The 105,862-nt window shown below is 29.4% G+C and carries 78 protein-coding genes and 1 pseudogene; 9 read left to right on the top strand and 70 right to left on the bottom strand.

Translation table 11 applies throughout. The features are described from left to right. Nucleotides 1–49 precede the first annotated feature (49 nt). The 12 genes from GXK56_RS17295 to GXK56_RS17235 all read right to left on the bottom strand — a co-directional run bounded on the left by GXK56_RS17295 (nucleotide 50) and on the right by GXK56_RS17235 (nucleotide 17,441). The gene (locus GXK56_RS17295; protein ID WP_279283112.1) at nucleotides 50–172 is read right to left on the bottom strand and encodes a family 1 glycosylhydrolase; all 123 of its coding nucleotides are present in this window, start codon (nucleotides 170–172) and stop codon (nucleotides 50–52) included. A gap of 112 nt (nucleotides 173–284) precedes the next feature. Next, nucleotides 285–581: a PTS lactose/cellobiose transporter subunit IIA gene (locus tag GXK56_RS17290; protein WP_347707964.1), complete on the bottom strand. Its 297-nt coding sequence runs from the start codon at nucleotides 579–581 to the stop codon at nucleotides 285–287. A 25-nt stretch (nucleotides 582–606) separates the two neighbouring features. Further along, nucleotides 607–915, bottom strand: coding sequence for a PTS sugar transporter subunit IIB (locus GXK56_RS17285; RefSeq protein ID WP_160689672.1), 309 nt, complete (start codon nucleotides 913–915; stop codon nucleotides 607–609). A 190-nt stretch (nucleotides 916–1,105) separates the two neighbouring features. After that, nucleotides 1,106–2,383, bottom strand: a complete 1,278-nt coding sequence (locus tag GXK56_RS17280) for a PTS transporter subunit EIIC (RefSeq protein ID WP_160689670.1) — start codon at nucleotides 2,381–2,383, stop codon at nucleotides 1,106–1,108. Between the two features lie 55 nt (nucleotides 2,384–2,438). Next, entirely contained in the window at nucleotides 2,439–5,120 is a 2,682-nt protein-coding gene (locus GXK56_RS17275; RefSeq protein ID WP_160689668.1) for a PRD domain-containing protein, read from the bottom strand. Nucleotides 5,121–5,685: 565 nt separating this feature from the next. Continuing rightward, a complete protein-coding gene (locus tag GXK56_RS17270; protein WP_160689666.1) occupies nucleotides 5,686–8,223 on the bottom strand; it encodes a helix-turn-helix domain-containing protein in 2,538 nt (845 codons plus the stop codon). Between the two features lie 513 nt (nucleotides 8,224–8,736). After that, complete coding sequence (locus GXK56_RS17260) at nucleotides 8,737–10,452, bottom strand: methyl-accepting chemotaxis protein (RefSeq protein ID WP_160689664.1); 1,716 nt, start codon at nucleotides 10,450–10,452, stop codon at nucleotides 8,737–8,739. A gap of 213 nt (nucleotides 10,453–10,665) precedes the next feature. Continuing rightward, the gene (locus GXK56_RS17255) at nucleotides 10,666–11,340 is read right to left on the bottom strand and encodes an Mpv17/PMP22 family protein (protein ID WP_160689662.1); all 675 of its coding nucleotides are present in this window, start codon (nucleotides 11,338–11,340) and stop codon (nucleotides 10,666–10,668) included. A 130-nt stretch (nucleotides 11,341–11,470) separates the two neighbouring features. Beyond that, nucleotides 11,471–12,289, bottom strand: coding sequence for a hydrolase (locus tag GXK56_RS17250; protein ID WP_160689660.1), 819 nt, complete (start codon nucleotides 12,287–12,289; stop codon nucleotides 11,471–11,473). Nucleotides 12,290–12,595: 306 nt separating this feature from the next. Next, entirely contained in the window at nucleotides 12,596–13,699 is a 1,104-nt protein-coding gene (locus GXK56_RS17245) for an NADH-ubiquinone oxidoreductase-F iron-sulfur binding region domain-containing protein (RefSeq protein ID WP_160689658.1), read from the bottom strand. 14 nt (nucleotides 13,700–13,713) lie between these two features. Beyond that, nucleotides 13,714–15,804 (bottom strand): FAD-dependent oxidoreductase, encoded by a 2,091-nt coding sequence (locus tag GXK56_RS17240; protein WP_160689656.1) that lies wholly within the window; start codon nucleotides 15,802–15,804, stop codon nucleotides 13,714–13,716. 116 nt (nucleotides 15,805–15,920) lie between these two features. After that, complete coding sequence (locus tag GXK56_RS17235) at nucleotides 15,921–17,441, bottom strand: FAD-dependent oxidoreductase (protein WP_279283114.1); 1,521 nt, start codon at nucleotides 17,439–17,441, stop codon at nucleotides 15,921–15,923. A gap of 273 nt (nucleotides 17,442–17,714) precedes the next feature. Here GXK56_RS17235 and GXK56_RS17230 point away from each other — a divergent pair, with 273 nt between their 5' ends. Beyond that, a complete protein-coding gene (locus GXK56_RS17230) occupies nucleotides 17,715–18,617 on the top strand; it encodes a LysR family transcriptional regulator (RefSeq protein WP_160689652.1) in 903 nt (300 codons plus the stop codon). A gap of 162 nt (nucleotides 18,618–18,779) precedes the next feature. Here GXK56_RS17230 and GXK56_RS17225 read toward each other — a convergent pair whose 3' ends face one another. The 4 genes from GXK56_RS17225 to yeiL form a co-directional block, all read right to left on the bottom strand. Next, nucleotides 18,780–21,017, bottom strand: coding sequence for a helix-turn-helix domain-containing protein (locus GXK56_RS17225; RefSeq protein ID WP_160689650.1), 2,238 nt, complete (start codon nucleotides 21,015–21,017; stop codon nucleotides 18,780–18,782). 118 nt (nucleotides 21,018–21,135) lie between these two features. Continuing rightward, complete coding sequence (locus tag GXK56_RS17220; protein ID WP_160689648.1) at nucleotides 21,136–22,578, bottom strand: glycoside hydrolase family 1 protein; 1,443 nt, start codon at nucleotides 22,576–22,578, stop codon at nucleotides 21,136–21,138. Continuing rightward, nucleotides 22,568–24,379, bottom strand: coding sequence for a beta-glucoside-specific PTS transporter subunit IIABC (locus GXK56_RS17215; protein WP_160689646.1), 1,812 nt, complete (start codon nucleotides 24,377–24,379; stop codon nucleotides 22,568–22,570). The genes GXK56_RS17220 and GXK56_RS17215 overlap by 11 nt, the downstream gene beginning before the upstream one ends. 432 nt (nucleotides 24,380–24,811) lie before the next feature. Beyond that, a complete protein-coding gene (yeiL, locus tag GXK56_RS17210) occupies nucleotides 24,812–25,477 on the bottom strand; it encodes a transcriptional regulator YeiL (RefSeq protein WP_160689644.1) in 666 nt (221 codons plus the stop codon). Nucleotides 25,478–25,692: 215 nt separating this feature from the next. Here yeiL and GXK56_RS17205 point away from each other — a divergent pair, with 215 nt between their 5' ends. After that, nucleotides 25,693–26,115 (top strand): cytidine deaminase, encoded by a 423-nt coding sequence (locus GXK56_RS17205; RefSeq protein WP_160689642.1) that lies wholly within the window; start codon nucleotides 25,693–25,695, stop codon nucleotides 26,113–26,115. Between the two features lie 144 nt (nucleotides 26,116–26,259). Here GXK56_RS17205 and GXK56_RS17200 read toward each other — a convergent pair whose 3' ends face one another. From GXK56_RS17200 to GXK56_RS17175, 6 genes are all read right to left on the bottom strand, one after another. Then, the gene (locus tag GXK56_RS17200) at nucleotides 26,260–27,201 is read right to left on the bottom strand and encodes an ROK family glucokinase (protein ID WP_160689640.1); all 942 of its coding nucleotides are present in this window, start codon (nucleotides 27,199–27,201) and stop codon (nucleotides 26,260–26,262) included. 387 nt (nucleotides 27,202–27,588) lie between these two features. Next, on the bottom strand, nucleotides 27,589–28,695 hold the full coding sequence (locus tag GXK56_RS17195) for a Gfo/Idh/MocA family oxidoreductase (RefSeq protein WP_160689638.1): 1,107 nt from the start codon (nucleotides 28,693–28,695) through the stop codon (nucleotides 27,589–27,591). 392 nt (nucleotides 28,696–29,087) lie between these two features. Further along, nucleotides 29,088–30,503, bottom strand: coding sequence for a 6-phospho-beta-glucosidase (locus GXK56_RS17190; protein ID WP_160689636.1), 1,416 nt, complete (start codon nucleotides 30,501–30,503; stop codon nucleotides 29,088–29,090). Nucleotides 30,504–30,515: 12 nt separating this feature from the next. Beyond that, complete coding sequence (locus GXK56_RS17185; protein ID WP_160689634.1) at nucleotides 30,516–32,405, bottom strand: beta-glucoside-specific PTS transporter subunit IIABC; 1,890 nt, start codon at nucleotides 32,403–32,405, stop codon at nucleotides 30,516–30,518. A 28-nt stretch (nucleotides 32,406–32,433) separates the two neighbouring features. Further along, nucleotides 32,434–32,985 (bottom strand): DJ-1 family glyoxalase III, encoded by a 552-nt coding sequence (locus GXK56_RS17180; RefSeq protein WP_160689632.1) that lies wholly within the window; start codon nucleotides 32,983–32,985, stop codon nucleotides 32,434–32,436. A gap of 10 nt (nucleotides 32,986–32,995) precedes the next feature. Beyond that, nucleotides 32,996–33,553, bottom strand: a complete 558-nt coding sequence (locus tag GXK56_RS17175) for a DJ-1 family glyoxalase III (protein WP_160689630.1) — start codon at nucleotides 33,551–33,553, stop codon at nucleotides 32,996–32,998. A gap of 308 nt (nucleotides 33,554–33,861) precedes the next feature. On the opposite strand from GXK56_RS17175, the gene GXK56_RS17170 reads away from it, so the two are divergent. Then, nucleotides 33,862–34,821: a LysR family transcriptional regulator gene (locus GXK56_RS17170; RefSeq protein ID WP_160689628.1), complete on the top strand. Its 960-nt coding sequence runs from the start codon at nucleotides 33,862–33,864 to the stop codon at nucleotides 34,819–34,821. A gap of 45 nt (nucleotides 34,822–34,866) precedes the next feature. Here the strand turns inward: GXK56_RS17170 and GXK56_RS17165 are convergent, their stop codons facing one another. From GXK56_RS17165 to GXK56_RS17155, 3 genes are all read right to left on the bottom strand, one after another. Further along, nucleotides 34,867–36,252 (bottom strand): MmgE/PrpD family protein, encoded by a 1,386-nt coding sequence (locus GXK56_RS17165; RefSeq protein WP_160689626.1) that lies wholly within the window; start codon nucleotides 36,250–36,252, stop codon nucleotides 34,867–34,869. Nucleotides 36,253–36,562: 310 nt separating this feature from the next. After that, entirely contained in the window at nucleotides 36,563–37,261 is a 699-nt protein-coding gene (locus GXK56_RS17160) for a YoaK family protein (protein WP_160689624.1), read from the bottom strand. Between the two features lie 178 nt (nucleotides 37,262–37,439). After that, complete coding sequence (locus GXK56_RS17155; RefSeq protein WP_160689622.1) at nucleotides 37,440–38,135, bottom strand: hypothetical protein; 696 nt, start codon at nucleotides 38,133–38,135, stop codon at nucleotides 37,440–37,442. A gap of 201 nt (nucleotides 38,136–38,336) precedes the next feature. Here GXK56_RS17155 and GXK56_RS17150 point away from each other — a divergent pair, with 201 nt between their 5' ends. Next, entirely contained in the window at nucleotides 38,337–39,209 is an 873-nt protein-coding gene (locus tag GXK56_RS17150; RefSeq protein WP_160689620.1) for a LysR family transcriptional regulator, read from the top strand. Between the two features lie 103 nt (nucleotides 39,210–39,312). On the opposite strand, the gene GXK56_RS17145 is transcribed toward GXK56_RS17150, so the two are convergent. The 31 genes from GXK56_RS17145 to GXK56_RS16995 form a co-directional block, all read right to left on the bottom strand. After that, on the bottom strand, nucleotides 39,313–41,991 hold the full coding sequence (locus tag GXK56_RS17145) for a glycosyl hydrolase (RefSeq protein WP_160689618.1): 2,679 nt from the start codon (nucleotides 41,989–41,991) through the stop codon (nucleotides 39,313–39,315). Nucleotides 41,992–42,298: 307 nt separating this feature from the next. Beyond that, nucleotides 42,299–43,936 (bottom strand): glycoside hydrolase family 43 protein, encoded by a 1,638-nt coding sequence (locus GXK56_RS17140; protein WP_160689616.1) that lies wholly within the window; start codon nucleotides 43,934–43,936, stop codon nucleotides 42,299–42,301. A gap of 109 nt (nucleotides 43,937–44,045) precedes the next feature. Then, nucleotides 44,046–45,425, bottom strand: a complete 1,380-nt coding sequence (locus tag GXK56_RS17135; protein WP_160689615.1) for an MFS transporter — start codon at nucleotides 45,423–45,425, stop codon at nucleotides 44,046–44,048. Between the two features lie 268 nt (nucleotides 45,426–45,693). Beyond that, nucleotides 45,694–47,289 carry a response regulator gene (locus GXK56_RS17130; RefSeq protein ID WP_160689613.1) on the bottom strand — a complete coding sequence of 532 codons (1,596 nt, stop codon included), beginning with the start codon at nucleotides 47,287–47,289 and terminating at the stop codon, nucleotides 45,694–45,696. 2 nt (nucleotides 47,290–47,291) lie between these two features. Continuing rightward, nucleotides 47,292–49,016 (bottom strand): histidine kinase, encoded by a 1,725-nt coding sequence (locus GXK56_RS17125; RefSeq protein WP_160689611.1) that lies wholly within the window; start codon nucleotides 49,014–49,016, stop codon nucleotides 47,292–47,294. A 23-nt stretch (nucleotides 49,017–49,039) separates the two neighbouring features. Then, a complete protein-coding gene (locus GXK56_RS17120) occupies nucleotides 49,040–50,539 on the bottom strand; it encodes an ABC transporter substrate-binding protein (protein ID WP_160689610.1) in 1,500 nt (499 codons plus the stop codon). A gap of 355 nt (nucleotides 50,540–50,894) precedes the next feature. Then, nucleotides 50,895–53,435 carry a helix-turn-helix domain-containing protein gene (locus GXK56_RS17115; protein WP_160689608.1) on the bottom strand — a complete coding sequence of 847 codons (2,541 nt, stop codon included), beginning with the start codon at nucleotides 53,433–53,435 and terminating at the stop codon, nucleotides 50,895–50,897. A 77-nt stretch (nucleotides 53,436–53,512) separates the two neighbouring features. Beyond that, a complete protein-coding gene (locus GXK56_RS17110; RefSeq protein WP_160689606.1) occupies nucleotides 53,513–54,157 on the bottom strand; it encodes a TetR/AcrR family transcriptional regulator in 645 nt (214 codons plus the stop codon). A 423-nt stretch (nucleotides 54,158–54,580) separates the two neighbouring features. Further along, nucleotides 54,581–55,699 carry a HAMP domain-containing sensor histidine kinase gene (locus GXK56_RS17105; protein ID WP_160689604.1) on the bottom strand — a complete coding sequence of 373 codons (1,119 nt, stop codon included), beginning with the start codon at nucleotides 55,697–55,699 and terminating at the stop codon, nucleotides 54,581–54,583. After that, complete coding sequence (locus GXK56_RS17100; protein WP_160689602.1) at nucleotides 55,692–56,381, bottom strand: response regulator transcription factor; 690 nt, start codon at nucleotides 56,379–56,381, stop codon at nucleotides 55,692–55,694. Before GXK56_RS17100 ends, GXK56_RS17105 begins: the two co-directional genes overlap by 8 nt. Nucleotides 56,382–56,395: 14 nt before the next feature. Continuing rightward, on the bottom strand, nucleotides 56,396–57,931 hold the full coding sequence (locus GXK56_RS17095) for a septum formation initiator (RefSeq protein WP_160689600.1): 1,536 nt from the start codon (nucleotides 57,929–57,931) through the stop codon (nucleotides 56,396–56,398). A gap of 577 nt (nucleotides 57,932–58,508) precedes the next feature. Next, a complete protein-coding gene (locus tag GXK56_RS17090; protein WP_160689598.1) occupies nucleotides 58,509–59,480 on the bottom strand; it encodes a flavodoxin family protein in 972 nt (323 codons plus the stop codon). A 287-nt stretch (nucleotides 59,481–59,767) separates the two neighbouring features. Beyond that, nucleotides 59,768–61,483 (bottom strand): methyl-accepting chemotaxis protein, encoded by a 1,716-nt coding sequence (locus tag GXK56_RS17085; RefSeq protein ID WP_160689596.1) that lies wholly within the window; start codon nucleotides 61,481–61,483, stop codon nucleotides 59,768–59,770. A gap of 104 nt (nucleotides 61,484–61,587) precedes the next feature. Continuing rightward, the gene (locus GXK56_RS17080) at nucleotides 61,588–62,529 is read right to left on the bottom strand and encodes an ROK family glucokinase (RefSeq protein ID WP_160689594.1); all 942 of its coding nucleotides are present in this window, start codon (nucleotides 62,527–62,529) and stop codon (nucleotides 61,588–61,590) included. A 114-nt stretch (nucleotides 62,530–62,643) separates the two neighbouring features. Next, on the bottom strand, nucleotides 62,644–65,322 hold the full coding sequence (locus GXK56_RS17075) for a glycosyl hydrolase (protein ID WP_160689592.1): 2,679 nt from the start codon (nucleotides 65,320–65,322) through the stop codon (nucleotides 62,644–62,646). Nucleotides 65,323–65,375: 53 nt separating this feature from the next. Beyond that, on the bottom strand, nucleotides 65,376–67,013 hold the full coding sequence (locus tag GXK56_RS17070) for a glycoside hydrolase family 43 protein (RefSeq protein ID WP_160689590.1): 1,638 nt from the start codon (nucleotides 67,011–67,013) through the stop codon (nucleotides 65,376–65,378). A 142-nt stretch (nucleotides 67,014–67,155) separates the two neighbouring features. Further along, nucleotides 67,156–68,541: an MFS transporter gene (locus GXK56_RS17065; RefSeq protein WP_160689588.1), complete on the bottom strand. Its 1,386-nt coding sequence runs from the start codon at nucleotides 68,539–68,541 to the stop codon at nucleotides 67,156–67,158. 335 nt (nucleotides 68,542–68,876) lie between these two features. Then, nucleotides 68,877–69,926 carry a Gfo/Idh/MocA family oxidoreductase gene (locus GXK56_RS17060; protein WP_160689586.1) on the bottom strand — a complete coding sequence of 350 codons (1,050 nt, stop codon included), beginning with the start codon at nucleotides 69,924–69,926 and terminating at the stop codon, nucleotides 68,877–68,879. Nucleotides 69,927–69,985: 59 nt separating this feature from the next. Then, a complete protein-coding gene (locus tag GXK56_RS17055) occupies nucleotides 69,986–70,900 on the bottom strand; it encodes a sugar phosphate isomerase/epimerase (RefSeq protein ID WP_160689584.1) in 915 nt (304 codons plus the stop codon). Nucleotides 70,901–70,984: 84 nt separating this feature from the next. Continuing rightward, nucleotides 70,985–71,968: a TIM barrel protein gene (locus tag GXK56_RS17050; RefSeq protein WP_160689582.1), complete on the bottom strand. Its 984-nt coding sequence runs from the start codon at nucleotides 71,966–71,968 to the stop codon at nucleotides 70,985–70,987. 12 nt (nucleotides 71,969–71,980) lie between these two features. Further along, nucleotides 71,981–72,415, bottom strand: a complete 435-nt coding sequence (locus GXK56_RS17045) for a DUF6379 domain-containing protein (protein ID WP_160689580.1) — start codon at nucleotides 72,413–72,415, stop codon at nucleotides 71,981–71,983. A gap of 30 nt (nucleotides 72,416–72,445) precedes the next feature. Next, the gene (locus GXK56_RS17040; protein ID WP_160689578.1) at nucleotides 72,446–73,549 is read right to left on the bottom strand and encodes a Gfo/Idh/MocA family oxidoreductase; all 1,104 of its coding nucleotides are present in this window, start codon (nucleotides 73,547–73,549) and stop codon (nucleotides 72,446–72,448) included. 298 nt (nucleotides 73,550–73,847) lie between these two features. After that, the gene (locus tag GXK56_RS17035; protein ID WP_160689576.1) at nucleotides 73,848–75,155 is read right to left on the bottom strand and encodes an MFS transporter; all 1,308 of its coding nucleotides are present in this window, start codon (nucleotides 75,153–75,155) and stop codon (nucleotides 73,848–73,850) included. Between the two features lie 151 nt (nucleotides 75,156–75,306). Then, on the bottom strand, nucleotides 75,307–76,404 hold the full coding sequence (locus tag GXK56_RS17030; RefSeq protein WP_160689574.1) for an alpha/beta hydrolase: 1,098 nt from the start codon (nucleotides 76,402–76,404) through the stop codon (nucleotides 75,307–75,309). A 114-nt stretch (nucleotides 76,405–76,518) separates the two neighbouring features. After that, nucleotides 76,519–78,768 (bottom strand): glycoside hydrolase family 3 N-terminal domain-containing protein, encoded by a 2,250-nt coding sequence (locus GXK56_RS17025; RefSeq protein ID WP_160689572.1) that lies wholly within the window; start codon nucleotides 78,766–78,768, stop codon nucleotides 76,519–76,521. 264 nt (nucleotides 78,769–79,032) lie between these two features. Further along, nucleotides 79,033–81,438 carry a helix-turn-helix domain-containing protein gene (locus tag GXK56_RS17020; RefSeq protein ID WP_160689570.1) on the bottom strand — a complete coding sequence of 802 codons (2,406 nt, stop codon included), beginning with the start codon at nucleotides 81,436–81,438 and terminating at the stop codon, nucleotides 79,033–79,035. A 469-nt stretch (nucleotides 81,439–81,907) separates the two neighbouring features. Then, the gene (locus tag GXK56_RS17015; RefSeq protein ID WP_160689568.1) at nucleotides 81,908–82,660 is read right to left on the bottom strand and encodes a ChbG/HpnK family deacetylase; all 753 of its coding nucleotides are present in this window, start codon (nucleotides 82,658–82,660) and stop codon (nucleotides 81,908–81,910) included. A gap of 14 nt (nucleotides 82,661–82,674) precedes the next feature. Further along, nucleotides 82,675–83,970: a PTS transporter subunit EIIC gene (locus GXK56_RS17010; protein ID WP_160689566.1), complete on the bottom strand. Its 1,296-nt coding sequence runs from the start codon at nucleotides 83,968–83,970 to the stop codon at nucleotides 82,675–82,677. 220 nt (nucleotides 83,971–84,190) lie between these two features. Continuing rightward, nucleotides 84,191–84,478, bottom strand: coding sequence for an antibiotic biosynthesis monooxygenase (locus GXK56_RS17005; RefSeq protein ID WP_160689564.1), 288 nt, complete (start codon nucleotides 84,476–84,478; stop codon nucleotides 84,191–84,193). 32 nt (nucleotides 84,479–84,510) lie between these two features. Then, nucleotides 84,511–85,914 (bottom strand): glycoside hydrolase family 1 protein, encoded by a 1,404-nt coding sequence (locus tag GXK56_RS17000; RefSeq protein WP_160689562.1) that lies wholly within the window; start codon nucleotides 85,912–85,914, stop codon nucleotides 84,511–84,513. Continuing rightward, complete coding sequence (locus tag GXK56_RS16995) at nucleotides 85,914–87,755, bottom strand: beta-glucoside-specific PTS transporter subunit IIABC (RefSeq protein WP_160689560.1); 1,842 nt, start codon at nucleotides 87,753–87,755, stop codon at nucleotides 85,914–85,916. Before GXK56_RS16995 ends, GXK56_RS17000 begins: the two co-directional genes overlap by 1 nt. Nucleotides 87,756–88,143: 388 nt before the next feature. Here GXK56_RS16995 and GXK56_RS16990 point away from each other — a divergent pair, with 388 nt between their 5' ends. After that, nucleotides 88,144–88,575, top strand: coding sequence for a MarR family transcriptional regulator (locus tag GXK56_RS16990; protein WP_160689558.1), 432 nt, complete (start codon nucleotides 88,144–88,146; stop codon nucleotides 88,573–88,575). A 55-nt stretch (nucleotides 88,576–88,630) separates the two neighbouring features. On the opposite strand, the gene GXK56_RS16985 is transcribed toward GXK56_RS16990, so the two are convergent. The 4 genes and pseudogenes from GXK56_RS16985 to GXK56_RS28250 form a co-directional block, all read right to left on the bottom strand. Beyond that, a complete protein-coding gene (locus GXK56_RS16985; protein WP_243156160.1) occupies nucleotides 88,631–91,051 on the bottom strand; it encodes a helix-turn-helix domain-containing protein in 2,421 nt (806 codons plus the stop codon). A gap of 303 nt (nucleotides 91,052–91,354) precedes the next feature. Then, a complete protein-coding gene (locus tag GXK56_RS16980) occupies nucleotides 91,355–92,086 on the bottom strand; it encodes a histidine phosphatase family protein (protein WP_243156159.1) in 732 nt (243 codons plus the stop codon). A gap of 149 nt (nucleotides 92,087–92,235) precedes the next feature. After that, nucleotides 92,236–93,192, bottom strand: a complete 957-nt coding sequence (locus GXK56_RS16975; protein WP_279283113.1) for a peptidylprolyl isomerase — start codon at nucleotides 93,190–93,192, stop codon at nucleotides 92,236–92,238. Continuing rightward, nucleotides 93,184–93,282: pseudogene (locus GXK56_RS28250) on the bottom strand (cell wall-binding protein); the annotation flags it as partial. The gene GXK56_RS16975 and the pseudogene GXK56_RS28250, both read right to left, overlap by 9 nt. A gap of 381 nt (nucleotides 93,283–93,663) precedes the next feature. Here GXK56_RS28250 and GXK56_RS16970 point away from each other — a divergent pair. Continuing rightward, complete coding sequence (locus tag GXK56_RS16970) at nucleotides 93,664–94,191, top strand: GNAT family N-acetyltransferase (RefSeq protein WP_160689554.1); 528 nt, start codon at nucleotides 93,664–93,666, stop codon at nucleotides 94,189–94,191. A 58-nt stretch (nucleotides 94,192–94,249) separates the two neighbouring features. Here the strand turns inward: GXK56_RS16970 and fliB are convergent, their stop codons facing one another. Beyond that, entirely contained in the window at nucleotides 94,250–95,434 is a 1,185-nt protein-coding gene (fliB, locus tag GXK56_RS16965; RefSeq protein WP_160689552.1) for a flagellin lysine-N-methylase, read from the bottom strand. A gap of 26 nt (nucleotides 95,435–95,460) precedes the next feature. After that, the gene (locus tag GXK56_RS16960; RefSeq protein WP_160689550.1) at nucleotides 95,461–95,928 is read right to left on the bottom strand and encodes an HD domain-containing protein; all 468 of its coding nucleotides are present in this window, start codon (nucleotides 95,926–95,928) and stop codon (nucleotides 95,461–95,463) included. A gap of 295 nt (nucleotides 95,929–96,223) precedes the next feature. Between GXK56_RS16960 and GXK56_RS16955 the strand changes: the two genes are divergently transcribed. Then, nucleotides 96,224–96,652, top strand: a complete 429-nt coding sequence (locus GXK56_RS16955; protein ID WP_160689548.1) for an AraC family transcriptional regulator — start codon at nucleotides 96,224–96,226, stop codon at nucleotides 96,650–96,652. After that, a complete protein-coding gene (gene clpP, locus GXK56_RS16950) occupies nucleotides 96,649–97,224 on the top strand; it encodes an ATP-dependent Clp endopeptidase proteolytic subunit ClpP (RefSeq protein WP_160689546.1) in 576 nt (191 codons plus the stop codon). Before GXK56_RS16955 ends, clpP begins: the two co-directional genes overlap by 4 nt. A gap of 76 nt (nucleotides 97,225–97,300) precedes the next feature. On the opposite strand, the gene GXK56_RS16945 is transcribed toward clpP, so the two are convergent. The 3 genes from GXK56_RS16945 to GXK56_RS16935 all read right to left on the bottom strand — a co-directional run bounded on the left by GXK56_RS16945 (nucleotide 97,301) and on the right by GXK56_RS16935 (nucleotide 100,007). Next, nucleotides 97,301–98,122 carry a GNAT family N-acetyltransferase gene (locus tag GXK56_RS16945; protein WP_160689544.1) on the bottom strand — a complete coding sequence of 274 codons (822 nt, stop codon included), beginning with the start codon at nucleotides 98,120–98,122 and terminating at the stop codon, nucleotides 97,301–97,303. A 175-nt stretch (nucleotides 98,123–98,297) separates the two neighbouring features. Further along, nucleotides 98,298–98,681 (bottom strand): GyrI-like domain-containing protein, encoded by a 384-nt coding sequence (locus GXK56_RS16940; RefSeq protein ID WP_243156158.1) that lies wholly within the window; start codon nucleotides 98,679–98,681, stop codon nucleotides 98,298–98,300. Between the two features lie 219 nt (nucleotides 98,682–98,900). Continuing rightward, on the bottom strand, nucleotides 98,901–100,007 hold the full coding sequence (locus GXK56_RS16935) for a hydrolase (protein WP_160689542.1): 1,107 nt from the start codon (nucleotides 100,005–100,007) through the stop codon (nucleotides 98,901–98,903). A gap of 650 nt (nucleotides 100,008–100,657) precedes the next feature. On the opposite strand from GXK56_RS16935, the gene GXK56_RS16930 reads away from it, so the two are divergent. Continuing rightward, nucleotides 100,658–101,299, top strand: a complete 642-nt coding sequence (locus tag GXK56_RS16930) for a hypothetical protein (protein ID WP_160689540.1) — start codon at nucleotides 100,658–100,660, stop codon at nucleotides 101,297–101,299. Nucleotides 101,300–101,483: 184 nt separating this feature from the next. Here the strand turns inward: GXK56_RS16930 and GXK56_RS16925 are convergent, their stop codons facing one another. The 5 genes from GXK56_RS16925 to GXK56_RS16905 form a co-directional block, all read right to left on the bottom strand. Continuing rightward, nucleotides 101,484–101,744, bottom strand: a complete 261-nt coding sequence (locus GXK56_RS16925) for a hypothetical protein (protein WP_160689538.1) — start codon at nucleotides 101,742–101,744, stop codon at nucleotides 101,484–101,486. Nucleotides 101,745–101,918: 174 nt separating this feature from the next. Beyond that, nucleotides 101,919–102,797 carry an N-acetylmuramoyl-L-alanine amidase gene (locus tag GXK56_RS16920; RefSeq protein ID WP_160689536.1) on the bottom strand — a complete coding sequence of 293 codons (879 nt, stop codon included), beginning with the start codon at nucleotides 102,795–102,797 and terminating at the stop codon, nucleotides 101,919–101,921. Nucleotides 102,798–102,994: 197 nt separating this feature from the next. Next, complete coding sequence (locus GXK56_RS16915; RefSeq protein ID WP_160689534.1) at nucleotides 102,995–103,471, bottom strand: hypothetical protein; 477 nt, start codon at nucleotides 103,469–103,471, stop codon at nucleotides 102,995–102,997. Between the two features lie 729 nt (nucleotides 103,472–104,200). Further along, complete coding sequence (gene lepB, locus GXK56_RS16910) at nucleotides 104,201–104,743, bottom strand: signal peptidase I (RefSeq protein WP_160689532.1); 543 nt, start codon at nucleotides 104,741–104,743, stop codon at nucleotides 104,201–104,203. A gap of 17 nt (nucleotides 104,744–104,760) precedes the next feature. Beyond that, a complete protein-coding gene (locus GXK56_RS16905) occupies nucleotides 104,761–105,633 on the bottom strand; it encodes a putative RNA methyltransferase (RefSeq protein WP_160689530.1) in 873 nt (290 codons plus the stop codon). Between the last annotated feature and the right edge of the window lie 229 nt (nucleotides 105,634–105,862).

Raw genomic sequence — 105,862 nt, 5'->3', positions numbered from 1 at the left:
TAGGTGGGTCAACTTTGCTCGTAAAAGGTGGGTCAGTTTTAATTGTAAATCAACACCCAGCTGTTGCTACATCTGAAATACTTATACCTTTTCCCCCAACATTCCATGCTCCCTCAAGCTGGTTAGCAGCAACGGCTCCACCCCACAAAAAATCTTTTGGTAAACTTTTCATTTACGTTCTCTCCTTTATTGTATTTTCATATAGTCAAAGCCACCCGTATAACAAGTGGCTTCTTTAATATTAATCTTGTAGCTTATATAATTAAATTTTCAATTGTATAAATCTATTTAGCTTGATATAATTCTATAATTTCTCTCGCCATGATTTCTAACAATTCTGCACTCATCATTTGATCTTCTGAGTGAATTAATAATAAATTTAATTCTGTTTTTTCTCCATCTGCTTCTTTTTCAATCAACGACTTATGAAAAATATGTCCCTCATGAAACATCTTTTTTCCTTCTTGCATCAATTCATTAGCCTTATCAAAATTTTTCGCTTTTGCAGCTTGAATTGCTTCAACATAGCAGGAACGTGCTGTTCCTACTGATGAAATAATACCAAAGCAAACTCTTTCCATTTCCTCCACTTTTCAATTCTCCTCTCTATTTTGAATTAAGCTTTGTTAATGCAAACTCTAACACTTTTTTGCCGTTCATTGTACCGTAATCTAATAGATCTATTACGTCTACTGGTTTATCTGGTCCTACCTCTGCTTTTACATCATTTATTGCAAAACGAATCTGTGGTCCCAACAATACTATATCTGCCTTATCTTTATTGTCTGATAACTCAGATTGTGAGATTGCCCATATTTCAGCTTCAATTCCTTTTTCTGCTGCAGCTGCTCTCATTTTTTTTACTAACATACTTGTTGACATACCTGCTGAACAGCATAATAAAATATTTACCATTTCCATCTCTCCTAATATTTTTAATTTTATATTAATGTAATTATCTCTAAAAGCCCCCATACATTTTCGACTATGTATATTTAATAAACTCTTTATTAATCTTATTCCTTACATAGTGGAAATTTAATTGTAATATTGAAATAATCCAAAGCATTGAACTTTTCATGCATTTAAAATTATTTTTATTATCTTAATTGTTTTGCGCTTCTTCTTTTAATGCTTGATTATCTGCATACTTAAAAAACGGATAAAATACCACTGCAGTTGCTATAATTGCACAGCATACACCTACTAATGCCATTATACCACTAGTGAGTAATGCACCAATCGGATGAGGCATTGTAAATGGGAACTGCGCTACAGGGTTAAATGAATTATAAGCACCAAGTTTAACAAATAATACACCGATTGACCCACTTACTACTACTGATAACATCATAGGAGGTATAAAAATAGGATTAAATATTATCGGAGCACCAAATATTAATGGTTCATTAATATTAAAAATACTTGGTATAATCGCAAGTTTGCCTAACGATTTGAAACGTTCAGATTTTGAAAATAATAACATGTCAATTGCTAATCCTAATGTACAACCTGTTCCGCCTAACATTAAATACTGAGCTAAAACTCCAAAAGCTAAATAAGGAAGTGGCTGACCTGCTTGATAAGCTCCAATATTCGCCATAACTGCAGTCATAACAACTGGCATATATACACTTCCTAAAGTGTTAGGATGTATACCAAAACACCAAAATAAGTTGAATATAACATATACCGCTATAGAAGCAAATGGTGTTGCTCCAAAGTACATAATAGGTTTACCAATAACATTAGTAATAAACTCAAATATGTTACCAAAGGATGTACTTCCAAATCCAACTCTTACTAAAAATACAATTCCAAATATAATCATTGCAATAAAAGTGGGTTCTAAAGATTTCGTTACCATTTCTGGTATACTATCTGGAAGTTTAATAATAATACCTTTTTTATTTAGATAACAATATAATAAAGATACTGAAATAGCTACTATCATTGCAACAAAAATCCCATTACTCCCCAAGTAATTCTTTGTTAATGCATCAAGAAACTTATCATCAGCAACCTTAATTTTCTGAGGCATAAGAATAAAAAATGAAGCTAATGATAATATTCCAACTGTAATTTCGTCAGCTTTCTCCAGCTTTGCATATTGATATGCAACAGAAAATGCAATAAATATAGCATAAAGCTCTGTAGTTCCTCCAATTACTGCACTTAAATGAGGTGTTATACCAACTGATGCAAGCCAATTAGTCCACGCTGGAATTGGTAAATTCCCAACAATAGCAATTAGACATGTACCTAAAGTAAGTGGCATTATAGACATCATTCCTCTTGTAATTGCAGTTATGCCTTTATTAGAACTTATTTTCCCCACAAAAGGGGTAATTTTTTGTTCAACAACTTGACTAAAATTTGACATAATTAACTCCTCCATTTTATAATTATTTATGAGTATTCATACTCGAATATAATTTTCATCCTCGCTTTGATATCTTAATTATAGAAATTATATTTGCTATTTCATTATCATCAAATATAACTTTAAATTCCGTTTCTAACAAAGCAAAGCTATTTTTTATAAGATCATACAACTCTTGATTTTCTCTTATTATTTCATTTCTATGAATATTAGGAGATACATTTAAATTTTCCTTCATATGTTGTATGCAACACGCCACATGAACCATTAACGCAAGTTCTTGATCTTTAGTCAAATAGTATTTATCAATACTACTAATTTCGTTAATTGCTTTAGGAAGTAAAATTTTTAATCTTGGTACATCTACTAGATTTAACTCATCTTCTAAATGATCGAAAATCACTTCAAAATCATCATTTTGAACTACCTTATACTCATTAGCTACTGTAAGCTTCAATAAATTCTTTAGTCCTTCACCTTTATTCTGAAAAACATCTGTAATAGGTATATACTTTATCCCTATTAGCTGAGGATCGTAGCTTCCTATTACACAAAGAATGTTATGATTTTCTTTAAGTTTATTTGTTTCTTCTAATAAAATTTGGCTATTTGAAATCGCTAGTGGAATAATCTCAATATCTTGTAATTGTATATTTTTTTCTATATATTTTTTTATTTGTATTGCAGCACCTTCACCACTCATACATAAAGTTAAAATAACATTCTTGCTGTCCACCTTGTAATAAGAATCATTTGGCATATCCATTATATTCCCATAACGTTCTAATAAATTGCCATGTACTTTATCTATATCCATATCTAACATAATTTTTCTGATGCAATCTAAAGCAATTAGGCTTATTGGAACTTCTAAAGTTTTAATCTTTATCCCTGTTTCTTGTGAAATCATATCGAACATAGTTTTAAAAGATCCCATATCATAAATAGCACATATTCCTTTTCCTTTATGAATTTTCAAAACTAACTCCCTTAACTCTTTATACCCAAGTTCAGTACTTTTATTTAAAGGCATATCATAATAGTATGCAGGATAACTGCTCATAAAATTAACAACTTCAGCAATTGATTTTGCAGCTGCCTCTCCATGAAGTGCTATTAATACCACTGGATATTTTTCTTCTGACTCCACTACATAATCTTTAGTAATAAACATAGTAATAAAAATCACTTCATCAATGGATATTCTCATTTTAAATTCTTGTTCTAATAAACTTATAAATTTAACGCAGTAAGCATATTCATTACTATGTTGATTGATTACTTCCATAATTTGTTCATTATTTAATCTTTGCGTCTTATTTTGCTTATTTAAAGTAGAGTCAAGATGTAGACACAAACCATAAAACACAGAAACCGGATATACTTTATTAAATTCAATTGTTGCTTTTTCTAAAAAATCAGTAACTAATTTAATAATTCTACTATTTACTATCTGTGATAATTGTTCCTTATCAATTACTGTCTCACTAAGTTTTTTACTATATTTTTTAAATTCATTTTCAATATTTATACTAATAATTGTATTAATATCACGTTCTTCAATTCCTCTGTCTCTTAACTCATTTACCTTTTCATCAATCCAATCATACATGCTTTTCTTCTCAGATTTCTCTGCCTTCGTAATCATAACTGCTTCTTCTTTGGAAAATATGTAGTTACAATTTTCTACTATTATTTCCTTAATCTCTGTTCTGTTATTTTTTAAATTTAATAATCCAGTTCGAATATAATAAGGAAAATCAGACATCAAAACCGATATATTATCGTTTTCTAAATAGTATTCTCTAACATATGCATTTGCACATCCCAATTGAATATCTTTTTTTAATTGCTTTACATTTAATTCACAATCATAAAGTAATAAACACGTTAATAATTCCGGATTAATATTAATTGCTTTATTACTTCTTTCTGCTTCTATAGCAAAAAACTTTTGGATCATTTTAAATCTTTCTTCTAGAGTTCTCTCAGATAATGGTAACAATTGAATCTTTATAGAAAAATAATTACTATAATTATCCACTATACTACTATTTATTGAATCATCCATTGCACAAATAATAATTACATTGAAGTGTTTTTTTGTTCCATCAATCTCCAAATAATTATTTTCTAGAACCTTTCTTAAACTGTTTCGTGCATTTGATGGAAGTAGCTGAATATTATCAATATACAATACTCCACCTTCTGATTTTGCTAATAAACTTTTATTGCCCGTTCCAAATAATTCTTCATTCATATGTTCTAAATTATCATTATAATCAAAACAATTAACATTTATAAATGGTGAGTTTTCTTGAATAATCCTATTATCCTTTGCAAAGTTATACATCAATTCAGCAAAATAACTCTTTCCAGAACCACCTTGTCCTAAAATAAGTGAATGTAAACTTCTCTGTGGATAAAGAATTGCAGCTTTGGCCAATTGAACTGCATTCTTCAAACTACCATCACAACCAATTAACTGATTAAAGCAAGATTGCTCTCCTTTTATTTGATTCCAATCTTTTTTTATTCTATATAGAACTGGTCGACCATTAATTTTTTCTATATACCCTTCTTTAACCAATATATTTAGAACACTACTAATATTTGTTCTTTGTATACCTAATCTGGTTGCTAAGTATTGCGTAGAAACTCCTTTGGACTCTTCAACAGTTACTGAGTTAGAACATTTTTGAATAAACTCATAAACTAATTCTTTGTTTGACTTCATACAAACACCTCCATAAGAAATTTATACACTATATACTGTATTTACACAATACACTATCATTTTTTTCTTGTCAACGCTATAAGAAATCGTTTAAAAACAGTTTTTCAAAGATACATATACACTTTTTTCATGAGTATAACCTTTTTGGGTTTTATACACTTATACACTTATATTATTGTATAAGTTTTTCTATTTCTTTTTGTAAGTGTATAATACATTTATTAAATTCCTTACACTAAATCTTATAAAAATTATACAGAAAATTTTTTTTATTTTTCTCATTTTTTTATTCATTGACTTACTTTTATATTTATAAACAACAAAATACAATATGATATTTCAAATTAAAAATCCAACATTTTACCAACCGCATATTCTAAATAAGATATAATTAGGGTTTTCTCTAACTATCACAAGTAAGTTTTATATCCATTCTGAGAACTCAAAAAACTGCTACACTAGTTATTTTAGTGTAACAGTTTTTTCTAATACAAAATTATTGCTAATTCAGATTGAATTTCACCATATTTTTCATTTATATAAATATAATATTTCAGTTTTATCATCAACTATGATTGGCATACTCAAATGTAATCTCATAAAGATTAACTTCATGAGGTGAAAGACAACTTTCTACTTTTAATTCATCTATACTTTCCACATAAAAAACTTTCTGTTTGGGCACACAAATTTGTTTTAAATACTCAATTTCATCTTTTTTTATATTGTAAATAGAATTCATATTTAGCCATTCATCAAAAATACTTCCATGCTCTCTATTTAAAATATATTTCTTTATACGATATCTTCCTTTTTTTATCCCACTTAAAGTTATATTTATATTTAGTTTTTGTTCATTCTCAAAAATATTGTAATATTGGTCTAAGTTTATTGATGCTTCTTCACTTAAACAATAAAAATAATTAAAATGCTTATAATTATAAGTGATAATTTGGTAACTATAAGAAGATTCTTTAGTTATAACATATCCATCGCCTTTTTGTATCAAGCTATTTCCAAGCTTTGCTAACATTTCATAAGCATAAAATCCTGGTTTACTTATTCCATTTGCACTTATTATTCCCATATCTCCATATAATAGATTTTTTGAATCTTTTAATTCTCCAGAAATATCAGAGCAAAACCAATATCCAAAGCTATCTGTTTCATCTAAATTATCTATTATATTTTTAGTAATATAAGCTGATTTGAAGATTGTGTCATTAGCTGGATGACGATGAGATATACTAGAATTATATTCTGTAACATGAATTTCTGGAATTTCAATACCTGCTGCTTTAATCATCTTTCTAATTTTTGTAAGCTGAACTTTTGAATAATTTCTATCTTTTGAAGATAGTAATCGAGTTCTATATTCTCGTTCTTCACTTGCCCTATTATTTTTCTTTTCGTTTTCTTCGATTTTATTATCCTCTATTAGTTCATATGGATATAATGATATTGATAAAAAGTCTAGCTTTGTATTTGTTCTTTTTAATTGATTTAAAAACTCGCCAAACCATTTTTTATTTACCTCGGTATTAAAACCTGGACCTCCCACTTTAGCCTCTGGTACTATTTTTTTTATAGTATCATAATAACACTTAAATTCTTCTATGTATTTATGAAAACTTCCATTCCAAAAAACGTAATCATTTTCTCCTTCTTTCCAAAATTCAAAGTACCATTGTGATACCTCTGTTATTCCATATCTATTAGTACAGTGTACAATAAATTTTTCTAACAACTCTAACGATTTCTTGAAACTTTTTTCTTTTTTTGAAGGATTTCTAAAATACATAGCTTTATTAGATGTAATACTTAGAACTTTAGCTTTATTGCCAAGCTCAATAAACGGCTTTAAATTAATGCTATAAAAGAAATCAATCAATTTATCTATTTTTGTAAAGTTATAATTCCCTTCCTCCAAAGCCTCTTCTCCATAACTAATAATTTCATCACTAAAAGCACCTTGAAATCTAGCATATTTAAATTGTATTTTATTTTGTATATGTGTTAGCTGCTGCTGCAGATCTGATCTTAACCCATCTTGAGCATAACCAAGATTAATTAAATTTCTCCATGAATGTGCAACGTGCTTTATATTGTCTACATTAGCATTTACTATAACATTTTTCACCAAGTCATTTTGTGGGAATTTATTATATGTTTCCTCTTCATAAGTTACGTATTGAGTCAGCTTTTCTAGAGCTTGATTGTAATCAACTTTAGTTATTTCTAATTCTATTATTTCATCTTTATTATTTATTTCTTGTCTTTTTCTAATTTGAGTACGATATTCTGCTGGTGTAGTATTATATATTTCTTTAAATATTTTATTAAATGCAGCTAAATTGGGAAATCCATTATTCATTGCAACTATAGTAACTGAGTTATCTGTACGAATAAGCTCTTTTACTGCTTGAGATAATCTATACTCATTTAAATATTTTAATATAGTCATTTTCATATGACTTTTAAAAAACTTAGCTAAATATTCAGGAGTTAAATATTGAGCATCAGCTACATCTTGCAAGGAAATTTGTTTATAATAATTTTGTTTAATATAAGCTAATATATTATTTATACGTTCAGTATGCTTACTATTCTTAACTTCTAAAGTTTGCATCTTATACTCTTCTATAATCGTAAAATTCATATCTAATAAATAAATCAAGTCATATAATAAAGACATCACTTTAAAGTCATACCTATTTTTCTTAATAGAATATTCATATATTATTTTAGATAATATTTTTCTAATATCATTGTAATTTTCATTTTCATCAATAGAAGAATTGCATAAAAATAAACTTTGCTCACCTCTCATAACATTATTGAAAAAATCATTGTCAATTTGCATTGATAAAACAATATTTTCTTCTTCGCCATAAAGCTCATACACATCTCCATTATTAATTAATAACACATCCGACTCAGACAATTTATATTTTTGATTATTTATAATTACTTTCAACTCACCTTTAAGAACAAATAGAAACTCCATATTCTTTTGGACATTTGAAAAAATCCGTTTAACTTTATTTAAATTAATTATTATTGGTATGTTATTCTCGTTAATATTATTAGTTACATTACTCACATTGAACGCTCCTTTTAAAATCTGTTTACTACACATTCTTCATGATTTTCAAATAAAATTTCAGTCTAATAGATAAATTCACTAGAGGCAATAATTTCAAATAATGATGCTATGGCAGTTGGAGCTATTGCTTCACTTCAAAAATATGGGTATATAACAAAGGTGATAGTTCAAAGCATATTCCAGTTGTTGGAATAGATGGTTTAAAAGAAGCCAAAGATTTAATCGATAAAGTATGATGGCTGGGGAACTGCTAATCAGGATTTAGATATATTATCTGATTCCTTATACAATGTAAGTCTGAATCTAATTTATAATGAGGATTCACTCCAAAAGGTACCTTACAAATTGGTTAATGATAAAATTGTAGTTACTCTTCCTTATTATATATATACAAAACAATAAAAAATAACTGCTGCAATACTAGCTCTGTTAGTATTGCAGCAGCCTTAACCTCTTTATTAACTCTACTTTTAATTTATTAATAATTCATTTACATTAATTAAACAACTTTTATAATTTAAAGTTTTTAATCATATTATTTAATTTTTCCGCTAATGCTACTTGATCTCTTGAAGTTTTAGCTATCTTTTGAATTGCTTCAGTTGATTCATTAACACTTGCTAAGATTTCTTCTGAACTTGCCGCTGACTCTTCAGCTGTTGCTGATATAGTTTGTATTGCATTCTTGATCTCTGATACAGTTTGATTTACCATATTCATTGAGCTTACAATATTTGATGATAAATGAGTAAATCCTACAGCATCTCCACCATACTGCTTTCCAGTCTCTACAAACATCGCATAATCTGATTTCACCTTATCATCAATATAACTTAAGATATCATAAGCACTATTAGACATATTATCAAATGCTTCTTGAACTTTTTGTGTTACAGCATGAATCTTTTCAACAGTTTCTGACGATTGTTCTGCTAGTGCTCTAACTTCATCAGCAACTACAGCAAAACCTTTTCCCTGTTCTCCTGCTCTTGCAGCTTCAATTGCAGCATTAAGTGCAAGAAGATTTGTTTGACTTGCTATATTTCCTATTTCATCTGCCATTACCTTAACCTGACTAACTATCTTTCCTTCTTCAATTGCTTTTACTATACTTCCTTGTTTTTCAATATATAATTTTGCTGATACATCAGCGCTACTTTCTGCTTTTTTTCTAATTTGTTCAGCTTTTAATTCTATACTTTTAGAACTCTTATTTCCTCGAGTTGCCTTTTCAGCAACATCTGATATATTATTGGCAACATCTTCTGTTGTAGCATTTAATTCTTCTGTTGTAGCACTTAGTTGTTCTGCCCCTAACGATACTTGTTTAACAGATTCATTTACAACATCCATTTTAGCAGCTATTTCTTCTGTTGTAGTAGATATTTCATCACTAATCTCATTTATTTCAGCAGATCCCTCATATATTTGTCCTATTAATGCTCTTAAGTTTTCTATAGATTTATTTAATGCTTTTGCTAAAATTCCAAGATCACTATTATCATCTATTTGAGCCGTCTTAGATAAATCATTTTCACCTAGTGCTTTAGCAACAACCAGTACTTTATTTATTTTTTTTGAAATTAAGCTAGAAATTGTTAATCCTAATGCTATAGATACTATTAAACTCAAAACACTTATCATAGTACTTTTAACAATAGCACTATTATATACTTTTTGACTGCTATTATAATCGGCAGTAGCACTATCTGTAACATCCCCCAATATTTTATCCAAAAGTTCTATTTTTTTAGTTATAATATTCTGACCATATTCAGACATTAATCCACCAACATTTTGGTAATCACCCGTATCAACTACTTTCATTATTTTGTCCGAGGTAACCCTAGAGTCAGCCTCTAATTTTTCAAAAGCAGCGAATTCATTTTTATCTGCTTCATTTATCAACAAAGCTTTATAGTTTTTAATAAGTTCATCCTCATTTACTTTTGTTGTTTCAATAGTTTTCTTAAAAGAATCAAGTCCCATTCTAAAATTAGGATTTGTTAATAGCAACATATCCCTTTCACCAGCAATTGATGACGCTTTAAGTTTATTAATATAATCAATCTTTTTTAAATCATTATTATAAATACTTGTTAGATTTCCATTGATCGTTTTCATGCCATTTACTCCAATTAATCCTGATACCCCTACAAACAAGGCAACCAAAATAAATGACGAAATTAATTTTTGACTAATTTTTAAATTATTAAACCATTTCATTACCTTCCACTCCTTCTTAAATAAAATAACTAATAAGAATCCCAATTAGTTATTTTAAATATTTATCTATAGTAACACTACTTCTTTAGATTAAATTCTACAAAAAATCAGCATATCCTCCTTAATTCTATATAAAATAAAGAAGAAGGCTCATATTTATTAATTCAATATAAGCCCTCACCTTATTTTCTAAACATTCTAGAATAGTTTTTATTATTTACTTAAAGCTTTTGCTCCATTGCTTCCTTTCTTTGAAACAGCTATTATTATCCCAAGTAGTATAGATAAAAATGCAGATGCAAGCACTCTATATTCTGGTGGCAATAAGAATACTATTGTATGACAAGGTATCCAAACACATGTACAAGTCTTAAGCCATGAGAAACTTACAATAGTATACCAGTCAACTCTATCTACCAAATCTTTTACGGTAATTTCCTTTAGCTTTTTTTCATAACTTAAATCAACAATTAAATCACCAAACTTATGATATATATACATCATAGGTCCAAATGTTAGATTCATTATTGTACTTCCTAAAAAGGCCTGTGCAAATGCTACTCCTGAAAAAGGAAGTTTTCCTGTAGCTTGAGCTGCTGCTGTACCTCCCATAAATACAGTAAAAACTAATGTAACCATCATACCTATTATTCCCCAAACAACGCCCTTTAAGATGAAGCCTCTTGGAATATTCCATTGATTCTTTAAAATTCTGCCTCCAAGTAAATCTCCCATTGATGCCAATATTGCAAACTTAACGAATCCACCAATGTATGGATGAGCTTCTGTTACTTCTATAAACATTATTCGAGATACAGGTATTACTAATATTAATATCCAAACTATTAATATCAGCCCCCATAATAAATCCCCTTTTTTATTATTCATTTTATTATTCTCCCCTTATAAACGAATTTAACCATTAAATAATAGCCATACAACGTTTATCCTAATTAATCTTTTTCGTTAGTTAAAGCCTTATGAATATACTGATTCATTAAAATATTGCTCTAAAATTTTATATTTTCCCATTCATTTCTTCATATAAGCTTGGTAAAATAGCAGCTAAATTACTATACTCTTCAACATTGTGGAAAGCTAGTCCCATAGGAGCTTGTACCGGTATTTGTATTCCATCTGGAATTAACTTGCAAGGTTTTTGATCAATCATATGATATCCCATCCAAAATCTAGAACGTGATTCAATTCCACCTGGTACTTCTCTAAATAAATGTATCATTACAGCTGGTGCTTTAGGTCCACCTGCTCTTGATTGTGATAAACCATTGGCACATACTATACTAATTTTTTTATCTGCAAGTTCTTTTCCATCAATGCCTAAAGATTCTGGTTTTAAAAATGAAATTTGAATATCTTCTGGTCCATTTCCTGCATCTTCTATTACGTGATGTGTAAGACCTTGAAATTTTTCTAAAATAGATGTATCTGAGCTTAAAATCTTTTCTCTATCTTCATCACTTACAGATATTCCATAATGACCTTTTCTGAACCATAGCATGTAACGTAAATCCTCAAGTGCATGCCATGCAAACCACCAGTTTATCATATCTAATGTTACTCCTGGAAATTTATTATTAACAGCCACATAAGCAGTTCCATTTGGTAATATACAGTATCCTGTTTCAACTTCATCATATCCTGGCTCAAGTAAATGCTTTATATCTTCTGGCATTAAAGCTTTTTCTGGATCCATTGGACCTTGCTTCAAAATATCTAATAATTCTTTGTTAGGTTCTGCAATTGGTTGATTATAATATTTTACATATGATTTTTCTTCTTCTTGTTTTGTTAATTCTGTTCTTAACTCTCTTAACATATATATTCTCCTTTTCACATAACGCCTTAATTTTTATATATAAATATATTATTACGCAAAAACCATGCCATTTTGCATATACAATAATTCTTGCACTCATATTTTCTAAAAATTCACCTTTTTACACAACTTATTCCTTAATTTATAGTTTCTTATAAGTCAAAGTTAACTTTAAAATTATTGAAAACATTCATAATTTAATACAATATTGTATCACACATTCAGAGACTCCTAAAATCAGCATTTTAAACATTTTATGCGATACATTTTTGTATCGCATAAAATTCATAAATGTATCATCAATAATTAACGCTTACATGGAATAGGCTTTTGTGGACATCTAGGTTTAATTGCTCCAGCCTTAACAATTGCTTCTTCATCACAAGCTTCAACACATTTACCACATTGAGTACATTCATCTTGGTCAATTACATGTATAAACTTCTTCTTTCCAAGAATTGCATCATCATCACATTCATCTACACAATCTGTGCATCCTATACATTTATCTGCAAGAATATGATAAGTAACAAATTTACTACATGTACCAGCTTTACAAGCTTTTTTAGTAATATGCTCTTCTATCTCATTTTTGAAAATACTCATAGCACTTAGTACCGATGAAGCAAGTGTTCCATCAACTTCACAAAGTACTTGATTTTTCATTTCACTACAAAGGTCTAACAATAAAGCTATATCACTTGATTTTCCTTTTTTTTGTGAAATATCTGAAAGAATCATGTTAATTTGAGTAACTCCCTCAAATCCAAAAACGCATCTTCCGCAAGATTCTTTGATATAGCTTTCTGCTATATTTTTTAATTTATCTAAAATACAATCAGTTTCATCAAATATAATAATATAATCTGTTGTAAGCTCAAGTTCAGTATCAAGATCAGCTTCTCCTATGAACATTCCCATTGGATAACCTAAATACATTCCTTTAAATTCACCTTTAACACCTGCTGTTTCTAAAATTTCCTTTGGAGAAACCTTTTTATTAAAAGTGTAACTTCCGCTTTTCTTTGCATTTCCACCTACATATACCTTCTTTGAATCACTGTCTAAAAGCATTTCTGCAGTAAACACAGCTTTGTCTTCTTCCTTAGATGCAGGAATTGCCTTTTCTCCTTCTACAACTTTTAAAATTGCACTTGAGTTTCTATATACAAATCCAAAACTTCCATCAACTAATACAATTTTCAAGTTCATATCTGGATAATTTTTAGCTTCTACTTCTAATTTCCCTTGAAGCTCTTTTTCCTTTTGATCTAATACGATATAATTCTCTTCTGCTTTTTTTAAATTTATTGCTTCTAAAACTTGAGAGGTATTATTCTTTAAAATATCAATTGAAACTGGTGCTTCTTTGTATGCAGCTACTCCATTACATATTAAATAATTATTCATTTTCTTTCACCTCTCTAATATTCGTTCCACATTTTAGGAGCTTTTAAATTTAATCTTAAATCACATTGTAAACAACGACTTGCTTCACACATAGCTTTTTCCTTTGATAAAGTTTTTTCCACTATATCAAAATTACATTTTCTCTTATCTGCTTCAACAAGTTCTATTGAAGTTCTTTTTAATTTAGAGAAACCAGAACATCTTCCAATGTATGGATTTGGTGTTTCTTTATCTATAAGATTTTCTGATATATCACCATTTCCACCTAAATACTTATCAATTTCTTCAGCACTTTTACGTCCTGCTGCAATTGCTGAAATTACTGATTTAGTTCCTGTAACTACATCTCCAGCTGCAAAGATTCCTTTTACACTTGTTTCTGAAGCTTCATTAGTCTTAATATATGGACCATGAGTTAATTCAACTTCCATAACTTCTGTTCCAGCTGGTTTTTGACCAACAGCAAAAATAACATTATCAACTGGAATTATTTCATTAGAACCTTCTACTAATTCAATAACAGCTCTTCTATCACCATCAAAATAGAATTTATCAACTTTTTGTAATTCTACTCCTTCAACTTTTTCAGTTCCAGTAATTCTTAAGAATGAATGTGCATCATGTAAAATGATTCCTTCTTCTCTACCTTCCTCAATTTCTTCCTTAGTAGCAGTAATTTGAGAAAGATTTTCAAGACATGCAATGTGAACTTCTTTTGCACCTAATCTTAATGCTGTTCTAGCACAGTCATAAGCTACATTACCACCACCTAGAATCATGACTTTTTCTTTCACCTCAAGAGGATTTCCTTGACGTGCTTTCTTAAGGAAATCAGCATTCACATATACACCTTGTAAGTCATTTCCTTCTAATGGAAGCATTGTTCCTTTATGAGTACCAGTTGATACAAGCACTGAATCATAACCCTTTTCCAATAAGCTCTTTGGCGCATCAACTTTAGTGTTAAGAACAAGTTCTATTCCTTCTGCTAATATATCTCCAATTTCCCTATCAAGCACATCATCAGGTAAACGGTAAGCTGGAATTCCATAACGGCATTGTCCACCTGCTTTTTCATTTTCTTCAAAGATTGTAACTGAATGACCTTTCTTTGCTAAGAAGTATGCAGATGTTAACCCTGCTGGTCCTGCTCCTATTACTGCAACCTTCTTTCCAGTTGGTGCTTCTCTTCGGGCTTTGCTCTTCCAAGAACCATCATCACCTTCAGCTGCTGCCTTTTTTAATTTACAAACTGAAATTGGATTTTCAAACTCATTTCTCTTACAGTTATCTTCACATACGTGATTACAAATGTTTCCTAAAGTTTCTGGGAAAGGAACCTTTTCACGTATTACAGCAGTTGCTTTTACAAAGTCTCCTTCTTTAATGTAACGAATATATCTTGGAACATCTGTATGTGCTGGACATGCAGCTCTACAAGGTACTACTGAATCACTATAAGACATATCTTCTTTCTTCATACCAAGAGAATCCATAATAGATCCCGTTGGACATACTTCTATACAAGCACCACAGAATTTACAGCCTGCTTCTTCAAGAGATACTCCACCATCTACTCCAACACGAATACCATCTTTTGTTCTTTGATAATCTAATACTTTAACACCTCTTAATTCTCTACATGCTCTAATACATCTTCCACATCTAATACATCTTGTAAATAAATGATCGATTAATGGATTACTTGAATCATTAGGAACTGGTCTTGATTTCTTTCTCCACCTTTCTGCACTTACTCCCATGTATTGGTATAAAGACTGTAATTCACACTTCCCATACTTTGGACATCCTGTACATTCTGCTGGATGGGTTGCTAGAATTAATTCCATAGCCATTTTTCTTGTTTTATCTGCTTTTTCTGTATTTATCTTTATTGACATACCATCTTGTACTTTTGTCTTACAAGCAGGCACTGGATTTTCATCGCCATCTACTTCAACTGAACAAAGACGGCATCCTCCTACTGCTTCCAAATCAGGATGCTTACATAAATGTGGTATATAAATTCCTGCTTCAAGAGAAGTTTCTAATACTGATGCGCCTTCTTTTGCTTCTATTTCTTTTCCTTCTATTATTATCTTCATTTGATATTCCTCCTAATGAAATAAAACAACAAGCCTAGTAAAAATTACATCGACTTGCTCTTTATGTAATTTGGCAAGCAATTAAAATCGCCTGCCAAACATCCAAATTCCGCTAATTAAAAATCACTTAATTTAGCTGCTGCATTTTCTCCTGCAATACGTCCACTGTTTAAACAGAATCCCATTGTATTTCCTGATAAGATGAATGGATAACTATCACCAAAAATATTACATGCATCTGTACCAACTGCATATAAACCAGGAATCACTTTATAATCTCCAGTCATAACTTCTGTTTTATGATTAATAAGAACTCCACCTATTGAACCATAAGCTCCAACATTTTGGCGACAGATGTAGAAAGGTCCTTTTTCAATTGGTTGCATATATTGTCTGTCCTTTTCAAATAATTCATCAAATCCTTCAGCACACATATCGTTGTATTCTTCTACTTGTGCTACTAACCCAGCTACATCAACACCTGCTTTTTCTGCTAGTTCTTCAATAGTGTCTGCTTGAGCTATTGGTTCATATCCAGCTTCAAGATCTCTTTCCCATTGTTCATCAAAATGATCGAACAAATCATGTGGATGTACGTGAGATACTATATCTGGTCCTTTTTTCTTGTATTTCTTAAGAAGTTTACTATCAAATATTGCATACGCTACACTTCCAGGTTGAGCAGTAATTGCATTTCCAGTAAATGTTGTATTTGCAATTTGATCTTCTGGCATAAATCTTTGTCCAAGTTTATTTACCCAAAGACAAGGCTGACGGAATGCACCATCAAGTATGAAGTGATTCATATTATCTGGTAATTGATACATTAATTCCATTGAACATGGCGTATGTCCAGCTCCTGCTTCCCAAGCCATTTTGATACCATCACCCTTCATACCTGGGATAGCGAAGTTGAAAATAGTTTTTCCAAATTCATATCCTGTTTGTTCTTTAATCATTTGAGGATTATCTCCAAATCCACCAGTAGCTAATATAACTGATTTAGCTCTTGCTTCAATTTCTTCTCCATCCTTATTTTTAGCTATTACTCCAACAGCTTGGCCATCTTCCATGATAATCTTGCTAACAGGTGTTTCGAAAATTATTTCTACGCCTAATTCTAAAGCTTTTTCTGTCATTTTCTTTGTCATAGAAGTAGCTGCACGAGGACCTGGTGCTCCGCCACCTTCTGGCTTAACAACGTGCCATGTAAATTCTCCATCTGAATATGCTCTTGTATTTTCTGGTGCACCAAAAGCTCTTGATACACCTAAAAATTCAACACCCATATCTATAAGCCAATCAATAGTGTCTCCTGATTTAAAATAATAATCACGAACCATACGAGCATCTACACGGTAATGAGTGAAATACATATGTTTTCTAAAAGCTTCTCCTGGAGTAAGTTGTACCATTTGATTTCTTTGAACTGATGATCCTACTCCAAGTGGCCCCATTCCCATATTAGCAGCTCCACCTGTAGTATTTGATTTTTCAAAAACTGTTACTCTTGCACCATTTTCTGCTGCCGCAACTGCTGCAGCTAATCCTGAAAGTCCTCCAGCAACTACGATTACATCTGTTTCAATTTTATTCATTAAAAATCCCTCCATATATTTTTGATAAATATTTAACACCACTTAATTTAATAAAACTACATAATTATAGACAAAAATTAAAACTATAGTGTATAGTTAACCTTACTATATATCAATTATAACTTTGAAACGTATACATGGTCTAATAGAAAAAAAGAATAGTTAATCATAACTTTTAGTTATAATAAAACCTGTTAATAATTTAACTGTTCAATATAAATATCCTTAGTGTATAATAAAATTATGTTATTTGTAATAATATCAAGGCAATTCCTTGGTTAATTTGTCATAAATAGATAAAGGAGCGCATCTATGTATAGAATTTCTTTTCAACAAATTCGTTACTTTCTCATATTGGCTGAAGTCCTGAATTTCACTGAAGCCTCAAAATTACTTTATATATCACAACCTGCTCTAAGTAAACAAATTCGTATATTAGAACTGGAATTAGGCTTATCTCTTTTTACTCGCAATAATCAATCTGTATCACTAACACCTAGTGGTTACTCACTTTTCAAAGAGTGGAGCATTTTAGAAGAAAATTTCAATGAATCTATTTCCAATGCTAAATTATTAAGCAATACATATACAGGTTCATTGAATATTGGTAATATTGAAACTTTTCATAGTGATGAAGCTATACTTGAATTAGTAGAATTGTTTCATGAAAAATATCCAAATATAACTGTTAATTTAGAAACCTATGGTTTTAAAGACTTACGCGATAAATTCAATTCTAAAGCATTGGATATAGTATTTATACCTTATTTTGAATTAGCAGCTTATAAAGATGTTGAGTCTAGTCACTTTCAGGAAACACAAATGGCCATTGCAGTCCCTACTTCTAATCCATTATCTAAATTAGATAATGTTACATTAAAAGACTTAGCTGACCAACCTTTTATTGTAATTTCTCCTGAAGAATCAGCTAATGGAATTGAAAGAGTAAAGAACACTTGCAGAATACACGGTTTTTCTCCAAATATAATAAAACACACAAAAAATATGAATTCATTAATTCTTGCAGTTAAAAATGGTGAGGGTGTTACCATATGTAATAATAAAATAACTCTTGATAAAAAAATTCGTTTATATGAATATGATAACCCTCAAAAAGATTCAGATATTTTTGCAGCCTGGAGATCAAACAATACTAAAATAGAATTGAATTTTTTTAAAACAGAGCTTTTAAATCGAAACCCTAATTCTATCTAACATATTATTTAACTCTATTAATGATAACTTTTTGAATAAATCTTTACATAACAAATTTGTTCAAATTAATTTCCAAACATAAAATAGCTTCAAGGTTAACTTAAACCTTGAAGCTATTTTATGTAGTTATTTTTATTCTGCCTATATTCATATAGGGCTTTTCTAATGCAAATACACTATATGAATATGTTTTATTTCATTAGGTTCTAATTTACATTTATAAACTAAATTATTATTATTAACACTAACTACCTCTGCTCTAATTTGTGGTATTGAAAAACTATTTAAATATTTTATTTCTTCTGGACCTACATTTGAAGTATCCTTATATCCCATTCTCTTCCATTCATCTTGTATACTACCTATATTTTTATTAATGGTTCTAGTTTTAATTAAGTATTTACTGTTTGGTATATTACTAATCTTAAATGTAATATTTAGTTTTTCATCATCATCATAATACTCATACATGTTATCCAATGATAATTCTTTTGAACTTTTAGTATAATACTTATAGTTTAATTTCTTACAATTATGACAAACAATCTGAAAACTACGATTACCTGATGCACTTACAAAACAATTATCATCACTTGTTACATAATATTTATCTGTTTTATTAAAGAAATTATAAGCATAATAAGCAGGCTTTTTCATTCCCTTGCCACATATTATACCTGTTAAGCCTTCAACTATCCCATTACCACTTATTCTTGACAATAAATCTAATGGGGTAATCAAACTCAAGCCTTCAACTTTATTAAAACATTCAATTATATTTCTTACAATGTTGGCTCCTCTATAGCAGGAATCGTTTAAAATATTATTTTTACCTTGAAATTCTTCCCATTGAGTAAAATATATTTTTAAATTTAAATTCATATTAGACATAATTTCAGTTACTAAATTATATTGACTTAATATATAATTGGTATCCGTAACTTTACTAATAGATTCTTTATCATCGATTTTTCTAAACGTATACGGAGTAATTGAAAGTGTTAAATATTGTAGTTCAATATTATTTTTAAGCATCGCTTTAAAATACTCTTTTAAATTCAAACCATCCTGATCTAAAAATAAACCTGGTCCTGTTAGTTTTTTTCCTACATTATAATCTGCTAATATTTGTTCAATATTCTTATATATCTGTGCATATTCATAATAGTTAGTTCCGTTATACAATAATTCAAAAGTCATATTTTGAACTTGTGTACCATACCTATTTACTAAAAAGTTTAATAAACTTTTAAATAAATAAACAATTTCTTTATCATAATGATTGTTTAAATCTAACACCAACCATATTCCAATCCTTAATTCCATTAAAAAATCCAAAGCATTTTGTAATTCATAAAATTCAGTATCCTCAAAATTTATAATAACTCTAGCATTCTCAAATTTTAATTCTTCCTTAAGTAATTTTAGTTGATTACATATCTTTTCATTTAACAAATCTTTAGTTAACCCAAAATTAACTACTTTAGCCCAATAACGATTATATTCTAATAACTGATTAGGATCTATATTTATTTCCTTATCAAAAACAACTTGTTTTTCATTATTAATATTAACCAAACTCTTCTTAATTTCATAATCAGCAATCTCCATTTTGCTATTAGCATCTCTATTTTCTAGTTTTTTACGATATTTAGTTGGATTAATATTATATTTTTCATAAAATACCTTAGTAAACGATGTAATATTAGGAAACCCATTATCCAATGCAACCTTAGTTATAGTGTTTTTGGGATTATTTAAATCATTTAATGCGTGATTCAAGCGAACATTATTTAAATATTTTAAAAATGTAGTACCAGTTTTTTCTTTAAAATATTTAGCAAAGTATTGTGGTGACAAATATAATGAATTGGCAACCTCCTCTAATTTAATGCTATATTTATAATTACTTTCTATATAATCAGTTATTTCGATCATTCTCTTATCATCATCACTAAATGATATGGCAGTATTAGCAAAATTATTTAGTAAATATATAACTAAATCACTACTATATCTTAGATAATACATATTCCTGTATTCACTATCATCAAAATGGCAATTAAGTATTTTCTTAATAATATTTTTTAAATCAGCATAATTTTCGTTATCTTCTATAATTGAGTTACATACAAAAATTTTATTTGTATCATTAATTAATTTTCTCAGTTCATAATAATCTATTGTTAATATAACATATATTGCTTGATTAACATCAGATATAACATAATTTTTCATAGAATTTATTACTATAACATCATCGTTATTTAAAATATATTCTAATCCATCTACTTTAATATTAATCTTACCCTCTAAACAATATACTATCTCAATATCTCTACTAGATTTAGTTATACTCTCATTCTTAAAAAACTTATAGTTCACTAATTTATTTTTCATATTTATTCCTCAACACAAAAATAATAACGTTAATAATTGATACAATGTAGCTAATAATAATTCTGCACTTTATTTTAAGATTATACTTATTTAAAAAATATAAGTCAATTAATTAAATCTAATCATTTACATAAACTGTTCCTATAACATTCTTATACCAATAATATGATTTTTTAGGAATACGATTATAAGTTCCTTCCCCGTGATCATTAGCATCTACGTAGATAAAACCATATCTTTTTTCTAAACTACCTGTAGATAATCCCACTAAATCTATAGCACTCCAAGGCATGTAACCAATTAGTTCAACACCATCTATAATAGCTTCTTTTATTATTTTAACATGCTCTCTAAGGTAATTAATTCTGTAGTCATCGTTAATTTGTCCATTTTCAACTACATCACGTGCTCCTAGTCCATTTTCAACTATCATAATTGGTATTTGATATCTATCATAAATATTATTTAAGAAATATCTAAGTCCAAGAGGATCTATTTGCCATCCCCATTCAGAGGCTTCTAAATATTTATTCTTTAATCCTGAAATTAAATTTCCTGCTGCTTTACCTGCTCCCGCAGCTTCTCCCTCATTATTCCCACTAACACAACTAGTCATATAGTAACTGCACGAGTAGAAATCAACGGTGCCTTCTTTTAAAATTTCATAATCCTCTTCTTTAATATCCAAAACAATATTATTGTCATCAAAGTATCTTTGTGAATAACTAGGATAATATCCTCTAATCATAATATCAGAACAGTACATATTCATAATTTGTTCTTGTTGCTTTGCGGCAAACACATCTTTGGGGTTACAAGTTAATGGATAATTACACATAGCTGCAATCATTAGACCAACTTTAGCTTCTGGAATAATTTCATGTGCTAATCTAACTGCTTTTGCACTTGCTACAAATTGATGATGTAAACATTGATATCTCAACTGTAAAGTATTTTCTGAAGAATTCATACGCATATAAACTCCTCCAGCTGTCATAATACCAAATGGCACTAGTAGGCAGTTAATCTCATTAAATGTAATCCAATACTTAACTTTTTCTTTATAACGCTTAAATATAGTATCACAATATTTTAAATAATGATCAATCATTTCACGATTTGACCATCCACCTTTTTTAGCTAAATTTAATGGTGGTTCATAATGGGAAATAGTAACAATTGGTTCTATTCCATATCTAGCTAATTCATCAAATAAATCATCATAAAATTTTAACCCTGCTTCATTTGGTTCAGCATCATCTCCATTTGGATAAATTCTAGTCCATCCAATTGACATACGATAACCTTTTAACCCCATATCAGCCATTAATTTTATATCATCTTTAAATCTATGATAGAAATCACTAGCTTTGTGTGAAGAATAATATTCACCATCTATTACTTCATCAGTTTCTTTACGCATGCCAGAGTTAAAGTCAGTTGCAAGAATATCAGCTACACTAATGCCTTTTCCATCTTCATTCCATGCTCCTTCAACTTGATTAGCAGCTGTAGATGCACCCCAAAGAAAATCATCTTTGAAAATATCCCTATTCGACATTCAATATAACCTCTCCTTCTTTTACTGTTAATTTATCTGTAGCTGAAATTTCATTAAAGTTATCAGAATTAGTAATTATTACTGGTGTTGTTAAATCGTAACCAGCTTCTTTAATTTTATCTATATCAAACTTAACTAAAATATCACCTTTTTTAACTATGCTTCCAACAGATACTTTAGCAGAAAAATATTTACCATTCAATTCAACTGTATTTAATCCTACATGGATTAATAATTCTAAACCATCATTTCTTTTAATTCCAATAGCATGATTTGTAGGAAATAGTGCTGCTATCTCTCCATCAAATGGTGCTATTATCTCTCCTTTTTCAGGAATAATTGCACAGCCTTTTCCCATTGCTTCGCCTGAAAAAGCTGGATCTTTAACATCTTTTAAAGGAATTACTTTACCTTTCAATGGAGCTGAAACTTCTTTTAATTCACCACTATCAAGATCCTTAAATCCAACTATATAAGTTAATGCAAAGGTTACTGCAAATGCTAAAATCACTGTTACTATTACCCATATAAATGAACTTCTCTCACCTATGAAAATTGGTAAAGATGCAATACTTGGTCCAACAAAACTATAAGCTGTCACTTTTACTAATCCTTCAAAACATCCAACTATAAATGAAGCAATTATTACACAAATAAGTGGTTTTTTAAGTCTTAAGTTAACTCCATATAATGCAGGTTCTGTAATTCCGAATAATGCTGAAGTAGCTCCTGAAATAGCTGTACCTTTTAAGCCTTTATTCTTTGTCTTAAATGCAACAGCTGCTGCAGCACCAGCTTGAGCAATATTCGCTGCTAATCCACCAACAATAAATACATTATCAAAGCCTTGAGTTGCAAACATTTGAACAATCAAAGGAATTGTAGCATTATGTGCGCCTGTTAATACCATCAACGGGAAAAGTGCTGCGTTAATTCCAACTGCAAACCAACCCCAACTTTGCATTAAAGTAGCAAATCCGTTAAAGAAGATTCCTATTACTTGTCCAATCGGACCAACTATAAATAGTACAATTGGAAAAGTGATCAATAATGTAAGCATTGGTTGTAAAAATGCTTTGAATATATCTGGACTTACCTTCTCTGCAAGCTTTTCTACATATTTCATAATTGCAATAGCTAACATAACAGTAATTGCTTGTGAACTATAGTCAAAGATCGTAAAATTAACTCCAAATAAACTACTAGTAGAACCCGCTGCTCCAATTTCTGCCCACTTAGGGTAAAATAATGAAGCTGCAATTACTAATGCTAAAGATATTTGAACCTCGAATTTTTTCGCAGCTGTATACGCCACAAATATAGGTAAGAAATAAAGTACAGTATCTGATAAAATATATAGAGTTTTATATGTAGTTGATGCTGAATTTAGCATCCCTGCTGTTGTTAAAATTGATAATAATACCTTAATCATTCCACATCCAGCTAAAGCAGGAATAATAGGAGCAAAACAACTAATTAATATATCTAAAATACTGTTACTATAATCTTTAATAGTTTTCTTTTTAGCTATAGAAGAATTACTTGTTAGTTCTTTTTCACCTGTTAATTTAATAACTTCTTTATAAACATCACCTACTGACTGTCCTATAATTACTTGATATTGACCACTTCCTGTATTTACTGATATTACTTCTTGCAATGCTTCAATTGCTGCTGTGTCAGCTTTTGACTCATCAACTAATTCAAATCTTAATCTTGTAACACAATGAGTTACTTTTTTAATATTTTCTTTTCCACCAACTTTTTCTAATATTGTACTTGCAACTTTAGAATAATTCATCTTCATATCCCCTTATCTTAAAATTATAAGATTAAAAGCGCTTTTTAACTTTAATATTATTATGCAGGAAATTAAATTTATTCTCTTCTATATTATTAACTATTAATTCATTAAAACTTAGCATAGTAGATTATGTGTAATTATTTACAATTAATAATTGACACTTAATTATTAATCACAAAGAATTTGGAGTTACTTCTAATATTATCTTAACCACTAATAATATACTTAATAAATCCTTCTTCTGGATCAATATCTATTCCATCCCCAAGGAATTTGGATGTTAATATTGTTAAATTCATCAAAATTTTTTATATATGTAAAAAATTCAATCAAATCATTAATATAATGTTATTTTTATTGTACCTAACTACAAAAACTGCCATACTAATTATTTTAGCGTGACAGTTTTTTCTGGTATAAAACTATTGTTTAGTTTGGGTATGCAAGATCGTTTAGTGCTTTTTCATTCAAAATTTTGTATCCAGATATAGTTTTTTCTAGCATTCCTTTCTTTATAAAGTCTGCCATAACATACAAAAGATGGCGGTAAGTCACAGCAAGATATTCAGCAGCCTCGACATGCTTTTCAGAATAGATACCTTCATGAGCTGTGAGTTTGATAAATCGAGCAAGGCGGTTCTCTAGAGGATATGCCATATTGTATGTGTATTTAAGCGAGCTATCAACAGCTTTTTTACTAAGATATATGCAAAGTTCCCTCAAAAATATTGAATCACTTAATAACATTTCACTGATTTGCTTTATTGGCATGGCAATACAGGTTACTGTAGTTAATGCCTGCACTCCAATAGCATCCCTTTGAGCCTTAAGAAGCTCCATTTCACCTATAAAACATTCTGCATGCAAAAAATTTACTAAGGACAGCCTGCCATCATTTAACGTGATATAAACCTTTGCTTGACCTTCTACCATAAAATAAAAAAAATCAGGAATCTGACCTTCACATAATATAAATTCATGCGGTTCAAAACGATGTAATTGGGCAAATGGGATAATTTCTGTAGAAAAGTAATTGAAAAAACCTGAACCTTCGGCAGTATTCTTGATTTGCTCCAAAGATGTAATTCGCTCCATGGTTACCTCCAACTATATGAGATTTCTCATATTATTGTATAATATGTTTTGCTATAATACAATTAACCAATACGAATGGCTGAGTGAAATATTGGATAGATAATTTCAAGCTTTTTAGTATATATATTTACCACTTTGAATAACAATACTATACTAAATCGCCCTAAAATTTTAACAATGTATTGGGAATATTAATGAAGGGATTGAAATAAACTATGATCGATAAAAAAATATTAATAGAAAAATCATTTGAAGCTCAAAAGTTCTGTTATACTCCATACTCTAATTTTAATGTAGGCGCAGCCCTACTTTGTGCTGATGGAACAATATATCAAGGATGTAATATAGAAAATGCCGCATTTACCCCAACAAACTGCGCAGAAAGAACTGCTTTCTTTAAAGCGATTTCTGAAGGACATAAAGATTTTATAGCTATAGCAGTCGTAGGAAATAAAGCTGGAGTAAAACCTGGAGATGGAGACTTCTGTGCACCTTGTGCAGTATGCAGGCAAGTTATGGCAGAATTCTGTGATTTACAAACTTTTAAAGTAATTATTGCCAAAAGCACAGAAGAGTACTTAGAGCATACATTAGAGGAACTCCTTCCATTAGCATTTACTCCGAAAAACCTAAAATAAAATTACTTATATTAAAATATTCCTGTATAATGATTATAAAAATATATATCCTTTAAAATATCGTATTATTGAGAATTGAACTGCTCCCTATCAAGTAGACAGGAAGCAGTTCAAATTAAATTTAACGATATTTTTTTAATGCTTTTACACTTCTAATACTAATTTTACTCCACCGTAAATCCCTGCATCATTTCCAAGCTTTGCAAGTTCAAATTTTGTACCCTCACATGCATGGAAAGCTTTTTCAATAAAGTGCTTTCTTATAACATTTATAAGAATCATTCCTGCCTTTGATACTCCTCCACCAATTACAAAAACTTCTGGATCACATACACAAGAAACATTAGCAAGTGCACCACCCAATTTTTCACCTAAATCTTCAACTAATATGTTAGCTAGCTCATCGCCTTCTTTTGCTGCATCAAATATTAATTTTGCGGTAATTTCACTGGAATTTCTTAATGAAGAAGGTCTTTCTTTACTGCTTAAAAGTTTTTGCGCTTCTTTTACAATTCCTGTAGCAGATGCATATTGCTCTAAACAGCCTGTCTTTCCACATCCACAAATTTCAGTTTCATTTTTAACAACTTTAATATGACCAATTTCTCCACCTGCACCATTTGTTCCTGAAATTACATTTCCATCTATAATAATTCCACCGCCAACACCTGTTCCAAGCGTCACCATTACTACATTTTTATAGCCTTTTCCTCCACCTTGCCACATTTCCCCAAGGGCTGCAACATTAGCGTCATTTCCTGCTTTCACTGGAATATCAATCATTTCACTTAAAGTTTCCTCTACATTAAAAATTCCCCATCCAAGGTTAACACATTTTAAAACAGTTCCATCACTACTAACTGGCCCTGGAACTCCAAGACCTACACCAGCAATATCATTTCTATGAATTCCTTTTTCCTTCATCTTAGCTTTTATTTCCTTGGAAATATCCTCTAAAATATATTTTCCATTCTTCTCTTTTCTAGTTACAACTTCCCACTTATCTAATAAGGTTCCATCTACTTTGAATATTCCCATTTTTATTGTAGTTCCACCTATATCTATTCCAAATCCGTAATTTCTCATTTATTTTTTCTCCTTTTTTCTTCTTCATATTTTAGTAAACATTTGTTATTTTAAATTAATTATATATTAGGTTCTATTTGATTAAACTCATAAGTTATAAATTGTCTAGTTGTTAAAAGATAAGAGGTAAACCTACACGATAAATTGGTAACTATCACCAAAACTACAATTCTATATAAGAAGAACTGAGGAATATAACATTCCCCAGCTCTCGTGAGTTTATCCGATAGCTAGCATCCGTAATACTCCCTCTTCTTTAAGTTGGAGATGACGGCTGCACGCTCCTGGATAAGTTCAACTAAGATTCAGATGGGGATCACCCCCACCTGAATTAAGTTTCACTTTATATAAAAAATTAGATAAAAGTTATTATGAGATGGCTTCTTATTATAGTTCTACTGGCTTACCAGTTTCAGCTGATTTATAGATTGCTTCTAATATTTGTGTTACTACAAATGCTTGTTCAGGTTTAACTAATGGTTCTGTATCATTTAAGATAGCATCTATCCATTGAATAGCTTCTGCATCACGTTGTTCTAAGTTACCTGCTCCTTCAAATCCAAATACTCCGCCTGCATCTGAAGGTTGAGTTTGAACTAATTTACCATGAGCAGCTTTATTAAATATAGTATATCCTTGGTCAGCAAAAGCTAATCCAAACATTTCAGCCCCAGCATCTGTTCCACATAATGTTACTTGAGCTTCTTTTGGATTAATCATGTTTAATGCCCAAGCAGCTTCTAAGTATATAGTTGCACCATTTTCCATCTTAATGAATCCAAAAGCTGAATCTTCTACTTCATAAGTTTTTGGATCCCATGGTCCAAACATGTTACCTTCTGGTCCATGTTCTAATGTTCCTAATTTTTGATAAACTGATCCAAATACAGTTTTTGGTTTGTAGTTATCCATAAACCATAATGTTAAGTCTAAAGCATGAGTTCCGATATCGATTAATGGACCTCCACCTTGCTTAGATTTATCCGGGAATACTCCCCATGTAGGAACTCCTCTACGTCTTATAGCATGAGCTTTTGCCATGTATATATCACCTAATTCACCATTTGCACAAGCTTCTTTTGTTTCAAGTGAATCAGAACGGAAACGATTTTGATATCCTATAGTTAATTTCTTTCCTGTTCTCTTAGCAGCATCTAACATTAATTGTGCTTCAGCACTGTTAATTGCCATTGGCTTTTCACACATTACATGTTTTCCAGCTTCTAAAGAAGCAACTGTAATTTCTGAGTGTGATACATTGGGAGTTAATACGTGAATAACATCAATGCTTTCATCTTTGATTAACTCTTTATAATCAGTATAAACTTTAGCATCAGGTGTTCCATATTTTTTTGAAGCTTCTATAGCTCTTTCTTCAATAATGTCACAAAATGCAACTAATTCAACCTTATTTGTTAACTTTGCTAATGCAGGAAAATGCTTTCCATTTGCAATTCCACCACAACCGATAAAACCAATTTTTAATTTTTTCATTGTTATCTACCTCTCTTTTTTAATTTATAGTAATCATAGTGTTTAGTTTATTGATTTATTTTGATTTAATTATTATCTATAAAATAATTAATCTTTTTTTATATAATTTCTGTCCCTTAAGACATCTTTATTGTACCTTTTTAACCTTTGTAAACGCATTCTTTTAATTGTTCATTTTTATCTATAATCTTGTTAAAATAATATTTTTTTTGATTTAATAAAAAAAATATTAATAAATTGATTAAAAATATTAATCTACTCACATGTATTTATAAATCAAAAAACTATTTTACTTTTAGATTTTCTAAAAATAAAATAGTTTTTTTACATTCTATATAATCTTTTTTAATTTGCACAAAACGTATTTATTTAAATTCTAATAGAACTGTAAATTAAATATTTTCACCATTACTTCTTATGCATTCTTTGTACCAATAGAAAGAGTCCTTTTTATATCGTTCTAAGGTTCCATTACCATCATTATCTTTGTCTACATAGATAAAGCCATATCTCTTTTTCATTTCACCTGTTCCAGCACTGACAAGATCTATACACCCCCATGGAGTGTATCCCATCAGTTCTACTCCATCTTCTAATACAGCCTTTTTAATTTCTTCTACATGTCTTCTGAAATAATCAATTCGATAAATATCATGAATTCTACCATCTTCTTCAACCTTATCTACTGCTCCCAATCCATTTTCCACAATAAATAGTGGAACTTGATACCTGTCATATAGCCAATTTAAGGTAATACGAAGCCCTACTGGATCTATCTGCCATCCCCATTCACTAGCTGGCAAAAGCGGATTTTTGTATCCACTGATTTCATTTCCCTCACTCTTATTCTGATCTGTTGGACTAGCGATTGCCACCGAGCTGGAATAATAGCTAAAACCTATAAAATCAACTGTGCCTTCTTTAAGTATGATTTCATCTTCTGACAAAGTTTCAATTACTAACTGATTTTTTTCTAAAAATTTGTAATAAGAATTAGGATACTTTCCTCTTACATGAACATCTAAGAACATATATGCCTGTTGAAGCTTCTTTACATGTGCAAGCACATCTTGTGGATCGCAAGTTGCAGCATATGATGTTGGATGAAGAAACATTGCACCTATAACAAATTCTGGATTAATCTCCCTACCAAGTTTTACTGCCTTTGCACTAGCTACCAGCATATAATGAGCTGCTTGATATTCCGTTTGTAGCTTATTTTCTCCTTGGGCAAATTTTATTCCACCAGGTTTCCAAGGCTTTCTAACAATCATATTTATTTCATTAAAGGTCATCCAATACTTAACTTTATCCTTGTATCGAGTAAATATAGTTTTGCAATAATTAAGATAGAAATCAATTAATCTTCTATTTCTCCATCCACCGTATTTTATAACTAAATTATAAGGCATTTCAAAATGAGATATTGTTATTACTGGCTGAATTCCATATTTAAGACAAGTGTTAAACATATCATCGTAGAATTTAAGACCTTCCTCATTTGGTTCACTTTCATCTCCATTTGGAAAGATTCTTGTCCAGGCAATGCTAGTTCTAAAACATTTAAAGCCCATTTCATGGAACAAAGCTATATCTTCTTTGTATCTAGAATAAAAATCACTTGCTTCATGATTCGGATAGTATACCCCATTTACAATTCCATCAGTGATTTCTCTTTCTACTCCATGGGCACCTGCAGTCATTACATCGCTAACACTTATGCCCTTTCCGCCCTTATTCCATCCGCCTTCAACTTGATTAGCTGCAACAGCACCTCCCCATAAAAAATTCTCTGGTAATTTACTCATGAGTACCTCCTTTTAGGCTTCAATAGTTATTATTGCCTGCTCATTATTTATTACTTTATTAATTTCTAGTGGTTCTACACTCTTAAATGCAGCTGTATTAGTAATAATAACTGGAACTATAGTATCATATCCTGCTGCTTTAATTTCTTCTTTATCAAACTCAATAAGTAGATCTCCTTTTTTTACTATTTGATCTTGCTCTACATGTGCTGTAAAATGTTTGCCCTCTAATTTCACGGTATCTAGTCCTATGTGAATTAACATTTCAATCCCCTCATTCGACTGTAAACCTATAGCATGACGAGTTGGGAATAATGATATTACAGTTCCATCAAATGGAGCATAAACTTTTCCATCTTTTGATTCAATTGCAGCGCCATTACCTAACACTTTTTCTGAAAACATAGGATCGTTTACTTCTGATAAATCTTTTACAATTCCATTCATAGGTGAATTAATAGTAATCGTTCCTGTTAAATCGTTTACTTTGCTAGTTGAATTTTTTTCTTCAGCTTCTGTACCGCTGCTTTTTTGTATATTTTCTGGTATATCTTCTTCACCTATACCAATAATTAGAACTCCAATAAATGCTAAAGCCATACTTATTCCAACACCAATTAAAATATGAACATAACTACTTGCAATATATGTTGGTAGTGCTAATAATCCTGGTAAAATCAAAGCAGTTGCTCCACCGCCCCAGAAGTTTATGTAAGCAGCTCCAATACCGCCTGCAACCATAGCACATATAAATGGCTTTTTATACTTCAAGTTAAATCCGAATATAGCTGGTTCTGTAATTCCAAATAATGCTGTCACTCCACTAGTTAATGCACCTGACTTGTTAGCTTTGTTTTTCAATAAGAAGAATACTGAAAGACATGCTCCAGCTTGAGCTAAGTTTCCAGTTAAATTTGCTGGTGATATTACAGAATAACCATACTCTGCTATAAGCTGACTGTTTATTGGCGTAATTGCATAATGCATACCAAATATAATTAATACTGGTCTAAATGTACCAAATAAAAATGAACCAATTACACCATTAGCAGTATATAAATATGTTACAACTTTTGCTACAGTAGTACCAATATATGTTCCAAAAGGTCCAATAGCAATTAATTCAAGTGGAACCATAATAAACAATACAAGCATAGGAACAAATAATACCTTAAACATATCTGGAATTAATTTATCAATATATCTATATACATAACTCATTACCCATACAGATATAATAATTGGAATAATTGTTGTCTTATAGTTCACAAGAAGAACAGGTAATCCAAAAAAACTTAAGCTTGTAATCCCTGTCTTTGCAGCAGTATCTGCTCCATTCATAATTGTAGGATACATATATACCCCTGCTAAGGCAACAGCTAAAAATTCACTTGTTTTGAATTTCTTTGCTGCACTTACTGCAAGGAAGAAAGGAAAGAAATAAAATATCAAATCACTAATTAAATTAAATACTTGATAAGCTCCACTAGTTGTAGCAATAAGTTTAGTAGTTGTCATAATCGCAAGCAATGACTTTATCATACCACAACCTATTAATACAGGAATAACTGGTCCAAATACACCTGAGATGGTTTCTACAACCCTCGCCACAGGATTTTTTTTAATTTGTACGCCCTTAACTTCTATGTTGCCTTGATCTAAGTCAACCATTTCACTTACAGCATCAAATACTCCTTTTACTTTTGCACCTATGATAATCTGCAACTGACCACTTTTAAATTGTGATTTTAAAACTCCTTCTAGCCTATCAAGTGCTTTTAAATTAACAGATTCTTCATTCTTAACATTAAACCTTAATCTTGTAGCACAGTGAGTTACATAAGTTATATTGCTTTTTCCGACTATGTCCAATATTTGCTTTGCTAAATCTTCATTCTTCATTATTCATCCCCCTTTTTACTTACGTTAATTATTTTCCACCAGCAAAATTGTATAACATTCTCTCACGTAAAACTGATGTATCTTTTCCAAATACCTCTGCAATCTTATATGCAAATGGATATGGTGTAGCGGGTCCTTGACTTGTAACAATATTTTTATCTGCTACAACCACTTCATTTATAAAAATTCCTCCAATAAGTTTTTCTGCATATCCAGTATATCCAGTTACCTTTTTGCCTTCGATTACCTTTGCATCAGATAATACTACAGTACCAGAGCACATTGCACCTATATATTTATTGTTATCATTGAAATATTGCACCATTTTTATAACTTCTGGATTTTCTTTTAAATTTTGTCCACCTGGGCGTCCTCCTGGTAAAACAACCATATCATATTCTTTTACTTCTTCACCAAAAGCTTTGTCTCCTTCAACATATATTCCATGCATTCCTTTTACCAGCTTATCTCCAAAATAGAATGTATGGCAAGTAAGTCCTGCTCTTCTTAATATATCTACTATAGTTAATGTTTCACCCTCTTCATAACCTTCTGCCATTAAAACTGCTATTTTACTCATAATCTTCGTCCTATTCTGCATTAAATGCATTAAAATAAACCATACGATTTTTAACTGCTAAACTATCTCCGCCAAGTACATCCACTAATTTATAAGCAAAAGCGTAAGCAGTTGCTGGCCCACGACTAGTAATTAAATTACCATCCACCACAACACTATCTTCTTTAAATGTACCTGTTGTTTCTATCTTTTCATCATAACCTGCATATGCTGTGAAATTTTTACCTTCTAATACACCTGCTTTTCCTAAAGCAATTGGTGCTGCACACATAGCACATACAAACTTAACTGCATTATTCATTTCTTTCAAAAGCTTAATCACTTTATCATCATCTCTTAAATTTGTGGCTCCTGGTAATCCTCCTGGAAGTACAATCATATCGTATTCCTTTACATCATCGCTAATAATTGCATCTGCTTTAACAACAATATCATGACAACCGGAAACTTTTTCTTCTGCTATACTGATCATGTGGCACTCAATATTGGCCCTTCTTATAATATCAACAATAGTTAATGCCTCTCCTTCTTCAAACCCTTCTGCTAACATAACTGCAACTTTACTCATATTCACATCCTCCTATTTATTTTAATCTGGTTAAATGCTTTTCACTTAGTATAGTCATAGTTTAGCATACACATACGCAACCGGAAAGCACATAAATATTTCATATATGTAATGTTTAGTTGCATAAAAAACTATGATTTTTTTCATCCTAATTTAGCTATTACTCATAAAAAATATATGAGAAAGACTAATAATAAAAATAAATAAGCTTACTGATTCATTATTTCTTGTCCTATGATAAAATCACACTTTACTTAAAATATTTCCTGTGCTAAACTGACATCACCATTATATTTAGAGGTGATTTTATGATAAGTAATTATAGATATTTCCTAGTTCTATCAGAGGAATTGAATATATCAAATGCAGCCAAACGTCTCTTTATCTCTCATCAATGCTTAAGTAAATATATTAAAGGATTAGAAGAACAATATGGTGTTTCGTTTTTTGAAAGAAAACCTAAAATAGCATTAACACCTGCTGGTAAAGTCATGTTAGATACTCTCCGTGAAATAGAGCTTGCAGAACAAAATTTAGAAAATCAGCTTATAGATATAAAAGAATCAAAATCAGGTATCATTAATTTTGGCATCACTGAAGGTCGTTATTCCATATTAGTTCCAAAATTATTAAAAGAATTTCATGATCTTTATCCAAAAGTGGAATTAAATATTTACCGTGGCACTTCACCAAAAATGCAGGAAATGATTTTAGATAATTCCCTTGATTTATTCTTATCTGGTATAAGTAATATAACAACGCATAATTTAAAATATGACATACTCCTTAATGAGCAAATGTACATTGTAATATCTGATAACTTATTAAAAAAATACTTTTCAAATAACTATCCAAAATGTAAAGAAACTTTTGACAAAGGTGTTGATTTACGCTTATTTCAAGAAGTTCCATTTGTTCTTAATAAGAGAAACTTCAATTCCCGTATTCTCTTGGATAAACATTTATCTGAGCTTGGGATTTCTTTAAATTGCATTAGCGAATTGACTCAACCGGATATACATTATCTCTTATGTGCCGAAGATTATGCAGCAAGTTTTTGTTTAACCATGTATTTATCAGGAATAAACCAATTAAATCATTTTAATAATACTAACTCTTATCTCAACGTTTTTCCTATTGCAAACTTTACAGCTGAAAATCCACTTGCTCTTATATATCATAAGAATAAAAAATTTCCTTCCTATACTAATGAATTGAAAAAAATAGTCAAAAAATTTTGCAGTCCTTATTCTCCCACTACTAAGTAGAAAAGCATTGAAGCGAATAAATATAACTCATTCGCTTCAATGCTTTTATAATTTGAATAACATATTCATATTATTATTTTTCTCAAGATGCTTCAAAAATTGAAATCTTTCTTCCTTTGTTTTTTCACAAGGAGTTCCTTCAACTAAATTATTAAATTTTAATTTCAGCATATCCCATCCAAATGGTGTTTCTATATCTCCTAACGGAACTGGAATCCATCTTTCATAAACGTTTCCATCATTAGTTTCTAAGATGACTTTTGCTGCACAAAAATGTGTTGAATTGTTTGCCAAATATTCTTCAACTTCTTCATCCTTAATAACTGTAATCTTTTTAACCAATTCTTTAATTTCAGTATCACTAAAGCTCTTAAATACTAATTCTTCTGAATCCATACGGCCATATTTCAATGCAACTGCTGAAGTAAACTGTGTGCTCGCCTGGGCACCAATTACTGTAGTAGGATTAGGATTTGATAATCGGTAAACAAATGAAGATGTCTTTACATCTATTGATTTAATCATAGATGGCTTTAAATTATAACTTTCTCTTAAATCCAGCATAGCATCTAGCACTGCATGAAGCCCCCTCTGACAAGCATGTCGTTTAAAATATATTTTAGTAATCTTAAAATCTTTACCAATATCGCTAAGCACATGGCTCATATCACAGTAACCGCTTGTACCCTTAAATGCTTGAAAAAATCCATACTTTCCTTCTAGTGCTGCATTAGGCCCTGTAAATCCGCAAGAAGCAAGCCTTACTGCCCTCATACCAGTTAATGCTGCCCAACCACTGCACATTATCTTTCCAGATGTTCCATCATTTTGATATTCAATTAAACCTCCCGTAAATAGTGATGCAATTCCCATAGCATCTTTTGTTTTTTCAGCGTTTGCTCCAATAATTTTAGATATTAATGCTGCAGCTGCAACAGCACCACAGACCCCAGTAGCATCGAAGCCTCTTTCACGATACATAAAAGGATTAATAGCTTCTCCCAAACGAGCATATATATCATATGCCGCTACAATAGCCGTAATCATATCTTTACCATCTTTCTTGTATAATTGAGCCATGGTAAGTAGCAATGGTACCAATACTGAACCCGGGTGCCCCATTGCATGCCTGTAACCATCATCTAAATCTGCACATCTTGCCATCATTGCATGTACAAAAACAGCATTATCAGAACCAGTTAAAACTTCTTCCTCTCCTATTAAAGATACAAGTTCTTCATTTTTCACTTGAATATCAGCTAATTTAGCATATTCCATTATTTGCTCACTTGCTTCACAATATCGACCAAAAACCATATTTCCATATGAATCCAATATTACTTGTTTTCCTACCTCAATTGCTCTCTCTGATAAATCTTCATACCTAAGATTTACAACATAATCTGCTAATCCATAAATTAAATAATCCATAAGCTTTTATCCTTCTCATTCCATTATTTTTTCCTTAAATCTACTTTCTCTATAAAGTTTTGTAAAAACAACTTGCGGCCTAATATAGGTGAAAGTATTGATTATGGATATATTAACAGATTAGCCTGCAATTTCGAAGCACATGTTATTTACAATTATGTAACTTTTACTTGCATAATATTTTGAAATTATAATTCCTTACTTTTTACAAGTATATCTCCAGTTTTTAATTCAGCATTACTTTTACAGTAAAATCATTTGTGAACCATTTGCATTATCTATAACTTTCCAATTTTCTTTCCTCATATATTCAATCTTTTTTAAGAATTATTAAAGCTAAAACCAACACAATTGGTACAAACCATATAGCCTTTTCAGCAAATTTTAGTGTTAGTATTCCACCGCCAAAAGCTCCAAATATAAAGGAAAAAATTATTATAAAATAGCGTATTGATTTAATTGCTGAATTTTTATCTTTTTCTGTAAAAGCAATAAAAGCTGCTTGAGAAGCTGAGCGCAAATTGCCTGTTGACATAGTCGTAGCATATGGAGAATCAACCAGGGTACGAAATGAAGATACTTGTATAGATGCAACAAACGAAATTATAACTGTCACAACAATATTAGAAATATTCTTTGGTATAAATCCAACAATAATAACCATTAAAATTTCAATAATCAACACCATTTGTTTCCAGTCTGTTGAAAATAATTTTGATGAATATTTTTTTATTGATTCCACTGTAATTACTCCAGTTATGCAAGCCAATATAGGTGGAATATGTTTTATTGCCTCTTTAAATTGACCTTTAGCAGCACATGCTCCAAGTAATACAATATTTCCTGTTTGTGCATTAGCGAAAACTCCACCTCGCCCAACAAATGTATAAGCATCTAGAAATCCACCAATGATTGCAAGAAGTATACCCAATCTAACAGATTCATGAATCTTATGATTAGAATGTAGACTACTTTTTTTACTTACTATGTTAATAATTTTGCATTCCAACTATTGCAACCTCCTATAAATTACAATTTTTTGATTAAACTTCTTGTCATCTTAAACTCATATATTGCTTTTTATTTCTCCACTTCATTTATATAAATATCACCATGAATTACCTTTTCCTCCTTAAACATAATTATCTTTAATTTGTCCCAATAGATTTTTCTATTATATAAATTCTTTATATTTGGTTAATACATTTGTTATTACTTTGAATAATTGATGTATTAATCAATTTCATAAACAAATTTACTAAAGGTCCAAATACCAATGTATAAATTATAGTCCCTTCGCGGACAGTTGTATTTGGTATATTAAAAATAACAATTATTACCAAAGATAGAATAACAAAAAATATGTCTACATACCGTCTTATAGTACCAAATTGTTTATGTAATTTTAATGCAATTACATTGCAAAGGCCTTCAAATGGCATGAAAGTTAAATTTGCTATCATCATTAAACTAACACCATAAGCCATAAATATAATTCCAACAAATAAAATAAAGCATTTAAATCCGTAATTGCCTACTTCTAAATTAGCTATAAATCCTACATCATACAAAAATAAATTCACAATATAACCAAACAAAGTAGTAACTAACAATTGTACTATTTGAACTGGTTTAAAATCATGTCTCAATAAAATAATTTGTCCAATAAAGCAAATATAATTAATTCCAGCTAATACAGTGCCAGTTTTAATATTAGTAACAATTCCAATATTACTGCTAATTCCAGATATGGTGCTTTGGCCCAAATCTGATTTTATAAGCAGTGTCATACCAAATGCAGATATTACAATTCCTAAACTCAACATAATAATTCTATAAACATATTGTTCATTTAATTTTATATACTTATATATTTTTTTCATTATCAAATACATCCTTTAACATTTAATTTAATTTTTATTCAATACCATAATAAACATGGCTTTATAAGGCTACTTTTCATTAGTTTTGACTTTATCTCTAATTACTACTATCATTATAACAAAGGATTATTAATATAAAAAATAACTATATACTATTACATATATACATATTTCTGTATATATATTGAGGTGATATATCATATGGACTTTAAACAACTTAATTATTTTTTGGAAATACTAAAGGAAGAAAATATAACCAAAGCTGCTGAAAGACTTCATATAGCCCAACCACACTTAAGTCAACAACTAAAACTTTTAGAAGATGAATTAAATACTAAATTAATTCAAAGAACTACTCGCAAATTTCAAATAACAGAAGCTGGCAAGCTATTACAAAAACGTAGTGAACAAATGATAAATTTATTGGAAACTACTCTAAAAGAATTAAAGGATATAAATGAAGGAATAACAGGAACTTTATCAATTGGATCAATATCTGCTAAAAGTGATACTCTTTTACTAAAAAAAGTTAATGAATTTCATAAAACTTATCCTAATGTTGATTTTATAATAAAAGAAAGTAATACTATTGAAATTCTAGAACAATTAAAAGTTGGATTAATCGAAATTGGCATAGTGAGAACTCCGTTCAACTCTGATGATTTTGAGTCCATCCACTTACCCTCTGAACCTATGATTGCAGTATATTGTAACAATTTTCATTTTAACAATTCTAACAAACATTCCATTAATCTTTCAGAACTTGAAGGTAAGCCTTTATTAATAAGTACAAAATTTAAAAAAATGATTTTTGATGCATGTGAAAAATATAATTTTAAACCTAGAATGCTTTGTGAAATTAATGATGCAAGATCTCTCTTATTATGGGCTAGTACTGGAATGGGCATCACAATAGTTCCTAAAGATTGGATTGATATCTCCCAAAGTATCAATTTAAAATATAGTGAGATAAATGAGCCTTCTTTAATAACAAGATCTGAAGTTATATGGGCTAAAAATCATTATTTATCTTCTGTAGCCAAGCATTTTTTAGAAACATTTTTATCTTCATGAATTAGCTAAAAGTAGAAGCAAAATCTTACTTTTCACTTATAAATATTATAAATTCAAATACCTATATAACAGTATTGCTATATAGGTATTTGAATAAATTTTATTACATATTTAATTTTATTTCTCCATACATTCCTGTTGGATCAATTGAATCATGCCATAAAATAAACGGTGGCTCTGGCATTGTAAAACGATCTCTATCTAAAGTAGTAGCAACTTCTGCACGAATTGTATTTTTGCCTTTCTTTAAATACTTGCCTATATTATAAATATAAGGTGGACAAATCTTCATACCTACATATTTATCATTAATCCATAACTCCATTGCTTCATATACATATTCAAAACTTAAATAAGCGTCATCTTTTACTTCATCAATTTCTATTGTCTTTTCATATCTTATTAAACCTGCAAATAAAGGATCTTCATGAGAAATTGGAGCTAACTTATCCATTTTAGTCATTTTACCGAAATTAGGATATTCTTTATTCTTAATCATTGAATAGTTCCAGTCACTTGATAAATCAATGCTATTCTTACAATTACTAATTTTATCTGACATTGGTAAGTAATCTTCAATAATTTCATCATATCCATCTGTATTTTCAAGTATTATACAAGATTTACAAGGTTTTAATTCTATAAAAATACTGCTCTTTCCATTTTCAGTATAGACAGTTAATTTTTCAAATTCATTTTCCAATCCATTATATATAACAGCATTTTTTCCAATAGTCAACTCAATTTCTCCTCTAAAAGTTTCATGAGCTGATTCGTTTTGGAACATATATATGTTTCCATCTTTAAAATAGTGATAATATGTTAAATCAGAAAATTTATTTTTCAACTTAACTTCATTAAATCCTTTTTCTTGTAATACATCTGCAAGTTCTTCTAATTTTATTACTTTACAACTTTCACAGATTTTCATTAATTCTGCTTGATCTGTTTCACTAGTTTCATTTGTAATTCCTTGTGGCATAGCATCTACAAATATTATTTCTAGTCCTTTTGCAACTTTTATAAAGTTTGCTAATTCCTTTGTTATATATTGGCTATAAGGAACTACTAAACACTTAAATTCAACATTATTAATATTTAATATTCCATTTTCTATTTTCCCATTATAATCTTCAAGATTATTAAGCATATCCATAGAAACAAAATCAAATTCAATTTGATTTTCAGTTAATTCTCTTGCTGGTTTTTGCATCTTCATAAAGTCCCCAGCCCATTCGCTTTCACCATGATATAAAATAGCTGCCTGCGCTATATGCTTTCCTCCATTTAATATATGACACATACGATTGGCATACTTCATCAAATTACCGAAATGTCTAAACTGTGGGTTATTTCCTCTTGCATAAAAATGTGGAGGGCAGTCATGATCTGGATATTCAGCCATTGAAAATGCATGTGGTACAAGATAATTTATACCTCTAACAAGTAGATGATCTGTGATATATCTCATATCCCTAACACCAAGCTTCCAACCATATGCACCAAAAAGCTCACACATAGTTCTTCCTTTTTTCTTTGGATCAAGGTGACCACTAGAAGCTCCTAATTTTCCTAAAGCATAATGATAGAACTCTCCATCCCCTTTTGTTATAGAAATTCTTTCAAGACCTGCTCCACCAGGAATTATTTGACCTCCAATAACATCAATTCCTGCCATATGCTGACCGCCTATTGCTCTAAAGAAATCTCCAGCCCCACTTCCAAGTTTACTATGTTGATTACTATCTTCAACAACATGCCCTATATATTCAACACCATGATTTTCACACCATTTACCTAATTGACCGCTAAAATTCTTTTCATATAAACGTGTAATAATATCCATATAAGTATATCTAGCATTAACGCAATCATTCATTTCAATTGTGCCTATCCATAAATATGGTAAGTATAAATTCCACTTACTACCTAATGAATCTTTAAGCATTTCTTTAACTTCTTCACTCCATGGAAGAGGCATATCTCTTCTACCAATTGATTCATCAAAGTCAAATCCAATTACATTACCAAAGGCTGGCTCATCTGAAAAGAATCCTGCAAAAGTCTTTCCAAAGTCTTCTTTATAATGTTCAAAATGTGGCTCATATACAGCTTCTAGCTGAGTACTTACAGATTCTTTATCAACCATATTTATATATCTATTATCGCCACCATCAGTTTTAGTTTCATAAACAACATATATCCTCCAAGCACCTGCTGGTAATTTACATGTTAAGAAATTACCCACTACTTTATCAGTTAAATCAACTAATTCTTCATGAATATCTCCATCTCTAATCAATCTTGCAGCTACAACACTAACTAACTTATTCTTTTTTTGTTCTTCTACATCTTTTTGTTTTCCAAAATCCAAAAATGAAGTTCTAGGCTTAAGCATTGGTGTAAAATGAACACTTACTTCATCTTGCGCACCGATTACATCCACTACATTATAATTAATATAAGTTTTTCTTCTTTCAGGATATTTTTTTTCAATCAATCCATTAGCATATCCTGTTGGAAAATGTGCATCATCTAATACCCAAACTTTCATATTTCTTTTCTTTGCTTCATCCATAACAATATCTAAGTCATGCCACCATTTATGTCCTGCAAAATCTGGATGTGGTCTAGCTTCAACACATACTGCCTTAATACCACTTTCATATATTTTCTCCATTTCTTCACGAATCACATGTTCTTCTTCTCCACGCATCCATAAAAAAGGTAGAATATAATTATCGCTTTTTCCGCTTTTTAATTCTTCAATTGTCTTTTTCATAATCGACCTCCATAATATATAGTTAAATGTGAAATTCTTATAAAAACTTACTTTATGTTTATAGTTACAAAACAATATCTATATAAACAAACTTACTATTTTATTTTTCAATTTAATTGTAATACTTCAAAACACCGTTTTCATTAATTAATCAGACATTAATCATAACTTTTACGACTATTAAATAAAAATAGCGTATCCCAAAATTGTTTATATACATTTTAAGATACGCTTTACTAATATATATTTTTCGCTATATTAATTAGTCATTTAAATTTACTATTTTATACTTTATTTATAAATAATCTTATTTTGCCTTTTTCATTTCAAACCAATCAAATTCTGCATCATTATCACTTTCTTTACCATTTGCTGTAGCAAACATACCAATTAATGTGCCCGCCATACAGCCAACTTTTTCTGGATTAATTCTTCCACAATCCACGTTTTCTGCAAGGCATTTCAGGTTTTCTAAGTCAGTTCCGTATACAAAATCATAATTTTCATGATTTGCATTAAACCCTAGAATAAGTTCAATATCATCACATGGTACACATGCAATTATTTCTTCCTTGTGCTCATATGTAAAGTCTGGGATATATGGTGGTCTATCATAATCTGTTGTAGAAATTATTAATTTTAAAAGCTGCTGCCCATTTTCACAAGTACGTTCTAAACGTAGCTGATGATGCATAGCCTGCATTATAACCAAGCCTGCCGCCTCTCCTTCTTGTGGAATAAAACTCATCTTTGTAAATACTGAAAAATCAATATAAATTTGTCTCTTTCCTACAAAACTAATAATTCGGTCTTTACATATTTCAGGATTAAATGAAAGAGGTTTGATTACTGGTGTCATATTTTCTTTTAGGCATTTTAAAGATAGTTTTGAGTTAGATATCTTGTAAAATTGCTCATATGGAGTTCCAAGTAATACCCATGTCATTCCAAGTTCACTTTCCTCATCAAAATCTTCCAAGTCTTTTTCACTTTTTTCAAATTCTGTCCATGGCAGAGAAGCTGCTGGATATTCCCATTCTAATTTTCCTGTTCCTGGACTGAATATAGGCCATTCTCTCTCCCACACTACCGGGCAAATAAAAGTTTCTCTTCCTAAATTCTTATATTCATCATCAATCAGTCTAGAAGCAAGCATTACAGCATACCATTCTCCATTTTGTGTTTCAACAAAATCTGCATGTCCTACGTTTATAATTGGAGATTTAAATCCAAAATGTCTATGAGTCATTACAGGATTTGCTGGGCATCCTTCATACCATCCAAATAACTCCTTACTTCTTGCTACCATTACTGCGTGATAATGCTCAGTTCCCCCCTCAGCGATCATTAGATAATAGTAATCTCCAATATGATAAATATGTGGAGCTTCTGGTGCAGAGCCTCCTCTTAGTGCACTATTAAAAATCGTTACTGGCTCTCCTGCTAATTTAAAGTTTTCCATATCATATGGAGCAAGCCAGATTCCTCTTTCCTTTACACCAGCACCATTATCCCATACATCTCCTGTACCCATAACGCAAGCTTTTCCATCATTATCAAAGAAAAAGGAAGCATCAATCCCTAGAACATCTGTTAACCAATGTGGTTCTGACCATGGACCCTTTGGATCTTTTGCTGTAATAATAAAATTACCCTTATCACAAAAGTTTGCATTTATTATATAAAATGTGCCGTTATTATAACGAATTGTAGGCGCCATAACACCACCAACCATTGAATTAAATTCCACATGAAAGCCATTATCTTTAGTCAAAGCATTTCCTATCTGCTCCCAGTTCGCTAAATCCTTACTATGAAAAATTGGTATTCCAGGATACATTTCGAAACTGGAACATATTAAATAAAAATCATCTCCTACTCTACAAATTGATGGATCTGGATAAAATCCTGGTATAATAGGATTTTTTATTTTTCTTTCTGTCATATACTTTCAATCCTTTCTCTTTTCTAATTGTACAAAATCAGAAAATTTTAGAGGAATACTAGTATACCCACCAATAATTCCTCCAAAATTTAATGTATGAGCTTAATTATTAATTTGAAGCTTTTTGTCTTTCAATTAATATGTTTGTATTTTCTGTAGCTTTGGCTTTTGATAATGTATAAAAGAATAATGGTATTAATGCAACTAAATATATTACACCTGGTACCAAATTTACTAACATATTTAACCCTTTAATTGTCTCTGGAGTTTGCTGTGCATTAGCTACATAACCTATCAATCCTAAAACAGCTACACTTAAAGATCCTACTATAGCATTTACAATTTTAGTTGTTAAACTTGTGAATGAATAAATAGCACCGTCTGATCTAAGTCCACTCTTTACTTGATAATCATCAATGCAGTCACCTACCATACTAAACATCATTGATGAAAATCCTATTGATAAGCATCCAACAAATGTAAGACCAATTATTACTGTAATATTTGAAGCTGGTGTAAAGAATAATGCAATAAATGAAATTCCTGATAATACATTTCCAAGACCTAAAACTGTTTTCTTTTCAAAGAACTTTGCAATGAATGGAAGTACAAATGCCCCACAAACTCCTGCTATAGACAAGGTTGTAAACATAACTGCAATTAAATCAGGACGTCCTAAAACATATATTGCGTAATACATTACAACTCCTATTCTTCCAAATACAGCAAATAAAGATATAGCTAAACATGATAATACAAGTAATAGCTGTTTGTTCTTAACAACTGCCAATAATGATTCTTTAACACTTGGTCTTTCTTCTTTCATAGGTTCAATAACTTCTTTACAGTTTTTAAAAGTTAAGAAAAGCATTGGCATTGAAATTACTGATAATACTATTGCAGCATAAAAATATCCATTTTGATTATTTCCTTTGCCTAAAATTGTTATTAAAGGCATTACTGTAGCCCCAGTAACAATACCAGCTACTTGTCCAAATACTCCTCTAAAAGCATTTAAATTAGTTCTTTCATTAGTATCTCTTGTCATAACTGTAGCCAAAGCACCATATGGAACGTTAACAACTGAGTGAAATGTACCAAGTAATAAATAAGTAACACATGCATATACTGCTTTTCCTGTTCCACTAAATTGTGGAGTATAGAAAGTTAATATATTAAATAATCCAAGTGATATTGATCCAAATAAAATATATGGCCTAAAACGTCCAAATCTACTTTTAGTACGTTCCATAATTAATCCTAACATTGGATCTACAAAACAATCCCATACTCTTGCTACTAATAGTAGTATAGCAATTACAGCACCAGCCAAACCAAAAACATCTGTATAAAAAAATAAAAGATATGATGAAACTAAACTCCAAACTACACTGCAAGCAAATTCACCTAATCCATAACTTAACTTAGTCATAAAACTAAGTTTTCCTTGACTTGTTTCCGCCTCTTGATTAACGATTACATTTTGCATTATTAATTCCTCCTACTTATTCTTTTCTTGACTAAATAATCTTTTGTTTTTAATACGGGTCCATTTGTAAAGGTTTTACCTTATGATTTCATTTTAATGTTTACTGCTTTTTCTTTCATTAACTAATCAGACTTTAACTGCAACTTTTGTGACATTTTCATTTTTGAACTCTACAACATTAAAATCACATGAGATTAAAAAGAATTTATATTATCCAACATCAATAAAGGTGGATTCCACATACTTGAATACGTGAAATCCACCTTACTTAAATTCTATTTTGACTCTTTTTCCTATATTCTACAGGAGTTGTTCCTGTTAGCTTTTTGAATATTTTCGAATAATAGTTCATATTATTGTATCCAACTTCATCTGCAATGCTGCTAATTTGAGTATTAGTTGTTGTAAGAAGTTGCATTGATTTTTCTATTCTCTGCTCTGTAAGATATTCAGTTAAAGATAATCCTGTAGCCTTCTTAAAAATTCTTGATAAATAATCTGGATTTAAAAAAACATGATTGGCAATATCCTCTCTTGAAATATCTTTATTATAATTCTCTTTAATATATGTTTTTACCTTTTCAATTACTGTTTGTGATTTAGTAACTTCTTCAACATAACTGACAGATTTATTAAAAACATAAGTTACCCATTTTATCATTCCATCTATTGACTTTGTTGCCTTAACATATAAGACTTCAGATTCTTCATCATCAAAAAGCTGATGTGCCTGTATCCCTTTTTGCTCTAAAAAAGAATACAGCATTTGTAAAATATCCTGATGAAGATTATTCAGCATTCTTCTGTTAATCCTTTCAGCTTTTACAAGTTCATCAATATACTTTTTTACTTCTTTCACTGCATTTTCACTTTCACCATTATAAAGCATCAAAGACCATTCACTAATATTAGGTAATAAGATTTCTTTTTCTTTATCTTCATTTAATTTACTGTTATTTAAGTCAATTACCTTGCTTATAAATGATACATTATTTTTGTCTAAACTTTGAAGTTCAGTGAATTCTTCTGCTAAATCCTGACCACTTACATATCTTCCTATATAACTTGTCATGCTGCACCCTAAATATTTGTTACACTCAATAATATAATTAATACAGCTTTTCTTGATATTTTCTAAATTAGTTTCTTTATTATCTATTTCTGGTACAATTATTATTATTTCCTCTTCCCATACTGTCATATTACTTGAAGGTATTTCGTTTAATATTATCTCTTTAGCAATATTCTCCAGAGCAAACGATAAAGAGTTTTCATTCCATTCCTCCAATCTACTAATTACACGCTTCTTAGTAAGCAAGATTAAAAGATATTTAATTTCTTTATTATAACTAACATTTTTCTTCTTTGCGTATGCTTCAATTTCTTCACAATCACCTGTTATTTTTCCTGTTATAAGTTCATACCAAAAAAATCCTTCAATTTGCTTTTGGCTATTGTTCCAATATTCACTATGCTTTTTTAATTTGCTACTTGCTTGAATCTTAGATATCAATTGTGAAATCTTATTTTCTAATTCTTTAAAAGGTATTGGCTTTACTAAATAATCAAAGCTTCCAAGTTCAATTGCTCGTTTAGCATACTCAAATTCTGCATGGCAGGTTAATAAAATATTTTCTGTTTGGGGGGAATTTACTTTTACCCATTCAATTAGTTCTAATCCACTTCCATGAGGCATCTCAATATCACAAATGATAATCTGTATATCATTATTTTCTACGATTTCTTTAGCCTGAGATATGTTATATGCAGTATAAACTTTTGTTATTCCAAGCTTTTCCCATTCAATTGAAGCATTTATAGCTTTTACTGTTTGTATTGAATCATCTACAATAATTATGTTCATGCTTATTTCACCTCTTTTTCTACTGGTATATAAATATCAATACAAGCCCCCATATTGTCATTATTACTTGCTATTATTTGGCACCTTTCTCCATATATAAGATTCAGCCTTTGCTTCACATTCCATATACCAATTTTTTCTCCTGTATTATTATTAATAGAGTTATTTATTTGATTTAAAGCCGCCTCAGAAAATCCAGCCCCATTATCTTGAATTTTTATATGTGCATATTCTTCATCCTGATTTTTGATTAAAGATATCTTAATCATTACAGTAATTACACCAAATGGCTTCATTCCATGCTTAATTATATTTTCAACAAAAGTTTGCAACACTAATGGAGGTATTTTTAGCATCATTAAATGTTCTTCTGCATCTATATTACAAACTAAAGTTTCTCCCGAATGAATCTTTTCTATCTGTAAATAATTTTTCACATGCTTTAACTCACTTTCAAGAGATACTAATAGAAAACTGCTTCTAAATAAATACCTCAAATAATCAGACAAATATAACACCATATCTTGAATTAATTGAAACTCTTTCATTTGAGCCATACTATATATATTATTAAGAGCATTTATATAAAAATGCGGTCTTATCTGCATTTGAAGGTATTCAAGTTCAGATTTCTGTTTTTGTATCTGTTCCTCATATACCTCAATTTTTAACTGCTTTATTTGAGAAACCATATTATTAAATGCCTTATTTACAACAAGAAATTCATTTGAAAACTTGTGATTTTCTATACGGTAATCTAAATTTCCATTTTCAATCATGTTAATCGCATATTCTAACTTTTTAACTGGTTTAAATATCCACCTGTATAAAATATACAAAGTAACTGGTATTGAAACAAGTGAGATTATTGCTATAAAAAATATTATTGTTTGAATTAAATCAAGACCTTGAAGCATATTCTTTTCATTTGTTACTGCAATTAAACTAAATTTACCTACTTCCGATGGTTTACCTATAACCATATGGCTGTTTTCTTCCCCCGAAAAATAATAATGACTCAAATCACCTGTCAAATTAATATGATTATTCTTAATGAATTCTTGGTTTATCATTGGCTTACCATCTGAAGTTACAAATAAAATACTTCCTTCCCTTTGTAAATTTATTTTTATCAAAGGACTCATTAAAGTTTCTACTTTTATCCAAGTACCTAAATACATATTATCTACAGATATGATTCTATAAATGTAATTAGACGATCCAATAGATATAGGCATCCATCCCATGGAATTATAATCCACATTATCCTTAGCTGCTTTAGAAATAAAATCCGATATATTTAAAGTTTCATTATAACTTATTCTACTGCTGTGAGAATTAAAATGATCTCCGCTAGACTTAGAATAAACAAAAAAGACATCTGCCATTTTATATAAAGATCTTGCATTTGTAAGTTCATTTTGAAATTTTATCTTTGATAATACTCTTAAATTTTCATCAGCACTATTTAAGTTTAATACATCTGCATTAAAGGTGATGACGTTTAAAATATAACTATCAATATTATTCAAATCAGAATCAATTTGATTCATATATAAATTAACTGTATTGCTATTATATTCTGCTACCTTATTGTGTAAAGTTTTTATTGCATAATAATTATCAAATATCAGAAAAAAAACCATTGGAATTGTTAAGATTAAAGTTCCTAATATGAGTTTAAAAATTAAAGAATTATATATTACTCTATTTACTTTTACAGCCATACTACTTCACCTGCTATTAAATTTTATTTACTATTTTTTGCCCATTCATCAAGCTGTTTTTGTTTTTCCGAAACTATTTTATCAATCCCAGCTGCTTTAAGCTTTCCTATAAACTCAGGTAATACTTTCTCTGGATCTACTGCTCCATTTTCTAAAGCAGGTTTATACTCTGAAACGATTCTAGACACTTCCATATACTCAGCCACAACTGGTTTTGCATCAAATACAAATCCCATAGCTTTAGATTTTACAGAATTCCTATTAAAGTTATCAATCTGTTTCCAAATATCCGGAGGATTTCCATTCCATATATTAGATATAAATTCATTTCCAAACATATACTCTTGATTTAAATTGTATCCATTTTGTTCAAAAGGCTTATCTGATATCATATCTATAATTTCCTCTGAATCTGCAACTTTTTTGTAGTGCATTCCTTCAATCCCATAACCAAGTAAATTAATTATATCTTTATCTGTATACATTAGATTTAGGAATTCCATAGCTTTTTCTGTATTTTTAGAATAACTAGGAATTGCCCACATAAAATTTGTTATAGTTGCTGTACTCTTAATAGCTGGATATATTGTAACAATTTCAACAGGCGATGTTAGAGCTTTTGTTTCCAAATATTTAGATAACGGATTTAGATATGCAGTAGATCCATACAGCTTATTTTCTTTCATAAGCAATATGTCATTTTCTTTATTAGTTACTATTCCAGGATAGATATATCCTAAAGTGTACCATTTTCTTATTTTCTTTAAAATCTCTGCATATTCTGGAGTTTCATAGTAATCTATTACTTTTAATTGATCTGAATTCATAAGAACGCCATATCCGTCAACTAATTTATCCCCAAAGGCCGCTACTCCAAAAGAATCAACTATTGATGTTCCACCCATTACTCCCAAATATTGATTTGGCTCATTTTTATGAATAATCTTCATAAACTCTTCGAAATCTTCAATATTTTTTATTTTTCCAATATCAATTTTATATTTATCTAATAATTCTTTTTTTATTTTTACTCCATGTCCTGAAGTCATATCTTTAACTGTAGGTACTCCATAGATCTTTCCATGAATCTTACTTGAATTTAAATATTCTTCTCCCAAAGCTAAATTAATACCTTCTCCCTTACTTCTTATTAAGTCATCCAAAGGATAAAGCTTTCCCTTTGAAGCAAGGATTGGATAATCAAATATTCCTGATAAAGTTCCTGTTACAAACATATCTAAATTTTCATTGCTATTAAGTTTTAAGTTTATCTGTTGAGAATATTCTGAGGAAATTATAGGTTCAATTTTTACTGTTGCATTAATCTTTGCCTTTGTTATTTTATTTATTTCAGCATTAACTAAATCCAAGTCTTTAGGTATAGATGAAAATGTAATAAAACACATTTTTAATTCTGTCGTTGTTTCATTTTTTATACTAATATTTTCATTTTTTACATAGCTGCATGATAGAAATAAGGCAAATAGCAGTAATGTGATTAATAAAAATCTTTTTTTTCTCATAATTTCCTCCTCATAAGTATCTATTTTACTAGTTGTACTTTGTTTAAACCTTTTCAAAATAACGAATATTTTCTTAAATAAATATTATATATTTTTTACATTATTATTTCATTAATTATTCTGACTTATATCTATACTAAAACGACCTTTTTTAAAACTTTTTCCTTTAATTGTTTATAAACATTAAGCAATAAATGATTTATACTTAAATCAACACTTAATTGCCTTATATGATAACAAGTGCAATAGATTTTTTAAACTATTACACTTATAAAAAGCTATGCATCATGGGTAACTTTCAACCTACTAATGAAAATTCTCATCATTTCTATTAGTAGCTTTTATATACTTCCAATTAACTATACTCATAAGTAATCTCATAAAAATTAACTTCATGTGGTGAAAGTGAACTTTCTAACCTTAATTCACCTACACTTTCTACATAAAAAACAGTTTGCTTTGGTACACAAATTTGTTTTAAATAGTCAATTTCATCTTTTTTAATATTATAAATAGCATTCATATTAAGCCATTCATCAAAGATACTTCCATGTTCTCTATTTAAAATATACTTTTTCACACGATAACGGCCTTTTTTAGTTCCTTTTAAAGTTATAAAAAAATTTAAATTTTCTTGATTTTCATAAATATTGTAATATTGTTCTAAGGTAACAGGTGTTTCTTCACTTAAACAATAAAAATAATCAAAATGTTTATAATTATAGGTAATGATTTCAAAATTATATAAGGATTTCTTAGTTATTATATATCCGTCACCTTTTTGTACTAAATCATTGCCTAGTTTTCCTAACATTTCATATGCGTAAAAGCCTGGTTTATTTATTCCATTAGCACTTATGAGTCCCATATCTCCATAGAGCAAATTTTTTGAATCCTTTAATTCGCCTGATACATCTGAGCAGAACCAGTAGCCAAAGCTATCTGTTTCATCTAGATTGTCTAAAATATTTTTAGCAATATATGCAGCCTTAAAAGTAGTATCATTAGCTGGATGACGATGAGATATACTTGAATTATATTCTGTAACATGTATTTCTGGAATATTTACTCCTGCTTCCTTAACCATTTTACGTATTTTATCTAATTTTACTTTTGAATAATTTTTATCCTTAGAGGGCAAAAGATGAGTTAAGTAGTCGCCTTCATCATTTTTATATGATTTCTTTCCTGTATTATTTTTTTCACTTGATTTTTCAACCTTACTATCCTCTATTAGTTCATATGGATATATTGATATCGATAAGAAATCCAGCTTAATACTTGTTTTTTTTACTTGTTTTAAAAACTCGTTAAACTGTTTCATATTTACTTCCGGATTAAAACCTGGTCCCCCAATTTTAGCTTCCGGTACTATTTCTTTTATTATGTTGTAGTAATTTAGAAATGTATTTAAATATTTATCAAAGTGTCCGCTCCAAAAAACATAATCATTGTCTCCTTCTTTCCAAAGTTCAAAATACCACTGTGAAACTTCATTTATTCCATACCTATTTATACAATGGAACATAAATTTCTCCAATAAATCTAAGGCTTCTTTTAAGGTTTTCTGCTTTTCTGATGAATTTCTGAAATACATAACTTTATCAGAAACAAGATTAAGTACCTTAGCCTTATTACCTAATTCAATGAAGGGCTTTAAGTTAATACTATATAAAAAATCTATTAGCTTATCAATTTTAGCAAAATTGTAATTATCCTCATTTCCATTATCATCTCCATAGCTAAGCATTTCATCACTGAAAATCCCTTGAAATCTAGCATATTTAAATTTAATTTTATTTTGAATATCTGTTAAGTGTTGCTGCAAATCTGATCTTAATCCATCCTGAGCATAACCTAAATTTATTAAATTTCTCCAAGTATGTTGTATAGTCTTTGATGTATAAATGTCTGCTTCTACACTTATATAATTAATTGGTTTATTATCTACAATTTTTTTCTCTTCTTCCTCTGCCACATATTTTGTTAATTTTTCAATAGCTTGATTATAATCAACCTTTGTTACTTCTGTCTCCACTTTTTCAGACACATTAGTTTTTATTTGTTTTCTTCTAACTTGGTTTCTATATTCTGCTGGCGTAGTATCATATACTTCTTTGAAGATTTTATTAAAGGCTACTAAGTTAGGAAAACCATTATTCATTGCAATTTTAGTTACTGAATTATCTGTACGAATAAGCTCTTTTACAGCTTGAGCCAAACGAAATTCATTTAGATATTTTGAAAAAGTCATCCCCATATGAATCTTAAAAAATTTAGATAAATATTCAGGCGTTAAATATTGAGAATCAGCAACATCCTGCAGAGATATCTGCTGATAATAATTTTGTTTAATGTATGATACAATTTTGTTTATGCGATCAGTATATTTACTATTTTTAATATCTAAGTTCTGCATTTTATAGTCATCTGCAATTACAAAATACACATTTAACAAATATATTAAATCATATAATAATGACATTATTTTATAATCATATCCATATTCTCTATTCGAGTATTCATACATGACTTTTGCCAATATCTTTCTGATGTCATCATAATGCTCATTTTCATTAACAGAGGAATTACATAAAAATAAGCTTTGCTCCCTTTTCGCTACATCTTTAAAGAAATCATTATCAATTTCCATTAATAAAATGAGATTTTCTCCTTCACCATAAATTTCATAAACATCTCCATTATTAATTAATGTTACATCTGATTCTGATAATTTATATTTTTGATTGTTTATTACTACCTCCAATTCTCCTTTTAAAACGAATAAAAATTCTACATTTTTTTGAACATTAGTAGAAATCTTTTTTACTTTATTTAAAAAGATCATAACTGGTATATTATTTTTTTCATTAGTGTTTTGTCTTATGTTACCCATATTGCACGCTCCTTTAAAAACTATATTTTAATCCTCTTTTAACTTGCATGCCCTCCCAATTAGCTAATTTAATAATTCTAATTACATCCATTTTCAATAGATCTTATAATTATAGCTACAATTTCTGTTGCAATTTCTTCAAATGTAATAGGTTCATATTCAAAAGTTATCTGACTATAACTCATTCTTTGAAGCAATCCCATAACAGTCTGATATATATACATTCCAGTTTTAGAAGCATTTACATTTTCTCTTAAGGAACCATCCATAATTCCTTTTTCTAAGGCATGTTTGAGTAAACTTTTATTATAATCTTCCTTTGTAAAACTTTTATATTTTAATTTTAATTCTTCATTTAAATCATGAGAGCTATAGTAAAGATCAAATGAAACTATGAATTTCATTTCTTCTTTATGCTCTTTTGCAAAGTTTATCCATGCATAAAGTACTGATTTCAGACTCTCTCTACCATTGGATGTAAAATCACTTCTATCTTTTATAAACATTAACATCCTCTTTAATATATCCATTTGCACTTCAAATATTAATTCATCCACAGTATTAAAATATTTGTAAAAAGTAACCCTGCTTACTCCAGCCTTAGAGCAAATATCCGTTATTTTCACATCATGAAAACTATTTTTTAAAAATAATTCTTTCCCAGTTTCAATAATTTCTTCTCTATTTTTGTTGCTAATATTTAAATGCCAATTGTTATTCATTTTTTTCACCTATCCATCGCTTTATTACAGTTTTTATTTTTTGTTAAATACGATAACAAAATGAGCAGTTCTTGTTAACCTTTACAAAAGCTATATAAAAAAATTATAGCTTATCAATTCATAATAGCTCTTTACATCTTGTAAACAATTATACATGCAACTTTACACCATGTAAATGGCAATCAACTTACATTTTCTCAATGCTTTTTTAAATCATAAGAATTAACGCATATATAGTTAAATTTTTATTTAAATATTCCATGTTAAAAGAGCACTTTAAAACAATGTTATTTGTCTTAAAATGCCCATTATAATCAGTAATTTAATCATATAAATATTTATTAACATAATATTTCTCTTACCATAATCTCTATTCTTTTTGAGGTAATCCTTTATAATATCAATAATTACAAATTTATCAATCTAACATATTTGTTTTTTATTTTTTAAACAAATAATAAAAGCCTTTGTATAGTTAGGATAGTTACAATCCAACTCAATATTTCCTTTGTGGTATCGCATTATTTTAGCTGCTATCGCAAGACCAAGTCCGCTTCCTCCTTTTGACGTTCGTGCTTCATCACCGCAAACAAATGGTTTAAAAATATCATTTCTTATATTTTCTGGAATGCAAGTACCTGTATCTGCTATAACTATTTTATTATCTTTCTCCAATTTTACACAGACCTCTATACCTTCAGGATTATGTTTAATCACATTTGTCAGAAGATTATTAATTACCCTTTTCATTTGGATTTCATCAGCATTTATAACGATTTTTTCATCCGGTATCTCTATTTTCATTGACATATTTTTTTCTTCAAACTCCATAAACATAATGCTTACACATTCACGAAGCAGTTCGGCAATATCAACCTCACCTATGTTTAAATTATTTTCTGAATTCTCTAATTTCGAATATTCAAAAAGTAGGTCTATCAGCTGATTCATATTATCGGATTTTTTCGCTATTACCTTCAGATATTCCAATTCCTGCTCCCTTGAATTAACAATCCCCTTTACAATGGCCTCAGAAAATCCCTTTATTGTTGTAATAGGTGTTTTTAAATCATGGGCAACATTACTAAAAAGTAGTGACCTTTCTTTTTCATATTTTTGCTCCAATTCTTTAGATTTTTTCATTTCTACAATCATGTAATTAAAAGCATCCCTGATATCAACAAACTCATTTTCTGTTTCAAAGTCCAGCTTTGTATCAAACTTTCCACTTGATGCTTGTCTTAAACCTTCCGTAATTTTATCAACTGGATATGTTATCCTCCGGCTAACTAGCCTGCTGAACAATCTTGTGAAAATACAGACCACCACAGCAACTGAAATAATATACATAATCAGCCATCTTAATGGGTATGTATTATTTACATTTTGATAGCCAAAAATAATTGTAATTCCTATCCTATTATTGCCTGCATCACTTAAAATGTAGAGAATAAGTATATTAGATGCAATCATAAAAAATATAATAAAAAATAAAATAACAACAAATCTTTTCATAATATATTGCTTTAAATTACTATTCATTGATTTTCTCCATTCGATACCCCAGGCCCCTAATATTTTTGATACAATTTCCGCGGACGAATTTTCCTCTCAGTTTACTGATACACACCATAATGCTGTTGTCATCAACAACTGAATATTCCCCCCACCCCGCTTCAAATATTTGTTGTTTGGTATATACTCTTCCTGGTGCTTCCATAAAGAGCTTTAATATCCTGAATTCTGTCGAAGTTAATTCTATTCTTGACTCGTTCTCATAGGCAATACAATCACATAAATCAAGTTTTATATTTCCATTGTATAGACATATACTATCTTTTTTCTCATCTGTATTAAGATTATAAAACCTGCGTATATTAGCATTAATTCTTGCAATCACTTCTATGGGATCAAATGGTTTTACTATATAATCGTCCGCTCCTAAATCCAATCCAAGGATTTTGTCATTGATATTATTTTTTGCTGTAAGGAATATAACAGGCAGAATAATTTCTTTTCTTATTTCTTTAATAAGCTGAAATCCGTTCATTTCAGGCATCATAATATCAAGCAGAATACAGTCTACTTTACTAGTTCTCACTAAATCTAGTGCTTCTTTCCCGTTTGACGCTATAATAACATTATTACCCTCATTTTCAATATACAATCTTAATAATTCAATAATATCCTTGTCATCATCAGTAATTAATATAGTATAAGCCAAATATATCACATCCTTTATTTTATCAATTCCCTTAAATCATTAATGAATTTATCAGCTGATTCACCAAGACATACCATATGCCCTGACTCATACTCATTAAATGTTACTCTTTCCTTATCTATCGGTGCATTATTAATAATATTTTTTACTATTCCTGCTGGAGTTGCTAAATCATAGTAGCCTGAAGCTACAAACAGTTTCATATTCTGATTTCTCCTCATAGCAGCAGCCAGATCGTATGCGTATCCCTTGCTCGGTATCAGTCCTTTTTTACTGTTATCCCATTTAAAGTTAAGATCACCCCATACAATGTTATTATATGGTTTATCTATATCTACATTCAATACATTTTTCTGATAATCGTGAAATGTAGCTATAAATGCAGGCGAATACTGACCCATAGATGGATCATCCGCCACTGGTTCATAACCTTTTCCGACATTTGGAAGCGTACATCTTCCATCATAAATTCCAACGTCTTTGTTTTCTTCCTTCAGTAATTCATTAGAAAAGCTACTACTGCGAATTTCCAGTGTTTTTTCAAAGTATTTTTCAGGTAGCCCCGTATATTTTATAAGTTTTTCTATTGTCTCCTGCTTTTCCTTATCTGTAAGCGTTCCGTTTCCTTCCTTTATAAGTGCTTTGTAGTATTCATTTTCAGCAAAATTCATAACTTCTTCATTAAATTCTTCGATTGATTGATTACTGTTTCCACTCTTTTTGTGGTACCATGCAGTATTTGCCATAGAAGGAAGCGCCATAGCTTTCATCATAACCTTGTCAGTGAAATCGTCATCCAATGTCGACCCTGCCATAATAACACCATCAATATTTATCCCTGTAAATCTTCCTGAGCTTGTTGTAGGCCCTCCCATTAAAGCATTGGGTAAAAGTGCCGCTCTTTTGCACCCGTAACTTTCTCCCAAAATATATTTTGACGAATTCCATCGGTTATTTTTCGCTACCCATTGCTCTATAAATTGTGCCATTGAGTCAGCATCAGCGTAAGCTCCATAAAAATCCTCGTTTTTTCCAACTCCAACAGCCTTGCTATACCCAGTTCCCACAGGATCAATAAAAACTATATCCGCTGTATCAAGAATACTATTTGTATTCTCTGTATACTTATAAGGTGGCTTTATATCCGGATTTACAGCTGAGTTTAATTCCGTCTTATAAGGACCTATTCCCATCTGTAGCCATAAAGAAGATGAACCAGGACCTCCGTTAAAAGCAAAAATAATAGGCCTATTATCTCCCTTATCTTTAATATATGAATAGCTGAAAATTGATGCTGTTGGCTCTCCTTTTAGATTATAAATATACGTCTCACCAGCTGTAGCTGTATAGTTTACTTTTTGTCCATTGATAGTTGCCATATGTTTTGTTATATATCTTTGTGGTTCCGATAAACCATAGCTGGCATAACTGTTGTCTAATGACACAATGCTGGATTTATGATAAAGTTTATTTATCCCAAAGCCTCCGCCTACAATTAGTAATCCTATTAAGCATACCGTTGTTATTTTTATTACTTTATTTTTTATCACTTTAATACATCTCCTGTCATATTTTAATCACAGGATAAATATATAATATAATTATTTCTTTTGATTATAAACAACCTTAATATTTCCTTAAAAACAAGCAATTAGAAACTTTTGCATAAGCAGTCTCTCTCTTCTTAGTAACTACTGTTGTTATTTATGCTAAGCGATCAGGCGTTTTTTGGTAAACAAAAATATTAATTTTCTCACTATTGCTTTTTCAAATTTATACAACCATAACTCTAAAGCTTTATTCAATCAGACTACCTTCCTCTAAAACTTCCTATAATTTTCCACATGCAAAAAAGCAGCAACAAATTGTAGATTTTAGTGATTTTGATTGTAGCATTCCCTCGTGACAATAAAAAAACACGACCACCTGTAAGCAGCTATTTAAGCCACATATAAATGGTCGTGGATTTTATGGTGAAGGCTAAGCGTGACCTTTTAAATCCACTATATATATTTTTAAAATTAACCAATTTATAATTTAAGAGTAACTTAGTGCGTGCCAATACTGGGCACACCATAAAAAGTAGCAATTTCTTTTTAAGAAACTGCTACCCATATTAAAAATACATTATTCGTTTATATATTTTTCGAAGTTCTTATAAACTTCCATTCTCTTATCTAAAAGCTCTTTGTTTGCCATTATCTTTGGTGCACAGATTGCCCCAAACCCTTGGATTTCTACAGTGTGTTCACGAAGACCTGCAAATGTACCTCTAGCTCTTGCTTGCTGAGCCTCAGAGAAGGTTACTTTTAACTTTTCTCCTTCAATTGCAATCTTACCTTCAATTCCGCATATTGGACATTCTACTGTAGTTGTTCCATTAACTGTTAAAAGGTTTTGATGGCATACTGGACATGTTCCTTCTGGACCAAACCATGCAATATCCTTATCATCTTTTCCATAAGCTTCTGCAGTTTGTTTACCTATTTCATGAACTTCAGACATCATTTTATCATCTAGGATTGGATTAGCTCTTGTTCCCATTCCTGATGCATCGTAATTACCAATAACTTTCATCATTGGAGGAAAGCCAAAAAGATGCATAGTTGATGTACCCATGGATACCCAGTTTGGTGTAATTGCTCCACCAACCGAAATGTAAGATACATAACGTTTTTTCAATCTTTCTTGTGGATATGCATCTGGATCTCCAGGAGCCTCCCCATTTCTTCTCTTATCTAGTACCCAGTTAATTGCAGATACATCATGACGACAAGAGAATCTGTCAACAAAATTCTTAAATTGACCAACTGGCTGTAATACATATACTGGTGCACCTACAATCAAGCAGTCAGCTTCACGGATTGCTTCTTCTACCATCTGTAAATCATCTTTAACTATACAGTCATTATCTTTACCTTTTCCAAGGTTTGTTGAGCAAGCGCCACATCCCGTACAACGATCAATTGTAAGATTATTTGTGTTGATAAATTTTATTTCTGCATCTGGTGCACCTTCTTTTGCGCCAAAAAGTGCTTCTTTTACTAAAATATCTGTATTGCAATTTTTTCTTCCAAATGATAATCCTAAAACTTTCATAATTAAAAACTCCTTTTTCTAAGTTCATAAATAAATATTTTTTATAATTTCCAAAATACATAATAATATCTTTCTATATTAATTATAAATTTTCTTGTATAGGTATTCTGTCAGTTATTTAACCAGTTTTAGTCTATATTCTGACCCTTTTATTTTTTTCTTTTAATTTAAAATAAATATATCAAAAATAGTTACTATTAATTTTGACATTAAACTAATTTCAATCAATTATATTAATAATACAAAAAAGAAATCTTAATGTTTTTATTAAGATTTCTTTTCATTTTTTATAATTTAAATTTTTTAATCATATTATTTAGCTTCTCAGATAACATAGCTTGATTTTGGGATGCTTTAGTTATTTCTTGTATAGCTCTAGTAGATTCACTTATACTTTCTAATATCTCTTCTGAATTAGCCGCTGATTCCTCCGCTGTTGCTGAAACATTCTCAATTGCTTTTTTTACTTCCAACATAATTTTGTTCACTACATCCATTGAATCCATAATATCTGATGATAAAGTGCTAAATTCCATAGCATCATCGCCATATTCCTTACCTGTATTTTCGAATAATTCATAATCATGCTTCACATCATTATCAATAAAACCTAATATTTCATTGGATCCATTTGAAATATTTTCAAATGCCTTTTCAATCTTATTTGTTACCTCTTGAATCTTTTGAACTGTTGTAGATGACTGTTCAGCTAATTTTCTAACCTCATCAGCAACAATTGCAAATCCTTTGCCTTGTTCTCCTGCTCTTGCTGCTTCAATAGCAGCATTAAGTGCAAGAAGATTTGTTTGACTTGCTATATTTTCTATTTCGTCTGCCATTATTTTAACTTGATTAACAATCTTTCCTTCCTCAATTGCGCTTAGTATAATTGCTTGCTTCTCTAAATATATGATGTTTGAGGTTTTAGAATTGTTTTCAGCAGTTTTTCTAAATTCTTTTGCTTTTAATTCAATATTCTTTGCCTTTTTATTACCTTCTATTGCTTTCCTAGTAACCTCCTCTGTATTTACTGAAATACTTTCTGTTGTAGCGTTTATTTCTTCTGTTGTTGCACTTAATTGTTCTGCACCTAAAGATACTTGTTTTGAAGATTCATTTACACTCTCCATTTTTTTTGATATTTCTTCTGTTGTTGCAAATACTTCTTCACTAGTAGCACTAATATCAGAAGCACTATTTGAAATTTCATGTATTAACTCTTTTATATTCATTATAGATTCATTTAATGCTTTTGCCAAAATTCCAATTTCACTCTTATTATTAACATGGGCTAATTTAGATAAATCATTATTTCCAATTGCTTCTGCAACAATTACAACTTTCTTTATTTGTCTTGAAATCGAAATTGAAATTATTAATCCTAATACTATAGCAATAAGTAAACCTAACACAATTATAAATAAAATTTCACTGTATGCAGTTTTATATGTAGCTTGACTATTACCATAATCAGATTTCGCATTATCAGATATTATTTTTAATTCATTATCCAAAAATTCTATCTTCTTATCTTGTATCTTACTGTACTTGTCCATCAGCTCACCAGCATAGCTATAATTTCCATCTTTGATTTCTTTCACTGCTTTATCAATAGTTTCATTTGAATTTTGTGTCACTTCATCAAATTTAACTAATTCATTTTTATCAGAATCAGCAGTTATAATTTTTTTATATTCTGAAATTATTGAACTATAATCATTTTGTGTATTTTTAATTACTTTTTCAAAATCATTTATTCCCATTCTAAAATTAGGGTTAATGAGCAAGAGAACATTTTTTTCTTCTAATAATGCATTTTGTTTGATTTGATTAATATAATCAATTTTCAACAAATCATTGTTATAAATATTATTAAGATTCCCATTTATACTTTTCATATGATATATTCCTATCATTCCAACAATTCCTATGAAAAATGCAACAAAAATAAATGCCATAAGCAACTTATAAATAATTTTCAAATTATTAAACCATTTATACATAAATCAATATCACTCCTTTTTACTTTTAGCACAACAAAACATGTCAAAAATAGCTATAGATAATTTTGACATGTTTTGTTATTCTAATAAAATTAAACTTTAATCTATTTACCTAAAATCAACTTTACTCCTCCATAAATGCCTGCATCATTTCCTAATTTAGCAAGTTCAAATTTTGTTTCTTCACATGCATGAAAAGCTTTTTCAATAAAGTGTTTTCTTATAACATTAATAAGAATCATTCCTGCCTTCGATACTCCCCCACCGATTACAAAAACTTCTGGATCACATACACAAGAAACATTAGCAAGTGCTCCACCTAATTTTCCCCCTAAATCTTCAACTAATATAGTAGCTAGCTCATCGCCTTCTTTTGCAGCGTCAAATATTAATTTTGCTGTAATTTCACTAGAATCTCTTAGTATCGAAAGTCTTTCCTCGCTATTTAATAGCTTTTGTGCTTCTTTTACAATTCCAGTAGCTGATGCATATTGTTCAAGACAGCCTGTTTTTCCACAGCCACAAGTTTCAGTTTCATTTCTAACAACTTTTATATGACCAATTTCTCCACCTGCTCCATTAGTTCCTGAAATAACATTTCCATCAATTATAATTCCTCCACCAACACCTGTTCCAAGGGTTACCATCACTACATTTTTATATCCTTTTCCGCCACCTTGCCACATTTCACCAAGTGCTGCAACATTGGCATCATTTCCTGCCTTTACTGGCAAATCAATCATTTCACTTAGGGTTTCTTCTACATTAAATATTCCCCAGCCTAAGTTAACACATTTTAAAACTGTTCCATCACCGCTAACTGGCCCTGGAACTCCAATTCCAACACCTACTACATCATGTCTATGTATTTCTTTTTGTTTCATCTTATATTTTATTTCTTTTGCAATGTCATCTAAAATATATTTACCATTTTCCTCTTTTCTCGTATCTACTTCCCACTTTTCTAAAAGTGTTCCATCTACCTTAAACAGTCCCATTTTTACTGTTGTTCCACCTATATCTATTCCAAATCCGTAACTTCTCATTTGCTCTTTCTCCTCATCTATATTTTTATTTTTGATAAAAATTATGTTTATAATAATATAAGATTAATAAATTAACGTGTTGTGTTAGCACAGCACGTTAATTTATTTATTTTGTTACATTACTAAATTTATATTTCCATACATACCTGTTGGATCTATTGAATCATGCCATAATATATATGGTGGCTCTGGTCTTGTGAATCGATCCCTATCTAACGTTGTTGCAACTTCAACACGGATTTTGTTTTCGCCTTTCTTTAAGTACTTAGCTACATCATAGATATAAGGTGCGCATATTTTCATTCCTACATACTCATCGTTAATCCATAATTCCATAGCTTCATATACATATTGAAAACTCAAATAAGCTTCATCTTTCACTTCATTTATTTCTATAGTCTTTTCATATCTTATTAATCCTGCAAATAAAGGATCTTCATTTGATATCGGAACAAGATTTTCCATTTTAATAATTTCACGGAAATTTGGATATTCTTTATTCTTTATCATAGAATAATTCCAATCACTAGATAAATTCATACTGTTCTTGCACTTAACAAGTTTTTCTGACATAGGTAAGTAGTCCACAGTAATTTCATCATATCCGCTTATATTTTCAAATACCACACAAGATTCGCAAGGGTTTAATTCTATGAAAATACTACTCTTTCCAGCTGACTTATTGACAGTTAATTTTTCAAATCTATTTTCTAAACAATTATATATGACTGCATTTTCTAAAGTATTAATCTCAATTTCTCCTCTAAAAGTTTCATGAGCTGATTCATTTTGGAACATGTATATATTGCCTTCTTTAAAATAATGATAATATGTTAAATCAGAAAATCTATTCTTTAGCTTAACTTCGCTAAAGCCTTTTTCTTGTAGTACACTAGCAAGTGATTCTATTTTTATTACTTTGCAGCTTTCACAAACTTTCAGTAATTCTGCTGTTTCTGCTTCACAAGTCTCATTAGTAATTCCTTGTGGCATATCATCTACAAATATAACTTCAAGTTCATTAGCATTTTTTATAAAGTTTGCTAGTTCCTTTGTAATATACTGACTATAAGGAATTACTAAGCATTTAAACTCTACATCATTAATATTTAATATACCATTTTCTAATTTTCCATTATAAGCTTCAAGATCATTTAACATATCCATAGGAACAAAATCAAATTCAATTTGGTTTTCAGTTAATTCCCTTGCTGGCTTTTGCATCTTCATAAAATCTCCAGCCCATTCACTTTCCCCGTGATATAAAATAGCTACTGGAGCCACATGTCTTCCACCATTTAATATGTGACACATACGATTAGCATAATTCATTAGATAACCAAAATGCCTAAACTGAGGGTTATTTCCTCTTGCATAAAAATGTGGTGGACAATCATTATCTGGATATTCAGCCATAGAAAATGCATGTGGTACAAGATAATTTATTCCCCTAACTAGTAAGTGATCTAAAATATATCTCATATCTCTTACGCCAAGCTTCCATCCATATGCACCAAAAAGCTCACACATAGTTCTTCCATTTTTCTTTGGATCAAGATGACCACTAGACGCTCCTAATTTTCCTAAAGCATAATGATAAAATTCACCATCACCTTTTGTTAGTGATACTCTTTCAAGTCCTGCTCCACCTGGAATTATTTGTCCTCCAATAACATCAATTCCAGCCATATGCTGACCATCTATTGCTCTAAAAAAATGACCTGCTCCACTTCCAAGCTTACTATGCTGATTACTATCTTCGACAACATGCCCTATATATTCTACTCCATGTTCTTCGCACCATTTACCTAATTGACCACAAAAATTCTTTTTATATAACTTTGTAATAATATCCATGTAAATGTATCTAGTATTAACACATTGATTCATTTCCATTGTTCCTATCCATAAATATGGTAAGTATAGGTTCCATTGACTACCGAAAGCATCTTTAAGCATTTCTTTAACTTCTTCACTCCATGGAAGTGGCATATCTCTTCTTCCAATTGATTCATCAAAATCAAAACCACCTACATTACCAAATGCAGGCTCATCTGAAAAGAATCCTGCAAAAGTTTTTCCAAACTCTTCTTTGTAATGTTCGTAATGTGGTTCATATACAGCTTCTAATTGTGTACTTACAGATTCTTTATCAACCATATTTATATATCTATTGTCACCGCCATCAGTTTTAGTTTCATAAACAATATATATTCTCCAAGCGCCTGCTGGTAATTTACATGTTAAAAAATTACCTACTACCTTGTCTGTTAAATCAACTAATTCTTCATGAATATCTCCATCTCTAACTAATCTAGCTGCTACAACGCTAACTAACTTATTCTTTTTTTGTTCTTCAACATCTTTTTGTTTTCCAAAATCCAAAAATGAAGTTCTAGGCTTAAGCATTGGTGTAAAATGAACACTTACTTCATCTTGTGCTCCTATTACATCAACTACGTTATAATTAATATAAGTTTTTCTTCTTTCAGGATATTTTTTCTCAATCAATCCATTGGCATACCCTGTTGGGAAATGAGCATCATCTAAAACCCAAACTTTCATATCTCTTTTTTTTGCTTCTTCCATAATGATATCTAAATCATGCCACCATTTAGGTCCTGCAAAATCTGGATGAGGTCTAGCTTCAACACATACTGCTTTTATTCCACTTTCATATATTTTTTCTATTTCCTCACGAATAACATTTTCTTCTTCTCCACGCATCCATAAAAAAGGGAGAATATAATTACCACCTTTATCGCTTTTTAATTCTTCAATTATCTTTTTCATCTTTGACCTCCATTTTGCATTCTGTATTTATTCTCATATTATTAAAAATTTTATTATTTTACTTCTTTCATTTCAAACCAATCAAATTCTGCAATATTATCGCTTTCTTTGCCGTTAGCAGTAGCAAACATACCAATTAATGTCCCAGCCATACAGCCAACTTTTTCTGGATTGATTCTTCCACAGTCTACGTTTTCTGCAAGACACTTCATGTGTTCTAAATCAGTTCCATATACAAAGTCATACTTTTCATGATTTGCATTAAACCCTAAAATAATTTCATTATTATCACATGGCACACATGCAATTATTTCTTCCTTGTGATCATATGAAAAGCCTGGGAAATATGGAGGTGTATCATAATTCGTTGTAGAAATTATCAATTTCAAAAGTTGTTCCCCATTTTCACAAGTACGTTCTACACGTAGCTGATGATGCATAGCCTGCATTATAGCTAAACCAGCACACTCTCCTTCTTGAGGCTTAAAACTCATCTTAGCAAATACCGAGAAATCTATATAAATTTGTCTTTTCCCTACAAAGCCCATAGTCCTGTCTTTACATGGCTCTGCACCTATTACAAGAGGCTTAATTACTGGTGTTAAATTTTCCTTTACACATTTTAAAGATAGTTTTGAATTAGCTACCTTATAAAACTCTTCATATGGAGTCCCTAGTAATACCCATGACATTCCAAGGTCATTCTCACCATCAAAATTTTCTAAATCTTTTTCATTTTTATCAAATTCTGTCCATGATAGGGACGCTGCTGGATATTCCCATTCTACTTTTCCTGTTCCCGGACTGAATATAGGCCATTCTCTCTCCCACATAACTGGGCAAATAAAAGTTTCTCTTCCTAAATTCTTATATTCACCATCTATCAATCTAGAAGCAAGCATTACAGCATACCATTCTCCATTTTGTGTTTCCACAAAATCTGCATGTCCTACATTAATAATTGGAGATTTAAATCCAAAATGTCTATGAGTCATTACAGGATTTGCAGGGCATCCTTCATACCATCCAAACAATTCTTTACTTCTTGCTACCATTACTGCATGATAATGTTCAGTTCCACCCTCTGCAAGCATTAGATAATAATACTCTCCAATATGATATAGATGTGGAGCTTCTGGTGAAGAACCACCTCTTAGTGCACTATTATAAATAGTTTTTGGTTCCCCTGCTAATTTAAAGTTTTCCATATCATATGGTGCAAGCCAGATTCCTCTTTCCATATAACCAGTACCATTATCCCATACATTTCCTGTACCCATAATATAAGCTTTTCCATCATTATCAAAGAAAATGGAAGCATCAATTCCTGGAACATCTGTTAACCAATGTGGTTCTGACCATGGCCCCTTTGGATCTTTCGCTGTAATAATAAAATTACCCCTATCAGAAAAGTTTGCATTTATTATATAAAATGTACCGTTATTATAACGAATTGTTGGTGCCATTACACCACAAAACATTGAATTAGCTTCCACATGAAAGCCATTCTCTTTTGTTAAAGCATGCCCTATCTGCTCCCAATTTGCTAAATCCTTGCTATGAAAAACTGGAATTCCAGGATACATTTCAAAACTGGAACATATTAAATAAAAATCATCTCCTACTCTACAAATTGATGGATCTGGATAAAATCCTGGTATAATAGGATTTTTTATTTTTCTTTCTGTCATATACTTTCAATCCTTTCGCTTTTTTATTATACAAAATGCAATTAAATTTATTATCTTTAAGTTAATTTTCTTTTCTTTCATAAATACTTTAAAAGAAATAACTAGCAATTATACTGCTAGCTATTTCTTTTATAATCAAATATTAGTTACCACTTTTGTTATGTCTTTCAATAAGTATTCTACTATTCTCATCAGCTTTTGCCTTTGTTATTTTATAGAAAAACATTGGAATAACTGCAATTAAAAACATAATCCCTGGCACTAAATTTACTATAGCATTTATTCCAGTAATTGCTTCTGGTGTTTGTTGAGCATTAGCAACATATCCAACTAAACCTAATGATGCGACACTTATTGTTCCTACTAATGCATTTGAAATCTTTGTTATAAGACTTGTAAAGGAATATATTGCACCATCACTACGAAGACCTGTCTTTACTTGATTATCATCTATACAATCTGCTGTCATACTAAATATCATAATTCCATTAAATCCTAGTGGTACACACGCAATAAATGATAAAGCTATAATCATTGTTACATTTGTTGCAGGCACGAAATATAAACTACCAAATCCTAATCCAGTTATAGTTAATCCAATTTGTAAAAGTGTCTTTTTCTCAATATATTTTGTTGCAATAGGTGGTATAAATGAACCAATTGCCATACAAACAGATAATAATGTAAATAAAACAGCTATTAAGTCTGGACGTCCTAATGCATATATACAATAATAAACTAAAGTTCCTAATCTTTGAAACAATCCTGTAAATAATATAAAAAGTGATGCAAATACAATTAATAAAGGTTTGTTTGAAACTACTGCATGTAAAGATTCTTTTACAGAAGGTCTTTCTTCTTTTTCTGGAGTTATAACTTCCTTACAATTTTTAAAAGTTAAAAATAACATTGGCATTGATACTACTGATAATACTATTGCTGCATAGAAATAACCTCTTTGATTATTTCCACCACCTAAAACTTGAATTATTGGCATTACTGCTGCACCTGTTAAAATTCCAGCCATTGTACCAAAAAATCCTCTAAATGAATTCAAACTAGTTCTTTCATCTGTGCTTCTTGACATTACTGTAGCTAAAGCTCCATATGGTACATTTACCATTGAGTGAAAAGTACCTAATAGTAAATAAGTTACACCTGCATAAACTATTTTCCACCCACCTGTAAATGATGGAGTGTAAAAAGTTAAAACATTAAATATTCCTAGGAATATTGCTCCATATAAAATATATGGTCTAAAACGTCCATGTTTTGTGTTCGTACGTTCCATAATTAATCCTAAGACTGGATCTACAACAACATCCCATACTCTTGCTACAAGTAATAATATTGCAACTGCTGCACCTGGTAATCCAAATACATCTGTATAAAAGAATAATAGATATGATGACACTAAACTCCATACTACACTGGCTGCAAATTCTCCTAAACCATAACTAACTTTCGTAAAGAAACTAAGTTTTTCTTGACCTGTCCCCATTTGTTGAGCAACGTTTACATTTTGCATATTAATTTCCTCCTATTTACTGACTTTTAGGTTTTCCATAGTAATTTCTTATCAAACTCTAATATTAGTGCGCTTTATAAAATACAACTATAATATTTTTATATCGTTTACATAGTTTGTATAAAAAAAGACGATTATGATATAATCTAAATAGCTAATTTTTATTAGTTTATATTTTTAGTTTATAAGCAAGGTCCTAAGCTTGCTTATAAAGTGAAACTTGATTCAGTTTACCTGAATCTTAGTTGAACTTATCTAGGGTCGTGTCGCTGTTCACTGCTACTTAAATAAGTAGCAGTGTTACAGCGGCTAGACATCAGATAAACTTTTTTATTTTATTCAAAATCAATTATGGCTTTATTGGTTCTACTTGATTCCCATGCTGCTTCCATTACTGATAATACACGGCGTACTTCTGAAATCTTGATTTTTGATTCTTCTGTTCCATCTAATGCGCCTTGTACATTCGTATAAAAATCTACCCAATCAGTTTCAACTTGTGGAAGCGGCTCTTCTACAATTCCTCCTGGAGGTACAGGAGCAAATTGTCTTGTAGGTCCTGCTACTGTTTCAGTTATTTGAGGTGGAAGTTTCTTTAGCATATCTCCAGTACGGTAAATTGCTCCATCACAGCCAAAGGTTTTTACAATTATTGTTCCTTTATCTCCAGCAACTAGCCAGCGTGGTTGATATTCTAATATATATGTTGATAATTCTAAGTGGAATGTAATTCCATTTTCCATCTTTAATATAATCTTAAAGTAATCATCAACTTCTTCATGAAGTACATTTTTTATATCTGCATAAATTGATTTAATCTTTACACCTGGCATCATAAATAAAGCTTGGTCAATCAAATGAACTCCCCAGTCATATATCATTCCACCACCATATTTCTTATAAAGATGCCATTCATGCATATATCCATTACCTGAATGAAGTTTACTTTCAATTGTAAATATATTACCTAAAAGTCCTTCATCATATGCTTTCTTTACAATTAACATATCTCTGTCCCATCTTCTATTTTGATGAGCTGTAAAGAATACACCTGCTTTTTTACATGCTGCTTCCATTTCATCTAATTCTGCAACATTCATAGCTGCTGGTTTTTCAGTAATTACATTTTTTCCAGCTTCAGCTGCTTTTAAACACATTTCCTTGTGTAAATGGTTAGGTACAGTCAATATTACTGTGTTAACTTCACTATCTGCAAGTAGTTCATCTGCTGATTTATAAAGTTTAAATCCCATTTCTTCTGCTTCATTCCAACGTTCTTCTTTAATATCACATACTGCTACAATTTCAACTCCTGCACGTGGTGCATTTTGAGCATGCCATTTTCCCATGCCTCCAAAGCCTATAACACCTAATTTAATTTTCATTCTTTTCACCTACTTTTATATCTTGTGCCCCTACTTGGACATATTATTTTTTACTTATGCTATATTACAAATTGTCTAAGATATTTTGCACTTAAAATTACAGCTTTCTTTGAATCTTCAACTGAACCTTCAAAAGCTTTATCTTCAACTTCAATACATGTATCACCTGTATAGCCTATGTCTGTTAAAGCCGAAACATATTTTCCCCAATCAACATCACCAAGTCCTGGTAACTTAGGAGACATATATTGAAGTGGTGTTGCCATAATTCCAACATCCTCAAGTTTGTCTTTATATATTTTTATATCCTTGTAATGTACATGGAATATCTTGTCTTTAAATTCGTATATTGGTTTAATATAATCAATATGTTGCCATACAAAGTGAGATGGATCATAATTTAATCCAAAGTTTGGACTATCTAATATTTCAAAAACTTTTCTCCAATTTGCAGGTGATGTCATAAGATTTTGTCCACCTGGCCATTCATCATTTGTAAATAACATTGGACAATTTTCAATTCCTATCTTTACACCTTTTTCTTCTGCGTGTTTTACAATTGGAGGCCAAACTTCTTTAACTATTTCCAAGTTTTCTTCAACTGTTTTTGATGGTATACGTCCTACAAAAGTAGTAATCATATTAACATCTAATTTGCTAGAAGCATCAATTAATTTATTTAAATGCTCAACATATACTTTTCTTTTTTCTAAATCTTCCTCAAGGGTATTTGGATAATATGCTAAAGATGATATTTTAACTTTCTTTTTCTCTAAGTAATTCTTAATATATGAAACTTTAGCATCATCTAGTATATCTACATCAATATGACACACACCTGCATATCTTCTTTCTGCTTTACCCTTAGGCCAACAGCACATTTCTATACATTCAAGTCCATTTTCAGCAGCGAAATCTACTACTTCTTCAAAACTTAATTCACCTAGTATTGCACTTACAAATCCTAATTTCATGAGAATTCTCCTTTCTAAAGTCATATTTACCTAATGATTTTTCATCATTAGGTAAATATTGAGTTTATAGCAACAGTTACTAAATTACATTCCCAAGAATTTTTTCTCCATTGCAATTTGACGTCTTGTAAATTCTGTTCCGCCACAATATAATTCATCTTCATATTCACAAATAAGATATCCATCGAAATCTGTATCCTTTAGCATTCCTAAAATTTCTTCATAAGGTATGCTTGGCTCTACACAATCTTCACTTAAATAATGGAACTTACCATGCATTTCAAAGCAATATGGAAGAATTTCTTTTAATCCATTTAATAATTCTGGTAATTTTTCCTTTGCATTGAATTGAACAAATCCGTACATTCCTTGTAATGTACCATTGATTGCTGGATGAGCTCCAGCTTCCATTAATTTTTTACGAGCCTCTTCTATATCTACACCTTGATATCTAAATTCAGCTGCCATTTGTAAATGTTCTTCTTTAACACCTATAGCAAGTGCTTTATCCCAATGTGGCTTATTAGGAGCAATTGCGAAGCATCCAAAGTCAGGTACAAAGCCTAAATGCTTAGATCCTGTACGTTTTATAACTTCTAAATATTTCATCATCTTTGGAGATGTTGGTGTTTCTGGATTGTGAATTTCAATACCTGCTTTTACATCATATAATTCTGCATATGGTGCAAGTCTTTCAAAGGCTTCTGGTGATAACATGTATTGTACACGCATAACCTTACAACCTAATTTATTAGCTGCTTTTAAATCAATAATTGCATCTGCTAACATTTCATCATCAGTAAGATTTCTATCATGACGCATACCTTTATCATTATTTGCACCATATCCAACTGGTCCAATACCATACTTAGCCTTTAATGAATTTACTAATCCTAAAAATTCATCACTTACATTTGGATAAGAAGGAATCATTTGAGATCCTACAATTTCATATCCTGTTGCACCAGCTAAAGCTGCTTGTTTTACACATTCTTCAAAATCATATTGTAATTTTGCATACTCTGTTCCATAACAAAACAAAGTTGCACCTAATTTAATATTACTCATCTTTTATTCCTCCTAATCATTTATGGTTACAGTCACAGTATCTCCACTATCAAGCGGCATATATTGATGATCTGGTCCCATTTGCATGTAAGGAACTCTAAGCATAAGCTTTAATTCTAATCCATGTTTTCCTACAGCTAATCCATCTTTTTTGATTACTCTAATCTTAGCTAATTGAACTTGACTCCAGAATTCAGTTACTGCATATTTTAATTTGTAAATAGGCATTTCTTTCCCATTTAATTCAAAAGTAACTGCTTCTTCTGGCATCTTTTCACCATCACAATATACTTCTAATAAATCGATATCTGATAAATAATGTCCTCTATAATAAGCTAATTGAACATCAAATTCAAAACCATGTTTCTTTCCATTTATATACATGCTTTTAAAAGAATCTTCTTTAATAATTTCATTATTAAGTTTCATACGCATTGCAAATGCCATTTTTCTTACCTCCTTGGGTCTTAAAATATACTAGAATTTAACTTCTTTTTTCTCTTCTGCTGATTTGTAAATAGCATCTAATATTTTTGTAACAGCTAATGCTTCTTCTGGCTTAACTAATGGTTCTGTATCATTTGCAATGGCTTCTAACCATTGTTTACAGTCCATGCTGCCTTCAGCACCACCTCCGCCACCGAAGTAAGCAACTCCGCCAACTGGAGATAATTTTTCTTCCATTAATTGATTATTTCTTCCACGGTTATAAATTAATTCATTTTTAGAATGGCTCATTCCTGAATGGATTTCAGCACCTGCTAGTGTTCCGCAAAGCGTAGTTGATGCTTCTCTTGATTCAAGTACATTTAACGCCCAGCTTGCTTCTAAGTTTATAGTTGCACCATTCTTCATTTTAACGAAGCCCATTGCTGAATCTTCTACTTCATAAGTTTCTGGATTCCAAGGCCCAAATAAGTTTCCTTCTGTAGCTTGTTGTAATCCACCTAGTTTATAGAACACAGAACCAGATACACTTTCAACATCGTAATTGTTCATACACCATAAAGTAATATCTAAAGCGTGTGTACCGATATCTATAAGTGGCCCTCCACCTTGTTGTGCTTTATCCATGAATACGCCCCAAGTTGGAACTCCTCTTCTACGTACTGCATGAGCTTTTCCATAGTATACTTCTCCCAACTCACCATTATTGCAAGCTTCATGTAAGTTCATAACTTCTGGTCTAAATCTATTTTGATATCCTACTGTAAATTTCATTCCTGATGCTTTCCAAGCTTCAACCATTTTTTCAGCTTCTTCATTTTTATGAGACATTGGCTTTTCACAATATACATGCTTTTTAGCTGCAAATGCATCTATTGCAATAACACTATGAGATACATTTGGTGTACAAATATGTACAACTTCAACATCTTTATCCTTTAATAACTCTTTATAATCTGTGTAAACTCTTGCATTTTCTACACCAAATTCTTTAGCCGCCTTAGTAGCTCTTTCTTCTACCACATCACAAAAAGCAACTATTTCATTTAAATTTGAATTTTCCTTTAATGCTGGAAAATGCTTTTGATTTGCAATTCCTCCGCAACCGATAATTCCTACTTTAATTTTACTCATTTTATTTTCCTCCTGTTTATATATAAATTTTATTTGTTCTGCTTTATGAGTTAATTATACTTTTTGAAACGTATTCATACATTCAATTAATTTCACCTAATTCAATTATTTATTGACCTATTTTATTTCTTAATTTAAAAATAAAAAAATAAGGTCAAAAATAATACTAATCATTTTTGACCTTATTTAATAGCAATAATCTTTTTATTTATATAATTTAATAATCAAAAAATCCTTGTACAGTTCAGCCATCAAAGGATTTCTATTTTTCAGATACATTCGTAAAAGAATGTAAATATTAGTTATTAGTATTTTGGGATTGTCTCTCAATAAGAATTTTAGTATTTTCATTGGCTTTAGCTTTAGTAATTGTATAAAACAACATAGGTACTGCTGCAAATAAATACCATATACCTGGAACTAAATTTACTAGTATGTTAATTCCTCTAATGACTTCTGGAGTCTGTTGTGCATTTGCTACATAACCTATAAATCCTAAAAGCATAACACTTAATGATCCTACTATTGCATTAACAACTTTAGAAATAAAACTTGAAAAAGCATAAACAGAAGCATCAGTTCTAACTCCAACTTTAACCTGATAGTCATCTATAGTATCAGCCATCATACCATATTGTATAGCGCCTGCTCCGATCGGCAGGCATCCAGTAAATGTAAGTATTATTATTCCTGTAACACTTGTTGGTGGAATAAAATAAATACCAATCAATGATAATCCTGATAACATACTTCCACCCATAAGAATTATTCTCTTCTCAACAGGCTTAGCAATAGTAGGAAGTATGATTCCCCCAATAGCGCCAGCAATAGATAAAGTAGTAAATAAAACTGGTATTAAGTCTGGGCGACCTAAAACGTTAATAGCCCAATAAACAATTAAACCTAATCTCGAAAATATAGCAAATAGTGTAAAGGTTAAAGTTAACAATATTAATGCTAAAGGTTTATTATTAATTATAGCTTTAAATGAATCCTTAATTTTAGGACTCTCTTCCTTTGTAGGTTCAATAACTTCCTTACAGTTTTTAAATGTTAAGAAAAGCATAGGTATTGCAATTAAAGTTAATACTATTGATGCATAAAAATATCCATTTTGATTATTACCATTTCCTAAAATTGTTATTAATGGCATTACTGTTGCAAGGGCACCATATGGAACATTAACTATTGAGTGAAAACTACCAAGTAGCAAATATGTAACACATGCATATATTGCTTTTCCAGTAGCACTAAATTGTGGAGTATAAAAAGTTAAAATATTAAATAATCCAAGTGATAATGATCCAAATAGAATATATGGTCTAAAACGTCCAAACCTGCTTCTAGTACGTTCAATAATTAGTCCAAGTATTGGATCTACAAAACAATCCCATACTCTTGCTACTAATAATAATACAGCAATTACTCCGCCTGCCAACCCAAATACATCTGTATAAAAATACAATAAATATGATGATACTAAACTCCAAACTACACTACAAGCAAATTCTCCTAATCCATAGCTAAACTTCGTTAAAAAACTAAGTTTACCATAACTTGATTTATAATAACTTGATTGACTATTTAAAACGATTTCTTTTTCCATTTTAATTCCCCCTGTTTTTTGTCTTTACAATAATAAATAAACTCAATTTAATTAGAAACAATACTCACCTCCTTTTCAATTTAGTTTATCTACTTTTCTTTAATTGAACTTTATCATATAGTTTTATAAAACATATAAAATTATGTTAATTTTATGATATTGCTTCTATAAATGACTTAGCAATTTCATTTACACAATCTTGTGCTTGAGGATATACCCCTAACTTATCCAAAAATGCATGATCTATTCCATTGTATTTAATTACTTTTGTTTCAACTCCGCTTTTCATTAACTTTCTTGCATATGCTTCTCCCTCTAAAGTTAGACAATCATATTCTGCCACTACTATGAGAGTCTTTGGCATATTTTTCAAGTTCTCAGCAAGAAGTGGTGAAACATATGGATTATCAGCTTCTTTTTCATCTTCTAAATACATATTTGTAAGTGGTGGAAAATTCTTTATCATCATTATTGCATCTTTTAATAATTCATTGTCATATTTAATATTATATAAATTTATATCAAACTTATAATCTTCAACATCTTTTTCAGATAAATATACACCTGGATAAAGTAATCCTTGGAACTTTATCATTTTTGTTCCTAAATCTCTATCCATTAATGCACATACAGTTGAAAGATTTCCTCCTGCACTATCACCAGAAACGCCAATCTTTTCATTGTCAACATTTAACTCATCTGAATTTTCATAAAGCCACTTGACAGTATCAAAACAGTCATGAAAACCATGTGGAAATTTATGTTCAGGACAAAGTCTATAGTCAACTGACACTACTACTCCATCAATTCTTTCAGCTAAATATTTGCATGGATTTTCTACAGTCTTTGTGCTTCCTCCATAAAATGCTCCACCATGAATAAATACAATTGCAGGCATTTTATCTGATTTATTTGAAGAATAAATCTTTACTGGAACATCCCCATTTCTTCCTTTGATAATTTTATCAGCTATCCTAATGCCCTTTGATATATCAACATTAGGATAACCCATACCTTGTCTTAATACTTCTATAGGAATTTCTGCAACTAACTTTTTAAAGTCCACACCTTTTGCTTCACTTGACATTTTTTCCATTGCAACCTTAACTCTAGGATCAAGTCCACCTTCTATGTCAAGGTCAGGTATATGCTTTATCAACATTTCTAAACCATTTATATTTTTTAGTTCTGCTTTCTTTTCAAGAAGAGATACTAACTCTTCTTGTTCATTCTTATTATAATCACTCATTGTATTACCGCCTTCTATATTTTAAATTAAATTTTTAACTAATTATTCATTTTAGGCACAATCAAAATATTCATCTCATTTTTAACTATTTTCTTCATGTGCCTAATTTATAAATTAATTGGGAGTTATGATGTTAAATTTGCCTTCAAGACCTTCCTTAGAGTTTGGTCCCACATATACTTTAAATAAACCTGGCTCAATAACATAATTCATCTTTTCATCATGGAATCCAAGATCATTTGTATCAAGCTTAAAACTTATAGTTTTACATTCATTAGGTTGTAATAATACTTTTTCAAAGCCTTTTAATTCTTTAACTGGTCTTACTCTACTTGCAACAACATCTGACACATAAAGTTGTACAACTTCTTCTCCAGCTACTCCTCCTGTATTAGTTACATCTACATTAATAACAACTGTATCTCCAATTATATTTTCTGTTGATACTATAGATAGATTTTCATATTTGAACGTTGTATAACTTAATCCAAATCCAAAAGGATATAAAGGCTCTGCTGGACCATCTATATATTTTGAAGTAAATTTAATTTTTCCTGCTGGTCTACCTGTCATAGGGTGATTGTAGTAAATTGGTACTTGCCCTACTGAATAAGGGAATGTAGCAACCAATTTTCCACTTGGATTATAATCACCAAATAATACATCAGCTATAGCATTACCACTTTGAGTACCTAACTGCCAAGCTTCTACTATAGCATCTGCATTTTCAGACGCCCAAGGTATAGATAATGGTCTTCCATTAATTAAAATAACTATTAATTGTTTTTTGAGTTTACGTAATTCCTTTAATAACTCTTCTTGTCTTCCTGGTAAATTAATATCTATACGACTAGAAGCTTCTCCACTCATATCTGAATTTTCACCAACTACTGCTATAATAACATCAGCTTCATTTGCTACTTTAACTGCTTCTTTAAAATCCAAACTTTCATCGCCAATAATCTTACAACCTTCAGCATACATAACTTCAGTCTCATTGCTAACAGCCATTTTTATGCCTGATAGAACAGTAACCACATCATGAGCATCACCAGTAATAGCCCAAGTTCCAAGCATTTCTGCTGGATTTTCAGCTAATGGTCCAACCACAGCTATCTTCTTCAAATTTTTCTTAAGTGGAAGTGTATTATTTTCATTCTTTAATAATACAATAGAACTACGTGAAACTTCTCTTGCTGCTTCTATATGTTCTTTACAAAGAAGAGTTTCTTTTTCCTTCTTTTCATCTGTTCTATATGGATTATCAAATAATCCTAATAAAAACTTCACTCTAAGTACTCGCCTTACTGCTTCATCTAATACTTCTTCTGTTATAGCTCCTTCTTTAACAACTTCAGGTAATTCATTTCTATAAGTACCTTGACTCATATCCATATCTAATCCAGCAATCAATGATTTTTTACTTGCATCTTTATTGTCTTCTGCATATCCATGAACAACAACTTCTGGTATTGAATTAGCATCACTTACAACAAGACCATTAAATCCATAATTTCCTCTTAAAACATCTGTTAATAGATATTTATTAGCAGTACAAGGAACTCCATTTAAATCATTAAAAGCACTCATTAAACTTCCTACACCAGCTTCAGCTGCTGCTTTAAATGGTGGAAGATAGACATCATGTAAAGTTTGAAGAGACATGTCTACTGTGTTATAATCTCTTCCACCTTCTGGTGCTCCATAACCTACAAAATGTTTAGCACATGCAAGTACACTTTCTGGATTATCTAAACTTTCTCCTTGAAATCCTTCTACTCTCGCTTTAGCTATAACACTTCCTAAATACGGATCTTCTCCTGCACCTTCTGCAACTCTTCCCCATCGTGGATCCCTTGAAACGTCAACCATAGGTGCAAATGTCCAATGAAGTCCAGCTGCAGAAGCTTCTTTTGCAGCTATTCTTGCAGATTCTTTTATTTTTTCAGTATCCCAGCTACAAGCTTCTGCTAGTGGAATTGGAAATATAGTTTTATATCCATGTATTACATCAAGTCCAAAAAGAATAGGAATTCCAAGTCTTGATTCTTCCATTGCAATTCTTTGTAATTTATTTGATTTTTCTGCCCCATGTACTCCACCCATACAACCGAGTATTCCTTGTCTAATTTCATCTTCACGATAATTTCTTTCAAGGGCTGCAAATTCCTCCTGACTCATCTCACCATTAACTAATTTTTCAATTGTCTCATCAAATGTTAGACCAAATGCTCCAAAAATTGAAGGAGATATTTGTACTAATTGACCAACTTTCTCTTCAATTGTCATTTTACTAATTAGTTGATCTATTCTTTTTTCATAATTGTCTTTCAAAAAATCTTTTTGCTTATTTTTATCAGCCATTTATTTTACACCTCATTATTTTCTATTTAATTCTTATACATTTATTTTAGTTATTTAAACGTATTCAGTCATGTAATTAATTTAACTTAATTACATTTATTATTGACTTATGTATGCTAAATAATTTTTTAAATTTAAATATATGATAAAAATTATACTACTCATTTTTAATATTGCTTTTATTTAAATACAACAAACCCATATTAATATATGAGAATACCTATTCTAATAGCATTCTCATATATTAATATGGGTATATAATCACTAATCTCTATAAATGTGTATAATACTAAATTCATTTGGTATTAAATCAATAGGTAACTTTAAAATCTTTTGTTCTACAGTGCACCTTTTCAGCTTTAATCTTGGTGCTGAAATTCTTTTCAAATAATCTAATTCATCCTTGCCCAATGAAATATCTCCATCTATATTTATCCATTCATCTAATATGCTTCCATTTTGGCTACTTATTGAGTATATTTTCACATTATATTGTCCATTTAATAAATTCTTAAGTTCAAAATTTAAATATAAATTATTATAATCATTAAATAGAGTCTCTTGCTCTTTGGGATTAATTTCATCTTCCGATTTTGAATAGTAATCCTTGTTGAAATGCTTATAATTATGACATGCCATAAAATACTCATTATCATTATTGGTAGTTAGTATATAATTTTCACCTTTATCAATAATTTTTCCACCTAGTCTATTCATGAATTCTATTGCATAGTAAGCTGGTTTCTTTATACCATTTTTAGAAATCAAACCTGCTCCACCATTTAATAAATTATTAGAGTCATAAAACTGTGAATACAAATCTGACCCAATAAAATATCCTAAAATATTTATATCATCAATATTATCAATTATATTCTTCATTATATAAGCACCTTTATAACAGCTATCATTCATATAATTCCGTTCAGATACAGTATTATTCCATTCAGTAATATAAATTTGCTTATTATTATATCCTTCTTTTTTTAGTTCTTCTTCAATTTCTTTCAGTTGATTTGCTATAAAATCTTCATCCATAGACCTTATAAAACACTTATTTCCATTCTCAATCACAATATCATATGGAAAAATACTCAATGATAAATAATCCGATTTATCCAAAATTTTTTTCCAATCCTTTATGTAGCTTATAAATTGTTTAACTCCATAATTTGCAGTAAATTCAGGGCCTCCAACCTTACAACTCGGTATATAAAATTTTAATTCTTTGTACGCTATATTAAAAATATCATAAAAATCTAAATCTAATTTTACATCTTCATCCCACCAAATTTCAAAACACCAAGTTTGAGCTTCTTCAATACCATATCTATTGACTATGTGTTTAGAAAAATTTTTTATAATATTTTTCCATTCATTAACTTTTATATTCACCATTGATTCATCTTCAATAATAACATGATTATATTCTGTTTTATTTAATCTTTTTGGTTTTTGTCTAAGTTGAATAAATGGCTTTATTTTATTCTCTACCAGAAAATCTAAAACCTTATCTATTTTATCAAAATTATATTTTCCTTCATCATTATTTATACCTAAGTACATATTGTTTGCAAATATATTCCAAAATCTAACATATTCATACTTTAATTCATTTTTTAATATTAGCATATGTTCCTGTATATCTGATTCCAGCAAATCACTTGCTGCTCCTATATTAATAATCTTATTCCAGCTTTTATCATATTCTCTTTCCTCTCTAATATCTATAACTATGTGCTTTTTGTTTTGAACTAAACCCCAATTGTCATAAATATTGTTTTCTAACAATAGGTTTTTAAGTCTATCCAATATCTCCTCTTCTTTTAACTCAATTTCTTCACATATATTTTGTTTATTAGTTTTCATCTTCTTTATGTAAACTGATGGAGGTATGTTATATTTAGCTTTAAATATTTTATTGAATACCACAGTGCTTGGAAATCCATTATCCAACGCTGAGTTTTTAATTGTTGCATCATTATTTAATAAATCTTCTATTGCATTCCTTAATCTAATATCATATAAATAGTCTATAAATTTCACACCAAAGTTATTTTTAAAATATTTGGATAAATACGGAATTGAAAGATTCAATTTTTTAGCTAAATCATTAAGTGTTATAGGCTTATTATAGTGCCTTCTTATATAATTTGCTATTTCGTTAATTCTATTTCCATCTCTATTTTCTTTCTCAGAAAACATACTCATATCTTTATTTATCATAAAATTATTCGTCAATAACTCTAATAGTTGATAAAATAAACTATACTCATAAAGTTCTTCTTTTTCCTTACCTTTTACATAATTATTAATAATTAATTTGATTACCTTTGTAACTTCTTCAAAAGAATTCTCTTTATCAATTACTGAATTACACCGAAATAATATCGAATCCATCTCAACAAAGCAACTTAATTTCTCAAATGAAACAATGAAATTTCCTATCAATATATTTTCTGAACATTTATAACTATGCTTATTGCTTGGGTTTATGACTAAAATATCATCAGCATTCAAATTATATATATCATCTTCAACATTAATCTCCATATTACCTTCTAATACATAAATCAATTCAATATCTTTATGAAAATGCGTTTCGTCTTTTTGTTTAGCTAGTATATTATACGAAATTATCTTTTCTTTATTATAATTTGTTTTAAGCAATTGCTCACCTTCTATGCTTTTAAATATAATTCTACGATTTAAATCTTTCCAGAAGACTTCTGTTATTTTTCTGCTTTAATAATAATTTAACGTTTATTGTTATTAACATGAATTTTTTACACTATTTTAAATTGGCTATTTAATTGAATTCATTATAGCACATCTTTAATTCTATCTACTATCTATAAATTCAATTAAATAATTTAAGATTATTATTTAAATTTAAAATGCCATAAAAAAAGAAATGTTATTTGAAACAAGCTTTCTTTCAGATAACATTTCTTTATATATTTACAATACTGAATTTTTATTCCACATAATTCAAACTCTATTTAATCAAATTATAAACGTGTACTTCGTTTTTTATAGATAATCAAGCGTAACTCAATATTCAAACATCTACCTATAACTATTAGGTAGATGTCTTCACTACTGTATTTTAATGAACTATGCTAATTATTCAACTGTTTTATAAATCATCATAAGTAATGCACTTTACTCCTGATTTCTCAAGCATTTCCTTAACTTTAGTATCACATAACATTTCAACCTCTTTCGTGCGAGGTCTAGTCATACTAGAATGAGTTAATATGTATTCATCTAGATATCCTGGATGACATACATATAAATAAGTTCCATCATCTTCTGCTGTTTCAACAGCCTCATAGATCGCCTTTACTGCATCGTAATCTGGATTAATACCATTAGTTTGGCATATATGAACATCTGTGCTTCCAATTCTAATTGGTGTTCCATCGAAGGATATTCCAGAATACTTTAACGAGTGCTTCTGAGCTACTATCTCAAGTCCTTTAAAGAAATTTTTGCTCATTACTGCATGTCCCTCAAAATAATGTGGTTGCTGTCCAGTAAGTTCAACAAAACGATTATACTGAGCCTCTATTTCTATAATTACCTCATTTAAATCTACAAAATCTTCTTTAGCCGTTCTAAACTCACTTGATGATTTAAACTCACCATTTTCATTTACAAGGCTTGGAATTCTTTCCGGATCTGTAATTGGCCTTCCAATACAAATATTAGTATGCTGTCCAAGACAAAAATTATGACCTTCCAAAAGCTTTAATCCATGTTTCACTGAATCCATATTTGGCATTACTCCAATAGAACCAACCAATCCCTCAATTGCGCTTTTAGCAATTCCATAATTTACACCTTCTGAATACCCAAGGTCATCCGCACGTATAAGAAATTTTTTCATAATATTGTCCTCCTTTATATTGCTTTTTCTGCTGCTATCTGCTCTTCATCATAATGTCTTGCATCTTCCATCTTGAAAAATGGATAATACATTAACATACTTATAATAATCTGAACAAATTGAAGAATAATCCCCTTAAATCCAAGCTGCAAAAATCCATCTACAAATACAGGCATTCCTGAAATTATAGGCATCCTTGGATAACCAAGTAAACCGAAGTACATTAATATATATGGAAGTAAAACATTAACAATAGGCACTACAATAAAAGGAATTATCATTACTGGATTCAACACTATTTGCGCCCCAAACATTATAGGTTCATTTATTGCAAAAAGACCTGGAAGAAATGAAAGCTTTCCTAACGTCTTAAAATGTCCACTTTTTGAAAATAAAAGCATAAGAATTACAAGACCTAAAGTACTTCCAATACCTCCTATACAAGCGATATTTGCATATCCCATTGTAAGCATATTTGGTAATGGTTTTCCTGCAGAATATGCAGCTACATTTTCCATTGCAGGCTGCATAAATAAAACAAACATCACCGGACCAACAACCATTCCTCCATGAATTCCAAAGAACCATAATAAACCAGCTAATGCAGTAAGTACAATATACGTAATTATGCTACCCTGAAGAGTTTTAATAGTTTCTCCTAATACTCCATAAATAAAACCATGAATACTTTCAAACTGTGTTGAATGAAATATAAAATAAATAGTTAAAGAAATGATCATTATAAATATAGTAGGAATAATTGCAGCAAATGATTTTTCCACCATTTCAGGAACTCCTGCTGGCATTTTAATTGTAATATTTCTTTTTATACATATTGAATATATGTATGCTGTCAAAATTGCTATAATAATTGCAGTAAATATTCCTCTACTTCCTAGGTATGTCATATCAATATAAGATAAAACGTTTCTATTATCTCCTTTGATAGTTGCAACTGGCGTTACTATCATGAAACTAACCAATGATATCACTCCAACTACAAGGCTACTTCCACTTACATCCAATATATTTGCCATATTATATGCAATTGAAAACACTACATATATAGCTAAAATATTATTAGTCATGTTTACAGCAACATTAAAAACATCATTGAGTCCTTTGCTCTTAGTAAATTCTTGATATCCCCCAATATCAAGCCCTGCTAAAAGTGAGAATATAGCTCCAGCTATTATTATAGGTAATAACGAAGTAAACCCTCCGCCAATTGCCTGCATAATTCTATTTCTAGCAAATGCATTTGCCATAGGTGTCAAATTTTTTTGTAATTTGCTCATTATTTTTTCCATCTATAGAACCTCCCAAAATTATTCGTTGTAAATAGATTTCAAACTGATGTTAACATTAACTAGATAATTTATTTAATAGATAAATAATACTTTTTCTTGAAATGCTTATAGTTATAATGTATTTTTAAATCGAGAAATATTATCTAAAATGCAACTTTTTTAGATAACATTTCTGTATACACTTATTAAATATTAAAATTTTATTCAAACAATATAGGTTCTATTTAATTAAATTATAAACTTGTACTTCATTTTTTATAAATAACGGTTTAAACTCTGGTTTATACTTAGGAAACATAGGACCTGATTGATGATTCTTCAAATCTTCCTCACTCTCCCATTTTATAACCATAATTACATTGTCTTTTAATTGTTCATCTTCATATATTTCAAAGCTTGTACAACCTTTTTCATTTTCCAACATATCTTTAGCAAATCTCTTTGTTACTTCAAGATATTCCTCTTTACAGCCTTCTTTTAAATAATTGTTAATAATATTTAGAATCATTTTCTATTACTCCTCTTTTACAAAATTTATTTCTACAATTTATCTCCATTTGATGCTATAACTTCTTTATACCAATTAAAACTGTCTTTTTTATATCTTTTGAAATTATCATCATAATCTACATAAACAAAGCCATATCTCTTTTTTCTATTACCAGATGCGCTATATAAATCAATACATCCCCAAGGTAAAAATCCAAAACAGTCAACATGATCTATTTCAATAGCATCTTTAACTGCATTAATATGCTGTCTTAAGTATTCAATACGGTATGGATCGTGTACTGTACCATCAGTTTCTAACACATCATCTTCAACACCCAATCCGTTTTCAACTAACAATAAAGGTAAATTATATCTATCATATATGTCATTTAGGAAAATTCTTAAACCTAAAGGATCAATAGTCCATCCAAAGCTTGATTTTTCTAAAAGCGGATTTTCATAAGCTTGATACATTATCTGAAGAGTCTTTGCATCTTCATTAGCTTTATTTTCATCACTGCGCATACATATAGAGAAATAATAACTGAAAGATATAAAATCAATCTTTGAATTAGAATCAGCTGCTAATTCAACGAAGGAATCTTCCTTATGAATTGTAACTCCTGCCTTTTCAAATTCAGCTGTTTCTCTATGATTATATTTTCCCTTTACTAACAAATCTAAATAATCATACATTTTCCCTTGATTATGCTTAGTTGCTTCAAATACATCTTTAGGATGTGAAGTCATTGGATAAGCTATTGAACTTGCAAGCATACATCCTATCTTTCCATCTTTAACTATTTCATGGCATAGTTTTGCTGCTTTAAAATGAGCAATATTAGTATTATGATAAACCTTCATTGAAAATTCTTCATAATTTTCATCACCAGCTTTTAACTTTGTTCTAGTATGCATGCATGGTAATAATTTAGATAAATTATTTTCATTTAATGTTAACCAATACTTAACTCTATCACCAAATAACTCAAAACATGTTTTACAATATCTTTCGAAAGCATTAACAGTTTCCATTCCGTACCAGCCATCAAACCTATCAATAAGACTTTGTGGCATATCCCAATGAAATAATGTAACAACTGGTTGTATACCATGATTCACCAATTCATTAAACACGTTATTATAGAAATTAACACCTTCTTTATTATACTTAGCATCATCACCATTTGGATAAATTCGTGTCCATGCAATCGACATTCTGAAACTATTAAATCCCATCTCTGCCATAAGTGCTATATCTTCTTTGTAGTGATGATAAAAATCCGATGTTGTTGAATAATCTGCATTACATGGAATTTTTATATCACCTATTTGTATCTCTCCACTTTTTGATATTACATCATATACAGATTCACCCTTACCGCCTTCATTTGCACCACCTTCATATTGAAATGCAGAGGTAGAACCACCCCATAAAAAGTTTTTCTTCATTATTGTATCACCATCACTTCATCCTTAATTTCAACTTCTTTTTTGTCAATAACTTGAACAATTTCATATTCACTTGAATTAGTTATTATTACTGGTGTCGTTACATCATAACCTTCCTTTTTAATAGCTTCTATATCAAAACTAACCAATTTATCACCTTTAGATACTTTTTGACCTTCGCTAATAAAACTTTCAAAATATTTTCCACCAAGTTTTACAGTATCCATTCCTATATGAATTAATATTTCAACCCCATCATCTGAAATAATACAAATTGCATGTTTAGTTGCAAAAATTGAAATAATAGCTCCATCAACTGGCGAATATACAATACCTTCTTTAGGAATAATTGCAAGCCCTTTTCCCATAGCTTCACTTGCAAATGTTTCATCTTTAACATCTTTTAATTCTATAACTGATCCGTTAACTGGTGAACTAATTGAAACTTGTTCACCTTTTTCTTTTTTATTTGTAGCTATTTCTTCACTCATAGCTTTTTCCCCTAAAATTTTTGCTGCTATAAACGCTCCTGCAAATGAAATAACCATAGTAATTACTGCAACTACAAGATTTCCAAAACCATTACCACCTAAAGTTCCTGGTAATCCTGTTAAACTAGCAGATACAATTGCAAAGAATTTTAATTTAAATATACCTGCAAATAAGCCTCCTAGTCCACCACCTATCATAGCTGCATAGAATGGTGTTTTTAATGGTAAATTAACTCCATACATTGCAGGTTCAGAAATACCTAATACTGCTGAAATAGCTCCAGCCCTTGCTTCAGCTTTTTTCTCTTGGTTTTTAACCATAGTTGCTACTGCAAATGCAGCACCAGCCATTGCAAGATTTTCAGCAAGCATACCTGGTACTAAAAGACCTTCACTTCCCGTTGTAGTAAGAGAAGCAACAATTACAGGGAATGCAAAGGAATGAGTTCCAGTTACAATCATAAGTGGCATAAATGCTCCTATTGCTGCAACCGCTAAAAATCCAGCCTTATCTCCAAAGAATACAACAAACTCTCCAACATATTTAGCAGCATAATCTCCAGCAGGTCCTATGATAATTAACATAATAGGTAGCATAACTAGCATTGACATCATTGGAGACATAAATGCCCTTACTACTGGATGAAAAACTTTATTAAAGAGTTTTTCTACATAAGCTAATAACCAAACACTTAATATAATCGGTAAAATACTAGATCCATAATGAACATTAGGAACAGCTATACCAAATATATTTAACTTCTCAACATTAAGATTAGCAAAATTATTTAATTGTGGATGTAATAATATAGCTCCTAACATCATTGAAAGAAATGGATTTGCTCCTAATTTTTTAGCAGCTGTATAACCAATAAATATTGGTAAGAAATAAAATCCAGCCTCTTTAATTATATTGAATGTATAATAAGTTACATTATATTCATCAACTAATTTTAATCCAGAAAGAAGAGCCAAAAGTGCTCCAACCATACCTGATGCAATTAATATAGGTACTATAGGAGTAAAAATTCCTGAAACAACTTCAAAAAATCTATCCGCTTTAGATTTTGGCCTTTCATCTTTTACTTTTGAATCTGCAAAATCACCTAACTTATTAACTTCTTCATAGACTTCATTAACATGAGGTCCAATACAAACTTGAAATTGACCATTTTGAATTATTACAGAGATAACTCCTTTTAACCCTTCAATTTTTTCTTTTTCCGCTTTCTTAATATCCCTTAATTGAAATCTTAATCTAGTCGCACAATGCATTAAAAAAGTCACATTTTCTTTTCCACCAACATATTTAAGAATATCCTTTGCCAAGGATTCATATTTCTTAGACATATTCATTCCTCCTGCTGTTTTTAATAATTTCTAACATTAATACAATAAACAAATTTACACACAATAATATTATTTGATCTATAATTAAAAGTTCTTATATTTAATTATTACCGGTAATTAAATATTCTATTTTCTAATACCTTATTTTCTCAAGAAAACGTTTAGGAATAAATACATTGTATTCTATGTATTTATTTTTGTCAATACATAGAATACAATGTATTTAATATTTTTTTCAACAACTCTTAACGAAATCTATTTAATTATAACTGTTTATGCTTATTTTTAATTTTACATAGCATTCTATTCATATAGAATTATTATATTAATTATCAAAACATGTTATAATATAAATAGATTTCAATTTATTTATATTAGGAGAACAAATATGAATCCAAAACAAGAAAATATTTTAATAGGAAATTTAATCCACACAGTAGATAAACATGCTATTATAAAACATAATGATATGCTAAAAGAATATGATGTGACTTTTACTCAAGCAGTTGTCATGGAGTACTTATATACTCATGAAGAAGGAAGCATTAACCAAAAAGCTTTAGAAATTGCCTTAGGTTTAACTAATCCTTCTGTGACCTCACTAATAAAAACAATGATGAATAAAAATCTTATCTATAGAATCAAAGACCCTCAAGATGGAAGATATTTCAAACTTTATCTTACCCCAAAAGGTCAAGAGTTATGTGTTCCATGCATAAAAACTATTGTAGACGTGGATAAGTCATATACAAAAAATTTCACAACTGAAGAGCGTGAAGAGCTTTTTAGATTACTTAATAAAATACTTGAAAACTTATAAAACAAGCCAGCTATAGGAATCATATACCTATAACTGGCTTGTTTTTCGCAATTTATTACAGAGGTCTATCCCCACTATATGATATATGTATAACATTAAACTCATGTGGTTCTAAGAAAACTTCTAGATTTAAATTTTTCTCATCAACATCACACCGTTTTATAGTTAACCTTGGTGTTGAAATTCTTTTTAAATAATCTATTTCATCTTTATCCAAATCCCCAATTTCATTCATTCTCATCCATTCATCTAAAACACTTCCATGTTCTCTATTTATGGAGTAGGTTTTTATACTATATTGACCATTTAATAAATCTTTAATTTGAAAATTCAATTTCAAATTATCAGAATCACTAAACATCTTTCCTTGTTCCTTAGGTAAAACTTCATCCTCTGGTTTTAGATAATAATAGTAATTAAAATGTTTATAATTGTGGCACGCTATATAATATCCATTGTGATTATTAGCAGTTATAATATAATTCTCACCTTTATCTATAATATATGCACCCATTTTATTCATGAATTCCATTGCATAACAGGCAGGTTTTTTAATTCCATTTTTAGAAATAACTCCAGCTCCACCATTTAAAAGTACATGAGAATCATAGAATTGAGAAAATAAATCTGAGCCAATCCAATACCCCAAAATATCAACTTCATTAATATTATCAATAATATTTTTCATTATATATGCACCTTTATAGCAGCTGTCATTTGTATAATTACGATTAGATATTGTATTGTTCCATTCAGTAATATAGAGTTCTTTTACATCCCATTTTATCTCTTTTAAGGTCTCTTTTATAAGCTTTATCTGATTCTCAATAAAATTTCTATCTGTAGATCTCTTAGAATATTTGTCTCCTTTTTCTTTAATAACTACATATGGAAAAAGATAAAATGATAAAAAATCTGGCTGGATATTTTTATTTTTCCACTTAATAATATCATTCATCAACTGTCTTAATCCATAATCTCCCCTAAATCCAGCTCCTCCCACCTTACAATTAGGAATATATTTTTTCAATTCACTGTATCCTGCATTAAAAATAGTAAGATATTCTATATTCGTATTTTCAGTTTCAGGTCTCCATATTTCAAAACACCAATTTTGAGTTTCTTCAATTCCATATCTTTTAACTATATGCATAGAAAAAGCTTTCATTACACCTTTCCATTGATCAATATTTGTAAATACAGATGGTTCTTCTTGAAAAACAGCTGCTTCTCTAACTGTTCTATCAAGTCTTTTTGGCTTTTGACCAAATTCAATAAATGGCTTTATTTTATGATCTACTAAAAAATCCAAAACTCTGTCTATTTTATCAAAATTATATTTTCCTTCTATATTTAATACATCAACATACATTTCATGTCCAAATATATTCCAAAACCTAGCATATTCAAATTTCAATTCATTTTTCATTATTAATATGTGTTCCTGCATGTCTGATTGAAGCAAATCACTTGCAGCTCCTACATTAATAACTTTATTCCAATTCTTTTTATATTCTTTCTTTGCTTTTGAATCAACAATAATATATTTATTATCCTTTATAAGTTCAACTTGATTTTCAAATTTACTTTCTTCAAAATGACTATCCAATCTGTCCAATATTTTTTTTTCATCCACCTCATACTCTTGAACATCATAATCTTTATTGTTCTTTATCTTTTTCAAATATGCTGAAGGAGTCATATTATAGGTAGCTTTAAATATTTTATTAAATACAGCTGTATTGGCAAATCCATTATCTAAAGCAGCTCTAGTAATAGTAGCTTCGGTATATATTAAGTCCTCCACAGCATAATGGAGTCTCACATTATTTAAATAATCTATAAAATTCATTCCTAGATGTTTTTTTAAATATCTAGAAAGATATGCATTAGACAAATGTAATTGTGAAGCCAAATCATTAAGACTTATTGGTTTATTGTAGTTTCCCCTTATGTAATTAGTAATTTCGTTGATTCTATCATCATATTTATTTTCTTTATCATGAAATCGTTCATCTGCATTATTAATCAAGAAATTATTGGTCAATAAATTTAATAACTGATAAAACAAGCTATATTCATAAAAGTCATCTTTACCTTTACGATTTAAATAATGATTCAAAATTGACTTTATTACTTTTCTTATTTCTTCAAATGAATCATCTTTATCTATAGTTGAATTGCACCAAAATAATATTAGATTATTCTCAAGAAAACTACTTAAGCTTTGAAATGAAATATAAAAGCTAGACACTAAAATATTCTCTGAACATTTATAGCTATGCTTTTTATTAGGATTTACAACTACAATATCATCATGCTTTAAATCAAACGTATCTCCTTCAATCTTAAGCTCCATTTCTCCTTCTAGAACATATATTAATTCAACATCTTGATGAAAATGTGTTTCTTCCTTCTGTTTATCCATAATACTATATGTAATTATTTTTTCTTTACTTTGGTTTGTTTTTATCACATAATCACCTCTATACTTCAATTATTTTAATTCATCACTCCAAATTTTGAATTTAGTATACGTTTTACATAAAATTAATATTTTAATTCAAAAATTATAAATTAAACATATGACATTATAATAGTATATTTAATTTCTTAAAAAATCTACTGATTAAATTATTTTTCATTACAGATTACTAAAATATTTTTCCAACCAAATACCTAACTGCATTTTTATGATACAAATAAAAAAAGTTTCATAAGTTTTAATATCAAAACTTATGAAGCCTTTTTTAATTGTAGTTGCATCATTGGTAATTTATTACAAGGGTCTGACCCCACGTATTCTTTCTCCCTTTTCCTTATAGCTCATATCATTCACAGATAATACTTTAAAGCTCCCATTTTCATATTCTACTAAAGAAACACTTGAATTCTCAATATTTTCAATATCTGCTCCTCCATCAAATTCTTTAAGCAGATTTCTTAACATACCACCGTGTACAACCACAAGTGCATTTCCACCACCTGCTTCTAAAATCTCCTCACCTATATTACTAACTCCCTTCATTATTCTGTTGATTAGTTTATCATACCCTTCTGCAGCACCTGTTTCATCTAAGGATGCACATGCATCAGCAAAAGCTCTGCCAAAGTCAGGAATTTTAAAAGCTTCCTCAAAAGATTTAACATTCAAATATCCAAAAATATCTTTAAACATTAACTTTTCAATTTCACCTTCGTATTTCCCAAAATACATTTCCCTAAGTTCAGGAACTTCATTTACTATAAGCTTATTATTTATTTTATTTGCATTTACTATTATTCTTGCAGTCTTTACTGCTCTTCCAAGATCACTGCTGTAAACTCCCTTAAATTCAATATCACTTAGTCCAAGTGCCACATTTTCAGCAACTCTTATTCCTTCCTCTGTAAGTACACCATCACACCAACCTTGAACTCTACCAGCTTTATTCATTATAGTTTGTCCATGTCTCATTAAATATAAAGTCGCTTTTCCTTTTTTCATTTGATCGCTATTTTCTTTTCCCATTGTAATCACCCTTTTTATTTTGTTTCTATATATAATAGTATATAACAGATACTTTCAGTTTAGTAAGTCTTTATTAATAACATATTTAAAAGATGTTAAGAAAACAAACATATATTTTCTTAACATCTTTAATTTACATATAAATATAATTATAATTTATCTTCATAAGTTTTAACACCTAATGCAGTTTTCCACTCTTTTATTTTTGAGTCATATACAGCATCTTTTTTTTGCTCTAATAAAAAGTTCTTAAGCTGCTCTTTTGCTTCATCAAAAGGAATTACTTCACCACTTTTTATTCCAGTTACCTTTATTAAATGATATCCAAATTGGCTCTTTACAGGTTCTGAAACTTGTCCTTCTTTTAAGTTCTTAAATCCATCTACAAATTCACGTACTAATTCTTCTGTATTATATTGTACAAACCCTAAACTTCCGCCATTATTCTTGCTTCCATTATCTATTGAATTTTCCTTAGCTAATGTTCCAAAATCAGCTCCTGCATCCAATTTAGCCTTTAACTCTTTAGCTTTTTGTTCATCTGTTACTAATATATGAGCTACATTTGCACCTGCACCTTTTGTAAATATATTTTCCTTATTCTTATCATAGTATGATTTAGCTTCCTCATCTGTAATAGTCACATTTTTTAATATATCTTCTTCTACTGCTTTTACAATAACTGAATTTTTTATCACTTCTTTAAATTCAGTTTCGTTAATTCCATTTTGCTTTAAAATATTTTCATATTGACCTAAACCAGAATATTTAGTTTTAAACTTATTTGCCTCTTCTTCAACTTTTTTACTTATATCAATATCTGTAGGCTTAAGATTTAATTCTACTGCTTTCTTTAAAAGTATTTTTTCAGCTATTAATTTATCTAATTCCTGTTTCTTTAAGTTCTTTATTGCCGCCTTAAGATTACTGTTATTTGCATAATCAGCTCCATATTGTTGTTTTAACTTAGCATCATAATTTTTCATAGCTTTATTTAAGTCATCTTCCATTATATTTTCATTTCCGACAGTTGCAAGGATTGCATTTTGAATCCATGCTCCATCAGAACCTAATTTATACCCATCTATTTCAGCATCATGAGCCATATATCCATTAGAATTAAAATAATACCATTTCCCATCTAGATTTTTCCATCCTGTTACCCATGATCCTTCCTCATTATACCACCAGCCATTGCTATCACTTTTCCATTCTGCGTTGGCAGCTATTGGATTAATTGCAAATACTGAGCCTATTATCATTAAGCTAGCTATTAATCTTGTTAATTTTAATTTTTTCATTTACTTCCACTTCCCCATCTATTATTACATTCTTCCTTATTTTAGCACACTTATTAATGATTTTGAATTTCTAATGTAATAAAATTGTCTAAGTTAACAACTTAGAATTAATATAATTATGCATATCTCACATAATTACAAATAAATAATAATTAATTTTACTATGAAGCTTGTCAATAAATACATTTATGCTATATTATGTATAATAAATGATTTATATTAATTCAACATAAAATTATTAATAATATTAGATACTATATTGAAAGGATACACATTATGAAACTTATTATTGAACTAGGAACAGTAAATGATATTGATGAATTGGAGCAGCTTTATAATGACTTAAATGATCATTTAGCAAAAGGAATAAATTATCCAGGATGGATTAAGGGAATCTATCCTATTCGCCAAAATGCAGTTGATGGTATTGCAAATTGTAATCTTTATGTTGCAAAAATAGATGGACAAATTGTTGGTTCAATTATATTAAATCATCATCCAGAACCTGCATATAATAATGTAAACTGGGAATTTGATTATGATTATTCAGAGGTTTATGTTATACATACCTTTGCAGTTCATCCAGCTTTCTTAAAATCTGGAGTTGGCAAAGCTTTAATTGACTTTTCTATTGAACATGGAATAAAATCTAACATTAAGTCAATTAGATTAGATGTATATGAAAATAATCTTCCTGCAATAAAATTATATGAAAAATGTGGTTTTAATTATGTTGATACAGTTGACTTAGGACTTAGCTGTCATGGTCTGGATTGGTTTAAGCTATATGAAAAATCACTCTAAAGCTAAAACAGTAAATATAAAGCTTTAAAATACGAGCTTATATTTACTGTTTATTAATTTACATCTCTAGTAGATATTTAAATATCTTATTATGTTCTATTTCCTTACTCAATGCTTGAATAACTCTAATAATTTTCTCACCTGTTATTTCTTCTTCAGAATTCAAAGCAATTCCAATAACATATGCTTTTATTATTCTATAACTATTAATTAATATCTTTAAACTATCTGCTAAATTTTCACCATTATTAAATGGAACTAAATCTTTAAAAATTTGATTTACTAAATAATTTTCAAAAATATACGAATACTCTTTTAATTCCTTAGCATAATCATGTATTTTTCCCAAAGAATCACAAACATCCACTAAACTTATAGCATCATTTGAATTTATCTCACTATTATTGTTCATTTTTATAATTCCAGCTTTGTAATCCTTAATACATTCCTTCAGTTTTACACTTCTTATATTATCTACAAGCTCATCTTCAACAAGACTTTTATAAAACCCATAACTTTCAATAAATTTATTACCTTTTAGCGCTTCGTAATCTACTGTTTCATTATTAAAATCCTCTAACAGCTCTTCTATTTCCTCAAATTCTTCTAATTCATGCAGCTCTTTGATTTGTTCATAAAAAGCCTTTAAGATATTAAGCCTTTCCTCTATAGAAAAATTTCTATTTTGCATAATATTTATAGAAATAATTCTTATATCCCAGAAATATTGAATAAGGCTTTCTGTTCCTTCAAAGGCTTCCGTATCTATAATCCGTCTTATTTCAATTTCCTTTTCCAATATATCTTCAGATCCCTCAACAAATTCCATCTTGTCTTTATTTAAAAATGCCATTGTACATACTTCAATACAAGAAGGTAAACCACTTTTTTCATATACCTCATCAACAATATTATATACTCTTGGATAGCTCTTGCAGGTTATACACAGATTTTCTTTCCCAAAACCCCCATGTATATCACAAAGCATATCTTCATTTAAAAATGGACATATACTTTCTTCTTTTAAAATCATAAACCCATTATTAAAACAATCATGTTCATTTCTATTTTCAATAAATTTGCCTTCTAATAAGTCTTTAAAATTTCCATTGCTATTAATATATTTCTTATAAGTATCTTCATCTATATTTATATCCCAACCAGTGCAGCAACTATCTGTACAACTTGAGCATATACATTTAAATTCAGTCATATATTTAGGCTGAAAAACATTTACTTCCATAACTAACTCCAATCTATCTTTTATACCTATTGTTCAATCCCAATTTCTTTAAGTAAAATATTTAATCTATTTTTATCCTTTTCAAATACCTTTAAGTTAGTATTATATAAATAATGTTGTAATACATCTGCATCCTTTAATACCTCATCATAAATACCATCTATTTTATCTTTATCACTATGATTATATATTGCAGTACAAATAATATTAATTTCTTCTTCACTAAAGCACTTTGTTTCATTTAATATTTTTCGTGCTTCTATTGAACCAAGCTTAGCATGTTCAAAGCTATTTCCTGTTTTATATGAAGCTATATCATGAAGCATTCCAGCTACGGCACACAATTCTGCACTTAATCCTCGTTTTAGTGCAAGCATACCTGAAAAGGACGATACACCATACAAATGGACGAATCCAGAATATCTTTCATCTATCTTGGAATTCTTTATTAGTATATCATTGATCATCTCACGAATCTTCTCTAATCTATCCATTTTAACACTCCTCTTACACTCTCAAAATAAGTATTCATATAAGCTATAATAAAGTATCTATCTTTTAACTGAAACTGCTTTATTAAAATCAATATATCAATTATAGCATAACTTGCAACTATTCTATCATCATGCTAAATTTTAAATAAAAATAAATCTATTGAAAATATGTATATAATAGTATATAAACTATATTAATTCACAATAATGTCCATTAGATTCATCTAAAATAGCAATTTATATTAAAAAAACAAATTAAATATTAGTTATACTATATAAGAAGGGAGTTGTTTATATGAAAAATAATATAGCTATAATTTCAAAAGTAATTGATTTTATAGAAGAACATCTTACCGCTGAAGAAAATTTAGATTTAGATAAAATAGCAGACATGGCCAATTATTCAAAATACCATTTACACAGAATGTTTTCAAATATTGTTGGCTGCACAATACATCAATATATTCAAAAGAGACGACTTACAGAAGCTGCCTATCAACTTATTTATACTGATATTTCAATTATTGATATATCTCTAACTGCAGGCTACGAAACTCAACAATCCTTTACTTTAGCATTTAAAAGATTATATGAGGAATCCCCTCAGGCATATAGAAAAAAACAAGAATTTATTCCTATTCAATTACGATTTGAAACACAAGCTGTTAAAAATATTTCTTCTTATACTAAATTAACTATGAATTGTGAGGTGAAGGCTGCATGAGTTTAGTTCCATATGTAATAGAACAAACAAGCAGAGGTGAAAGAAGCTATGATATTTACTCAAAGCTTTTGAAAGATAGAATTATTATTCTTGGTGAAGAGGTTACTGATACAATTGCTAATATTATAGTAGCCCAACTTATCTTTTTAGAGGCAGAAGACCCAAATAAAGATATCCATTTATATATTAACAGCCCTGGTGGTTCTGTAACAGCAGGTTTTGCTATATATGATACTATGAATTATATTAAATGTGATGTATCAACAATTTGCGTTGGCATGGCAGCAAGTATGGGATCATTTTTACTTGCAGGTGGTGCTAAAGGCAAACGTTTTGCTCTTCCAAATGCAGAAATTATGATTCATCAGCCTTCTGGTGGAGCTAAAGGTCAGGCTACTGATATAAAAATTGCAGTGGATCATATTTTAAAAAGCAAAAGAAATTTAAATAAAATTCTTTCTGAAAACACTGGAAAACCAATTGATAAAATCGAACTTGATACTGATAGAGATAATTTTATGTCTGCTGAAGAAGCTAAAGAATATGGTTTAATTGATGAAGTAATGAAATAACAGAGATTCTCATATATGCATTAAACAGGTAGTTAAATTCTTCAAAAACTTTAAACTACCTGCTATATTATTGTTATTACTTATAATTAAAAATAATATTATCTATTCTACCTTTTTTCACAAATCCAATTGTTTTATAAACTTTGTTAGAATCATCATTTGTTATATCGGCATATAGCATAGGAATTAATCCTTCCTTAATTAGCATTGAACATACTCTGGAAACCATCGCACTTCCATAGCCTTTTTTTCTTTCTTCTAGAGAAATATATACATTATTAATACGAGCATACTTATCTGATCTATGAGCTATATTTACCATTCCACAGATTTTTTCTTCTACTTCCCACAAATATAAATTTCCTGACTCTATCATAGACTTTACGCCTGGAATCTGCTTTTCTTTTACAATACTTATTCCAAAACAATCAAATGCAAACCCCACCCAAAACTCTGCTATTATATCTAAGTGATTTAAATCAGCTTTAATTAATTTCCCAAATACTTTTTTGGGTTTAACGACTTTTTTACATTCATAAGATTCCATTGAAAGAGATACTTTATTTAACGCTCCTGTAATTTTACAATATTCCTTTGCAAATGCTTTTGCAAATTCAGGCTTTCCTGAAATTCCTTGTATTTTTGAATCCTTTAATTGCTCACATAAACAATTAACTATATTATCAATTGTTGATTTTGGCAGTAGCTCATTAATCCATAACCACATTGGATATCCAGCATTTTGCAGTGCAATTGCATTATTATCTCTTGTCTTTAAAGCTGTCACTTCTTTTCCTTCTATGATGCAATAAAACAAATTAAATTGTACCTCTGCATCTGCATCTAAGAAAGGCTTTTTGCTTAAAACTTTTTCTTCTCTATAAAATGGTTCAAACACGATAGTACTCCTTTATAATTTTAAAATAGCCAAAGATTTAAGCCATAAAAATCTTCAGCTATTTTTAATACTTTATTTACTATAACTTTTCAATTGGAAAATATAAATACAATTCTCCATTTGAATCCTTTGGATCATATAATTCATGGACCGCCCCAACTAATGAATACTCTTCTTAAGGTAAATATTCCTCCATCATATAATTAAATACATTGGCATACGTATTTTGAGTGCATTTAATAACTGCATATTTATATGAAGGAACAATCCATTTAATCCAGCCTTCTGGTGCTTTTGCATTCTCCTCAACTTCACAGCCTGCTAAATATTTACCTTCTTCCTGCCAAGGATCAAATATTTCATGTATATCACTCATTATTCCCCATATACCTGAAATATTTCCATTATTATCAATCTTAGCAAGATTTCCAATTTCATTAAAATTATTGTTTGCATCCTCCCATAAAACTTGTATCCAATTAACACTATTATTTGCTAGTCCTTGCCCTAATTTTCCTATAACAGAAAAAGATTTTTTTGTAATTATATTAACTTTCATTATTGTCACCCCAAAATTACATATTTTCTTAATCTTAATATAAGTGCTTTTAATTTTTCCATTCTCAGTAATTCTCCACCCTTTTAACTAACCTTTACAAATTTAACCCTATTATAACACATTCTACGCCTAATATTGCTTATTACGCTGTAAAATTTGTTTTATTTCCAAAATAATAGCAAACCTTCTTATATAGTAAAAAGATAAAAATAAATTATTTTACTTTGCATACCATTTTCTAATAACTTCACTAGTTTCTCCACTAGGATAATATTTCTTATCCTGACTTGTTTCACCTATAGCAAATATAGAGAAACCAAGATGCCACGGCTCATCTTCAAAAGTTCTTCTGTATGCCTCAAAACAATTTGCCTGTTCTTGATTATTAGAAACACTTGAAACTTGAGGATCATATGGAGCTACAGAAGCTTTATTGGTTCTAGGAAATCCTAATTCTCCAAAGAAAACTGGCTTATTCCATTTATCGTAAAAATTCTTTATTTCTTGTTTTATATTTTGTTTTCTATCGTATATGGTTGAGCTTTCTAATGCCTTTTCTAAATCTTCAACTGTATTTGTTTCATTATTTGTAAGTTCAAAATACGAAGCTATTGAAATGAAATCCAATTTTGAGAAAAATATATTATTTAATTTCTTTTCATATTTCTCAGTTAGTTTAGGCTCCCATTCCTTTGCTGTAATCCAAAAATTAGTTCTATATGTTATTAGACCTTTATATTGCTTTCTAACATTATCTATCATGTCACACATATAGCCTTCATTTTCTTCCATATTAACAAAACTTGTTCCTACATTAAAGGCATCAACATGATATGGTACAGCCACCTCCTTAACCAAAACATTTAAAACATTTTGTGTCCAGTTATAGAAAAAATCATTGATATTATCAGGTTTCCAAACTGTTTCTCCAACACTTCCATTTTCTATCCATGGATAAGGTTCTAAAATTACATTTATTTTTTTCCATCTTAACTTATTAATTAGTTCTATAGCACGTTTTTCACTATATTTATCTACACTCATATTGCTTGAAGTTCTGTTTTCAATATTAATTACTACTGGTACATTTAAAGTGTTTAACCCAAATTTATCTATATCCTTAAGAACTTGATCAATATTGTAATCAGTTGATAAATTTCCTGATTTAATTTTTGTTTCAAATTTAGAATTTAATGTTTTTCCTTCTATTTTATTAATCATTTCATTGATTGCGCCTCTAGAATCAACATTGATGTTGTAACTATAATAAGCAGCAGAAAATATGCTTATTACAATTATTATTAATATCATTCTTTTTCTAGTCATTTTTTCCCCCTTGAAATTGTTCATATTTAAAACTAATTATTTTACACTATAAATCAAATATTATGACTTATTTTAGCAAACATATCTTTATTATAACATATTACCTTAAATTCACTCTTAAAGAATTCTTAAAGTTTAAAAGCTTTATATTCATGAATATAAAGAATAGAAAAAAAGAGATAGCCATTGTTACAGCTATCTCTTCAAACTTTAGGTATTCTTTAGTGTTTTTATTCTTACTTCTTTAGTATATTTTTATTTTCATTTGTTTGCTTCTGTGTTCTTTTGTATACATAAATAATAACACAATATGACAAAATAGTCTATATTTTTTCAACAAAATATTTATAATTATTTTTCGACAAATCAATATATAGTACTTTTACTATTTATTATATTAATACTTTAAAAACTTCATTTTTATTGCATCTTGTATATTCTTCAGAAAAAGTTACTTCTTAAATACTTTCTCTTTTATTCTATTATTTCTATTTTATATCAAATATATTTTATTATACATTTGTTTAGAAATTCATTACATATTCTTATATGTAAACATGATTCCTACATAAATTAATTCTAGTTTTATTCATGTGCGAATATTTTATATTAAAGCAATTAAAATATTATATAAAGGAGGACTTCTTCTTATGATATTTCTACTATTATTAAGTGGCATCTGCTGGACTATCGTCTATATTCAATTAATCAGTACAGGCTTAAAAGAGAAAGTTTATGGAATGCCATTTATTGCCATAGCACTCAATTTTGCTTGGGAAGCAATTCATTCTTTTCTAGGTTTAAAAAATAATCTTTTTAGTATTGAAACTTGGATTATTCTAGTTTGGTTTATTTTAGATATAATAATTGTTTATACATACTTAAGATATGGTAAACATTATTTCCCAAAGCATACAAACAAAGAATACTTTATGCCTTGGACTGTATTAATATTTTTTATGTCTTTCATTATTCAATATTATTTTGTTGTAGAATTTGGAGATTTAGGACGAGTATATTCAAGATTTCTGCAAAATCTAATAATGTCTATATTATTCATTAATATGCTTGTAACAAGAAATAATCTGAAAGGTCAAAATTTGATTATTGGAATTAATAAATGGATAGGAACTTTAGCGCCTACTATTTTATATGGTGTCATTTACCAATACAAATTAATTTTAGTTTTAGGTTTATTTTGTTCATTATTTGATTTATTATATATTTATTTTTTTAATAATCTAAGAAAAATTACTCTAACTTATTCAAATATCCATTCTACTACTAAGTAAACTTAATCTTTACCTAATAATAAAAATATAGATATCTCTATAAAAAAGTAATTTATCGCCATTAAAATTTATTCAATATCTTAATCAAAAACTCATAGCACGACAATTTTTTATTTGTCGTGCTATCATAAATACTCAACTTTACTATTAGATTTTTAATGAACTTTATTAAATATAATTTGTCTTATATAATTTCTTCAATACTTAATAATCTTGGCTTATTTCCATTTTGAATTTTAATATATATCTTTGCCATAGTCATTTGTAAATTTTCTATTATAGTCTTTACTTTACATATAAAATAATAATCTTCTCCACCATTTGTTATTACTGCTATAGGATTAAAATTCCATCCCTTTATCCCATCTAAGGCTTTAGTTAATATTTTTTTATCGTCTACTGTAACTTGATCTCTAATTTGCAATTCTTCACTCTCTTTTATCATAATATCAACTCCCTCTTTAATAAGATTGTATTATTGTTTTATGTCAATTCTTTGTCAACTATCTGAATATTTTCTTAATATCTTCTTAAAGCTTTTGAAGGTACAGGCAGTTAATATTATATTCATTACCTATTTCATTTATTCTAATAAATACTTATTATATTCTTAACATATTTAATGAATCCACTCTCCATTTTCATTTACCCTATACCCATCTGGGGTAACAGTGTTACTTGCCATTACTCCATCAGAATAAAAATAATAACATTCTCCATCTAACCAAATCCATTCACTTTTTGCCATTTTACAAGAAGCTTTTAAATAATACCATTTCCCTTTTTCCTGTAACCAAGTACTTTCTCTTGCATACCCTCTATTATCAAATGAATACCATTCACCATCTATAAACTTCCATTCATCTTTGTAATAATATTTATTGATGTTATCTGTACAATACCACCAGCCTGTAGAATTTCTGTTCCATCCAATATTCCAATTATCCAAAGTATCTGTATCATAATTTGAATTCTGAATAACAAATTGAACATTTCCAATTCCACTACTTATGGCTTCCGCTAAATTTTTTCTATTTTCAGCATATTTAATCATATCATAATAGTTATCTATAAAGCATAGTTCTATAAGCATACTTTCACATGGTGTAGCTCTAATTACATATAAATTTGAGCCATCCTTTATTCCTCTATTACTAAATCCTATAGAAGTTATATTATTTAACACACGTTCTGCGCTCCCTAACTTTTTACCTCTAAATGTGTACACCTCTGTTCCAGCGCCTCCACCTGAATTCATATGGATTGATACAAATAAATCTGTGTCTTTTGAACAATTATCGACTCTTATACTTAAACTTTCTCTTACACTTCTTGAACTATCTGGTGCAACTTCTACGACTGTATGACCTAAAGCTTCTAATTTGGTCTTAACTATTTTTCCTATTTCTCTTGTACACTCTTGCTCTTTATATCCATTTCCAATTGCTCCTGTATCTGCACCACTAAGGCAGTGACCATAATCTAATGCTATTTTCATAGATACATTCCTCCTAAATTTTAAACTAACAAGATGTTTAATTGTATTTGCAACTTTTTTTCATAACTTACTATTTAATACACCATGAAATTTAATACCACATAATATGAAAGAGTAACCATAATGGCTACTCTTTCATACAAATGCTTTACCTTTTGAACACCTAATTATAATTTTGAAAATAGATTTACGGTTATTTAAATTTTTCTATTAACATGATTTTCTTCTAATATTTTTGATGTTTCATCTAAAATTTCATCTTTATACAAACTATTATTTATATCATGCAGTTTATCTAATTCTGCCTTAAGCTTTTCATTTTCTTCTTTTAACTTGCTATTAAAAATTTCTGATTGTTTTAAATTCCCAACCTGATTTAAAACTTTTTCCTTACCATGATTTAATTCTTCAATAATATTATTCCTTAATTCTATAACGTCTTCCTTTGTTAATTCTGGAAATTTTCCAATTATTATTTTTTCAAATTTTTCTATTTTAGGTGCAATTGTATTTTCTATTTTATCTGAAATTCCAAGGTCTTCATTTATCATATTCCAAACTTCTCTTGCTTTTAAAATATAATCTGGATGCTTTATTATTTTTTCTTGAAACTTAGCATTATCAAATTTGACTTTTAAGACTTTTCTTATTTTTTCAACTATAGTCTTTAACATACAAGCTCCCTCTTTCTAAATATCATTTCTTTAGTTCTATAATATATGAAATTGCAATTCAAAAAGCTACTTAATACGTTAATATATATATTTATGAATAAACAAAAGATGCAGCCAACTTAATGACTGCATCTATATATAAATTATGAGGGGTTTGGGGTTTTGGGATTGTGGGATTTTGAGTTTTATTCTTTTGTATGTATATATATTAGCATATTGTGACAAAATATTCTATATTTTTTCAAAAATTTTTTCAAATTATTTTTCGACAAATATTTTTAACAAAGCAATAATTGATTATATTAAAAAATATTCCTTTCTCAATGAATCAATTATCAAAACATCTGCAAAATTCTACATTTTACTCAATTTCACTTCTATAATATATATGGTATTGTTCAAATTAAAATTAATACTTATAAAAAAGTACAGATGTAAACTATATGAAATTTATATCTGCACTTTTGCTTATATGTTATATTTTTATTTTTATATTTCCTATTAATACTTTAGATTGAATTTCTTTTCTTATAATTATAATTTTTTATAAGAATTGCTTTGTGTATTTTATCTAATATCATAACAATTATTGGTCAGGTATTATATGTTTTTTCATTCTTTCTTTTATTACTCTTATCTTGATTATATTCTCCAATATTTCAATATTTGTTAGAAAATCATAATTATTTTTCATATTTTAATACAGAGTTTATCCGCAGCATATATAGATTATTTTATAACTCTAAACTCTGTAAATGGATAAAATATAAATTGAGCTTTCCCTTCTATAGCAGAACTATCTACATAAGGGTTTATCCAATATCGTGCATCTTTTGATACAGGTCGATTATCCCCTAAAAAGAAATACTTTCCTTGTGGAACTTCATATATACCTTCACTACTATAATGATCTTTGTTTACAACATAATCTTCTTTTAATTGTTCGCCATTTACAGATACTATACCATTCTTAATTTCTATTTTATCACCTGGCAATCCTATTAATCTTTTAACTAATCTTTCTTGAAGTTCATCTGAATAAAATACAATTACATCTCCTCTTTTAAGATTATCAAAATTATGTATTCTAGTTACAACTGCTCTATTACCTATATTTATAGTTGGAATCATTGATCCTGTTGGTACCTCTACATTAAAAAACACAAATTTATTTAGTAGAAGATATATTACTGCAGCAGTTATAATTGGTACTACCCAATCTTTAAAAAATTTAACGAATTTACTTTCTTTTATGTTTGCATTCTTTTCCAAAATTGCTCCTCCTAAATCTATTCTCTATTATTAATCTTCTTTTGAAATATGCCTATACGCATATCTATGGTAATATTAAGTGATTCATATTTTTCCAGCTTTTCTTTATTTTCTGGTGTTGACTTCCAATAATGAGGTGTCATTTTTAATAAACATAAAATTTCTTCCTTATTTAATTGAATATTAAAAGTGACATTTTCCTCTTCTACATATTCATTTTCTTCTGCACTTGCGGTATATACTTTTTCATTTAAATGAACTTCAGAATAAATTATGTTTCTTAGTTCAATTAAGTGTTCAGTTCTTGGAAGAATCCTTACAAAGATTCCATCATTTTTTAGAACCCTATTACATTCATTAATATCTATTGGGCTAAACACGGAAAGTATACAATCAACTGATTTATCTTGAACTGGAAGATTAAAATTATTACCTACTGCCCATATGCAATCTTTATTAGATTTACCTGCATACTTAACTGCATCTTTTGAAACATCCATACCATAATAATTAGCCTTTATTTCTTTATCGTGCATGTAGTTTTTTAAATTTATTAGATAATAACCTTCTCCACATCCTAAGTCTAAAATATTAAATTCCTCTTTAGGCTTCTTAATTAAATATTCTACTATCTTTTCATTAATTTTATCTGATAACTTTTTATAATAGCCCCTAGACAAAAAATCTATTCTTGCTAATACCATTTCTTTAGAATCGCCAGGATTTTTACTTCTTTTTTGATTGCTTATTAATAGATTCACATAGCCTTCTTTTGCTATATCATAACTATGATTATTATAGCATTTATATGTTTTATTTGAAGCATCTTTAATCAAATTCTCTTTACAAACAGGACAACGTAATAATTGATTATCATAATTATTATTCATATAATATACAGCTCACTTTCTATGTCTTTACAATCTCTTACTATACACTTTTTCCAATTCTTTATCAACTATTAAAATATTAAAGAGTCTAATTTATATCTTTTATTTGAAGTGTATGTCTATAATTCTTCTCTATACATAAATAGCTGATTTATGTATCTTTCTTCAATTTTCTAATCGAGTAGGAGCTAAATAATTATTTTATTTAGCGTCCTCTCACACCACCGTA

It is taken from the genome of Clostridium sp. C2-6-12 (assembly GCF_009928485.1).
GTDB lineage: Bacteria > Bacillota > Clostridia > Clostridiales > Clostridiaceae > Clostridium.
The sequence above is the reverse complement of the archived record's forward strand: the minus strand, read 5'-3'. Positions and strand labels throughout refer to the sequence as shown.

Bases quoted from the DNA above. Each gene is read 5' to 3' on its own strand.
- GXK56_RS17295 (WP_279283112.1), bottom strand. From the start codon at position 172: ATGAAAAGTTTACCAAAAGATTTTTTGTGGGGTGGAGCCGTTGCTGCT.
- GXK56_RS17290 (WP_347707964.1), bottom strand. From the start codon at position 581: ATGGAAAGAGTTTGCTTTGGTATTATTTCATCAGTAGGAACAGCACGT.
- GXK56_RS17285 (WP_160689672.1), bottom strand. From the start codon at position 915: ATGGTAAATATTTTATTATGCTGTTCAGCAGGTATGTCAACAAGTATG.
- GXK56_RS17280 (WP_160689670.1), bottom strand. From the start codon at position 2,383: ATGTCAAATTTTAGTCAAGTTGTTGAACAAAAAATTACCCCTTTTGTG.
- GXK56_RS17275 (WP_160689668.1), bottom strand. From the start codon at position 5,120: ATGAAGTCAAACAAAGAATTAGTTTATGAGTTTATTCAAAAATGTTCT.
- GXK56_RS17260 (WP_160689664.1), bottom strand. From the start codon at position 10,452: ATGAAATGGTTTAATAATTTAAAAATTAGTCAAAAATTAATTTCGTCA.
- GXK56_RS17255 (WP_160689662.1), bottom strand. From the start codon at position 11,340: ATGAATAATAAAAAAGGGGATTTATTATGGGGGCTGATATTAATAGTT.
- GXK56_RS17250 (WP_160689660.1), bottom strand. From the start codon at position 12,289: ATGTTAAGAGAGTTAAGAACAGAATTAACAAAACAAGAAGAAGAAAAA.
- GXK56_RS17245 (WP_160689658.1), bottom strand. From the start codon at position 13,699: ATGAATAATTATTTAATATGTAATGGAGTAGCTGCATACAAAGAAGCA.
- GXK56_RS17240 (WP_160689656.1), bottom strand. From the start codon at position 15,804: ATGAAGATAATAATAGAAGGAAAAGAAATAGAAGCAAAAGAAGGCGCA.
- GXK56_RS17230 (WP_160689652.1), top strand. From the start codon at position 17,715: ATGTATAGAATTTCTTTTCAACAAATTCGTTACTTTCTCATATTGGCT.
- GXK56_RS17225 (WP_160689650.1), bottom strand. From the start codon at position 21,017: ATGAAAAATAAATTAGTGAACTATAAGTTTTTTAAGAATGAGAGTATA.
- GXK56_RS17220 (WP_160689648.1), bottom strand. From the start codon at position 22,578: ATGTCGAATAGGGATATTTTCAAAGATGATTTTCTTTGGGGTGCATCT.
- GXK56_RS17215 (WP_160689646.1), bottom strand. From the start codon at position 24,379: ATGAATTATTCTAAAGTTGCAAGTACAATATTAGAAAAAGTTGGTGGA.
- yeiL (WP_160689644.1), bottom strand. From the start codon at position 25,477: ATGGAGCGAATTACATCTTTGGAGCAAATCAAGAATACTGCCGAAGGT.
- GXK56_RS17205 (WP_160689642.1), top strand. From the start codon at position 25,693: ATGATCGATAAAAAAATATTAATAGAAAAATCATTTGAAGCTCAAAAG.
- GXK56_RS17200 (WP_160689640.1), bottom strand. From the start codon at position 27,201: ATGAGAAATTACGGATTTGGAATAGATATAGGTGGAACTACAATAAAA.
- GXK56_RS17195 (WP_160689638.1), bottom strand. From the start codon at position 28,695: ATGAAAAAATTAAAAATTGGTTTTATCGGTTGTGGTGGAATTGCAAAT.
- GXK56_RS17190 (WP_160689636.1), bottom strand. From the start codon at position 30,503: ATGAGTAAATTACCAGAGAATTTTTTATGGGGAGGTGCTGTTGCAGCT.
- GXK56_RS17185 (WP_160689634.1), bottom strand. From the start codon at position 32,405: ATGAAGAATGAAGATTTAGCAAAGCAAATATTGGACATAGTCGGAAAA.
- GXK56_RS17180 (WP_160689632.1), bottom strand. From the start codon at position 32,985: ATGAGTAAAATAGCAGTTTTAATGGCAGAAGGTTATGAAGAGGGTGAA.
- GXK56_RS17175 (WP_160689630.1), bottom strand. From the start codon at position 33,553: ATGAGTAAAGTTGCAGTTATGTTAGCAGAAGGGTTTGAAGAAGGAGAG.
- GXK56_RS17170 (WP_160689628.1), top strand. From the start codon at position 33,862: ATGATAAGTAATTATAGATATTTCCTAGTTCTATCAGAGGAATTGAAT.
- GXK56_RS17165 (WP_160689626.1), bottom strand. From the start codon at position 36,252: ATGGATTATTTAATTTATGGATTAGCAGATTATGTTGTAAATCTTAGG.
- GXK56_RS17155 (WP_160689622.1), bottom strand. From the start codon at position 38,135: ATGAAAAAAATATATAAGTATATAAAATTAAATGAACAATATGTTTAT.
- GXK56_RS17150 (WP_160689620.1), top strand. From the start codon at position 38,337: ATGGACTTTAAACAACTTAATTATTTTTTGGAAATACTAAAGGAAGAA.
- GXK56_RS17145 (WP_160689618.1), bottom strand. From the start codon at position 41,991: ATGAAAAAGACAATTGAAGAATTAAAAAGCGGAAAAAGCGATAATTAT.
- GXK56_RS17140 (WP_160689616.1), bottom strand. From the start codon at position 43,936: ATGACAGAAAGAAAAATAAAAAATCCTATTATACCAGGATTTTATCCA.
- GXK56_RS17135 (WP_160689615.1), bottom strand. From the start codon at position 45,425: ATGCAAAATGTAATCGTTAATCAAGAGGCGGAAACAAGTCAAGGAAAA.
- GXK56_RS17130 (WP_160689613.1), bottom strand. From the start codon at position 47,289: ATGAACATAATTATTGTAGATGATTCAATACAAACAGTAAAAGCTATA.
- GXK56_RS17125 (WP_160689611.1), bottom strand. From the start codon at position 49,016: ATGGCTGTAAAAGTAAATAGAGTAATATATAATTCTTTAATTTTTAAA.
- GXK56_RS17120 (WP_160689610.1), bottom strand. From the start codon at position 50,539: ATGAGAAAAAAAAGATTTTTATTAATCACATTACTGCTATTTGCCTTA.
- GXK56_RS17115 (WP_160689608.1), bottom strand. From the start codon at position 53,435: ATGGGTAACATAAGACAAAACACTAATGAAAAAAATAATATACCAGTT.
- GXK56_RS17110 (WP_160689606.1), bottom strand. From the start codon at position 54,157: ATGAATAACAATTGGCATTTAAATATTAGCAACAAAAATAGAGAAGAA.
- GXK56_RS17105 (WP_160689604.1), bottom strand. From the start codon at position 55,699: ATGAATAGTAATTTAAAGCAATATATTATGAAAAGATTTGTTGTTATT.
- GXK56_RS17090 (WP_160689598.1), bottom strand. From the start codon at position 59,480: ATGAAAGTTTTAGGATTATCATTTGGAAGAAAAAATTGCAATACAGAT.
- GXK56_RS17085 (WP_160689596.1), bottom strand. From the start codon at position 61,483: ATGTATAAATGGTTTAATAATTTGAAAATTATTTATAAGTTGCTTATG.
- GXK56_RS17080 (WP_160689594.1), bottom strand. From the start codon at position 62,529: ATGAGAAGTTACGGATTTGGAATAGATATAGGTGGAACAACAGTAAAA.
- GXK56_RS17075 (WP_160689592.1), bottom strand. From the start codon at position 65,322: ATGAAAAAGATAATTGAAGAATTAAAAAGCGATAAAGGTGGTAATTAT.
- GXK56_RS17070 (WP_160689590.1), bottom strand. From the start codon at position 67,013: ATGACAGAAAGAAAAATAAAAAATCCTATTATACCAGGATTTTATCCA.
- GXK56_RS17065 (WP_160689588.1), bottom strand. From the start codon at position 68,541: ATGCAAAATGTAAACGTTGCTCAACAAATGGGGACAGGTCAAGAAAAA.
- GXK56_RS17060 (WP_160689586.1), bottom strand. From the start codon at position 69,926: ATGAAAATTAAATTAGGTGTTATAGGCTTTGGAGGCATGGGAAAATGG.
- GXK56_RS17055 (WP_160689584.1), bottom strand. From the start codon at position 70,900: ATGAAATTAGGATTTGTAAGTGCAATACTAGGTGAATTAAGTTTTGAA.
- GXK56_RS17050 (WP_160689582.1), bottom strand. From the start codon at position 71,968: ATGAGTAATATTAAATTAGGTGCAACTTTGTTTTGTTATGGAACAGAG.
- GXK56_RS17045 (WP_160689580.1), bottom strand. From the start codon at position 72,415: ATGGCATTTGCAATGCGTATGAAACTTAATAATGAAATTATTAAAGAA.
- GXK56_RS17040 (WP_160689578.1), bottom strand. From the start codon at position 73,549: ATGAGTAAAATTAAAGTAGGAATTATCGGTTGCGGAGGAATTGCAAAT.
- GXK56_RS17035 (WP_160689576.1), bottom strand. From the start codon at position 75,155: ATGGAAAAAGAAATCGTTTTAAATAGTCAATCAAGTTATTATAAATCA.
- GXK56_RS17030 (WP_160689574.1), bottom strand. From the start codon at position 76,404: ATGAGTGATTATAATAAGAATGAACAAGAAGAGTTAGTATCTCTTCTT.
- GXK56_RS17025 (WP_160689572.1), bottom strand. From the start codon at position 78,768: ATGGCTGATAAAAATAAGCAAAAAGATTTTTTGAAAGACAATTATGAA.
- GXK56_RS17015 (WP_160689568.1), bottom strand. From the start codon at position 82,660: ATGAAAAAATTTCTTATACGTGCGGATGACCTTGGGTATTCAGAAGGT.
- GXK56_RS17010 (WP_160689566.1), bottom strand. From the start codon at position 83,970: ATGGAAAAAATAATGAGCAAATTACAAAAAAATTTGACACCTATGGCA.
- GXK56_RS17005 (WP_160689564.1), bottom strand. From the start codon at position 84,478: ATGATTCTAAATATTATTAACAATTATTTAAAAGAAGGCTGTAAAGAG.
- GXK56_RS17000 (WP_160689562.1), bottom strand. From the start codon at position 85,914: ATGAAGAAAAACTTTTTATGGGGTGGTTCTACCTCTGCATTTCAATAT.
- GXK56_RS16995 (WP_160689560.1), bottom strand. From the start codon at position 87,755: ATGTCTAAGAAATATGAATCCTTGGCAAAGGATATTCTTAAATATGTT.
- GXK56_RS16990 (WP_160689558.1), top strand. From the start codon at position 88,144: ATGAATCCAAAACAAGAAAATATTTTAATAGGAAATTTAATCCACACA.
- GXK56_RS16980 (WP_243156159.1), bottom strand. From the start codon at position 92,086: ATGGGAAAAGAAAATAGCGATCAAATGAAAAAAGGAAAAGCGACTTTA.
- GXK56_RS16975 (WP_279283113.1), bottom strand. From the start codon at position 93,192: ATGGCTCATGATGCTGAAATAGATGGGTATAAATTAGGTTCTGATGGA.
- GXK56_RS16970 (WP_160689554.1), top strand. From the start codon at position 93,664: ATGAAACTTATTATTGAACTAGGAACAGTAAATGATATTGATGAATTG.
- fliB (WP_160689552.1), bottom strand. From the start codon at position 95,434: ATGGAAGTAAATGTTTTTCAGCCTAAATATATGACTGAATTTAAATGT.
- GXK56_RS16960 (WP_160689550.1), bottom strand. From the start codon at position 95,928: ATGGATAGATTAGAGAAGATTCGTGAGATGATCAATGATATACTAATA.
- GXK56_RS16955 (WP_160689548.1), top strand. From the start codon at position 96,224: ATGAAAAATAATATAGCTATAATTTCAAAAGTAATTGATTTTATAGAA.
- clpP (WP_160689546.1), top strand. From the start codon at position 96,649: ATGAGTTTAGTTCCATATGTAATAGAACAAACAAGCAGAGGTGAAAGA.
- GXK56_RS16940 (WP_243156158.1), bottom strand. From the start codon at position 98,681: ATGAAAGTTAATATAATTACAAAAAAATCTTTTTCTGTTATAGGAAAA.
- GXK56_RS16935 (WP_160689542.1), bottom strand. From the start codon at position 100,007: ATGACTAGAAAAAGAATGATATTAATAATAATTGTAATAAGCATATTT.
- GXK56_RS16930 (WP_160689540.1), top strand. From the start codon at position 100,658: ATGATATTTCTACTATTATTAAGTGGCATCTGCTGGACTATCGTCTAT.
- GXK56_RS16925 (WP_160689538.1), bottom strand. From the start codon at position 101,744: ATGATAAAAGAGAGTGAAGAATTGCAAATTAGAGATCAAGTTACAGTA.
- GXK56_RS16920 (WP_160689536.1), bottom strand. From the start codon at position 102,797: ATGAAAATAGCATTAGATTATGGTCACTGCCTTAGTGGTGCAGATACA.
- GXK56_RS16915 (WP_160689534.1), bottom strand. From the start codon at position 103,471: ATGTTAAAGACTATAGTTGAAAAAATAAGAAAAGTCTTAAAAGTCAAA.
- GXK56_RS16905 (WP_160689530.1), bottom strand. From the start codon at position 105,633: ATGAATAATAATTATGATAATCAATTATTACGTTGTCCTGTTTGTAAA.